We start from the raw sequence: 114,241 nt of genomic DNA, 5'->3' as shown, positions 1-114,241 counted from the left end.
ATCGGGCCGAGCCGGCCGATGAACATCAACGCCATGATCACCAGCTGGCCCACCACGGGCAGCTGCGCGGTGATGCCGGTGGACATGCCGACGCCGCCGAACGCCGACGCCGCCTCGAACAGCACGGAGTCGAGCCGGAACGACGTCGTGGCGAGCAGGACGAGCGTGGCGGTCATGACGGCGCCCACGCCCATCAACGCCACGGTGATGGCCTGGCGCTGCACGTCGTTGCCCAGCCGGCGGCCCATCACGTGCACGCTCGGCTCGGCCCGCACCTCGGCGAGCAGCACGAACGCCAGCAACGCGAACGTCGTCACCTTGATGCCGCCGGTGGTGCCCGCGCTGCCGCCGCCGATGAACATCAGCACGTCGTTGACCAGCAGCGTGGCGGGCTGGAGCTGGGAGACGTCCAGGGTGTTGAAGCCCGCCGTACCGGGTTGCGCGCCGTGGAAGACGCTGATCAGCAGCTTCTCCCAGACGTTGTACGGCCCCAGCGTGCCCGCGCGGGCCCACTCGACGACGAGCACCATCACCGCGCCGAACGCGATCAGCGACAGGTACACCGGCACGGTGATGCGGGTGTGCAGCGACCAGCGCTTGCGCTTCCGCCCGCGCAGCACCTCGAACAGCACCGGGAAGCCCAGCCCGCCGATCACGCCCACGGTCACGACCGTCAGCGACACCCACGGGTCGGTGGCGAACCGCATCAGGTTGTCCGGGTAGAGCGACAGGCCGACGCTGTTGAACGCCGACACCGAGTGGAACACGCCCGAGTAGAACGCCCGGCCGGGCTCGTAGCCGTGGCCGAGCCAGAACCGCAGACCCAGCACCACCGCGCCGATCGCCTCGACCACCAGGCTGATCACGACGACCCCCAGCGCGACCCGGCGGACGTGGCCGAGGTTCAGCGTGTTCGTCTCGGTCCGGACGGTGAGCTGCAACTGCAGGCCGATGCGGTTCGACACCATCATCGCCAGCAGCGACGCGAGCGTCATGATCCCGATGCCACCGATCTGGGCCAGCACCAGCAGCAGGACCTCGCCGAACGTCGACCAGTGCGTCCCGGTGTCGACCACCGCGAGACCGGTGCCGGTGAGGCCGGAGACCGCCGTGAAGAACGCCGTCATGAACGGGGTCGTCTTCCCCGGCTCTGCCGCCATCGGGAGCATGAACAGCGTCGTGCCGGCCGTGACCGCGGCCAGGAACGACAGCACGACGAGGCGGCCAGGGTGGCGCCGGCCATTGATCACCGGCGTAGCTTAACCGTCCTCACCGGACAAAACAGGCTCGCGTCGCGGGTAGGCGCACTGGCACGATCGCGACCGTGCAGCGCGTGGTGATCCTCGGCCGTGGCGGCGCGGGGAAGTCGACCCTCGCCCTCGCTCTGGGGGCGGCGACCGGACTCCCCGTCGTCGAGCTCGACCAGCACTTCTGGGGTCCTGGCCTCGAGGCGACTCCCCCGGACCGCTGGGCCGTCGTCCAGGGCGAACTCGCCGCGGCCGACCGGTGGATCATGGACGGCGACCTCGGCCCGTACGACGTGCTCGACGTCCGGCTGCGCAGAGCGGACGCCGTTCTGCTGCTCGACTACTCGTTCCCGCGCTGCGCCTGGCGAGCGCTGCGCCGCTCACGGGAGCGTGCCGACTTCTGGCTCTGGGTGTGGTCGTGGCGCCGCCGGCATCGCCCGCTCCTGATGGACGCGATCGCGACACACGCCCCAGACGCACAACTGCACGTGTTCCGGACTCCGAGGGCGACGGCACGCTTCGTGGCACCGACTACCCGGCGCTGAGCGCGAGCTGCCGCACCGACGCGGTACCGGCGTACACGTTGAGTCCCACCCGTCCCGCGCCGTAGGTCGTGTCGGCCGCGTCGATGACCGGCGACGTGCCGCGGTCGAGCCAGACCTGGATCCGTGAGCCGGTGGCCTGCACCTTCAGGTGGTAGGTGCGGCCCTGGACGATCGGCGTGGAGTAGGTCGCGATGTCACGGCCTGGACGCCACAACTTCACCGCACCGGACGCGTCGATGTTCGCCGTGTAGCCCGCGCCGTCGGCACCCGCGCGGAACGTCAGGCCCGCCGCCACCCCGTTCATGACGGACAGGTCGCCCTCGTAGACGAGGTCGGACGCGGTGCGGTCGCTGAGGTAGAAGGCGTCGCCAGAGGCGTTGGCGCGCAACGAGTCCGGCGTCGTGGTCCAGGTGCCGCCGACGGCCGCCCACGGTCCGGACGCGAACGCGGCGAAGCCGGACGGGCCGGTGTTCAGGTTCTGCACGGTCGCCGCGCCGCGATAGACGTTCGCGCCGAACCGCCCGGTGGCGTACGCGGTGTCGGTGGCGTCGATGATCGGCGAGGTGCCGTGGTTGAGCCAGACCTGGATGCGCGGTCCGGTCGTCCTCACCGTCAGGTGGTAGGTCTGGCCCTGCGCGATCGGCGTGGCGTAGGTCGCGATGTCACGGCCGGGCCGCCACAGCTTCACCACCCCGGCCGCGTCGATGTTCGCGGTGTAGCCGGCACCCTCGGGCGTGGCGCGGAAGGTGAGACCCGCTGCCTGCGCGGTGTCCAGGCGCAGGTCGCCCTGGTAGGTCGCGTCGCCGGCCGTGCTCGCGCTCAGGTAGAACGAGTCGCCGGTCGCCTGCGCCCGCTTGCCGCCGGCCACGTCGGTCCACGACCCCGCGGTGGCGTGCCAGGGTCCGGCGAGGTTGCTCTCCAAAGTGGACTGAGCGGTGCCCCAGCTCGTGCTGAGCCGGGTGAACTTCGCGTCCTTGAGCCGCACCTGGCCGCCGTTCGCGAACAGCCTGATGCCCTGACTGACGGCGGCGGAGTCGAAGTTCACGTTGTCCGCCACCGAGAACAGGCCGTCGCCGCCGAAGATCTCCAGCTGGCCGCGGTCGACGAGCAGCCGCACGCTGACCTCGTCGCCGGTGGGCTGGAAAGGCTTGCCGTACAACGTGCTGGCGGCCCGGTTGTAGGTGACCGTGCGGTCCGCGGTGCCGTCAGAACGGCTGTGCAGCGCGAAACCGAACTCCTGGGCCGTCGCGCCGCGCAGGTCGAACCGCGCGGTGATCTCGTAGGTGTCGGCGAGGATGCCGGAGAACGGGTTGTTGGTGGCGGTCACCGTGGTGTTGCGCCAGGTTCGGCTGTCGGCGCGCAGTGAGTCCAGTTCGGCCACCGGGGTCCTGGTGATCTTCGGGCCGTCCGGCGAAGCGACCAGGCCCAGTGCGACGGGGAAGGTCGCGTTGCCGGTCCAGGAGCCGCCCCTGTTGCCGCCCTGCCAGGCCATCTGCACCACGCGGCCGTCCGGCGTGTTGTCGAACGACTCGGCGGCGTAGAAGGTGCCACCGGCGTACGTGGTGCCCTGGTTCATCTTCTTGGGTTGTGGCCGGTCGGTGCGGAACGTCCTGCCGTCGAACGTGCCGACCACGTACTCGCTCGTCGCCGACGTGAGCACCCACTGCGGCTTGCCGTCGAGCGGCAGCACGAACAGGTCGGGGCACTCGAACAGCCAGTCCGCGGCGTAGCGGCTCGCGAACGTCCACTGCAGAAGGTTCGGCGAGGTGTAGACGTCCACACCGTTGCCGCCCCGGTTCGACCAGACGACCATGACCCACTGGCGGCGGTCGGCGTCCCACACCACGTTGGGGTCGCGGCTCTCCTCCGGGATCTCGATCTGCTTGCGCCCGCCGTCGTACGCCTGGAAGCTGCGGCCGTTGTCGTTGCTGTAGAAGACGCTGACGCCGTTGACGTTCGAGAAGACGACGATCGGATCGAGGGCGCCGGTCTTGAGGCCGGAGGTGTTGTTCTTGTCCACGATGCCGCCGCCGGAGAACAGCGTGCCGGGGTGCACGCCGGGTTCCAGCGCGATGGGTTTCTGGTTCCAGTGCACGAGATCCGGGCTCGTGGCGTGGCCCCAGTGCATGGTGTCCCACTCGAGACCGTGCGGGTTGTGCTGGTAGAAGAAGTGGTAGAGGCCGTTGGCGAACACCAGCCCGTTGGGGTCGTTCATCCAGCCCGACTGCGAGCTGAAGTGGAACTGGCCGCGGAACGGTTCCGCGTAGGTCGTCGGCGCGTACGGGAACTCCGCGTAGTCCGGTGTGGTGCCCGCCGAGGCGGGCCCGGCGGGGACGAGCAGGACGAAGGCGGTTGCCAGCACGACCAGCAGCGCACGCATGACGAGACCTCCGGGACAACGTTGTCAGCCGGTGGTCACCGTGGCGCACCACCGGCGGGCGTCACAACCGCCCTCTGGGTGAGAGCGTTCCCATCACTCTGCGTCTGCGGGGTGCGGGCGAGCAGCCGGTAGGCGGAGACAGCCAGAACGGCCAGCACCGCGATGGTGATCGCCATCGGCACCGCCGAGTGGCCGTCGCCCACGCTGACCAGCGGCGAGACGACCGCGGCGAGCGCGAACTGCGACGCTCCCAGCACGGCCGAGCCGGTGCCCGCGGCGCCCCGCACCGCGTCGAGGGCGAGTCCCGTCGCCGGTCCCGCGATGAAGCCCAGGGCCGGGACCAGGAAGAAGATCGGCACGACGAGCCAGCCGGCGTTGATCGGCAGGAGGGCCAGGAGCAGCAACGTCGCGGCGGCGGTGAGCAGCCAGGTCGTGCCGATGGCGAGGATCTGCCTCGGGGACCGGCGGAGCAGCAGCCGGGAGGCCACCGTGCTGCTGATGATCAGGCCGAGCGCGTTGAACGCGAACAGCGCGCCGTAGCCGACGGGGCTCAGCCCGATGACGACCTGGTAGAGGAAGGGCGAGGCCGAGATGTAGGCCATCAGCACGGCGAACGAGAGCACGAACGTCGCCGTCGCGGTGAGGTAGGCGCGCTTGCCGAGGCTGCGGAAGCCGCCGCCGTGCGCCGTGCCGCGGAGTTCCCGGGGATGGGTCTCGCGGACGAGCGCGGTCGATCCGGCGAGCATCGCGACGGCCAGACCGGCCAGCACGAACAGCACGCCCCGCCACCCGATGCCGTCGACCATCAGGCTGCCCAGCAGCGGCGCGACGACCGGCGCCACCCCGGTCACGGTCATCATGAGACTGAACGCCCGCGCGGCGGCACGTCCGGTCGTGAGGTCGGCGATGATCGCGCGGCCGATGACCATGCCCGCCGCGGCGCTCACGCCCTGGACGAGCCGCGCCACCAGCAGGATCGCGATCGTGGGCGCGACGGCGGCGAGCAGGCTCGCGGCCACGAACAGCGCCGACCCGATCAGCAGCGGTCCGCGCCTGCCCCACCTGTCGGAGACCGGGCCGAAGACGAGCTGGCCGGTCGCGAGCCCGAGCAGGAACATCGTGAGGGTGAGCTGGATCGCGGTGTCGCTGGTCCCCAGTTCGACGGCCATGCGCGGGAACGCCGGCAGGTAGAGGTCGATGCCGAACGGGGCGACGCTCGCCAGCAGGGCGAGGACCAGCAGCAACGGCACGGGGATGGCACTGCGTGACGGCGAGTTCACCACTTCTCCTGTCAGATGATAGCTATCAGATGACAGCAAAAGTAACATGGGTCGCGTGGATGAGGACGAGAAGGCCCGTTTGTTCGAGCTCGCCGACCTGATCGCCGCGGTCGGCCGTCAGATCCACGCCTCCAAGGAATCGCTGAACCGGGAGTCGTGGACACCGGGCGACATCGCCGTGATGCGCTACATCGACCGCAACCCCGGCACGTCGGCCCGCGCCGCCGCCGAGGCCACCCAGCAGATCTCCAGCAACTTCAGCCGGGCCCTGCGCGGCCTGGAGAACAAGGGCCTGGTGCACCGCGAACCCGACCCGCAGGACGCCCGGCGCGTCCGCCTCTACCCCACCGAACGCGCGCAGGAGAACCTGCGGCGGCTCAGCGACCTCTGGAGCGACCTGCTCGACGGCGTCGTCACCGACCGGGCCGAGGTGGACGCGACGATCGCGACGCTGCGGCACATCGAGACGAAGCTCGCCGAGAAGGCCCTCACCCGGCTCGACAGGTGATCAGGAGATCACCGCGTTCAGGCCGCTCGCCTGCGTGCGCCAGTCCACCTGGTTGGGCGTGCCGCCGGCCCAGCGCTGGCCGATCCGGTTCAGCGCGTCGCGGTCGTTCGCCCAGACCGAGTCCGACTGCTGACGCGCGAACCGTTGGTAGGCGGCGGAGTTCGTGGCCTTGAAGAGGTCGTTCAGGTAGCGCACGAAGATGCCCTTGAACTGCTTCTGGTTGTCGTCGCAGGAGCTCGAGCCGACGTCGCAGGACTCGGTGAGCACACCGTTTCGAGTGAGCACCGGGCTGGCGATCGCCGAGTCCGCCAGGCGTTTCGCGGTGTCGAGGTACCGGGTGTCGCCGGTCGCGCGCCACACCTCGACGAAACCGCCGACGCCCAGTCCCTGGTTGTAGGTCCACACCGTCTGGCCGTTGTTGCGGCAGTCGCCGGTCAGTCCGTCGTTGACCAGGCCGGACGAGCCGATCAGGCCGCTGTTGAGGTACCAGTCCGCGGCGGTGCGGGCGCGCTGGAGCCACAGCGAGTCGCCGGGCGTGCGGCGGTGGATCGACGCGGTCAGCCGCAGGTACTGGCCGTTCGTCACGGCGTTCTTGTAGGTGCGTTCGCGGTCCCACCAGGCCCCGCCGCCGCACGTACGGGTGTCCCAGTACTGGTGCACGTAGTTCGCGATGGTGGTCGCCATCGCGAGGTAGCGCTGGTCGCCGGTGTGGTCGTAGGCGGCCACCCAGGCGAGGCCCCACCAGGCGCTGTCGTCGATCGACCGGCTGATGAAGTTGCCCTCGATCGGGTCGCTGCTGCGCTGTCCCGCCGCGAACGGGCCGCGGTTCACGTCGAACGTCCGCGCGATCACCCAGTCGTAGTCCCGGATTCCGGAGTCCATCACCGCGGTCAGCGTTGTGGCCGAGTTCCACCAGCTCGTCGGCCACCAGGCCGTGGACGGGTTGTAGGAGTACAGGAGTGCATCGGCGGCGGCGCGCGGCCTCGTGGGGACGGGTCGTGCCCACGCCGTGCAGCTGCCTTCCTGGTGCGCTGCTTCCCTGCCGCACGCGCGAATGGCACCGCCGTAGTGGCGGCCACGCGGGTCTCGGGTGGCGAACATGGTCGTGCGCACCGAGTTCGCCCCGGCAGGAGTCGCGGTACGGCCCAGCGACGACCCACCGGGCCAGCTCACGCCGCTGTCCCAGGAGCGGTCGAGCCAGACCTCGTCGCCCGGTCCGCCCGCCTCGATGCTCGCCCACGCCATCGCGTTCGCGTCCGTGTGCAGCCGGATGACCCGGCCGTACAGCGTGGTCGAGGGCACCGGTTGCAGGTCGCCGTTGGCCTGGCTCGCGCTCGTCCGGTCGCACAGCACGTCGCACACGGTCGGATAGATCCACTCGGTGCAGGTCACGGCGGCTGCGTCACCACACGCGCGGATCAGGCCGCGCCGGTGGCTGACGGGGTCGGTCACGTTGTACATCAACGTTCTCGTGCCAGTCCACGAGCCGGGAACGCTCGCCCTGCCCAGCAGCCCCTCCCAGCTCGCACCGCCGTCCCACGACCTGTCCAGCCACACCGAGTCGCCGGCGACACCGTTGTCGATGCTCCCCCACGCCATGCCGTCGCGGTCGGAGACGTGCAGCACGAGCCGCCTGCCGTTGATCTGCTTCTCCGGCACGGGGAAGATCTCCTGCGCGGCCTTGGAAGGATCAAGGGTGTCGCACGAGAGCACGCACACCACCGCGGCCGCGACCATCGGCGGGGTGCTGGGCGGCGGTCCGCTGGGTGGTCCGCTCGGCGGTGCGGAGGGAACGAGCGCCACCAGGAACGCCACCAGGAAGTTCAGCACACCGACCACACCCTTGTGTCCGTGGGAACGCTCTCATGGTCTGGGGTGCGGCACTTCCCGGTCAACGGCCCGGTCGATTGATGTCCTGGACAGGATTTCTAACGCTCGGCCGGCATCACTCCATGACCGAAGGGGAAGAGCGGGTCCTCGTAGCCCGCGACGTCCTCGGGGTGGCGGCGGACCTGTTCCATCGATCGCGGCAGGTCGAACGGAAGCCTGCCGCGCGGTGGGCAGACGCCCGTCAGCGCGTCGACCAGGGCCTCGTCGTTGGTGCCGTAGCTGACCACCATGGTCGACGCGATCGGCAGCAACGGGGTCAGGACGGCCGGGCGGTCCAGCGTCACGTCGACGACCAGCGGGCAGGCCTCGGCGATCCGCGCCAGGCGGGAGGCCAGGCCGGGCTGGAAGTCCAGCGAGCCCTGGTGGAACCACGACTCCAGGAACAGGTCCGAGCGCGGGTCGAACGGAGCCATCAGCCGCACGAGCGCGAAGTCGGCCTCTTCGGGTGTGGCGACGACGGTGCCCAGACGCGCGGCGGCCTCGGGCGACACGTTCTCCACGTAGACCTTCAGGCCTGACTCCAACGGCAGGCTCAAGCCCGCTTGAAGCACCGTGACCGACTTGGCCTGCGCTTCGTGGCCCTCGTCGCGGAAGTCCTGCCGTCCCACGACCTCCGCCGCCCGGTCCTCGTCGACGAACGGGTCGTCGAAGAGGCCGAGCAGGAACTTGACCTTGAGCAGCCGGCGCGCCGACTCGTCGATCCGCTCCTCCGAGACCCGGCCCTGCGCCACGAGTTCGAGCAGGACGTCGACGCATTCCTCGCCGCCGAACTGGTCAGCGCCCGCAGCCAGGATGAGTTCCATGCGCCCCTGCGCGTCGAGGTGTTCGACGCCCCAGGCACGTGCGGGAAGCACCTTGTCGCCGACGTGGTTGTCCATGACGAGTTCCCAGTCGGTGAGGACCACACCGTCGAAGCCGAGTTGCTCGCGCAGCATCCCGGTGACGACCTGGCGGTTGTAGCCGAAGCCCACCTGCTCGATCGCCTCGCCGTCCACCTCCAGGCCGACGGGCATGCCGTAGTAGGGCATCACCGCCGCCGTGCCCGCTTCGATGACCGCGCGGAAGGGGGCGACGTGGTCGTCGAACCGTCCGCCGGGATAGACCTGCTCACGGCCGTACGGGAAGTGCGCGTCCTCGCCGTCCTTCTGCGGGCCGCCGCCGGGGAAGTGCTTGCTCGTGCAGGCGACCGACTCCGCGCCCAGCGACGAGCCCTGGAATCCGCGCACGTACGCGACGGCGAGTTCGGCCGTCAGCGCGGTGTCCTGCCCGAACGTGCCGGCCTGCCGCGCCCACCGCGGTTCGGTGGCCAGGTCGATCGCCGGGTGCAGGGCGCAGCGGATGCCGGCCGCGAGGTACTCCTGGCGCGCGACGTCCGCGAACCGTTCCACCAGCGCCGGATCGCGCAGCGCGGCGAGCCCCAGCGACTCGGGCCATTGCGAGAAGGCCTTGGCGCTGAACGACACACCCGCGTTCTCGATGAACGCGTGCCGCGGGTCGGTGGAGATGGTCACCGGGATCCCGTGCGGTGTGCTCTCGGCGATGAGCTGGAGGTTGTTGTGCCAGCGCGCCGCCATCCTGGCGTCGTCGAGCGCGTGCACGTTGAAGTGCGACAGGTGTTTCTGCTTCACCACGACGCTCGTCGGCGACTTGCTGATGTCGCCGGGAGCCTCCTTCACCGTGCCGTCCGCGCCCGCCTCGATCACGGTGTGGAACAGCAGGCCTGCCTTCTCCTCCAGCGTCAGGCGCCCCAGCAGGTCCGTCACGCGGTCCGCCACGGGCAGGCGCGGATCCTCGTAGGGGTCCATCACGCCGTTGCCGTTGAGGTCGCGGTACTCGACACCGTCCTGCGAGATCAGCCGTACGGGCCGCATGCCTTTACCTCCATAGCTTTCAGACTCGGCTCGCACCGAACTCCTCGACACCGATCACCGGCCGCAACGCACGTTCGACGGCCGGCGTCGCGAACGCCCTGCGGATCACGTCGCGGCACAGCACGTTCCCGATCGCTCCCATGACCATCGCCTGGTCCAGCGAGAGATAGCGGCGTGCGATCAGGCCCGACCGCACGGCGACCGAGTCGAAGAACCCGCCCGTCCCGTAGGCGCGGAGATCGTTCTGGATGCCGACGAGGTTCGTGTACGCCTCGTCGCGCTCGTGCATCATCGCCAGGAACGCCGCGTGCGGGGTCACCACGCCGTCGCCGTACGTCGGTGTGGGTGCGGTGGCGGGGCGGCACGAGCCGAAGCCCACGTCGTAGTTCGTCATCTCCTGGTCGGAGAAGTAGCCGCTGGCCGGGTTGCCCGGTTCGCCGCCGGGCCCGATGCCCAGCGCGTCGACGCCGTACTCGCGGTAGCCGCCGGCGGGGTTGCTCGCCGGGCTGAAGCCCCAGAAGCCGTACTTCGCTTCCAGCAGACCGTGTTCCCGCTGCGCCCGGACGTGCAACGGGTGGTTCCGGCCCCACGACCGCGGCGCCCACTTCGCCTCGGGCACGAACACGTCGGGCATCAGTTCCTCGAACATCGACCCGCCCCAGCCCGGCACGATCCGCATGCCGCGATAGGTGTAGGCGCCCTCGAAGACCTCGATGCCGTAGTAGGTCCGGTTCTCCCCCACCGGCTGCATCTCGTGCCACGACCAGTCGCACGAGGCCAGCAGCGTCCGCCACATCGCGAAGTACTGCTTCGGCGGGATCTGGCCGGTGATGATGCCGAGATAGCTGGTGATGCGCGTTTCGGACACCGTCGTGTCGTAGTGGTGCGTGGTCAGCCACACCGGGTCGCCGCCGATGTGCGTGCCCTGGTAGACCCCGCCGGGCCGGTCGTGGTCGAACGGGAAGAACCCGCCGTGGATCAGGCCACCCGGCCGCACGGGGTGCGCGGGATCGTCGCCGGGGTTGTAGAAGGAATCCCACCTCATCCGGGCGAAGATCCGCCTTGCCGACGTCGCCGCCGCGCGGTCGGAGCCCGCGACCACGAGCAGTGCCGCGCCGAGCCAGCCGTTGTCCACGCTGGAGCAGAACGGGTGCACGACGGCGCCGGTGCCGGGCCAGGCCCGCAACGCCTCGCCGGTCTCCTCGTCGTACCAGTTGAAGTACATGCCACTCGCGGTGTGGTGTTCCATCCGGTCGAGGGTGGTGAGCGTGCGGAGAAGCCGCGCCGACGCCTCGTCCTTCGAGATGAACCCGAGTTCGCGGGCCACGACCGTCGACCACAGGTAGCCGCCGATGTTGGTCGGCGAGGTGTAGCCGGAACGGTCGGCCGGGGCGAGCGACTCCGGGATGTTGTCGGCGGGCAGGCCCGTGCTCGACGGCGTCATGGCGACGAGGCTGCGCCAGGTGTCGCGGGCCCAGCCGCGCACCCTGGCCGGATCGTATCCACGCGTAGCGGAAGCGATCCCGGGCACGGCGAGTGCGGCGGTGGTTCCCAGGAGCAGGGTTCGGCGGGTGATCCTTGCTGGCGTTGCCATGAGAGTCCCCTTTGGACGATCACTTGATGCCGGTGGTCGCGATGCCTTCGATGAAGCGCCGCTGGAAGACCAGGAACACGAGCAGGACCGGGACGACGACGATGGTGGCCCCGGCGAGCAGCAGGCCGTACTGGATCGAGTTCTGGCCGGTCGAGTAGAGGGCCAGCGCGACCGGGAGCGTGTACTCGCTCTCCTGCTGCGCCACGACCAGCGGCCACAGGAAGTTGTTCCAGCTGCCCAGGAACGTGAGGATGCCGAGGGTGGCGAGCGCGGGCCCGCAAAGCGGCAGGATGATCCGGGCGAAGATGCGCACCTCGCTCGCGCCGTCGACGCGACCGGCGTCGATCAGCTCCGCCGGCAGGCCCGTCATGAACTGGCGCATCAGGAAGACGCCGAACGGCGAGACGAGGAACGGCAGGATCAGCGCGGGCAGCGAGTTCGCCAGACCCGCGTTGACGACCAGGACGTAGAGCGGCACGAACGTGACGACGCCCGGGATCATCAGGGTCGCCAGGACGACCGCGAAGAGCGCCCGCTTGCCGCGGAACTCGAGCTTGGCGAGCGCGTAGCCGACCATCGAGCAGAAAAGCAGGTTTCCGGCGGTCACCAGGACGGCGACGATCGCCGAGTTGAGGAAGTACGTCCCGAACCGCAGGCGGGAGAACAGCTGCGTGTAGTTGTCCAGGGACGCGGACTGCGGCAGCCACGTGGGCGGGTTGGCCAGGATCTCGCCCTCGCCCTTGAAACTGCCCAGCACCATCCAGACGAACGGCGCGATGACGGCGATGAGCGCGACCGTGAGCGGAACGTAGATCCACCAACGGTTCTGCGTGCGTTGCCCGGTCATGTCAGCCCCTCTCCCGCAGCAGGCGGAACTGCAGGGCGGTGACGATCGCGATGACCACGAAGATCAGGTAGCTCATCGCGGAGGCGTAGCCGTAGTTGCCGAACCCGAACTGCCGGTAGGTGTACATCGACGCGGAGATCGTCGAGTTGAGCGGACCGCCGTTGGTCATGACGTACGGCTCCTCGAAGAACTGCAGGTAGCCGATCGCCGTCGTCACCGACACGAAGAGGATCGTCGGACGCAGCAACGGCAGCGTGATGTACCGGAACCGCGTCAGCGCCCCGGCGCCGTCGATCGACGCGGCCTCGTGCAACGACGCCGGGACCGCCTGCAACCCGGCCAGGAAGATGATCATCGCGGTGCCGAAGTTGCGCCACGCGGCCATCAGGATCAGCGCCGGCATCGACCAGTCGGGGTCGCCGAGCCAGTTCGGCCCTTCGATCCCGACCCAGCCCAGCACGGTGTTGATCAGCCCGAACTCGTCCTGGAGCAGGAACCTCCACACCACCGCGACCGCGACGATCGAGGTGATGACCGGTGTGTAGAACCCGAGCCGGAAGAACGCGCGGAACCGCGAGATCCCCTTGTCCAGCACGACAGCGGCCCCGAGGGCGATGGCGAGCGTGAGCGGCACGCCGACCAGCACGAAGTACGCGGTGTTCGCCGCCGCCGTGCGGAACAGCGGGTCCGCGAACGCCTGGACGTAGTTGCCCAGCCCGACGAACTCCACGGCGAACGGCGTGCGCAGGTCGCGGTTGCGGGTGTCCGTGAGGCTCATGAAGAGCGACTGGATCACCGGCCACGCCGTGAAGACCAGGAACAGCAGGCAGAACGGCAGGATCAGCAGCCAGGCCGCCCGCTCCGCGCCGCGGCGGCGGGCCGGAGCGGTCAAGCTCACCGGCCGGTGCCGATCGAGTCGGCCGACGCCTGGGCGGCCTTCAGCGCGGCGGCCGGGTCGGCGCCGGAGCGGGCCACCTTCTCGACCTCGGTGTCGAGCGCGGTGATCGCCTGCTCCCAGGTGGCGAAGGTCGGCGGCGACTGAGCGGTGTCGAGCTGCTTGCCGAACTTCGTGAGCTTCGTGTCGGCGGCGAGCGCCGAGTCCTGCCACGCGCTCTTCACCGACGGCAGGTCGGTCGACTGCTGGTACCACTTGGCCTGGGTCTGCGGGTTCGCCAGCCAGTTCACGAACTTCCAGGCGGAGTCGCGGTTCTTGCTCTCCTTGAAGACGACGAAGTTGCAGCCGCCCACGAAGCTCGACGACGTCTTCTTCACCGGCATCGGCATGACGTCGTACTTGTCCTTGAAGCCTTCCCCGCCGAGCTTCTCGACCGCGGACATCATCCAGGGACCCGAGATGAACATCGGCACGCGGCCACTGACGAAGTCCGGTTCGGTCGTGGGCTGCGCGGGGGCTTCCTTGTCCGCGATGCCCTCGTTGAAGAAGGAGCCGTAGTACTTCAGCGTCTCCTGCATCTCCGGGCTGTCGAAGTTGTAGGCGGCGTCGTTGTTCTTGGTCAGCGCCGCGCCGTTCGACCACGCGAAGGGCAGCAGCGACTGCCACGAGCCGGTGCCGCCGGCCTGCAGCCCGATGCCCCACTTGGCGCCCGACTTGGCCTGCAGCGCCTTGGCCATCTCCTTGAGCCCCGCCCAGTCGGTGGGCGGCGTCTCGTACCCGGCCGTCTTCGCGAGGTCCTTGCGGTAGTAGAGCAGCCGCGTCTCTACGTACCAGGGAATGCCGTAGGAGGTGCCGCCGACCTCGGTCGTGCGTTGTGCGCCTTCGAAGAACGCGTTCTTGTCGATCGAGGAAGGCGTCGCGTCGAGCGCGCCCATGCCCGCGAACTCGCCCATCCACGTCGATCCCACCATGGCGGCGTCGGGCGCCTGGCCCGCGGTGATCGCCGAGGTGAACTTGTTGTGGGCGGCGTCCCACGGGATGGCGGTCACCTGGACGTCGACGCCGGGGTTCGCGTCCTCGAACTCCTTCGCGAGCGCCGGGAGCTTCTCGCCCTCGGCACCCATGGCCCACACGGTGATGGTGCCCGTGGCAGGGCCCTGCGCGATGTCGGCGCTGCCCTGGCCTCCGGTCTGCTCGTCGCCGCGCCCGCAGGCGGCCAGCACCAGCACGAGGGCCGACACCCCCGCGATCGACCTGGAAGTTTTGCGCACCATTGCTTTTCGCTTCCTTTCGGCGTTCGTCTCAAGTAGACGGTGGTGGATCAGGTGACGGGCGGGCAGCCGCACGAGGTGCGCACCACCAGCCGCGTCGGCAGCATCTGGGCGTAGGTTCGCGGCGGCTCGCCGCCCACGAGCTCGTGCAGGCGATCCGCGGCCAGCGCACCCAGTTCGTGCACGGGCTGGCGCACGGTGGTCAGCCCGGGCCGCACGTACCGCGCGGTCATGACGTCGTCCCAGCCCACGATCGCGATGTCGCCGGGCACGTCCATGCCCGCGTCCTGCAGCGTGGTCATGATCGACAAGGCCAGCTCGTCGTTGGCGCACATCAGGGCGTCCGCCTCGCGCTCACCGGCCAGCAGCCGTTGCGCGAAGGCGGTGCCGTCGGCCTCGGACAGCCGGGCCAGGACCGGCTCGGCGGCGTCGAGACCGCGGTCCCGGTGCGCGGCGAGATAGCCCTCGTACCGGTTGCGGATGTCGGGACCGCTGTCCGGGTCGCCGACGAACAGCGCCCGCCGCCGGCCGTGGTCGAGCACGTGCCCGGCCAGTTCCCTGGCACTCTCCAGGTTCTCCGCCGCGACCGCCTCGATGCCGTCCTGCGGCTCGCCCGCGATGACGACGACCGGCTTCTTCGCGCGCAGCACCCGCACGAGGTCGGCCGGAATCGCCGCCGACCCGAACACGGCGATCGCGTCGACCCTGGTCGCCAGCTGCCGCACCGCCGCGGCCATGTCGGTGCGGCTGTTGGTGAGCACGAGCACCACGGACTGCGCGAGCTCGGCGGCGCGGGCCTCGAAGCCCATGAGCAGTTCGGCGTAGTAGGGACCGGACAGCTCAGGCAGCACGAGGCCGTGCGCCTCGTGGTGCCGCACGGCCAGACTGCGGGCCGCACCGGTCGGCACGTAGCCGAGTTCCTCAACGGCGGTGAGCACCTTTTGCCGGGTCGCCTCCGCCACGACCGTCGCGCCCTGGAGCACCCGCGAGACGGTGGCGATCGACACGCCGGCGTGGTCGGCGACCGAGTAGATCGTCGCTCCAGCGGACCGGGCCTCCGCAGAGGCTGGGTGCTGCTTCGCCATAGCGCTGCCTGCCGCCCTCGTCGTCGTTGATCGAGATGTAAGCGCTTACATGTCACTCTTTGTAATGTAAGCGCTTACATACGGGTGTTTCGGCAAATATAGGCACGAGTCGGTTCCCGGCACAAGGGCCGGTAGCGGTGGCTACCCGACGACCGCCCGAAGAAAACGCAGGTCAGGCCCGCGTGGAGCCGCCAAAAGAAGTTTGCACGGCTAAGGGCGTGCCGCGATGGCGTCGAGGTCGCGGGTGGCGTAGCGCAGGTGCTCCCACTCCTCGACGAGGATCGTGCGCAGGCATGAACCAGTGGAAACCGGGTGATCCGGACTCCACGGGTTGCCGCGCGTCACGGCCAGGTCCTCCGCGGTCACCCCGGCCAGGAACTCGCGGACCATCGCTTGCCGACCGGCCCGCGCCTCCAGCACCTCGGTGTACGGCGGGGCGCCCGACACGAAGACGGACAGGTCGTACCCGTCGGTCTCGTACTCGGCGTTCGGCAGGCCCAGCGGGTGGTAGGGCTTGTCGTGGCCCAGGATCGGCCCGCCCAGCCAGGTGTCCGTGGCCATGATCAGGTGACGGACCGTCTGCGCGAACGACCACTCGGCGTCCACCGAGACGTCCTCCGTGCCCGGCGGCATCGCGGCGACCCGCTCCAGAGCAGCGGCCCAGGCGGCTTCGGCCTTGGCCCACGCCGCCCGCAACCCGTCCGGATCCTTCGCCCGCCGCTCCCCTCGTCCGGGAAAGCGCCGGTTGAGCTCGGCCTCGACGAACGGCGCGACGTCGACGCCGTTGACCAGCAGCGCGTTCTCGCCACCGAGCAGCCACGGTGCGTCGATGTCGGCGCCGGCGATGTCGACCGCCCGCATGACCGCACCGGACAGGTCCGACCGCGTGAACCGCGCGCCCCGCAGGCTCACGTCGGTGAACGCGGCGTCGCTCAGGTCGTCAGGATGGCTGAAGGTCACCATCGGCCGACCCTACTGCCAGGCGCGGAGCTTCTCGGGATTGCGGACGGCCCAGATGCGGGTGATCCGGCCCCCGGCCAGGTCGAACGCGTAGACCGACGACGTCATGCCGTCGTTCTCGATCAGCAGACCCGGCCTGCCGTTGACGGTGCGCTCGGTGATCGTGAAATCGCCGGGAACGCTGGTGGCGACGACGACGAGGAACCGCGCGATCCGGTCCCCTCCCTCGATCGGGTCGAGCACGGTGGTCACCAGGCCGCCGCCGTCCGCCGTGAAGGTCGCGCCGGGGTCCAGCAGTCCGACCAGGGCGGGGATGTCCTGGGCCTCCCAGGCGTGTTTGAAGTCGCGGACCACACCGGCGTGGTGAACGGACAGCGCGGCGGGCGGCGCGGACGTGCCGACGCGGCGGCGCGCCGCGGAGGCGAGTTCACGGCACGCGGCCGGGGTGCGGCCGGTGATCTCGGCTATCTCGGCGAAGGAGTAGCGGAACACGTCGTGCAGGACGAGCGCGACGCGTTGGGCCGGTGTCATCGATTCGAGCGCGACGAGGAACGCCATGCTGACCGACTCGTCCAGGGTGACGCGGTCGGCCGGGTCTGCGGTGGCGCCCTCGGCGGGGTCGGGCAACGGCTCGGGGATCCACTCGCCGACGTAGCGTTCGCGACGGGCCCGTGCCGACCCCAGCAGGTCCAGGCAGATGCGGCTGGTGACGGTGGTGAGCCAGGCGCCGGGCGAGGCGATCTCGTCCTGCTTCCGGACGGGCAGCGCGTACCAGCGGGCGTAGGCCTCCTGCACGGCGTCCTCGGCCTCGGCGAGCGAGCCCAGCAGCCGGTAGCCGAGGTTGATCAGATGGCGGCGCTCGCCGAGGATCGCGTCGGTCACCGGTGCTCCCGTCCGTTCGTGGCTTCACCCAGTCTGACGAGACAGCGCGCCGGAATGTCAGGCCTGACGTTTCCCGGAGTCGTGTCGTCGTAGTGCTCGAAAGCGACACGCGAACGAAGGAGACCGATGATCAGGATCGGCATCGTCCTCGGCAGCACCCGGCCGGGTCGCCGGGGCGAGCAGGTGGCCCGGTGGGTGGAGCAACGGGCGCGGCTGCGCGCGGACGCGGAGTTCGAGGTGGTCGACCTGCTCGCGCATCCGTTGCCGCACCTGGACGAACTGCCCGGCGAGTACGAGCACCCGCACACCAGGGCGTGGGCGGAGACGATCACGTCGTTCGACGGGTTCGTCGTGGTCACGCCCGAGTACAACCACTCGGCGCCGGGGGTGCTGATGAACGCGATCGACTTCCTGCGCGCCGAGTGGCGGGACAAGGCGGTCGGGTTCGTCTCGTACGGCGGGGTCGGCGGTGCCCGCGCGGTCGAGCAGCTGCGGTTGATGTGCGGGGCGCTGGAGATGGCGGACGTGTCGTCGCAGGTGACGCTGCCGCTGGCGACCGAGTTCGAGAACTTCGCGGTGCTGGCGCCGGGCGAGCACCAGATCGCCGCCCTGGACCGGACGCTCGACCAGGTCGTCGCCTGGAGCACGTCTCTCCTGCCGCTGCGCACCGGTTCCCCGGTGGCCGTGGCATGACCGTTCACAAAGGACTGACGATGGACGAGATCACGCAGCACATCGGCAGGATCGTCGACGGCATCGAGGCCAAGGACCTCGACGGACTTCGGCGGCTGTACGCGGCCGACGTCGTGTCGTTCGACGTCGAGCCGCCCCTGCAGCACGTCGGCGTCGACGCGAAGCTGGCGAACTGGGACAAGGCGTTCGCGTTCTTCCGCGACGTGCGGTACGAGTTCCGCGATCTGGCGGTGACGGCGGACGAGAACGTCGCGTTCGCGCACGGCTTCGGACGCCTGCACGGCACGACGAACACCGGTGTGGCGGTGGCCGGGATGTGGGTGCGGGCGACGTTCGGCTTCCGCCGGATCGACGGGCACTGGCTGGTGACGCACGATCAGGTCTCGGTGCCGTTCGACATCGCCGGTGGCACGGCGGTGACCGGCCTCGAACCCTGAATCACGAGCAGATGCATCCTCTGGGCAGTGCGGAAGCGGCCGTGGCGTTGCAGTACCGCACTCCCAGCGGGTCGTGCTCGTGCCACGGGTGGGGGCACACGTCGCAGGTGAGGACGGGGGCGGGATCGGTGGTGGTGGTCAGGGGCTCAGACGTGGTCATGCGGGTACTCCGATGAACGGTGCTGGAACGAGAGGATGCCGGGGTTCTGGATGACGCCGTCGCGGATCTCGACGGCCCGCCGGATGGTGTCGGCGGCGTCCCAGGAGCCGGTGAGAACGGTGCGCAGGTGCGGGAGCAGCGCCTCGCTGATCTCCCAGGTCGCCGAGTTCCACAGGTAGGACGGGCTGTGGTCCACGCCGTAGTGCACGACGTGGTCGCCCACCAGGAACGACGGCTCGGCGAACGAGGTGGGGCGGGCCCAGCTGAAGCCCATCCCCCGGTCGCACGACACGTCGACGACGAGGGTGCCGGGCGGCAGGGTGGGCAGGTCGTCGTCGATGAGGAACGTCAACGGCTTGTCCGGGTCCTGCAGCACGCAGTTGACGATGATGTCGTGCTGCGCCAGGAAACCGGCGAGCGGGACGCGACCTTCGTCGGTCAGCGCGTGGCTGCGCCGCGGATCGGCGTCGTCGTGGTCGAAGTGGACCATCCGCGCCGAGTGGATCGGTGAGCCGACCGCGGCGACGCCGCGGTTCGTGAGGACGTTGACCTCGTGCACGCCGCTCGCCTTGAGCGCCGTGACGGCACCTCGTGCGGTGGCGCCGAAGCCGATCACGGCGGCGGTCAGCCTCCTGCCGTAGACGCCGGTCGAACCGGCGATCTGCAGGGCGTGCAGCACCGAGCAGTACCCGGCCAGCTCGTTGTTCTTGTGGAACACGTGCAGACCGAACGAACCGTCGGTGGTCCAGTGGTTCATGGCCTCGAACGCGATCAGCGTCAGCCGGCGTTCGATGGCCAACTGGGTGAGCTTCGCGTCCTGCACGCAGTGAGGCCAGCCCCACAGCACCTGGCCCTCGCGCAGTTCCGCGACGTCCTCGGCGAGAGGCTTGGGCAGCAGAATGACGTCGCACTCCGCGATCAGCTGTTCGCGGGTGCGCAGTCCCCCTACGGACGAGGAAAGTTGTTCGTCGGACACGCCGAAGCGTTCGCCGTAGCCGCGTTCGAGGAAGATTCGCTCTCGCAGATCCGCGTCGATCCGTTCGAGGTGCAGCGGATGGATCGCCAGCCGGTGTTCGTTCTCCTTGCGCGACAACGCGATGACGCCGAGACTGAGGTCCGCGGCACGGGTCAGCATCGACCGCTTTCCGCGAGAAATTCCTTGGTGCAGAGCAAATCCGAGTTCAACTCGGCGCTCCCGCCTCCAGCCTGTGACGGCCGGGCTTCCTGATGCGCCCAAGGCGGCACCAGCTTGACCGCTGCTGCACGACATGCCCTCGGTGGGTCGAGCCTACGCTAAAGTCGGTGACGACCCGGCCGCTCCGGACCTCGGCGGTGCCCGCTCGCAACCGAATCCGGTGTGAGGTGCCCCCAGTCATGATCGGTCTGTCCGAGGTCACGCGTCTGGAAGAAGCCACCCGCGCGTTGCGCGAACTCGACTACCGCAGCGGGGGCGAGACCTGCCTCGACGGCGTCCGCCTGTGCCTGCGCGAGAGCCTCCCGCTGCTCACCGAGCCCACGTCGGAGCACGTCCGGCCACGGCTGCACGTCGCCGTGGCGGACCTGCGGAACCTGGCGGGCTGGGTGTGCTTCGACGCCGGTCTGGTCGACAACGCGCAGAACCACTTCTGCCACGCCCTGGCGCTGGCCGGGCTCGCCCGCGCGGACGGGCTGACCGCCAACGTGTGCTACCGGCTCGGCCGCGTCTTCCTGCACCACGGGCACTTCGACGAGGCGTTGCGGTACTTCGACCTCGGCCGGCTCGCGGCCTCCCGCTCCGGCGACGGGCTCGCGGCCGGAATGCTGTCCGTCAACGCGGCGTGGGCGTGGGCGAAGAAGGGCGCCGAGCACAGCGCCCTCGCGCTGCTCGACCGCGGCGAGGAGGAGTTCACCGCCGCGAGCCGCACGGAAGTGGCCGGCTGGGCGGCGTTCTTCACCCCGGCCGACCTGTCCGGGCTCGCCGGAGCGGTGCACACGGACCTGGCGGTCACCGCCGGCCGGCACCACGCGCGGACCGCCGTCGCACTGCTCACCACCGCGATCGACGGCTACGACGAGGGCATGGCCCGCAGCCGCGCGTTCGGCCAGATCTCCCTGTCCACCAGCCATCTGATCGAGGGCGACGTCGAGGCCGGCGTGGACGTCGGGCTGCGAGTGCTGGCGTCGTCCGGTGCCATCGGTTCCGCCCGCGTGCGTGACCGCTTCCGGCCCCTCGCCTCGCACGCGCGCCGCTTTCGCGACCACCGGGGGGCGCGGGACCTCGCCGACCGGATCGACGCCGCCTCGGCCGCGTGAACGGTCGTGGCCCCTTCCGCGCCGCACGGCGCCGCGTGGGATGCTTCCGCACAACGGGAGGCGGAGTCGGTGAGCGGTGAGCGACTGGCCAAGGTGCTGGCGCATCTCGCCGCCGACGCGGCTACGCGAGGCGTCCCGACGTCCAGCGAGGCCGCCTGCGAGGCGTGCGTGACGCTGTTCGGGGTGACCGGCGCTCAGCTGACGCTCATGAACGGCACGGGCCGGGGCGAGTCCCGTTATGCGACGAACGACATCGGTGCCCAGCTCGAGAACCTGCGCTTCACCCTCGGCGAAGGACCGTGCGAGGACTCGGTCCGCACCGGAACGCCGGTGCTGGCGAGTGATCTGGACTCCTGGGAGTACGACCGGCGCTGGCCGCTGTACGTGCGTTCCGCCGTCGCCGCCGGGGTCAGGGCGGTCTTCGTGTTCCCGTTGCGCAGCGGCGCGATCCGGATCGGCGCGCTGGTGCTGCACCGGACCAGCCCCGGGCCGCTGACCCAGGAACAGATCTTCGACGCGCACGTCGTGGCCGACGTCATCATGACGATGCTCCTGGACGAACTCGCCTTGGCGCACGTCGACGCCGAGGTCCTTCCGCTGGACGGGATGCCGCTCAGCCGGGCAGAGGTGCACCAGGCCACCGGAATGCTGTCCGCCCAGATGGGGGTGAGCATGGACGAGGCCCTGGTGCGGCTTCGCGCCCACGCGTTCGCTCATGACCAGTCGGTCGTCGAGGTCGCTCGCGACATCGTCGGCCGGCGCCTGCGACTGAGTCCGGAGAGCAGGCCCGATCCCCGATGATCACGCCCGCTTCCCGGCGAGAAGACCTACAGAGGTGACTTCCATGTTCCTGGAGAATCTGGCGGAGACGTTCGTCGAGCTGGCCGACACCCTGGTCGCCGGTTTCGACTCGGTCGAGTTCATGCATCTGCTGGCCAACCGCTGCGTCGCCACGCTGGAGGTGGACGCGGCCGGCATCCTGCTCGTCGACCACCACGGAGAACTGCAGGTTCTCGGCTCCTCCAGCGACCGGGCCAGGCTGCTCGAACTGTTCGAGCTCCAGCACCGGCAGGGTCCGTGCATGGAGTGCTACCTCACCAGCGAGCCGGTGACGGTCGCGAGCTTCACCGGGTCACCGCAGCGGTGGCCCGAGTTCTCCGCGGTGGCGAAGGACGCCGGGTTCGGTGCGCTGCACGCCGTGCCGATGCGGCTGCGCGAGCAGACCGTCGGGGCGCTGAACCTGTTCACCGTCGAGGAGGGCGCGCTGAGCGAGCCGACGCTGCGGGTAGCGCAGGCCATGGCGGACGTCGCGACCATCGGCCTGCTCCAGGCCCAGATCATCAGCCACCGCGAGCTGCTCGCCGGGCAGCTGCAGCACGCGCTGCAGAGCAGGGTCCTGATCGAACAGGCCAAGGGCGTGCTCGCCGAACGCCTGCAGATCGACATGAGCACGGCGTTCGAGACGCTCCGCCGGTACGCGCGAGGCCACAACCGCTACCTGAGCAGGGTGGCGGAGGACGTCATCGACGGCACGATCGACATGGCCGCGCTGGCCGCCGTCACCGAGGGGAAGTCGTCCACCCGGGACCCGCGGCCGTAGCGGCGGCGAGGATCACTCGCGCGTGACCGCGGTGAGATCCTCTTCCGCGCGCACGACCATGGACTCGAGCACCGGGCCGCCGAACGTGGTGACCATGGCGACGTCCGCGGCGTCGCGGCCACGGCCCACGACCACACGTCCCTTGCGCGGCACGTTGTTGCGCGGGTCGAAGGTCCACCAGCGGTCCTCCAGCCAGACCTCCATCCACGCCGCGAAGTCCATCGGCGCGCCGTCGGGCGGCACGTCCAGATCGGGCAGGTAACCGAAGACGTACCGGGCCGGGATGTTGAGGGCGCGGCAGAACGAGATCGCCAGGTGCGTGAAGTCGCGGCAGACCCCGATGCCCGACGCGTTGACGTCCGCCGCCGTGGACAGCGCGGTGGAGGCGCCGTAGCGGAAGCTGAGCGCCTCGTGGACGTACTGGCAGATCGCCCGGACCCGGCCGTAGCCGGGCGGATGGGCGCCGAACCTCGACCAGGCCTCGTCCCCGAGCACGTCGGACACGCAGTAACGGCTGGGCAGCGTGTACAGCAGCACGTCGTCGGGAAGGTCGTCGGGCATCACCTCCGGCACGGACTCGTCGACGGCCTCGGTGTCGTCGGGGACCTCGGCCAGCGCGCTGTAGTGCACTGTGGACAGTCCGGTCGGCAGCACCAGGCGCGCGAGCCAGTTGCCGTAGAGGTCGAAGTAGTGCCGCACCGGGGTGTCCGGTTCCACGGACATCCGCTCACAGCTGACCTTCACGTCGCCCTGGCGGTCCGGGCGCACCAGGAACACCGCCGGCGTGGGCACTTCGGCGCGGTAGGTGAACGCGCAACCGACGCGGAGCATTCGGGGTGCCCGCGCCGGTTGCGCCTCCTCGCTGCCGTGGTTGCGGTGCGAGGTCAACGAACGCGCTCCGAACGGTGGTCCGGAGCACTCGGGGAGGTGGTCATCAGAATCCTCGCGTCTCCTGCCTGATGACGTCCACAGTGGACTTGCGGGCGCGGAGCAGGGTCTCGACGGTGTCGGTGTTCTCACGGTGGGCTGCGCGCATCATGGCCTGGTGGGCGGCGAACGGGTCGGAATCGGACGGTACGAGCAGCAACGTGGTCCGGCTCCGATCGGCCGCGATGACGTCGATCGTGTGCTCCGGCCTGGACCAGAACCCGCCGAGCCTGACCCGGACCCCGCCGACCGCGATCTGCCGCGGCGCGATGTCCCATTCGGTCAGGTTGTAGCTCACCCGCGGGATGTCGCCCAGCCGAACCGCCAGCACCGCGAGCAGTGCCGGCAGCTCGGCGGCGAGGTCCCGGGAACGTGGCCACCAAGCGCCGTCCACATACCCCGTGGTGGGCGCCTTCGGCCGCAACCGCAATCGCAGCGGATACCGAGGCTGCTCGCTGGCCTTGACGGCCGGTGGGGCGTGGGAGAGGTGCGGAGCCGACATCATGCCGGGACTCCCGTCTCCGACCGGAAAACGGCCGGTTCTGGTTTTGCCGAGCACGACTTGGGCTTGACCGCCCAGGTGCGAGAAGTTCTCGACGAATTCGACACTACACTCCGCGCAGTCTGATCAACCGAAATCGCTCGAAGTATTTACTCAGCCGTTGAAGTGCACGTCAGCGCCGTTCAACCGTTTGGAGGCACAATTCCCAGTCGGCTTCCCGGCACACGGCTGACAGCAGGGAAAAGTCGCCCAGAAGGTTTAGCAGGTGTTGACCAGGCGTTACGATCAAATCACCGCCCGGACCTTGCGGTCACCCCCTTGTCCACAGCGAAATGACGAGGTGACGCAAGTGTCGGAACACCGCGTGGCACAGACGTTCCTCGAGCTGGCCGACACGCTCGTGGAGCGGTTCGACGGCATCGAGTTCCTGCACGTCCTGGCGGAACGGTGCGTCGAGCTGCTCGGTGTGGACTCGGCGGGGATCCTGCTGGCCGACGACCAGGGCGTGCTCCAGCTGATGGCCACGGCGGGCGACCAGGTCAGCGGCGGCGAGGACTGGGCCGCGGTCGACGCGTTCCCGATGCGGCTGCGCACGGAGGTCATCGGCTCGCTGACCCTGTTCCGGACGTTGCCCGGCGCGCTCCCACCGCAGACTGTGACCCTGGCGCAGTCGCTCGCGAACGTCGCGACGATCAGCCTCCTGCAGGTGCGGGCGGTCGCGCAGGACGGCGCGGGCGCCGAGCGGCTGCGGACCGTGCTGGCCGGCCGCGTCGCGATCGAGCAGGCGAAGGGCGTGCTGACCCAGCAGCTGGAGATCGGCGTCGTGGACGCCTTCTCGCTCATGCGGACCTACGCCCGCAACACCGGTCAGCTGCTCTCCGACGTCGCCGAGCAGGTCAACGCCCGGTCACCGAGTGTCGCCGGCCTGACGAGAGTGAGCAAGCCGCGACCCCGCTGGTGACTGAAACGGGCGCGAACGGGGTACAAAGGAGTAGACCCGTGCGTTCGAAGCTCCGCACGGGGAGGTTCGCCGCCGGACCCTCCGCGAACATCACCGCTGTGCGTTCATTCCCGCCTTCGGCATGTCCGAGCCTCCCCGCAGCACCTCGACCCGGAGCAGGTACATGACCACGACGCACACCGCACCGACCTCGACAGCGGAACGACAGCCCGGCAGCGACTTCGCCCGGCTCACCAAGGAACTCAAGGCGGCCGGCCTGCTGAACCGCAGGCGCGGCTACTACGTGGTGCGGATGGCGCTCAACGCGCTGGCGCTCGCCGCGATCGCCGTGGCGTTCGTGTGGGTGGGCGACTCCTGGTGGCAGGTGATCACGGCGGTCGCGCTGGCCGTGGCCTCGACCCAGCTCGCCTTCATCGGGCACGACGCGGGCCATCGGCAGATCTTCCGCAGCCATCGCAACAACAACGTGGTCGGGCACCTGCACGGCAGCCTCACCGGGATCAGCTACCAGTGGTGGGTCGCCAAGCACAACCGCCACCACGCGAACCCGAACCACGAGGACGAGGATCCGGACATCGAGATCCACGCCCTCGCCTTCAGCCGCGCGCAGGCCGAGACCAAACGCGGTGTGTACCGCTGGATCACCCGCAACCAGGCGTTCCTGTTCTTCCCGCTGCTGCTCGCCGAAGCGGCCGTGCTGCGGATCTCCGGCCTGGTCGCGCTGTGCCGCAAGGAACTGCGCAACCCGTGGCGTGAGGCCGCCCTGCAACTGCTGCCGCTGGTCATCTACCTCACGGCGGCGTTCCTCGTGCTGTCGCCCGTGAAGGCGCTCGTGTTCATCGCCGTGCACCAGGGCCTGATGGGCGTGTACCTGGGCTGTTCGTTCGCGCCCAACCACAAGGGCATGCCGATCATCACAGAGGGCCAGCGCCTCGACCACCTCCACAAGCAGGTGCTGACCTCGCGCAACGTCACCGGCGGCCGGTGGGTCGACGCGGTGTTCGGCGGCCTGAACCACCAGATCGAGCACCACCTCTACCCGCACATGCCGCGCCCCAACCTGCGCCGCGCGCAGCCCGTGGTCGAGGACTTCTGCGCCCGGCACGGCATCCCGTACAGCAAGACCACCATGGTCCGCTCCTACGCCGAGGTGCTGCGCCACCTGCACGACGCCGGCGCGCCGCTGCGTCAGGCGAGCTGAGCTACAACTTCCGCAACCGGACCCGGTCCACCCGGTGGTCGGGGCCCTTCTGCAGCACCAGGTGCGCCCGCGACCGGGTGGGCGCGATGTTGCGCAGGAGGTTCGGGCTGTTGATCCGGTCCCAGATGTCGAGCGCGGTCCTGCGCGCGTCCGGGACCGACAGTTCCGCGTACTTGCGGAAGTAGGAGGCCGGATCGCGGAAGGCCGTCCGGCGCAGCGTGAGGAACCGGTCCACGTACCACTGCCTGATCAGGTCGTGGTCGGCGTCGAGGTAGATCGTGAAGTCCAGGAAGTCGGCCACGAACACCGACGGCGCGTCCTCGGCGCGACCGGCCCAGGTCTGCAGCACGTTCAGGCCCTCGACGATGAGGATGTCCGGCACCGAGATCGTGTCCACGTCCGGCAGCACGTCGTAGACCAGGTGCGAGTACTTCGGCACCTCGACGGCGGTCCCGCCGGACGTGATCTCGTCCAGGAACCGGATGAGCCTGCGCACGTCGTAGCTCTCCGGGAAGCCCTTGCGGTCCATCAGGTCGCGTTCGCGCAGCACCGCGTTCGGGTGCAGGAACCCGTCCGTGGTCACCAGCGCGACCTCCGGGTGGTTCTCCCACCGCGACAGCAACGCCCTGAGAACGCGCGCCGTGGTGCTCTTGCCGACCGCGACGCTGCCCGCGATCCCGATGACGTACGGCGCCTTCACCGGCTCACGGCCGAGGAAGTCGTTCGCCACGTGGTGCAGTCCCTGGGACGCGACCACGTACAGGTTCAGCAACCTGGACAGCGGCAGGTACACCTCGGTGATCTCCTCGACCGACAGCTCCTCGTTGAGGCCCTGCAGGTCGGTGAGCTCCGCCGCAGTTAGCGTCATCGGCGTGGACTGCCGCAGCCGCGCCCATTCGGACCGGCTGAAGTCGAAGTGGCCGACCGCCGCACGGTCCCCCGTGGACAACTCCGATGTGGACAAGTTCTCTCCCCGATCGTCCGCGTACCGGACCAGTCTCAGCTGAACCAGGTCAGGTCGCCAACGGCGGCGACGTCCTCGGCGAGCTGGACGGGATCGCGGTGCCACAGCAGCACGGAGGCGCCGATCAGCCCGCCGCTCGTCTCGTTGCCCTCCCTGGCGGCCCGGCGGACGTGGACCTCGTGCCCGCTCGCCAGACCGCTCAGGTCCGGACCGGGCTCGTGGAACCTCGTGCCCGGCATGACCGGTGGCCACAGCCAGGCGGCCTGCAGGTCCTGTGCGGCCGGTTCCGGCACCGGCAGACCGGCCTGCATCCGCAGGTTCGCCACCTCCAGCTGCACTCCGGCGTGCAGCAGCGCGAGCTCCGACACCAGCGCGCCCGGTGCCCGTCCCGCGACCTCCAGCGCGACCATCTCGCCGGCGCCGTTCACCGCGAACTCGGTGTGCACGACGAAACGTCCCTCGCTGCCCAAGGCACGCACGACGCGTTCGTTCAATTCGTGCGCGGCCTCGGTGAACTCCGACTCCCGTTCGGTGGCACCGCCGAGGGTGCGCCCGGCGTCCAGGCCGAGCAACGGCCCCAGGTACCGGCCCACCTGCACCGGGGTGATCTCGCCGTCCCGCACCAGTGCGTTGACGTGGTGCAGCGTGCCGTCGACGAACTCGTCGACCTGCCAGCCGGGCTCGCCGTCGTGCCCCGCCAGCCAGTCGCGCAGGTCCCGCGGCGTGTGCAGGATCGTGATGCCGCGCGAGTTCGCCTCCTGCCGCGGTTTCGCCACCGCGGGCAGGCCGATCTCCTCGAGCAGCAGGTCGCCCGCCGTCGCGGTGACGACGGGCTCGAAGGCGTGGAACCGCGGCACCCGCACCCCACCGGCGGTGAGCAGCCGCTTCATGACGACCTTGTCCAGGTAGGCGGCCGGGCGACGCGGATGCCTCGGCGCGAGACCCAGTTCCTCGCGGATCCGCGCGCACTCGGCCAGGCAGTACTCGTCGTTCGTCACGACCTCGACCGATCCTTCGAAGCCGCGGATCTGCTCCAGCCACTTCTCCCGGTCCAGCGCCACGACCTCGGGCGCGGCACCGGTGGCGTCCTCCCGCAGCACCGCGTCCGCCGGGCCGTCCGTCAGCACGACCAGGTCGAACTCGCCGGGAGGGAACGCCACGGCCGGCGCGACGGTGAACGGCTGTTTCGAGTGCAACGCGACGATCGTCATCCTCATCGACGCTCTCCCCCTGCTCACGCACGACGCTGGTCCGGTTCGAGCCTTCCGGAACCTCGCCCCCGCACGCCAGCGCTCCGGGAGTGGGATGAACCACGTGGGAGGCGAGTCCTTGGGGTGGGGATCTCGCCTCCCACGCCGCCGGTCAGCTCGCGCGCAGCGGAACCGACCAGCGTTGCTGCGGGGTGCCGAGGCAGTCCCACAGCTGGATCTTGGTGCCGTTCGCGACGTTGCCGGCCTCAACGTCCATGCACCGGTTGGACTGGACGTTCACCAGGGTGGCGTCCGGGCGGACCGACCACTGCTGGCTCAACCCGTTGTGGCAGTTGGCAACGCCCACGGCGGTGCCGTTGCCCACTGCGCCGATGTCCGTGCACACGCCCATCGTGCGGATGGTGCCGTCGCTGAGCGCCTGGTAGGTCTCACCGGCCGGGCCGAAGCACTGCCAGAGCCAGATGATGCCGTTGGCCGGGTTCTCGCCCTTGACGTCGGCGCACCTGCCACCGACCCCTTCCACGATCCCGATCCACAGCGCCGTGGCACTGAGCCTCCAGAGCTGCAACGGCGCGCGCGTGCAGTCCTGGACGGTGTACGCGGCGCCGTTGGTGGCGGACGCGGCGGTGAGGCAGCGGTTGGTCGCCTCGTTCACCACGGTGCCGTCGGGGGCGGCGGTCCACCTCTGGTTGCGGGTGCCGTTGCAGTCCGCGAGGGTCACGGCGCCGTTCGTGGCGTCCAGGCAGCGGCCCGACGACGCGATCCGGCCGTCGCCCACGATGCTCCACCACTGCGCCGGTCCGCCGTTGCAGCCCCACGGCTGGACCTTCTTGCCGTTGGCGTCGTTGTTGTTGATGTCCATGCACAGGCCCGACGGGTTGTAGAACGCACCCCACTGGCCGTGCTGGTCGGGAATGCGCCACACCTGGGCCGCGGTGCCGGTGCAGTCCTGGATCTTCAGCGTCGCGCCGCGATCGTTGGTCGCGGGCGTGAGGCACTTGCCCGCGCGGATGCTGATGATCGCGCCGTCCGGGCGGACGACCCACTGCTGCGGGTTCTCCGTCGTGCAGCTCTGCAACGTGACGGCGGTGCCCGCCGCGGTGCCGCCGTTCTCCACGCCCAGGCAGCGGCCCAGGTTGGTGATGCGGCCGTCACCGAGGAACGTCCAGCGCTGGTTCGGGAAGCTGTTGCAGTCCCACATCTGCAGCTGCACGGCGGACGTGCTGTTGCCGGGGATGTCCAGGCACCGGTTGCCGATGCCGACGACCTCGCCGTTGCGCACGGCGGTGTTGCGCTTGACCCGGACGTTGCGGAACTTCACCGGCGAGGTGGTGCCGCTGTTCTCCAGGCCGACGTAGCCGTCGTTGTGCCAGCGGTTCGTGTCGGTGATGGTGAACTGGTTGACCTGCCGGCCGTTCAGCACCACGGTCACGGTGTTGAACGCGACGGTGATCTCGTAGGTGTTCCACTCCCCCACCGGCTTGGCGGCCGAGACGTCCGGCCTGCGGCCCGGCGTGATCGTGCCCGTCGCGGTCGGCGAGATCTCCACCTGCACGCCCCGGTCCTGCGGCGCGGACGCCACCGTTCCCGGATCGTCGAAGAGCACGAAGACGCCGGAGTCCGACGTGAGGTCGGTGGCCTTCCAGTCGAGCTTCACCGTGTAGTCCATGCCCATCGTGCGGGCGGCGTACCAGGTGACGTCCCGGCCGGAGGTGGTGCTGAGCTCACACCCGTTGGCCTGCAACGAGGTCGAGCCCGCGACCCGCCACGCGGACAGGTTCGACTCCAGCCTGCCGTCGAACACGCTGGTGAAGCCAGGCTCGTTCACCGGAGCGGCGCAGTCGCCGGAACCCGCCTGAGCCCCGCCGACGAAGTAGCCCTCGGCGTCGAGGGTCACCGTCGAGTTGCCGCGTTCGTTGCGCACGGCCACCCTGCCGCTCGCGCCCAGCGGCGTGAACGTCGTGGCGGACAGGCGTTCCCGCTGCTTGGTGCTGATCAGACTCGCCGGCGCGGTACCGATCTCCGCCGGTGCGACGGACAGCTCGGTGCCGAGCAGGTCGTCCTGCACGGACGGCATCAGCACGGCCGAGGTGGCGTTCACCGGAACGCCGGCGCCGCCGCTCACCTGGAACGTCGTGGTCTCGCCCTGGCCCAGCGGCGTCGTACGGCCGCCGGTTCCCGTGGTGGTGTCGGCGATCCTGGTCGGCTCGGTCAGCGGGACGTAGCGCGCTCCCCCGCCGCCGCTGACGAACCAGCCGAGCACGTCGACCATCGCGTGCACCTGCCCGGCGCCGTTGCGCAGCCGGAAGCTGCCGTCGGCGCCGATGGTGACGATCGAGGTGTTCGAGCGGCGTTCGTTGCGGGCGACGTTGAGCGAGGTGCCGTTGCTGTCCTGCGCGTAGAGGCCGAAACCCGTGCCGGTGGTGGACTCGACGCCGGTCAGGTTCACCACGACGGCGGTGGCGTTGTCCGGGATGCCGTTGGCACCGCGGGCCTTCACCAGCTGGACCTCGCCCGCGCCGAGCGGGGTCTTTCGCGCACTGCCGTTGTAGCCGCGGGTGTCGAGCACGCGGATCGGCTGCGGGCTCGCCACGTACGTCGAGCCGGCGGTGGGGCTGAAGTAGCCGAGCATGTCGAACTGGACGGTCACCGAGCCCGCTCCCGCCCGCAGCCGGATGGCGCGGTCGGGGCCGAGCTTCGCCACGACCATGGTGGACACGTAGCCACCGCCGGGCCGCACGCGCACGGTCGTCGCCTTCGACGTGGAGGACGCGGGGTCCGTGGGGAACACGTCGATGCCGCTCTCCACCTCGGGTCCGGCCGCGGCGTCGGTCCTGGCCGCGAGGTTGAAGACCACGGCGGTGGCGTCGTTGGTGACGTTCGGGACCGGGAGCGTGAAGACCTCGTTGGCCGCATAGGTCTTGGCGTGGATCTGCACCGGGGTCGGCAGCGGGTTGTAGCCGGAGCCGGTGACGCCGGGGACGTTGTCCGGCGGTCCCAGCGCCAGCACGCCGCTGCCCCAGGTGTTGTCGTTCTTGCGCGGGTTGGTGCGCGCCTGCAGTTCGGTCTGGATCTGCGAGGCGTCCAGCGCGGGGTTGGCGGACTTCAGCAACGCCGCCGCGCCCGCCACGTGGGCTGCCGCCGCGGACGTGCCGGCGAAGCCCTCCTGGCCGTACGTCGTGGTGGTGACCTTGTCGAACCCGGTGATGTCCGGCTTCGTCCTGCCGTCGATCGTCGGGCCTCGACCGGAGTACGACGGCACCACGCCGCTGCCCGGCTTGGTGGCGCCGACCGTGATCACGTACGGCGAGGTCGCGGGCTCGGTCACGCTGCCGGCGGGAGTGTTGAACTGCAACGGGTTGTCGTCCGGCACGGCCGCGAAGAGGTCGAACCGGGTGGTGAACTTCGCCGTGTTGTTCTTGACGTAGATCCAGTACGGCTGGGTGCTGCCGGACGGGTTGGTGAAGGTCACCTCCTCGGTCGGCCGGGCGCCGCCCGCGACGTCGCGCTGGTTGTTCAGCGACGACGCGATGATCTGCGGGTCGCTGGGCCCGGTCGGCGCCTGGGCGCCCTTCATGACGTACAGGTCGAGGTCCTCGGTGGACTTCGGCCACGCGTCCCAGCGCAGGCCGACCGTGGCGGTCTTGCCGGCGCCGAGGTTGAAGCCGTTGTTCTGCCCCGAACCGCTGAACTCGACGAATCCGTCCCCGTTGGCGTCGACGGCGGCTCCGCTGAAGTGGTTCTGCCCGAGGTTGCCGGCCGCTACGGACCACAGCACACCGGCCTGCCGCGCCTGCCGCACGACGTCGGCGGGGCTGCCGGACTCGCCGGTGCCGTCACCCCGACCGGAGGTCAGGAACCCGATCGCGGCGGTGATCACCTGAACACCCTGCTGCCGCAACCAGTCGGTGGCGGTGGCGAAGTCCAGCGGCCCGTCGACGCAGGCGAGGAACAGCTTCGCGCCGGGCGCCAGGTCGTGCACGACCTCGGCGACCGCCGTGCCGTGGTCGGAGTTCTTGGTGGCGTCGTGACATCCGCTGTTGTTGACCTGGACGTCGGCGGGCAGATCCCCCTCGCCCTGCGCCTCGTCCAGCCGGGCGTACCCGATGTCGATGACGCCGATCTTGACGTCCTGCCCGGTCCTGCCCGCGGCGACCCACTGCCGGGCACCGGAGGCGTCGAAGCCCTCCGACAACGCCATCGGCACCGCGCGTTCCGGCCGTCGAACGTCCACAACGGACTTGTTCTTCACCAGGTCCGCCACGCGGTTCTCGGGCACGGCGATCTGCGCGCGGTCGTCCCGCTGCACGGTCACCTCGCCCCCGAGCACCGCCGCCGCCTCCTTGAGACGACTGCCCCGCACCTCCAGCAGGACGCGGCCGCGGTTGTCCTTCGCGACCTTCTCCCCGTTGTGCACGGGCAGCACCGGTCTCGGCGCCGCGCTCACCGGTGCGACCGCACCAGACACCGCAAGCGCGACCCCAACGGTCAGCACGACCGCACGTCGCAGTGTTCTCATTTTCGGTTCCACTTCCTAGATCTCGTCGAACACGGGATCGCACCCTTCGAGGTGCTCGTCCAACAGGTCGTGGCGGAACCGCCCCGACATCAGGTCGCGCAGGAAGGCGACCGCGCCACCGGCGTACTCGCCCCAGCGCTCGAACTCGTCGTCGCAGAAGACGACCGGCCAGTGGTCCGGGTCAGGGTCGCCGGTGAGCCAGCACAGCGTGTGGCCCTCCGTCGTCCCCGCCCACGGCAGCAGCCCGCCGGGTGCCGGGTGCACCGGGTGCGGCAGATCGTCCTGCTCCGCCAGCAACTCCAGCGCGTCCCGCGCCTCCGCGAGGAACGCCTCCGGCGGCGCGTAGATCTCCACGAAGGAGCAGAACAGTCCGGTCGGGAACCGCTCGGACAGCTCCTTCACGTCCGCCGGGAGCGTCAGCCCCAGCGCGGACTCCACCGCCTCCCAGGAGATTCCGGCGTCCGCGTGGCCGGTCCACCCCGTCAGTGCGGCGAGTTCGTCAACAGGCCGGGCGGGTGCCATTGAGCTTCCCTCCTGGATATCCGTTCACCGGATGGGGGTTCGAGAGCGTCACGTCACACCGGAAGTTGTTGCTGCCGCGGACGTGGATGGTGATGGAGACGGGCACGGCGTCGTTGGGCCCGGCGTAGTTCGGGACGACCCGGTAGTACACGCGGTTGCCGGCCTCGATCGCCGCCGCCACCTCGTTCTCGATGCCGAGCATGTCCGTCTCGTTGACGTCCTTGTCCAGCGGCACCATGTTGATGCGCTTGTTGCTGCCGCCGAACTGGTGACCGATGAGGTGACTGCGGTCGTGCTGCCCAGAGATGTAGCCGACGGGGGTCTGCGGCTTCTTCCGCTTGTCGCCGTTGAGAGCACCGACGCACGCCGTGCCGCCCGTCGCCCTCGTCGCGGGCCAGCCACGCCGCTTCCCGGGGTAGGCGCCGGGACCGCTGAAGCTGATCTGCTGGGCCGGGTCGTTCGTGACGGTGTCCTGTGTGGACCCGAAGCAGTCCTTCTCGTCACCGGTCAGGTCCTGGTCGGTGGCGACCTCGCCCTTGTCGTCGGCCGGATCGGGCAGCAGGTCGATGAAGTCCTGCAGCGCCGACACGGCTTCCTGCGCCACCGAGATGATCGCGCCGGTGACGTTCGTGGCGTTCTCGAGGAAGTCGCCGGTCAGGTCGATGATCCTGGTCAGCGGTCCGGTCGGGTCGACGGTGCGGGGCACCGGGATCAGATCGGAGCCCGCCGGCGGGTGCGGCAGCGGCTTGCGGATGTTGACGACCCACGCGGGCGGGGGCGGAGGCTTCGGCCTGGCGCGCGGCGGGGCGACCTTGCGGCCGCCAGGTCCGACCGGCGCGTACTTCGGATGCGGCGGCGTGCCGGGCGGACTCCAGCCGCGATCGCACCCGTTGACGAAGTACCGGCAGTTGCCGACGACCGGGTTCTCCTCGCGACCGGCGGGCGACGGGGAGATGCGGCCCGGCACGTTCTTGGTCATCGAGACGCATTTGCGCTCGACGATGTCGAACTTGTAGATCCCCGGTCCTCGGATCTTGAGGAACGTCTCCCAGTTGTCGCACTTGGTCGCGTGACGGGGTTCGTACGGCTGGGGAGCGTGCCCTGTGGGGTCGCTGTTGGACACCGGGTCACCGGCGCCGTACGAGTAGCGGTTCGCCGCCGCGGACGGGCTGGGGTCGACGGTCCAGTCGTCGCGACTGACGAACGCCCCCGTGCCCGGCTGGTACCAGCGCGCGGACATGTTGACCGCGCCCGACTCCGAGTCGGTCCAGTCCCCTTGGTAACCAACGGAAGCCGTGTCACCCGAGGACGCCGTCACGGCGCCGAACGGGTCGAACGCGCGAGTTCCGTCCACGGTGTTGCTCAGGTACCGGCCCGTCACGTCACCGTGCTGGTCGGCGTAGAGCATCCGCCCGACGCCGGAACCCTTGTCCGAGAACGCACTTCCGTCCGGCAACCGGCTGATCGAACGGCCTCCGTCGGTGACGGCCTCGTTGGACATGCCCGCGTACTGGAACTTCGTGCCGTTGCGGTCGCTGACGCGGTCGAGGCTGTCGTAGGTGTAGGAGACCGCGCCCGCGCCGGTCATCCGGTCGAACGCGTCGTGCTTGGTGGTGGTCGTCTGGCCGTCACGGGTCGTGGTCTGCAGCGTGCCTCGGGCCGAGTAGCCGTAGGTCGTGCCGTCACCGGACTTCAGGCGGTTGCGCTCGTCGTAGGCGAACGTCTTGTCCCCCACAGACGTGCGGTTGCCCGCGTTGTCCCAGCCGTAGGCCGTGGTGGCGGTTCCGTTGCTCCACGACGTGAGGCGGCTGGCGCCGTCGTAGCCGTAGGTGTTGCCGTTCTTCGACGTGATCTTGTTGTCGAGGTCGTAGCCGTAGTCGGTGCCGATCAGCGTGCGCGGGGGCACGCCCACGTCGACCGACTGCACGACGCGGTCCGTCGCCGTGCGGCCCAGGTCGTCGTAGGTGAGGACGCGGGAGGTCTTGGCGGCGACCGCGCGGTCCGCGGCCGAGGACAACCTGCCGCCGAGGTCGTAGCCGTAGTCGGCGGTGCGGCCGGTCAGCGGGTCCTGCACCATCGCCAGGCGGCCCGCCGCGTCGTAGGCGAACGTCGCGGTGCCGGTGACGTCGACCCGGCCGGTCATCATGCCGTCGGCGTCGTAGGTGTACGCCGACTCGCCTCCGGCGCCGTGGGTCTCCAGCAGGTTGCCGCGGTCGTCGTAGCGGTAGGTGCTGTCGCCGTTCGGGCCACCTGCCTTGGCCAACCGGCCCGCGGCGTCGTAGCCGAAGGTGCGGTTGTAGGTGGGGGCCGCGCTACCCGCGCCGGTCTGGAGGGTCAGCCTTCCCTGGGCGTCGAAGGTGTTCGCGGTCGTGACGCCGCCGGGCTTGCTGGTCGCCACCGCCTGCCCGGCCGCGTCGTAGGACGTGGTGAACGTGGTGGCGAGCGGGTCGATCACCGACTCCGGCAGGCCCCAGGGCGTGTAGGTGAACGTGGTGGCGTTGCCGTTGCCGTCGACGAACCGGCTGCGGTTGCCGAGCTTGTCGTAGCCCGTCGTGGTGCTGATGGACTTGGTCGCGTCGACCTTCTCCGTCTGCTGCACCACCCGGCTCAGCTCGTCGTAGCCGTAGGTCACGAGCCGGCCCTGCGCGCTGGTCGTCTGCACGACGTTGCCCGCCGGGTCGAACACCGTGGCCGAGGAACGCTTCTCCTGTCCCCCGACGACCGTGGCGGTGCGCACCGGCCGTCCGGCGAGGTCGTACGCGGTGGTGGCGGTGATGCCCGCCGGGTCGGTGACCGAGGCCTGACGACCGGCGATGTCGTAGCCGACCTTGGTCTCGCGGTTGGTCGCGTCCTTGGTGGACGTGATCTCGCCGGCCGCGTTGAACGTCGCCGACGTGACGTGCTCCAGCGGGCTCTTGACCGTGACCGGGTTGCTCGCGTCGTCGTAGCCGGTGGTCGTGGTGAAGAAGGCGGTCCGGCCGGACGAGCGGTCGACCTGCGTGCTGGTCACCTGACGGCCGAGGTCGTCGTAGGTGAACCGGTTCTCCACGCCGCCGGGCAACGTCTGCGTGACGAGTTCGCCGGCCTTGTCGTACCGCATCGTCACGACGCTCGGAGTGTCACCGACCTGCGGTAGCGTCGAGGTCAGCACCCGCCCGTACGGGTCGTACGTGGTCTGCAGGACGCGCTGCAACGGGTCGGTCGTCTTCACCGGGTTGCCGGCGCGGTCGTACTCGGTGCGGGTGGCGGCGCCCTTGATCGCCGTGCCGCCCGGAGGCGTGTAGTCCGGCAGCACGCCGGCTGTCACACGGCCGAGCACGTCGCGTTCGGTGGTGGTCACGTCGCCCGCGGCGTCACGGGAGTGCGTGACCTCACCGAAAGCGTTGTAGCCCAAGGTTTCCGTGCGCTTGAACCCTGCCGTGCGCACCCCTGCCACCCACGCGTCGGTGCCGGGCGAGGTCGAGCGGTACAGCGCGCCCGCCGGGTCGTACTCGAAGGTGGTCTTGAGGCCGCGCCGGTCGGTGCTCTCGGCCAGCAGGCCGCGCTCGTCGTAGGCGGCGGACGACGACAGCACCGTCGTGGCGTCGACGTAGACGTCCTCACGGGTCCGGTTGTTCGAGAGGTCGTAGCTGTAGGCGGACTTCTCGACGCGGTTCGGGTCGGCGGCGCCACGGCGTTCGACGGTCAGCGCGTTGCCGTCGGCGTCGTAGCGGACCGACGCCGAGCGCTTCAGCCCGGACGGGTCTAGCGTCGTCGTGACGGCGTTGCCCGCCGGGTCGTAGGCGTAGGTCGTCCTGGTGCCACCGGCCGCGACCTGCTCGGCGAGGTTGCCGGCGGCGTCGTAGGAACGCTGGTCCACCAGCAGGTTCGAGACCTGGGTCGTGGCGGGCAGGTCGTCGTCGTAGTAGCCGTACTTCGTCAGTCTGCCCATGGCGTCGGTGACGAACGCGAGCCGTCCGGCCGGGTCGTAGGACCGCGACTCCAGTGTCATCGAGGTGGCGGCGGGATCCTCCGGGTTCACCCCGGTGCCGGTGGCGACGCGGTTGAGCGGCTTGCTGAACTCGTTGAACCTGGTGGTCCAGGTGGTGCCGCGGACGTCGGTGACCGACTCGGTGAGCCCGTTGTCGGTGTACGCGCGGGTTTCCACGCCCTGGTCGGCGTAGTCCGTGCGCACCAGCCGGTCGTTGGCGTCGTAGCCGAACTTCGTGGTGCGGGCGGTCTCACCGGCGGTGGTGTCGGCGAGCGTCGTCTCGGTCGTGTTGCCGTTGGCGTCGTACTTGTAGGTGGTGACCTGGGTGTGGCTCACGCCGGTGACCGCGTTGACGACGGCGGGCGCGGTGACCTTCGAGACCAGGCCGCGGGACGTGTACTCGTAGGTCGTCGTGCCGAGCGTCGCGCCGCCGGAGTTGACCTCGCTCAGCGTCTTCTGCCTGCCGAGCAGGTCGTAGGTGTAGCGCAGGCTCAGGCCCGCCGGGTCGGTCACCTCGACGAGGTCGCCCTTGGCGGTGTAGCGCCGGGAGGTGACCTGGTCGCGCTTGCCGGTGCTGCGGATCAGCAGGCCGGCAGGGACTTTTCCGCCTCCCACCGCGTCTTCCGCGCCGGTGGAGTAGGTCGTGGTCTCGGCCGGTTGGACGCTGGTCCCGTCCGGCGCCGGGTACTTGACGCCGGTGGGACGGCCGAGGGTGTCGTAGCTGTAGGTGGTGCGGAAACGGGTGTCGGTCGGTCCGGACGAGCGAGCGTCCGAAGTGGACTCGACGCGGTCGCCGCGCGGGTCGAGCGGGTTGGCTGGTTTGAGATAGGTGGCGTAGCTGGTGTTGCACGAACCCGCGGTGCGGCATCGTTTGGTGCTCAACACGTTGCCGCGGTCGTCGGTGGTGAACTCGGTGCGGTGGTTGTTCTCGTCGACGGTCGCGGACGGGAAGCCCGCGGTGTTGTACTCGATCTTCGCGGTGGCGTTGTCGTGGGTGCGGCTCGCGAGCCGGCCGCCGTTGTCCGCGTCGAACGCGTACTTCCACTCGCCGTAGCCCGCCGGGCCGCGCAAGGTGGCCGTGCGCACGCCGTCCTGGCGGGCGGGCGTGTCCATCTGCCAGACGCGGCCCTCGTGGTCGGTGAGGGTGCGGACGCGGTCGTTGACGTCGTCGTACGTGAGCGTGACGTACTTGCGGTTGTCCTGCGGCAACAGGTGTTCGGTCAGTTCGTCGGACGCCTTGGAGGCCGCGTAGTGCTGGCTGACGGCGAGCGGGCCCAGCGTGTGCTGGTAGACGGCGACCTCGTCGATGGAGCCGCTGAAGTAGAAGTCGGCGTTGTTGCTCGCGGGCCAGTCCTTGCCGCTGCCGCCGCCGAGCGTGAGCCTGCCCTGCTTGCCGTGGTCGACGAAACCGGCGAGCGTGCCCGCCGCGGCGCCGTCGAGGTACAGCGTCTGGGTGTTGATCGCCGCGGACAGCACGACGTGGTGCCACTGGCCGTCGTCGACCTGCCTGGTGGTGACGATCTGCCTCGGCCCTGACGCGTTCTGGCGCGCGAACCCGCCGTAGAGCAGGCCGTCCGTGCCGACGTAGAGGATGGGCGTCGACTTCCCTGCGGCAGCGGGGAAGCTCTGGTCGGCGTAGCTGAGCAGTGTGCCCTGGGCAGTCGTCTTGAACCACAGCTCGGCCGCGACGGACATGGTCTGGTTGGTGATGTTGTCCGGCAGCGTCACGTAGCTGCTGGACCCGTCGAACGTGCCCGCCTTGTCGGAGCTGCCGGCCAGTGCGCCGTCGCTGCCGAGCAGGACGCCGTGGCGCTGGCCCGCGTCCGCGCCGGGCCTGCGGGCAGACGCGCTGGCGAACGTGTCGCCGCTGGTCTCGCCGAGCCGCCAGTAGCCGAACGGGCTGTCGTCGAGCACGGAGCTGCGGTAGTGCGATCCGGCGCGGTAGTTGAGCGTTGTGCAGGCCTGGCCGGGGGCGCAGGACTTGGTGAGCTTGTCGCCCTCGTAGGTGTAGGTCCAGGTCAGCGCTTGGCCGCCGGGCTCGGGCGCCGCGGCCGTCACCGACGAGACGTGGTTGCCCTGCCAGGTCAGCTGCAGGCTGCGGCCGCTGGTGTCGTTGGTGATCGTGCTGACGTGGTCGTTGGAGTCGTAGGTCAGCGTCTCGGTGAGCCCGGCGGGATCGGTGATCGTGACGAGCCGGCCGAGCACGTCGAACGTCCACTTGCTCGCCGAGGCGTCGCGCAGCACGTACTGACCGGTCGCGGAGGTGTAGACCAGGTCGGCGTTCTGGCCGGTGGGCGGCGAGAAGCTGCCGTCGGGGTTGCGCCCGAACCGCCCCTGCCGGCCGGTCGGGAAGGTGATGACGACGTTCTCGCTGCCGTCCTGGTCCTTCGCGAGCCGCATGTCCGCCCTGGACGACCAGCCGGTGCCGAACGCGGTGTCGCGGCGGGGGTCCAGGCTGTTGTAGGTGCGGCTGATCGTGAGGTCGGGGCCGACGGTGTCGACGTCGGCGTCGGTGACGACCGCCGAGTAGTTGCCGATCTGCGGGTCCAGGCCGGGCCCGATCGAGGTGCTGGGGCTGCCCGCGAGGTGCGAGGTGATCTCCGGCTGCTGCACGCGCGGTGTGAACATCAGCCGCACGTCGTCCTTGGCCGTCACCCAGAACGGGGTGGCGTCCACGGTGTCGTAGACCTTGACACCCCAGAAGTAGGTGCGGTTCCAGAACAGTCCGGACGGCGCCCACGACTGCCCGCCCCACGGCGACTCCTGGCAGGCCTGGGTCAGCTCGGCGTTGGCGCAGACGATGAACTTGTAGGTCAGGCCCTTGCCCGGCCAGCCGTCGTCGTCCTTGCCCTCGGCGTAGAGCGTCGGTGTGGTCGTGGGGACGATCGCTCCGCCGCCGGGTTGCTGGAGGTTCGACGTGGGCGGGGTGTTGCGCACCTTGATGTCGAACCGGCCGTACGGCACCTGGTAGGCGACGAAGAAGTCGTTGTTCTGCGGATTGAACATCGTCAGGAAGACCTGGTAGTCCCCTGGGTTGATCGGGTCGATCGGCACGTCGAACGTCACGGTCGCGCCCGGTGCCACGTTCTGCGTCCAGCAGCAGGAGGTGCGGACCTTGGTGCTGCCCTGGTTGATGAGGTAGCCGAACTTCCAGCCTCCACCGCTGGTCCACGCCGTGGAGCCCAGGTTGGTGACCTTGACCTTCATGTTCCCGGCGCGGCTGGCCGACGGCAGCGTCACGTCGGTGACCTCGAACCACGCGCCCTCCGGCACGTAGTTGATCTCCAGGTACGGCTTGTTCGGCGAGTTCACCGAGGCGAAGCGCATGCCGTTGCGGTCGGCCTCGTCCGACGCGCGCAGCGAAAGACCGTGCTGCAGGCCGTCGCCGTGCGTCCAGCGGGTCATCGTCTCGAAGTCGAGCGGCAGCTTCTCCCAGGCAGCGCCGGCACACGACGGACCGGCGTGCGCGAAGGACTTGCTGGACAACGACTTCCCGACCGCGGCGCCCGGCCACTGCATGCTTCCGGCGGCCCACGGCTGCGTGACCTCGTACACCGAGACGGACCGGGGCGCGCAGGTCGTGCTGTACGCGGCTTCGACCACGAGTGCGGAGCTGAGCACGAACTGGTTGCGCACGGCGTTGAGCGCGTTGTTGTTGAAGTGCAGGTACGAGCGGGAGAGCTTGCCGTCGACCCAGCCGGTGTTCAGGTTGATGTCGTTGACCCGCTGCCCCGGCGTCACGTAGACGCTGTCGTCGGCGGCGCGTTCGGTGGTGGTCGGGTCGATCACGACGGGGAACGACCGGGCCGGGTCGCGCAGCCAGGCCGGGTCGAGCACGACCCGCAACGTCCAGGTGCCGTCGGCGTTCTTGGCGAGCTCGTAGTCCGTGTCGACGCGCTGCTGCTTGGCGTCGTAGGCGAAGCCGCGCGGGATGACCGCGACCACCTCGTCGCCGTGCACGAGTTCGATCGCGCCGTCGGCGAGGCGCGGGCTCAGGTCCTGCGCCCGCAGCGTGAAGCCGAAGGTGGACTTGGCCTGCGCCGAAGCGAGGACCAGGTCCTCCTTCACGCCGGAGGTGGTGGCGCTGAGCTTGAGGTCCACGCCCGGGAAGACGGCGGGATAGGTGATCGTCGCCTGGTCGGCGGTGCCTCGGGCGTCGGCCGCGTCGTCGAGGCGGTAGGACAGGGAACCCTTGCTGAACGAGGTCCTGGCCACCTCGGCGTCGCGAGCGGTGCGGCCGAAACTGGTGGTGCGCGGGGAGTTCTTCGGCTGCCAGCGGCCGGAGCGGTCGGCCAGCGCCAGGTCGATCGGCGCCCAGGAGCCGTCCGGCTGCCGCACGTTCGACTGTCCTGAGTGGACGCGCAACGTCCGGCTGCCGTCCGGGTTGTCGAACGTCTCGGTGGTCTCGGTGCGGTCCTGCGGCCGTTCCTCGGCCTTCGCATCGATGGACGGCTTGTCGGACTTCTGGGTCACGGCAGGCTTTTCGTGCTGCTGTGCCGTGACGTCCGGCTGCGGACCCGCGGGAGGTCTCTCGGCGGTGTCGGCCACCGCGCCGGGCGGGCGCGGCTGGTCGTGGGCGGGCGCCTGCAACGCCGTCGCCGTGTCCCCCGACCTGCTCCGCGGATCGAGCCCGTCGGCCGACCCGCTGCTCTGACCGGGCGCCGAAGCGGTGGCCCCCAACGGCAGTGGCGGCAGCACGGGCACCGCCGACGAGGCCAGGCCGAGTACGAGCAGCACCGCCACGAAGGCAGCGCAAAGCCCACGCGTTCTCATTCCGTCTTCCCCCAGACCGAAGGTCGCAGCACGCGACCCGCCGCCCCAGACGGCGAGTCGGGGAGAGCCTGGTCTCAGGAGGTTGGTGAAATGTTGGTTCGCAGGTCAGAGCATCTGGGCGACCCGTTCGGCCTCGCTCGCGCGACCCTGGCTCACCAGCAGCTCGTGTGCCTGCACGAGTGCGGCACGCCCGGCTTCGGTGTCCCCCACGGCGATCAACGCTTCCCCCAGGCGCTGCGTCGCGTCCGCCACGCGTGCGGCGTCACGAGCGTCGCGGAAGATCCGCAACGCCTCGCGGCAGAGTTCCACCGCCCCGGCGTGGTCACCGGTCTTGTTCGCCACCAGTGCGAGGGTGTCGACCGCGCATCCCAGGCTCTGCATGGCGTTGAGTTCGGTGAACATCTCCCTCGCGCGTTCGGTGTGCTCACGAGCGTCGTCGTAGCGCCCGAGCAACGCGCTGTGCCAGCCGACCGCCGCGTAGGCCTGCCCGATCGCGAGCTGGTTGGTGCTCCTGCTGTAGATCCGCAGCGCCTCGGCGGAGTGCTTGACCGCGGACTCGTAGTCCGCGCCCGACTCGTAGGCGGCGCTGATGCCGTAGTGGACGTTGCCGTGCACGACCGGGTCGCCGGACGCCTCGGCCGCGACGAGCGCGCGCTGCAGGTGCTGCATCGCCTCGTCGTGCCGGTCGAGGTGCGCGTACGCGTCCGCGACCGAGCGATGGGCGAGCGTCAGCGTCCGCAGGTCGACGTCCTCCGCGTACGGCAGCGCGGCGAGCCAGAGCTGCAGCCGGTCCGCGTACTTGCTGGTGCGCACGTGGTAGGTCGTCGCGGACCAGGCGAGCTGCCACGCCCGGCTGCCCGCGAGGTCCCGGATCGCCAGCAGGTTCGCCCCCTCGGCCTCGAACCACGCCATGACCGGCGCGGTCCCGCTGATGGCCTCGACGACGGTGCCCTGCGACGCTTCGGGCATCGGGATGTTCGCGCGTTCCGGGAAGAGGTCGCGCTCACCCGTGTAGGCGGTGTGCAGGTAGTGGTCGACGAGCCGGTCGAGTGCCCGGCCGGCGTCGGGGACGCGGTGTTCGGCGGCGTAGAGCTTGACGAGGTCGTGCATCCGGTACCGGCCGTCCACGTGCTGCGAGACCAGGTGGGCGTGCTCCAACTCGTCGAGCGGTCCCTGGACGGGGGCACCGGACAACGACTCGACGGCCGGCACCGCGACGTCGGCACCGGGCACCAGGCCGAGCAGCGCGAACAACCTCCGCGCGTCGGCGGACAGGGCGCGCACCGACCACGACAGCACCGCGCGCAGGTTCACGTCGGAGTCGCCGGTGTCGACGGCGTCCAGCCTGGCCGTCTCGTCGCGCAGCTCGTCTGCCAGCGCGGACAGCGGCAGTTCCGACTGCACCAACGCCCGCGCCGCCACGATCCCCAGCGCCAGCGGCAGACCGGCGCAGTAGCGGAGCACGGCGTCGACGGCGTCCGGTTCGGCCGCGACCCGGTGTTCGCCCAGGTGACCGACCAGCACGGCGCGCGCCTCGGCGTCGTCGAGCACGTCCAGCGTCAGCGGGTAGGCGCCGTGCGCGGAGACCAGGGCCGCCAGCCGGTTGCGGCTCGTCACCACGACCCGGCTGGGCCCGGATCCCGGCAGCAGCGGCACGATCTGCGCGGCGTCGCGGGCGTTGTCCAGCACGATCAGCATCCGGCGGCGCGCCAGCACGCTGCGGAACACCGAGGCCTGCGCGTCGGCGTCCGCCGGGATCGCCTCCGGCTCCACGCCGAGCGCGTCCAGGAACGACCTGAGCACCACCTCCGGCCGCACCGGCGCGGTGCTCGGGTCGAACCCGCGCAGGTTCGCGTAGAGCTGGCCGTCCGGGAACGCCTCCAGCCGCTGGTGCGCCCAGTGCAGCGCGAGCCACGTCTTGCCGACGCCGCCGGCCCCGCCGATCGCGGAGATCACCACCGTCGACCGTCCGTCGAGCACACCACCCAGCGCGTCCAGCTCCCGCAGCCGCCCGGCGAACACCTGCGGCCGCGCCGGCAGCTGCCGCGGCACCGAGGACACCGCGACCGGCACCTCGGCGCGCAGGATCCGTTCGTGCAGCTTGGCCAGCTCCGGTCCGGGGTCGGTGCCGAGCTCGGCCGCGAGGAACTTCCTGGTGCGGTCGAACTGTTCGAGCGCCTCCGCCTGCCGGCCGCTGAGGTAGAGCGCGAGCATCAGCGCCGCGGCGACCCGTTCGTCCTGCGGGTACCTGAGCGCGAGCCCGACCAGGTCAGGGAGCACCTCGGCGTGCTCACCGCGCCGCAGCCGGATGTCGGTGTGGTCGAGCCACGCCGTGTGCCTGGCGACGGCCAGCGCGTGCCGGTGCCCCGCGAACCACGGCGTCTCCATGCCGGAGAACGGCTCGCCCCGCCACAGCTCCAGCGCCGCCCGGTACGCCTCGGCCGCGCCCGCGTCGTCCGGCGTCTGCCGCGCCTGCTTGAGCAGCGCGGTGAACCGGTGCGCGTCCAACGCGTCCGGGTCGTAGTCCACGGTGTACGCGCCCGCCCGGCCGACGATGTCCACGCCTCGCAGGATCGTGCGCAGCTTCGACACGTAGCTGCGCACGCTCGTGACCACCGTGCCCGGCGCGTGATCGCCCCAGACCCGGTCGACCACCTGGTCCAGCGTCACCGGACGGCCCGGCTCCAGCACCAGCGCCGCCAGCACCGCGCGTTGCCGCGCCGTGCCCAGGTCGGCGACCGCACCGTCCACACGTGCCCTGATCTCACCCAGTACTTCGAACTCGACCCCCACGGGAAGCATCATGGCATGCGTCAAAAGCTCCACTGTGGACGGTCAAAAAGAGATGAACCGGACAGTTCGCCTCAGTTCGCACTCGCCCGGAGCTCGCGGATCAGCTCGCGCACGGCGAGGGAGTGCCTGCCCGCACTCGTGGTCACGTGCACCAGCCTGCGCGTGGGCCGGTCGGGGCCGAGGTCGACGAGCTCCACCCCCGGCGGAGGACTGAGCACCGTCAGCCGGGGAAGGATCGCCATGCCGATGCCCTGCGCCACCATCGACAGCACCACGCTGTCGTCGGCCACGTCCAGCCTCCTGGGCGGCAGCCAGTCCTGCGTCCTCCACCAGGTGCGGGTGTAGGAGGAGCAGTTCTCCGGCCAGTCGAGCAACGGCAGCGTGCGCGGCCGCGAGTGGCCGGCCGGGTGCACCAGCAGGTACGGCTCGGTCAGCAGGTCGCCGTGGTGCAGGCCGGGGAGTTCGGCGTGGTCGTCGAGGGTGGCGATGGCGAGGTCGGCGCGGCCGTCCGCGACCTCCCCCGCCGCGCCGCGGCCCAGCTCGGGCACGACCAGGACCTGCGGTTTCAGTCCGGGGAACTGGTTGGTCAGCCGGTCGAGCGCGAGTGGCAGCAGGTGAGCGGCGGCGGTGCGGAACGCCGCGATGCGCACCGGACCGGTGACCGATCCGGCCGCCGCGTCCCGTGCTTCGGTGCGCAGCAGTTCCAATTGACGCAAGATTTGACGTGCGTGCACGACTGCTCGTTCACCGGCGGGGGTCGGACTCGCGCCTCGCCGACCGCGTTCGAACAGGACGGCTCCCACGCGACGTTCGCACTCCCGCACGGCGTGCGACACCGCGGACTGCGAGAGGCCGACCTCGCGTCCCGCGGCGGTGAAGCTGCCGGTGTGCTCGACGGCGACCAGCAGGCGCAGGTCGGAAGGGCTCAGGTCCACGGTTCCACTATCCATGAACGCGGTTCATGGAACGGCGGGATCGATCGACTTCACGCTCTGCCGCGGCGGGCCTGTCGTCCTTACGTTCTCCGCATGAGCACATTCCTCGCCGTCCGCCAGGTGCGCCGCCCGCAGGGCACGCCCAGCGCGGAGGACTTCACCGTCGTGACGGAGTCCCTTCCCACGCTCGCCGACGGACAGGTGCTGATCGAGAACGCTTATCTGTCGGTCGACCCGTACATGCGGCAGCTGATGAACACCGGCGAGGCCGGGACGGAGGGCAGGGCGATCGGCCGGGTCGCCGAGTCCCGGGCACCGGAACTCCCCGTAGGCACAACGGTGTTCCACCGCACCGGGTGGTCGACGCACGCGGTGGTGGGCGCTGAGGAGGTTCGGCGTGTACACCAGGCCGAGGGCGTGCCGCTGAGCGCGTACCTCGGCGTGCTGGGTGGCACGGGCTTGACCGCGTTCGTCGGACTCACGCGGATCGCTCGCCTGCAGCCGGGCGAGGACCTGTTCGTGTCCGCCGCCGCGGGCGGGGTGGGCAGCGCGGCCGGGCAGATCGCCAGGCTGCTGGGCGCCGGGCGGATCATCGGCAGTGCCGGATCGGCGGCGAAGGTGGCGCACCTGAAGGAGATCGGCTTCGACGCGGCGTTCGACCACCGCGAAGGCCCGGTCGGCGAGCAGCTCGCGCAGGCCGCGCCGGACGGCATCGACGTCTACCTCGACAACGTCGGCGGCGACCACCTGGCCGCCGCGATCGACGCGTTGCGCCCGCACGGCCGGATCGCGTGGTCGGGCGCGATCGCCCAGTACAGCTCGGCTCCGCCCGCCGCGCCGCACAACCTGGCCGACGTCATGTTCAAGTCCCTGCGGCTGGAGGGTTTCCTGGTTCGCGAGCACCTCGACTCCCGCGAACGGTTCGAGCGCTTTCTCGTCCCGCACGTCCAGAACGGCACGGTGAAAGCCTCCGAGACCGTGGTGGACGGGTTCGAGAACGTCGTCGAGGCGTTCCTCGGTGTGCTGCGCGGGGACAACATCGGCAAGATGCTGGTCCGCGTGGCGTCTACAGAGGACTAGTCCGGAACGCCCGGATCACCAGTTCGGCGAAGCGCCGGGAGGCCGCGGCACGGGTGGCCGGCGAGTTCGCGTGGATGCCGCTGTTCGCCATGAGGACGAGGATCAGGTCGTCCAGCAGGAAGTCCTGCCTGAGGTGACCGGACCGCTTGGCCTTGCGGGCCAGCTTCGCGACCGACTTCAGCGTCCGCTCGCGACGCTCCCCGAAGTCCACGGCGTGGGGGAAGGCCGACGTGAAGGCGGCGGTGAAGCCCCGGTCACGGGCGTGCAGCTCGCAGATCCGTTCGATCACCGAGCAGAAGCCCTGCCACGGATCGGGGTGCGCGAGCCCGTCCTCCACGATGGTCTCGCAGGCCCGCATCTGGTCCGCGAACGCCTCGGTGGCGAGGATCTCCTTGGTCGGGAAGTGCCGGTAGAGCGTCGCCGGCCCGACACCGGCACGGCGAGCCACCTCCCGCATCGGCGCGTTCAGGCCTTCGGCGGCGAACACCTCGCGTGCCGCGTCCAGGATGTGTTCGCGGTTGTACCGCGCGTCGGAACGCACTGTCCGAGACAAACGACCGGCCATGCTCTCACCTTAGCGAAACGGACGGGTGCGTCCGCTAGTTTCGCGGTCGTGAAAGCTGTTGCGGTGCAGGAGTTCGGCAGTCCTGACGGGATGGCCGTGGTCGACCTCGCCACCCCGGTTCCCGCGCGGGGCCAGGTGCTGATCGCCGTCGAGGCGATCGGGGTGGGCGGGGTGGACGTGGTGATCCGGCGCGGTGATCTCGCCGCCTACGGGTTCCGCGAGGGCCATGTGCCCGGCGGTGAGGTGGCGGGCACCGTGATCGCGGTGGGCGACGACGTGGACGCGTCCTGGATCGGGCAACGGGTGTGGGCGGCCACCGGCACCGGTGGTGGCTATGCCGAGTACGCGATCGCCGCGGACTTCGTCGCCCTGCCGGCGAACCTGTCCGCGGTCGACGCGGTGGCGCTCGGCAGCGCCGGTCTCGTGGCGCACTTCGGACTCGCCCACGCCCGGTTCGCTCGCGGCGAGTCCGTGCTGGTCCGCGGCGCGTCGGGCAGCCTCGGAATCATGACGGTGCAACTGGCCGCACTGGGCGGCGCTGGAGCGGTCGCGGTCACCACGTCCTCGGCGCTGCGCGGCGAACGACTGCGCGCCCTAGGGGCGACCGAGGTGCTGGACCGCTCAGGTCAGAGCGGTGCGGGCTACGACGTCATCATCGACGTCGTGGCCGGGCCGGACCTGCCGTCGTTCGTCGACCGGCTGAACCCGAACGGGCGCCTGGTCGTCGTCGGCGCTGTCGGGGGCCAGCCGCCGGACGACTTCGGCGCCCGGATCATGGGCGCGTTCCAGAAGTCGCTGTCGTTCGCGACCTTCAGCGCCGCCACGGTGTCCGAATCGGACAGACGAGCGGTGCGTGAAGCGCAGTTCGCCGCGGCCGCGCGCGGCGAACTGCAGGTGGTGGTGCACGAGCAGCTTCCGCTGACGGAGGCCGCGCTCGCGCACCGGAAGATGGACGCGGGCGAGGTGTTCGGCAGGATCGTGCTGATCCCTCAGGGGTAGTAGCCCTTGACCGGGATCCACGCCTCCTCGAACAGGTGCGGTCCGTCCGTCGGCACATCGGTGAACCCGCCCGAGGTCTTCAGCAGGTTCAGCTGGTTGCCCGACAGCGCGAACACCACGTGCCCGATGCCCGACCGGGCCAGCGCTCCCGCACACATCCCGCACGGCTCGCAGCTCGTGTACATGGTGGTGCCGGCGGCGGTGGCCGGGTCCAGCTTCTGAGCCGCCCAGCGGGCCAGTTTCAGCTCGGGGTGGGCGGTGATGTCGTCGTCGGTCAGGCAGGAGTTGCGTTCCTCCGCCAGCACCGACCCGTCCGGGCCGACCAGCAGCGACCCGAACGGCGGGTTCCCTCCCGCCCTCGCCTCCGCCGCCAGCGCGAGCGCCCTGCGCAGGTGTTCCTCGTTCACCGCATCTCCTTTCGTACCGAGGCCAGCGCGTGCCATGCCGCTTCCGGACGCCGAGTCTCCTCCGGATCGCCGAGGAACGGGTCCAGCACCACAGCCTTCGCGCCGTCCGCGCGCAGTCGTTCGAGGTCGCCGACGACCTGGTCCAGCGTGCCCTCGCCGAGCCGCCGGTCGTCGAGTGGCTGGTCGGTCAGCCGCAGCAGGATGCGCGGCGCCAGTTCGGGCAGCGGCCGGTCCTCCTCCGCCGCGACCTTCCGCAGCCGGGTCAGCGACTCCTGCCACCCGTCCGGGGTCTGCCGCAGCGGGTGCCAGGCGTCGCCGAGCCGGACCGCGCGCCGCAGGCCGGCGTCGCTGTCCCCGCCGACCCAGATCGGGATGTCCCCGGCGCGGTAGCCCTCGTCGCGCCACGCCTCGCGCACCGTCGCGATCAGCTCGTCGGTGAGCGCGCCGCGGCGGCGGAACTCGACGCCGAGCGCCTCGAACTCCTGCCGCGCCCAGCCGACCCCGACGCCGAGCACGAACCGGCCGCCGCTCAGTTCGGCCAGGTTGGCGGCCATCCGCGCGACCAGCAGCGGGTGGCGATACGGCGCGATCAGCACGGTCGTGCCCAGGGTGATCCGCTCCGTGACGCCGGCGAGCCACGCCAGCGTCGTGAACGGGTCGTAGAACGGGGCCGGGTACTGCTGTGCCACGTCGGGGGTGATCGCCACGTGGTCGGACACCATGAGCAGGTCGAAACCCAGGCCCTCCACCGTCCGCGCCCAGTCGCGCAGCACGGCCGGACTGGTGCCGGGGCCGAAGTTGGGAACGTTCACTCCGATCAACACGTGATCAAGGCTAGGCCCTACCGGTCCGTCGCTGAAGGGATTCTTCACGGCCGATGAGCCTGTTGGCCGTGAAATCCACGGTAGTTTGGCCGGGTGACCGAGACTCTGGACGAGACCGACTGGGCGATCCTCGCCGAGCTGCAGCAGGACGGCCGCGTCCCGCTCACCGAACTGGGCCGCCGGGTCAGCCTCAGCGCCTCGGCCACCACCGAACGAGTCAAGCGACTGGAGAGCATCGGCGTCATCACCGGCTACCGCGCCACCGTGGACCTCGGCAAGGTCGGCTACGGGGTGCTGGCCGTGGTGCGCCTGAAGTACCCGGGCAACCAGCACGGACCGTTGCACCGGTTGCTCGCACACCGTGCCGAGATCCTGGAATGCCTGCGCACCACCGGTGACGACTGCTACACGCTCAAGGTCGCCGCCACCTCGATGCGGCACCTCGAACAGGTCGTCGACGAGCTGATCGCGTTCGGCAGCACCACGACCAACATCGTCTACAGCCACACCCTGGCCTACCGGGGCGTGCTCACCGCGCCGCCGGAGTCCTCCCAGTAGCTGGAAGCGATTGACAGCGAACGCCGAGCCGACGAGCCTTCCCTGCGCAGGGAAAGAACATCTGACCGTCCACAGTGCACTGTCGGACCGCCTGGGAGAAACCGCATGACGAGATACGTGATCATCGGCGGTGGCGCGGTCGGCGCCACCGCGGCCGCGGAGCTGCACGAGGCCGGGCGCCAGGTGATCCTGGTCGCCCGAGGCTCCCACCTCGACGCGCTGCGCACCGGTGGCCTGCGGTACGTGCGGCCCGGCGGCGTGTCGGAGATCCGTCTCGCCGTGGTCGGCGGGCCGGACGAGGTCGAGCTCCAGCAGGACGACGTGCTGGTCGTCGCCACGAAGTCCCAGGACACCGAGGAAGTGGTGCGGGCGTGGGCGTGGCGTCCGGTCGGCACGAGCACCGCGGCGGCCGCACTGCCGATCGTGCTGCTGCAGAACGGCCTGGAGAACGAACGGATCGCGTTGCGCAGGTTCGCGACGGTGTTCGGCGCGGTCGTGTGGATCCCGGCCAGCCACCTCTCCCCCGGTGAGGTCGTGTCCCCCGCCGAGCCCGCGGCGGGCGCGTTCTGGCTCGGCGCCTACCCCAGCGGCACGCATCCGAGGCTGGCCGAGATCGCCGAGGACCTCGCGGACGCGCGCTTCCACACCGAGATCGTCGACGACATCCAGCGCTGGAAGGCCGCCAAGCTGATCGGCAACACCGGCAACGCACTCGACGCCCTCTACCGCCCCAGTGCCTTGCGCAGCGCCGCCCTGCGCCTCACCCGGCAGGAGGCCGCGCTCGTGCTCGGCGCCCCCGCCCTCGTTCCCGACCGCATCAGGGAGGTCGTGGTCATCCGGCCCATCCCCGGCCACGACCGCAGCGGTTCGTCGACCTGGCAAAGCCTCCAGCGCGGCGGCGCACCGGAGACCGACTACCTCAACGGCGAGGTGTCCCTTCAGGCAAGGCTTTCCGGCCAGACCGCGCCCTACAACGCCGCGCTGGCCGAACGCGTCCAGCGCGCGGTCGCCGAGGGCGTCGAACCGGGCAGCCTCGACGACGCCGACCTGGCCGCGACCCTGCCCGGCCTCACCCGACGGGCCGTCCTCACCGAACCCGCCGAACTGCACCGGCTCCTCCAGAACGGCCAAGCGCCGGTGCTCCTGGACGTGCGCTGGGCGTTGGGCGACACGAAGGGCCACGACCACTACCGCGCGGGCCACATCCCGAGCGCCGTCTACGTGGACCTGGACACCCAGCTCGCGAACCACGACGCGCCCGCCACGGCGGGCCGGCACCCGTTGCCGGACATCGCGGACCTTCAGGAAGCGGCCCGGAGCTGGGGTGTCACCGAGCACCGGCCAGTCGTGGTCTACGACGACAACGGCGGCACCTCGGCCGCACGGGCCTGGTGGTTGCTGCGCTGGGCGGGCCTGAGCGACGTGCGCATCCTGGACGGCGCGTGGAAGGCCTGGCAGGCGGAGGGGTTCGAGATCGCGGTGGGCGACGAGACCGCGGAACCGGGCGACGTCGAGCTGTCCGCCGGAAACCTGCCCACCCTGACCGCCGACGAGGCAGCGGTACTGGCCGACAAGGGCGTGCTGCTCGACGCACGGGCGGCGGAGCGGTACCGCGGCGAGGTCGAGCCGATCGACCCTCGCGCCGGGCACATCCCCGGTGCGCGGTCCGCACCGACGGCGGCCAACCTGAAGGACGGCGCTTTCCTTTCCACCGAAGAACTTCGCGCCAAGTACGCGGACCTGGACGGGGCGGACGTCGGTGTCTACTGCGGTTCCGGCGTGACGGCGGCGCACGAGATCGCGGCCCTCGCGATCGCCGGAGTGGACGCCGCGCTGTTCCCCGGCTCGTGGTCGGCGTGGTCGTCGGACCCGGAGAGGCCTGTCGCGACCGGCCCGGAGTGACGGAAGGGGTGGACGTCGAGTCGGCGTCCACCCCTTCCCCTCGTGCCGGATCAAGCAGCAGGCGTCCAGCCCAACGCGGGTGCCAGCGTCACCGCGAGATCCGTGAGCAGCCGGACGTTGTCCGTCAGACCGAACGCCGGCGGCAGGAACAGCACCACCTCGTCGGCCACGGCAAGCCCAGGATCGGCCAGCACGGCCTCCGTCACCTCGTCCGGCGAGCCGTGGAACACCGGGCTGATGCGCATCCCGGCGGGCAGATCGGCCGAGACGACCGGAACCAGCGCACCTCGAGGCCGTGAGGCGGCCATCCCCTCGGTACGGCGCTGGAGGTCGTAGTCGGCATACCTCGCACGGAGTTCCGGCGTGGTGCCCGGCAGGATCGAGGCGGCGACGGCCACCGAAGGCGGTGTGGTGCCGTGCTTCTCGCGCCACGTGACGCGGTAGGCGTCGATGATGCGCGCCTGGTACTCGCCGACCGTCTCCCCTTCGGCCAGGTCGTGCAGCACGGTGCCGGTGATCAGGCCGATGCCGAGTTCCGCTGCCCGCACCGCGGAGCCGAGACTGGCGGCGCCCTGCCGCACGCGGGAGAGCAGGCCGGGGCTGTGCGGTGTCACCCTCAGCTCGGTGCCCACCGGTGCGCCCTGGCCCGGCCCGTCCACAACGTGCAGCGGTGAGCCGCCGACCGCGGCCAGGAAGCGTTCCTGGCGGCGTTGCGCCTCGGTTCGGGCGTCGGTCCCGACGGTGCCGAAGACCGCGTCGAACGCCGCCGTGGCGCCGGTGGCGACGGCGAGTTCCAGCCGTTGTCCCACCAGCAGGTCCGTGGTGCCCGCGGCCTCCGCCAGCAGAATCGGGTCCTGGTAGCGCATCGGCAGCACGGCGGTGCCCAGGCGGATGTGCCTGGTGTGCTGGCCTACCGCGGCGAGGAACGGCAGCGGTGACGACAGGTAGTGGTCGAAGTGGCGCTGGTAGACCCAGCCGGACTGGTAGCCCAGCCGTTCGGCCGCCCGGAACAGCGCCAGCCCGTCCTGCAAGCCGCGTTCGGGGCCGTTGTCGTCGTCGAACGACACCCGCGTGTTGAAGCCCAGGCGCGTCATCGGAGTCCTTTCACACCAGCGGGAAGCGACTCGACGAGGGTGCGCGTGTAGGCCTCGCGCGGGGAGTCGAGGACGGTCTTGACGGGCCCGCTCTCCACGATCCGGCCGCGGTGCATCACCGAGACCGTGTGCGCGAACTGGCGGACGAGAGCCAGGTCGTGCGAGACGAACACGTAGGTCAGCCCGAGCTCGGCCTGCAACGTCAGCAGCACCTCGACGATCCCCGCCTGCACGCTCACGTCCAGCGCCGAGGTCGGCTCGTCGAGCACGATCACGTCCGGCCGCAGGACGAGCGCACGGGCGATCGCGACACGCTGCCGTTGGCCGCCGGACAGCGCGGAAGGCTTGCGGGACACCAGGTCCGGGCTCAGGCCGACGGCCTCCACGGCCTCGCGCACCCGGTCGGCGCGCTCGGGCCGCGTGCCGATGCGGTAGCGGTCCAGCGACTCCCCGACCAGCCTGGCGACCGTCCACGTGGGATCGAGCGAGGTGAACGGGTTCTGGTAGACCAGTTGCAGGTGGCGGCGGATCGACCGGAGGTCTCCGTGCGAACGGCCGGTCACGTCCTCGCCGGCGACCGTGATGGCGCCGCTGTCCGGCACCTCGAGTCCGAGCAGCAGGCGGATGGTCGTCGTCTTGCCCGAGCCGGACTCGCCGACCAGCGCGTGGGTCTCCCCCGCGCTCACCGCGAACGACACGTCGTCGACGGCGGTCAGCCGGGAGCCTTCGACGACGAAGGACTTCGTCACGCCGCTGACCTCGATCTTCGGCACCTCGCCGGGCAACGTGCGGAGGTGTTCGTAGCGATCGGGGTTCAGCGCGGGCACGTCGGCGTGCAACTGCTCGGCGTAGGCGGAACTCGGCGAACTGAACACCGTGCCCGTGTCGCCGGCCTCCTGGACCACGCCGTCCTTCAGCACCACCAGCGAATCAGCGCGTTCGGCGGCGATCGCGAGGTCGTGGGTGATCAGCAGGAGGCTGATGTCCAGCTCCTCGCGCAGCCGGGACAACAGGTCCAGGATGCGCTTCTGGATGGTCACGTCCAACGCCGAGGTCGGCTCGTCGGCCACGATCAACGCCGGCCGCGGCAGCACCGTCAGTCCAATGAGGACTCGCTGCAGCATGCCACCGGACAGCTGGTGCGGGTACGAGTCGTACACCCGGCGCGGATCGTCCAGCCCGACCTGGGCGAACGTGTCCAGCACCAGTTCCCTGCGCCCGGTCTCGGCGACCAGCGCGGCCGCCTCCAGAGCCTGCGAACCGATCGTGCGCACGGGATTCAGGGCGTGGCCCGGATCCTGCGGCACGAACCCGATCGCCCGTCCGCGCAACGGCCGGAACCGCCGCTCGGGCAACGACAACACGTCCTGGCCCTCGAATTCGACCAAGCCGCTCGCCCGCCCAGAGCGCGGCAGCAGGCGCAGCACGGAACGGGCGATGGTCGACTTGCCCGAGCCCGACTCGCCGATCAGCGCGAGGCTTTCCCCGCGCCGCACCGAGAAGCTGACGTTCGACACCACCTCGTGGTGCCCGTAGGCGACGGACAGGTCCGAGACGCGCAGGGTCAGTCGGTCTTGCGTAGCCATCGGCTGATCCTGTTCACGGAGAGGACTGTCGTGATCATGACGAGGGCCGGGGCGTAGACCAGCCACGGCGACAGCGGGTAGTCCTTGCCGACCGAGATCAGCAGGCCCCAGTCCGACGCGGGCGGCGGGTCGCCGTAGCCGAGGAACGCGAGTCCCGCGATGAGCAGGATCGAGTACCCGAACTGCAGCACCGCGAGGGACAGCAGCGACCGCGAGGCGTTGGGCAGCGCGTGCCGCACGAGGATGTGCCACTGCCCCCCGCCCTGCAGGTAGGAGGCCTCGACGAACACCGCCCGGCGGGTCTTGAGCACCTCCGACCGCATCACCCTGGCGAAGATGCCGACCGCCGACACCCCGGTGGCGATCGCGGCGTTGGTCGTCTCGAAGCCGAGCGCGCTGACGACGATCACCGCGAGCAGGAACTCCGGGATCGCCAGCAGCACGTCCACGAACCGCGCCAGCACGGTGTCCGTCCAGCCGCCGAGGAACCCGGCGAGCAGCCCCATCAGGCCACCGACCAGGACGGCGATGGTCACGGCGATCAACGCGCTGCTGACCGACGACGCGGTGCCGTGCACCACCCGTGCGAACAGGTCCCGGCCGAGGTGGTCGGTGCCGAACCAGTGCGTCAGGCTCGGTGCCTGGAACTTGTCGGCGGGCACTCCGAGCGCGGGGTTCTGGGTCGTGAACAGGCCGGGCACCAACGACCACAGCAGAACGACCGCGACGACCCCGAACGACAGCCCGGCGCTGAGCGGAACCCTGGTCGCGGGCCTCGTGAGCGTGGTCATGCGGACACCTCCTCGGTCAGCCGGACCCGCGGGTCGAGCAACGGGTAGACCAGGTCGGCCGCGAGGTTGACGACGACGAACACCACCGCGGCCAACGCCACGACCGCCTGCAGCACCGGGAGGTCCTGCGTGGTCACCGATCGCTCGACCAGGCTGCCGATGCCGGTGCGCCCGAAGATCTTCTCCGTGATCACCGCACCGCCCAGCAGTTCGCCGACGGTCAGCGCGATCACCGTCACCACCGGCAGCGACGACGGCTTGAGCAGGTGGCGGAAGAACAACCGGGTCTGACCGAGCCCGCGGGACCGGGCAACGGTCGCGTACTCCTGGCCCGCCTCGTGGTCGAGATTCGCGATCAGCACCTCCGCGACCCGTGCGGACACCGGAATCCCGAGCGCGATGGACGCGAACAGCGTCGCGAACCCGCCCTCCGAGTCGATCACCCGGAACAGACCGAGCTGGAACGCGAACACGTTGATCAGCAGCAGTCCGATCACGTAGTTCGGCACCGACAGGAACAACGACGGGAACGCCCGCAGCACGTTCTGCCCGTAGCGCGAGGGCAGGTACCGCGTGCCCAGCGCGACGGCGAACGCCAGCAGCACGGCGACGAGAAGTGCCGACAGCGCGAGGACGATCGTCGACGGCAGGACCTCGCCGATCAGCCTCGACACCGGCAACCCCGACCGCAGCGAGATGCCCAGGTCGCCGACGAGGAAGCGGGACAACGACTCCCACAGCTGCACGTACACCGGCCGGTCGAGCCCGTAGTAGGCGACGATCCGGGAGATCTCCTCCTCGGAGAAGCCGTTCTGCGGGTTGCGCAAGGTGTTCGTCACCGGGTCGCCGGGCAGCACGCTGATCACGATGAACGTGAACACGTAGGCCAGCAGGATCACGACCGCCGCCTGCACGACCCGCCGCAGCGCGAAGGCCAGGTAGGCGCGGTTCATGACGTCAGCGAGGCGGTGTAGTAGTTGGCGTACGCGATGCCGTTGTACGTCACGCCCTTGAGCTTCGGCGACTGCAGGTAGATGCGCTGCACGATCTGCGTGAGCGGCACGTAGTAGCCCTGCTGCAACACGTATCCCTGCAGTTCGTCGAGGATCTTGGCGCGCGCCTCGACGTTCTCCGACCGCGCGACGCCGGTCGCGAGTTCGACCAGCTTGGCGTCGCTCTGCCCGAGCCCGAACCAGTTCTCGCCCTTGTTCGCGTCGGTCAGCACGCCGGCCACCGTGCCCGCGTCGATGAAACTGCGGGTGATCTCGTAGGCGGCGATGTTCGGGTTGTTGATCTTGACGCGCTCGCCGTAGGTGACGACGTCGAACGACTGGATGCCGACCTTGAAGCCGAGCTTGCCGAGCTGCTGCGCGACCAGTTCGTCGATCGACTTGGAGGCGGCCAGGTACGGGTTGGAGTACAGCGTCAGCGCGAGCTGCTTGCCGTCCTTGGCGCGCACGCCGTCCGCGCCCTTGACCCAGCCCGCCTCGTCGAGCAGCGCGTTCGACTTGGCCGCGTCGAACGCGAAGTCCGCGCTGCGGTCCGTGGCGCCGGGGACGTTGCTCTGGAACAACGACTTCGCGGGCAGCCAGTCCTCGGTGTAGACGGTCGAGATGATCTCGGCGCGGTCGATGCCGTGCTGGAACGCCTGCCGCACCTTGAGGTCGTCGAACGGCGCGGCCTTGGTGTTCACCGCGTAGCCGTTGACGAACCCGAGGTAGCGCGGGGTGGCGGTGGTGAAACCCTGGTCCTTGAAGGACTTCAGCTCCTGCGGCGACGGGTTGTAGGCGACGTCGGCCTGTCCTGACTGGACGGCGGACGTGCGCACCGACGGTTCCGCGACGAGCTTGTAGGTGATCGAGTCGAGCTCGGCCGGTCCCTGCTTGCCCAGTGCCGCCGGCGCCCAGTTGTAGTCGGGGCGCTTCTTCAGCACGACGCTGTCGCCTTCCTTCCAGGAGGCGACGGTGAACGGCCCACTGCCGATGTCGTTGGACAGATCGGCCTGCTGCGCCGCCGGAAGGGCGATGGTCTTGGGCGAGATCAGGATCGAGCCGTGGTAGCCCAGGGTCGGGATGAACCCGAGTGTCGGCGCCTTGAAGAACACCTTCACCGTTTTAGCGTCCACGGCCTCGGAACGCTCGTAGGTCTTGGGGAACAGGCCGATCGGGTTGATACCGCGCGCCGGGTCGCCCTTGGACCAGATGTCGAGGTTCACCACGACCGCGGCGGCGTCGAGCGGTGTCTTGTCGGAGAACGTCACGCCGTCCTTGAGGTGCAGCGTGAACTCGGTGGCGGTGGGGTTCTGGTCCCACTTCTCCGCGATCCACGGGCTGACGGCGCCCTTGTCGTCGACGTAGACGAGTTTGTCGGTGACGTGGCCCCAGATGTGACCCTGAAAGCTGGAAATGGCGCTGTTGTTGGGAATCCAGGTGTCACCGAGCGAGTCGATGAGGAACGTGATGTCGCCGCCCTGCCTGGGCTCCCCACCGCTTTGGGCACCCACGCCGGCGCCGCACGCGGTGAGGGCGAGCACGGTGGCGAGGCCGACGATCGTCCGGAACGCGTGAGGGAATTTCATGCGAAGACCGTAGAAGCGGGGACAGGAAAGGGTCCAAGACGAAATGGGGATCGGAACTCATCACGGAGTCTTATCTCTTAACGCGCGCCCACGCGGATAGCCTCTCTCCGTGGAGACCAGCGCGCACTGGGGCACCTACTGGGTCGAGACCGACGGCGGGGAGGTCAGTTCGGCGCGTTCCGCGGAACCGGACGCCGCACCGGCGATCGGCAACGTCGTGAGCGGAAACCGGCACCGATCGCGGATCGCCCGACCGGCCGTGCGCCGGGGCGACGAGTTCGTCGAAGTCTCCTGGGACGCCGCCCTCGACCTCGTGGCGGGCGAACTCGATCGTGTGCGGTCGGAGTTCGGCAACCAGGCGATCTTCGGCGGCTCGTACGGCTGGGGCAGCGCTGGACGGTTGCACCACGCGCAGAGCCAGCTGCACCGGTTCCTCAACAGGATCGGCGGATACACGCGTTCGATCAACGACTACAGCCGCGGCGCCAGCCAGGTGCTGCTGCCGCACCTGATCGGCGCGCAGGAAATGCTCGACATGCGGCACAAACCCACGTCCTGGGCGGACATCGCCGAGCACACCGATCTGCTGGTCAGCTTCGGCGGTGTGCGGCGGTCGAACACCTGGGTCGCGCCGGGCGGACACGCGCGGCACACCAGTTCCGAGCGCATCCGTGCCGTCGGGCGCACCACGCGGGTCGTGTCCCTGTCCGCGCAACGCGACGACGCGTTCGCCGATCTCGACGCCGAGTGGATCGGGGTGATGCCGGCCACCGACACCGCCGTGATGCTCGCGTTGATCCACGTCCTGATCGTCGACGGCCTCGCGGACGACGAGTTCCTGGCGACGCACACCGTCGGTGCCGAACAGGTGCGCCGGTACGTCCTGGGCGAGGTCGACGGGGTGCCCAAGACCCCGGAGTGGGCCGCGGAGATCAGCCAGGCGCCCGCGGGCGTGATCCGCGCGCTCGCCCACCGGATGGCGGCGGGCCGGACCCTGATCAACGTCGTCTACGCGTTGCAGCGCGGGGAGAACGGCGAGCAACCGGTGTTCGCGGCCCTCACGCTGGCGGCGTTCCTCGGGCAGATCGGGTTGCCGGGCGCTGGTTTCGCGCACGGGTTCGGGTCGATGGGCGACTACGGTGTGGGCGTCGCCGGACCAGGCCTGCCGACGTTCCCGCAGGGCGTGAACCCCGTGCCCGACTTCATCCCGTGCGCCCGGATCAGCGACATGCTGCTGCACCCCGGCGAGAAGGTCCCGTACAACGGCCGGACCTTGACCTATCCGGACGTCAAGCTCGCGTACTGGGCGGGCGGAAACCCGTTCCACCACCACCAGGACCTGCGCCGGCTGCGCACCGCACTGTCCCGTTTGGACACGTTCGTCGTGCACGAGACGCACTGGACACCGACCGCCAAGCACGCCGACATCGTCCTGCCGGTCGCGACCACGCTGGAACGCGACGACATCGCGGCCGGCGCGGGCGACAGCAGGCTGCGGGCGATGCCTCGCGTGGTGGCGCCGTTCGGGGAGTCCCGCGAGGAGTTCTGGATCTACACCGAACTGGCGTCCCGGCTCGGCGTGGACTTCGCCGAGGGGCTCGACTCCTCGCAGTGGTTGGAGCGGATCTACGAGGAGTGGCGCCCCGAGGACGCTCCCCCGTTCGCGGCGTTCTGGCGCGACGGCGGGCTGGACCTGCCCCAGGAGCCGTACCGCGACGCGGTTTTCACCGCGTTCCGCGCCGGCTCACCCCTGGGCACTCCCAGCGGCCGGATCGAGCTCGACTCCGCCGTGGCGGGCCACGCCCGGTGGCGCGAGCCCACGCAGTGGTGGGGTTCGCCGCTCGCCGAGGAGTTCGACCTGCACCTGCTGTGCAACCAGCCGACCCACCGGTTGCACAGCCAGCTGGACATGGGCGACGCGAGCCAGTCGACCAAGGTCGCCGGCCGAGAACCCATCAGGCTCCACCCCGAGGACGCGGCGCGGCGTGGACTGTCCACAGGGGACGTTGTGCTGGTCCGCAGCGCGCAGGGCAGCCTGCTGGCCGGGGTGGTCATCTCGGACGTGCTGCTGCCCGGCGTGGCGCAGATGCACACCGGGGCGTGGTTCGACCCCAGCGCGCCCGAGATCGCCGACTGCGTCAACGGCAACGTCAACGTGCTGACCAGGGACGTCGCCACCTCGCCGTTGACGCAGGCGACCAGCGGAGCACACGTGCTGGTCGCCGTCACCCGGTACGACGGCCCGGTGCCGCCGGTTCAGGCCTACGATCCGCCGAGCACGCGCTGACCGGCGGCGATCAGCGCGGCGTCCTCCTGCGGCGGGTGGACCCGCACGCACAGGACGTCGCGCAGGTGCCGTTCCAGGGAGTTCCGTCGCGACAACCCCGGGTTGCCCAATGCCGCGACGGCCGTCTGCACCGCCGAGACCACGGACCGCGCGATCCCGACCTTGATCACCGACAGCTGCGGGTGCACCGACTCGTCGCCCGCCTCGATGCGCAGCAAAGCGCCGTGCAGCAAGGTTTCCGCCTGCGCGATCTGCAGGTCGATCTCGCCGGCGACCGCCTGGATGCGTTCGGTGGTGGCGATCGGCCTGCCCAGTCCGGCCGGGACGCGGTTGCGCGCGAAGTCCGCGAACGCGCTCCTGGCCGCCCGCGCCACACCGATGTACAGCGCGGGATGCCCGAAGCTGCCCGGTCCCGCGACGGCCGCCGGGTCGCGGTAGACGCCGTCGGCCCCGCGGGGGATCTCGACGAACGCCTCCTCCGGCAGCTCCACGCCCTCGTAGATCACGTCGTGCGTGTTCGAGGCCCGCAGGCCCAGGTGGTCCCACGTGTCGACCCAGGTGATGCCGGGCAGGTCCCCCGGCACGATCACGTGGCCCACCCGCGGTTCGGGATCGTCGGTGACGACCCACACCTGGTGGTAGGCCAGCGCCGAAGCACCCGTGGCGTAGGCCTTGTGGCCGTTGAGAACCCAGCCCTGCCCGGATCGGCTGATCTTGGTCTTAGGCAGGCCACCACGAGCGGGCGCACCCAGTTCGGGTTCGGCCCTGATGGCGTTGATCGGCGCAGGGCCTTCCGCCGAACGCCGCAGCACGTCGTCGTAGAACGCCTGCGGCCAGTGGGAGTTCGCGGCCTGGGCGGAGTGCGCCATGAGCGTGTTCGCCACGATCAGCGCCACCGACGGATCGCCCTCGCCGAGCGCGGTGAGGATGCGCGCCACCTCCCGCGGCCCGGCTCCGGCGCCACCGAACCGCGTTCCCACGGTCGCGGTGAACAGCCCCGCACGATGGACGACCTCCAGGCCCTTCACCGGGATCGCGCCGCTCTGGTCGTACTCGGCCGCGGTCTCGGCCAGATCCGCCGTGACCGCGGCGAGGTCCGTGACGGTGGTCGTCATGCCTGGCCCGCGAAACGCCGGTAGTCCTCGGTGTAGCCGCCGAGGTGGTCGGCCTGCAGGGTGCCGCGGGTGCCGGTGGCCTCCCGGTGCGCGAGTTCCTGGCGCACCAGCGGAAGCACGTGCTTGCCGTAGTCGACGGCGTCGGCGAGCGTGTCGTAACCGCGGATGCTGACCAGGTCCGCGCCGCGATCGACGTAGTCCAGGATCGCCGCCGCCACCGTCTCGGGCGAGCCGACCAACGCGGTCGACGCGCCGGCCGCGTTCGTCACGGCCGCCGTCCGAGTCCACAGTGCACGGTCGTAGAGCTCGCCCTTCTCGGCGAACGACAACGCCCGCTGCGAGCCGACGTTCTGCGGTGAGCCCTTCGGGATGAAGCTCTGCTTGCCGTAGGCGGCCTTGCCGAACGTGTCGGCGATCTTCGCTACGTACTCGTGGGCCTTCCGCCAGGCCAGTTCGTCGGTCCTGGCGATGATCGGCCGGAACGTGACCCAGATGCGCGGCAACGTCGTGCGGCCGGCGGCACGGGCGATCGCGTGCACCCGGTCGATCTCGCCGCGCAGGTCGTCGAGCGGCTCGCCCCAGAAGCTGAAGATGTCGGCCTTCTCGCCGCCCACCTGGAACGCCTCGTCGGACTGGCCGCCGATGGAGATCGGGATCGGTGCCTCGTACGGCGCGAAGCCAGGCCCGAAGTCGTCGAACCTGTAGAACTCGCCCTCGTGGCTGAACGGCCCGGGTTCGGTCCAGGCCCGGCGCAGCAGGTCGATGTACTCCGAGGTGCGCGCGTACCGGCGGTCCTTGGGCAGGTAGTCGCCCTGCCTGGCCTGCTCGGCGTCGCTGCCGCCGGAGATCAGGTGGACGACCGCGCGGCCCTCGGTCAGCTGGTCGAGGGTGGCGAGCTTCTGCGCTCCCACCAACGGGAACGTCGTGTTGGGCCGCAAGGCGACGATGGGCCTGATCCGCTCGGTGAGCTGACCGACCGCCGACGCCACGACGAACGAGTCGGCGGAGGCGGCGCCGTACGGCAGCAACGTGTAGTCGTAGCCACCCTCCTCGAGCGAGCGGACGTACTGGCGGAAGTACTTGAGGTCGATGCCCCTGCTCGGGATGGGGTTCAGCTCAGTCGACGGGTTCAGGTGCGACAGGCTGATGAACTCCACCTTCGGCGAGGCGGTCTCGGGGATCTTCGCGTCGAAGACGGGTGCGCTGGTCACGGTTCCGACCGTAGGGCGGGCTCAGCTGACGCGTCCAAGACAAGTACGCGAACCAATTCCATAGCCACGTCTTATCGACTCACGCTCCCCGCACCAGCTGCAGGTGCGGGCGTTGCGTGAAGAAGTCGGTGCCCGCGGACAACGCGGTCTGCTCGATGTCGGCGGCGAGACCGCGCCGGGCGACCATCCGCAGATGGGTCGTGCCGGCGTCGGGCAGGTCGGTGTGGACGGCCAGTTCGGACGACCGGCCACCGGCACTCGGCAGCAACGCGATGCCCAGCCCCGCGCGCACTCCGGCCAGCACCCCTTCCAGCGTCGTGGACTGGGCGACGACCTCGACGCGGTGCCCGACGGCCGCCAGCACCGACAACGCCCGTTCCCGCAGGCCGCAGGGCTCTTCGAACGCCACCAACGGCAGCGTCGCGCCCGGCGTCCAGCCACGCGAGGCGTACCAGACGAGCGGTAGCTGCCCGACGAGGTGCCCGGCGCCCTGACCGCTCGGGTCCAGCACGAACGCGAAGTCGACGGTGCCCTTGCCGACCGCGTCGGTGAGCTGCGTGGACCTGCCGATCTCGAACCGCGTGGCGACGCCGGGGAAGGCCGCCTGCAACGCCTTGATCATCTCCGGCAGGATCTGCTCGGCGCTGTGTTCGGTGGAGCCGACCACGATCGTCTGGTCGCGCTCGGCGTCGAGCCGCAGCAGTGACGCGTCGTGGACCTCGATGATGCGCCGCGCCTCGGCGAGCACGCGCTCGCCCTCGTGGGTGAAGCGCATGTTGCGGCCGTCGCGTTCGAACAGCTTGCGCTTGAGCCCGCGTTCGAGCAGCCGGACGTGCTGGCTGAGCGCGGGCTGGCTGATGTGGCGGACGGCGGCGGCCTTGCTGAACCCGCCGCACTCGGCGATCGCGATCAGCGTCCGCAGGTGTTCGAGGTCGAGCGAGTTCGTCATGGCTCGATTAGAGCCGATGAACCCGGTTTCCGAGACGGGCGACCGGCATGTGAGAACGTACCCGCGAACCCCTTGCCAATTCATCAGTTGTCCGCATGGGTAGTCATCGAGAAAGTCTCTTGGACGCCGGATGTGTCTGGCCACGATGGTTTCCGGGTGACCATCACCTCCAGCACCGGCGCTTGGGACGAGCCCTCCGGTCTCGCCGCGCGCGGCACAGTCGTCGTTCTCACAGGCCGCGGCGAGACGGCGGCGACCTACCAGCGTTTCGGGCGGCGGCTGGCGGCCGACGCCTACCGGGTGCGGGTGGTCGAGACCGATCTCGACGACCTCGCGACGACCCGCAAGCAGGTCGCGGCCCTGCTGAGCGACAGCGACCTGCCCGCTCCGCACGTGCTGGCGGGCGCGGACACCGGCGCGTCCTACGCCACCCGGCTCGCCTCGGACCTGTCCGGTGTGGACGGTGTGGTGCTGGCCGGGGTCGCCGCGCCGGAAAGCACCGCGGTCACCGGCTGGGTCGACGAGCTCGACGCCCGCTCGGCGTGCCCCACGCACCGCCGCGCCCTCACGGAGGACGAGGACTTCACCCGCGGCGCGCTGGCCAAGCCCGTCCCGGCAGACTGGGAGATCACCGCTCCGGGCGTGCCCACGCTCGTGGTGCACGGCGACAGCGATCCCGTCACGCCGCTCGCCCTGCTCGAACCGTTGCGCGACCTGCGTTTCCGGACGGTCGTCGGCGGCCGGCACGACGTCCTGAACGACGTGTCGCACCGGTCCGTCGCCGCGACCGTCGTGTTGTTCCTGGAGAGCCTGAAGCTCGGCGGCGACCTGCCGGACATCGTGGTGTGATGGGCTTCCTCGACGAACTGGGCGCCTCGGTTCCCGACTCGCTCGCTACCGACCGTTCCGGAGCCATCCCCGCCGGTCTGCCGCTGGCCGTCGTACGCGCGTCCACTGTGGACGACGTCCGGCGGACACTCCGCCTGGCGCACCGGCACGGCGTTCCCGTCGTGCCCCGGGGCGCGGGCACCGGACTGGCCGGCGGCGCGGTGGCCGGGCCCGGCGAGGTCGTGCTGGACCTCAGCGGGCTCTCCCGGATCGTCGAGATCGACCCGGTCGACGAGATCGCGGTCGTCGAACCCGGCGTGATCACCGCCGAGCTGGACCGGGCCGCTGGGGCGTTCGGCCTGCGCTACGCCCCGGACCCGGCGAGCGCCGAGATCTCCACGATCGGCGGGAACATCGCGACGAACGCGGGCGGGATGCGGTGCGTCAAGCACGGCGTCACCAGGGACTCCGTGCTGGGCCTCGACGTCGTGCTCGCGGACGGCCGGTTGATCAGCACCGGCCGCCGCACCGTCAAGGGCGTCGCGGGACTGGACCTCACCGCCCTGTTCGTGGGTTCGGAGGGAACGCTGGGCGTGGTCGTAGGCGCGACCCTCCGCCTACGACCGTTGCCCGCACTAACGCTCACCGCCGCAGCCGCCTTCGACAGCGTGGTCGCGGCGGCAGCGGCGTGCAGCGCGCTGGCGCGGGCGCGTCGCGAACCCAGCCTGCTCGAACTGCTGGACGGCGCCACCCTGAACGTCATCGACCGGGCGCAGGGCACCGACTTCGCCGAACGCGGCCAGGCGTTGGTGATCGCCCAGGCCGACGGACCAGCCGCCGAGTCGGAGATAGCCGCGATCGCCGACGTCCTCGGCAAGGAGGCGACGTGGACGGAACGGGCGGTGGACTCCGAGTCGTCGGACCGGCTGCTGTTCGCCCGCCGCATGGCTTTGCCGTCGATCGAGCGGTTCGGCCGCGCCCTCATCGAGGACATCTGCGTTCCCCGCTCCCGGCTGGCCGACGCGTTCCAGGGCGTAGAACGCATCGCACAAGCCCACAACGTGAGCATCTACTCCTTCGCCCACGCCGGTGACGGCAACGTTCACCCGATCATCTCGTACGACGACTCCACGCCCCAGCAAGCCGTCCGGCAGGCCGGTGACGACGTCTTCGCCCTGGCACTGGACCTCGGCGGCACCGTCACCGGCGAGCACGGCGTGGGTCTGCTGAAACGGGACTGGCTGGCCCGCGAGGCGGGCCAGGACGTCCTGGACGTGCAGAACTCGATCAAGGCAGCGCTGGATCCGCGCGGAATCCTCAACCCGGCGAAGGGCTTCTGACTGCCTTCGCGAGTTCTCCCGCCAGCCGCCGAGTCCGGCTCTGAGTGTCAGCGTCAAGATCGTGGTGCGCGGTGAGGACGACCTCGGTGGCCCCGGCCTCGACGTACTCCCGCACCCCCTTGGCAACGTGGTCCTCGTCGCCGATCAGGGCGAGGTCCACGGGGTTCTCGGTGTCGTTGAGCTCCAGAACCCTCCGATACGACTCGAACTGGGTGTAGAAGGAAAGCCCGTCGGCCATCGTGCGGCGGGCCTGCTCATCGGTGGTGACCGCGGCCGGCACGAGGGCGACGATGCGCGGCGCGGGCCTGCCGGCGGCCGCAGCGGCGGCCGTGATGGCGGGAATGATGTGCTCCGCCAACGCCTTCGGCCCCGCCAGGTAAGGCACAGTTCCGTCCGCCAACTCACCGGTGACACGCAAGGCCTTGGGAGCCATCGCAGCAACCAGGAGCGGCGTACGCCGCGCACCGGGAACGTGCGTCGGCAGAAGCGAGCGGGCGGTGATCAGCTCACCTTCGTGCTCGACCGCCTCACCGCGCAGCAACGGCGCCAGCACGCTCAAGAACTCGCGCAACCGGGCCACGGGCCGTTCCCAGGGCAGCCCGAACGCCTGCTCGACGATCGGGGACGCTCCCAGTGCCACGGCGAGGTGGAACCGGCCACCTGTGGCCGCCTGCGCGGTCTGGGCCTGGCTCGACACCAGCAACGGGTGACGAGCGAACACCGGCACCGCGGACACCCCGACGTCAACGCCCGGCACCCGCGTGCCGACGATCCCGGCCAGGCCGATCGCGTCGTAGTCGAGCCGCTGCCCCATCCAGACCGAGTCCACTCCGTACCCGGCGGCCTCGTGGGCTTCGGCCACCGCGGCCTCCACCAGGTCGTCCCCGGCCGAACCCGCCAAGGTCACGCCGAACCGTGTTGTGATCGCCATGCCGTGATCTCACTCGGCGAAGGCCTCCACGGGTGGCGATGATGCCTGCCCACCCGCTTTCCGATGCCTCTTGAGCATCAAGAGGTTCAGTCGCTTGCCCGTGTCGGGGCAATGCACAGCCGTCACGGCGAGAAAGGCGTCCAACGGCGGCGACTCGTCCGCGGTGCGAAACGCCATCGTGAGGTCAGGCAGCCGCAACGGCGGCTCCACCTCCACCATCACGGTCTCCGCCCGCGCAAGCCGCCGCGCACTGAAAGGCAACAGCCCAACCCCCATCCCACAGGCGGCAAGCCCGATCACGGTGTGCACGTCCCGGGCATGCGTAACTCCGCCGGCCGCGCCAAGCAACGGCTGCAACACACGAACCGCCGCAGGCTCATCGCCGGCAGACGCGGCGATGAGCGCCTGCCCACGCAACTGCTCCACCGCCACCGCAGGCCGGCTGGCGAACGGGTGCGCACGATGACACGCGACGATGAGGTGATCACCGGCCACGGGCACCGCAGTCAGCCTCTCCGCACCATCACCGGTAGGCGCACCACGACTGATCGCCAGATCGATGTCGCCCGCGAGCAGCGCAGCACCACTCTGCGCGGTGGAGAGCTCACGACACTCCAGGTGCACGCCAGGATGCGCCGACCGGAACCGCGCCAGCAACGACGGCAACAACTCGATCAACGCCTCGCCCACGAACCCGAGCCGCAACGAACCAGTCTGCCCACGCGCAGCCCGTCGCGCCTCGGTGGCCCCGGCAGCAACCTCGTCCAGCACGCGCCGCGCATGCACGACGTAAACCTCACCCGCCGCCGTCAACACGGCCCCACGCGCCGTCCGCTCGAACAACGCCGTACCCAGTTCCCGCTCCACCGCTCCGACCTGCCGCGACAACGAAGGCTGGGTCATGCCGAGCGCCAGGGCCGCACGCCGGAAGTGCCGGTGCTCGGCCACCGCCACCACGTATCGCAGTTGCCTCAGTTCCACAGCCCAAGCCTGCCACGCCGATGCCTCCCAAGCATCGCCCCGTGCCAACCGGCGCATGCCACCACAAGCCGCCCCGCGCGGTGCCACCAGGCGCCCAACATCGCAAGGCAACCACGTACGAAGCCTGATGTGGCGATGCGAAGCGAGCCGTGTGAACCTCTGCCGCCTGGGTAGCGGTGAGCCCCGCTCATGGCGATTGGGGCTTGACCTTGAGGGGCTGGGTGCCACCCTGTCTGGGCTCGGCCGGGGCGCTCTTCACCCCGGTCTTTGAGGCCGACTACGCGCCCAGCTAGAGGCTCAAGGTCAAGCCCCAATCGCAACCCCGCACTTCGTCACTACCCGCGCGCCCACCCTCGCAAGGCGACCGTCCGCACGGAACGCGACCAACCCCGCTGGAACGCGACAAACGCCCGCAAGCCGACCCGCACACCGTCAAATCGACGAAAAGTGCGCAGCATCCCCAACAATCGTCGTGCTCTGCACACCCTCCACGCTGACCGGCACATCCCCGGCGATCGTGATCCGATGCAACCGACGCCGAAGGTCGTCGTAGTCCGCAACCCCGTAATGCTGGGTGGCCCGGTTGTCCCACACAGCGACATCCCTATCGCCCCACTGCCACCGCACGGTGTTCTTCCAGCGTGAAAAACAGGTGACCGCGTCCATCCCGGCGCCATGATGTGGGACGGTCGTTCCGGCCGTTGACCCGGCCGGATCCGGATGTGACGCTCCATCTCGCGAGCGCCGGTCGCTGAAACCACCTCACTTCGTCGACCACGTCGTGCCGCTGTTGCGGGCCCGCGGCCTGTTCCGCACCGAGTACACCGGACGGACGTTGCGCGAGCACTACGGCCTGACTCGCCCCGTCAGCCGGTACAGCCGCGTCACCGTGTGAGAGCCCACTCGGCGAAGCTCGTGAGAGGAAGGCCGAGCGCCCTGGCGTACTCGGGGCGCCCCGCCATCCAGGTCTCGTTCAACCGGTCGTGCCCGGCGCCCATCTCCGGCATGCCCGCGGCGAACGCCTCTTCCAGCGTCATGTCCGGCGCCGTGAGTTCTGCTCCGAACGCGTCCGAGAGCACGGCGGCGATCTCCGTCATCGACAGGTGATCGCTCGCCAGTTCCAGTTCGACGCGGTCGAACCGCTCAGGGTCGGCGACGGCGGCGGCCACCGCGACGCCGATGTCCCTGACCGCGACGAGCGCCAGCTTCGTGGCGGGCTTGAGCAGGCTCACCAGACCGCCCTCGATGCCGCGCGGGAACAGGAACGCCGACGACGGCAGGAAGTTCTCCATGAAGAAGCCGGGTTTGAGCAGCGTCCACCGCTCGAACCCGGCCGCGCGGACCCGGTCCTGGATCTCGGCCTTGGTGTTCATCGACGCCTGACGGATCGGGAAGCGCTCGTCCACGACCCGCGGCCCCGCACTGTCCACAGTGGTCTGGATGAACTGCGGAACGCCCGCCTCGACCGCCGCCTGGATCAGATTGGTCGCCTGGGCGAGTTCGCTCGCGAAGTCGAACCCGTCCTGCGTGAACGGCGCCATCTGCACCGAGAACACGGACCGGACGCCCTTGACCGCGGCGGCCAGCGAGTCGCGGTCGAGCAGATCGCCTTCGACGAGTTCGACGTCCAGGTTCTTCGCCCGAGCGGGATCGCGGACCAACGCGCGCACAGGCACACCTGCCGCCTTGAGGGCGTGCACAGCGGCACCGCCCTGCTTCCCGGTAGCTCCCGTGATCAGCACTGGTGCGGACATGACTCTCCCTAGCAGCGGAAACATAAACGGCGGGGCCCGCCGTTTCAACGTCCGCTACGATATGGCGGACCCCGCCACTTAGCAAGCTTGAGGATGAGCATGGCCGATCACCAGCGAGCCGATGCCCGGCGCAACTACGAGCGGATCCTCGCCGTGGCCGAGCAGGAGGTGGCCACGCACGGCGGCGGCGCGTCACTGGAACAGATCGCCCGCGTGGCCGGAGTGGGTTCGGCCACCGTCCGCCGGCACTTCCCCACCCGGCACGCACTGCTGGAAGCCGTGTCAGCGCAACGGATCGAGGCGCTCTGCGTCCGAGCCCGTGAACTGGACGGCGTCGGCGACAGCAGGGACTCGTTGCTCGCCTGGCTGGACGAACTCGTCGCGTACTGCGTCGCCGCGCGCGGACTCGCCACCGCCCTGGCCTACGAGGGCGACCCGGTGAACGGCAACTCGTGCGCATCCGTGGTAGCGGAGGCCTCGGAACCGTTGCTGCGCCGCGCGATTCGGGACGGCGCGGTCCGCGAGGGCGTCACCGCGATCGAACTGGTGACGTTGATCGTCGGCATCGTGATGGTCACCGAGCACCACCAGGATCCGGCCGCCTCGGCCGGGCGGCTGTTCACACTGGCCGTGGCGGGCATCAGCCCGGTACGACGTAGAGAGTGATGACGACCCCTGTCCTGCCGGCGGGGACTTGAACGTCCACTCCCCGGAGTCGCTCACCCTCGGCGACGACCTCGACACTGAGCATCGGGTCCACGTCCTGGGACATGGACGCGTGTGGATCGAACTCACGCCCGAGTTCCCCTTCAGCGCGAGCTTCAGCACGGACGACTTCCACCACCGGCCGTTCGACGGCTGGAGCGGGTGCTTCTGACCTGACAGCGGTGGCGAGGAGGCCCGCCTCCTCGCCACCGTTCACCAGGGCAGTTCGCCGGACTCGTCCTGCAGCGTCCCGGTCGGTCCGTCCGGCCCGAAGGTCGCGAACCGCACGACGACCGCGGCGCTCTCCTCCACCGGCCGCCCGATCCCGAACGCCGCGGTCATGTCCGTGGCGGTCGCGCCGGGCTCCAGCGCGTTGAACTTGATGCCGGGGTGGGACTTCGCGTACTGGACGGTCAGCATCGTCGCCGCCGACTTGGAGGCGGCGTAGAGCGCGAGCGGCAGGCCGAACTCCGGCCGTTCGGGGTTCGTCACCGCCCAGAACGAGCCCAGGCTGCTGGAAATGTTGACCACGTTGGGGTTCTCGGACTTGCGCAGCAGCGGAAGCGCCGCCTCCGTGACGCGGACGATCCCCACCGCGTTGGTGTCGAAGGCCCGCAACGCCATGGGCCCGTCGAGGGCTTCGGTGGCGAGGATGCCGGCGTTGTTCACCAGCACGTCGAGTCGGCCCTGCTCCGCGTCGATCGTGGCCAGGGCGGCGGCCACCGAGGCGTCGTCGGTCACGTCGAGCTGGACGAACCGGGCGCCGAGGTCGGCCGCGGCCTTCTCGCCGCGTTCGGTGTCACGCGCACCGACGTAGACGACGTGACCCAGTTCCAGGAGCTGTTTGGCCGTCTCGAAACCGATGCCCTTGTTGGCCCCGGTGATCAGCGTGATGGTCATGCGCCTCTACCCCTCACTTCTAGAACGATCGATGCAGAACTCGACCGTAGCACGTTCTGAAGCGATCGTTTCAGAAGGCGTAGGATGGAGAGGTGGAGACCACACCGCGCCGCACGACCGGCCGACCGCGAGGGTTCGACGCCGACGAGGCGCTCGACCGTGCCCTGCTGGTCTTCTGGGAGCAGGGGTACGAGGGCGCCAGCCTGGCCAACCTGACCCAGGCCATGGGCATCTCCACGGCCAGCATGTACGCGACCTTCGGCAACAAGGAGCAGTTGTTCCGCAAGGCCCTGGAGCGCTACGACGAGGGCCCGAGCGCGTACGTGCCCGTGGCTCTGGCGGAGCCGACCGCCCTCGGTGTGGCCGCGGCGCTGCTGGCCGGCACCATCCGCACCACCACCCGCCCCGACCAGCCGCACGGGTGTCTCGGGGTGCAGGGCGCGCTGGCCACCGGTGACGCCGGACGGGAAGTGCGCGCGCTCCTGGTCGACTGGCGCAAGAACGGCTTCACGCGGATTCGCGAGCGGTTCGAGCGAGCCGTCGAGGAGGGTGATCTGCCCGCGGGCACCGATCCGGCGCTGCTGGCTCGCTACGTCACCGTCTTGCAGCAGGGCCTCGCCGTGGAGGCCGCCGGCGGCGTCGATCCCGCGGAACTCCAGGAACTCGCCGACGCCGCCCTGCGCAACTGGCCACTGCCCTGACTCACAGCTCCGTGTTGATGATGGCCTCCACCAGCACCTCGCCGTCCTCGGTCAACGAGACTCCGTCCGCGTCGACCGACACGAGACCGCGTTCCGCCAAGGAACCGAACTTCTCCCGCCACGGACTCTCGTGCAGGGACTTGCCGTACAACGCGCTGTGCAGATCAGCGCGCAGAGGCTGCAACGTGGACAACGCCATCTTGACCGCACGAGCCTCCTGCGCGGTGGCGTCGAACCCGGTCGCGGAGCCCAGCGGCACCCTGCCCTCGTCGACGGCCTGGGCGTAGTTCTTCCAGTTCACGTCGGTGATCGCCTCGGAGGCGCGGCAACTGGAGCTGCCACCGAGACCGATCGCGACCTCGGCCTCCTGCTTGTCCTGGTCCACCATGATGGACTTCCACTTCTCCGGGCCGAGGCCGTCGCGGGCGAAGTACATGGTGGGGTGCTCGGTGTAGCCCGCGGCGCGCAGGCCGTCGGTCAGCACCTCGCGCATCCGGTACTGCTCCTGCAGGGTCGGCCAGAAGTGACCGTCGTTGACCAGCTTCTCGCGGTACTGCGGCAGCTGCCACGGCGCCGGCTGCTCCCCCGCCACCCCGGTCCTGGTCTCGGCGTAGGACTTCAGGTGCAGCTTGGTGCACACCACGGCGGTGATCTCGTTCTCCAGCACCACGTCGAGGTCGCGTTTGACGCTGTCGACGGTCTGGTCCAGCAGCCCGTACATCAGGTCGATGCTGACCCACTCGAAGCCCGCGGCCTGCGCGTTGCGCACGAAGTCGACGCACATCTGCGCCGAGTGCTCGCGGCCGCACTCCCGCAGCACGTCGTCGTCGAACGACTGCACGCCGCTGGACAGCTTGGTGCAGCCCAGTTCCCTCAGCGTCTCGAGCTTCGCCGGGGTGAACGTGCTCGGGTCGCCCTCGAAGCGGATCGTCGTGTCGTCGGTGAAGCCGAAGTTCTCCCGGTAGAAGTCGAGCAACCGGCGGATGTCCTTCTCCGGCAACAAAGACGGGGTGCCACCGAACACGTTGAACTCGCCGACGGGCGCGGTCGCCAGCTCCGGCACGCGTTGCAGCCAGAGCTCGGCCTCCCGGATGTTCCAGTCCACCCACTGGGTCAGCTTCTGCTCGTTGCGGCCGCCCTTGACCAGCACGACCGGGTACTGGCAGAAGCGGCACTTGTAGGCACACGTGGGGATGTACGACCAGAGGTGGATCGGCGCGGTGCCGACGAGTTGATCGGTCAGGTCGTCGAGGAAGTTCTCCACGCCGTAGCCCTCGACGTTGCCTGGGAACACGTGGGCGCCGAACGGGTCTTCGGTGACGTAGTCGAGCAGGTGCGCGTTGGCGGGATCCTGCAGCGCCGCCCACACCCTCGGTTCGGGGTCCGTCAGAACTCGGTTCATCAGAACACGCCTCCATTGCCGAAGTAGTTGTGCGCCTCCCCCGACTCACGGTCCTCGCAGTAGTACTTCACGAACTCCGCGAACCTGGCGGCCGGTACCGAGTCGAAGCACTCCGGCAGCGGTGGCGGGAAGCCGATGTCCTCGCCCACCGTCGCACGCAACCGGGCGAAGATCTCGTCCCGGAACTCCAGGTACAGCCGGTACGACGGCGTCTTGTAGGAGTGGATGGGCAGGAAGTCGGTCACGCTCATCTCGGCCTTGATCTCCGCGATGCGCGCGCCGAGCCGATGTGCCAGGTCCTCGCCGAAGAACTCGACCACGGCGTCCTCGTCCAGAAAGGACGGTGTGAGCAGGACGGGGAGGATGGCGTTCTTCGGCGTGAAGTCCTTGATGGAGAACTCCCACGCCTGCAGTGCTTCTGCCTCGGTCAGGTCGACCGTCACCGGCGGCGCCTCCGGCCGGATGTCGCGCATGACGATGATGCCGTCGTTGCCGTACGCGCGGCCGGTGATCACCTCGTCGATGGCGTGGTTGACGCGCCGCGGGTTGATCTCGACCTTGGACTTCGGGGCGTAGGTGATGTCGTGGCCGGAGCCGGCGACCCGGATGCCGAAGTCCCAGTCGTCGGACAGGTGGTTCACGAACCGGCCGTGCTGCAACTGGTAGAAGATCTCGATGCCGCCGACGTCCTCGTAGGCCTCGCGCTCGACCGCGAAGCCCTTGCCGTCGGGAAAGCCGCCGAACAACGAGAACGTCACCGCGCGGCACCGCAACGTGCGCTGGATCGCGTCCCAGAGTCGTGGCCTGCCAACGAAGTGCTCGGCGTTGTAGTAGTAGTCGCACACGCCGATCGCGGCCTTGTCCTTCTCCATGGCCGCCAGGAGCTCGGTGAGCCAGCGACGATCGACCCGGCAGTCCGCGTCGGCCGACATCAGGTAGAAGCGCTCGCCGGGATCCTTCCGGTTCCGGCTCCTGCGCACCGCGAACTCCATGCCCGCCCGGCGCGCACACGCGACGCCCTGCTCTCGTTCGCTGATGACCTGGATGTCGACCGGAGAACTCTCGGCGAACCGGCGGGCGATCTCGACCGTGTCGTCGGTGGAGTTGTTGTCCACCAGCACGATCTCGTAGCTGCCGGGCTCTATGTCGTCCTGGTTCTGCAACGACAGCAGCACGGCGTCGATGTTCGCGGCCTCGTTGTACACCGGCAGCACGACGCTGAGCCGGACCTCCGCGCCCATCGCGGGCGGGTACAACGTTGTCACCAGCTCGTCCGCGACCTCGCGGGTCTGCGTGCCGAGCTGCCGGTTGTGCGCCACCACTTCCGCCCGCCTCTCCGCGTTCGTCATGAGATCGTGCACCTGCCGCGCGAACTCCGGCGTCGGCAGGTCGTGCTCCAGGATGTCCAGCACCGGCGCCTCGAAACCGGCGTACACCGTGTCGTACAAGGCATAGCGGCTCGCGATGTACGGCACACCGGCCGCGATCGCCTCGCCGATGGGGTTGCCGTAGCTCTCGTAGTCGTACGACGTCAGGAACGACACGACGTCGGCGTGCGCGAGCAGGTCGCGGACCGAGAACTCCGCGCTGGCCGACTCGCACGGCTCCAGCACCCCGCCGAAGACGACCGGCACCTGGAGTTCTTCCGCGAGCGCGCGGAGTTTCCCGGTCTCGGCCGGGTTCTCCTCGGTGTCGCCCGCGATGAACAGGCACGTGCCCGGTAACTGGGCCACCAGGTGCAGGTCCCGATCGATGCGCTTCTGCGGGATGATCCTGGTGAACCTGGCGATGACCTTCGTGTCCGGCGTGATGCCGTGCCGTTCCAGGAAGTCCGGCCGGCCGGGACGGCTCGGCGGCGTGAAGGTGTTCGGCAGCACGTCCAGGTTGCGCAGGTGCGGCATCCATTCGAGCGTGCGGCGCTTCGCTTCCTCGTGCAGCGCGAAGTAGTGGATGTGCGGTGAGTTCACCATCGGAGGCGTTGCCGGATAGGGAAAGCTGCCGTACTTCGCCGGCTCGCTCTGCCACATCAGGTCGTGGTCACGCCACAACACGAACTTGCCGAGCTCGTGCGCGGCGCCGTATCCGGCGATCGCCCGGTAAAGGGCCTTGGTGTAGGCGACGTTCTCCGGCAGCGTGCCGTTCTCGACCACGACGAGCGTGACGCCGCGGTCTTCCCAGGTCCGCACGATCGCGTCCGCGAGTGCTTCGGTGACGCGATCGGTGTCGGGCAACTCGTTGCGACGCACGGATTCCAGCGTCGCCGCCACGAATTCCCGGTCGTAGCCCTCGATGTGCGCGACACCGTCGACGCGATCCAGCGTCACCCAGTCCGGCACGCGTTCGTGCCGATAGTCCTGGAAGAACCGGTCTTTGTCGGCCTTGATGTCGTACCCGAGGTCGAGATGAACGCCGAAACCCCGGTCAGCGAAGGACTTGGCGGTCTTGAGGAACTCGACCACCACTCCGGACATTGCCGTGGCATCGAAGGAAACACCCCAAAGAGCCGGCATTGGCTGCTCCGTTTCGAGTGAGTCACTCTCACTCGAACCTAGCATGGAAGCGCTTCCCCGCCAGGTTGCGTCTCAATGGGCTCCACACGCGAACGGACCGCCCACCACGTTCAGCGGTGAGCGGTCCGTTCCTGCGTCACTTGGTGGCGATCCTGTCCCCGACCCTGATGAGGTCCGGGTTCGTCAGGAACCGGGAGTTCTTGGCCACCAACGCCTGCCAGCCCCCGTCGACGCGGAGTTCGGTGGCGATGCTGCTCAGCGTGTCACCGGCCTTGATCGTGTAGTCGCCGTCCGGGTTGCTCGCCGACGGCGCGGCCGCCGGGACCACGGGCACGACCCGCGACACGGCCTTGCCTGCGTTCGGAACGTGCCGCTGGCGAACCGGCTGCGGGCTGCTTCCCCCACGCCGGCCGCACGAGCCCCACGCTCCGATTCCCTGGCTGGCCAGCACGCGTTCCGCGACGCGGATCTGCTCCTCGCGGGAGGCCTGGTGGGCACTGCCGGTACCGCCGTTGGCCTTCCAGGTGGACGGGCTGAACTGCAGTCCGCCGGAGTAGCCGTTGCCGGTGTTCGTCGACCAGTTGTTACCGCTCTCGCACTGCGCGATCCGGTCCCAGTCGACGGACGGCGCGGCGGAGGCGATGGTGCCGCCCGCCGCGAGCAGTGCCGCCGTGGAAGCGGAGAGGAGCAGGACGCGGGCGGTGGTGACGCTGAGCTGACGCATGTCCCTTTTCGGGCCCCGCCGCGCTCTCGCCGGTGAGGGCGCCTGTCCGGCGGAGACGTGTTCCGTGACCTGGAACAGGGCCCGGCCGCTGGACAGGTGAGCGCACGGCGGGCCCTGGTGCTGCAGCGGCCTTGCGGTCGCTGGCAGGACCGTAAGAACGCTCGGAGGGATCCGCACGGCCGGAGGCGGGCAAGATCACTCGATCGGTGATGATCACGAACTTCGTGTTTCGGCTTCGCGCGACGGTGTTCACGGTGGACGTGTTTGCGCCACCGCCGTCAGGTCGATCCGTCGGTCAGCGGCTCGCCAGTCCGCCAACCGCACCCGTGTGCGCCGAGCAGCTGAGAGGACCCGATGTCTGACCTTCCCACCACCAACGACGCCGGCATCCCGGTCGAGAGCGACGAGCACTCGCTCACGATCGGCGCCGGTGGCCCGATCGTCCTGCAGGACCACTACCTCATCGAACAGATGGCGCAGTTCAACCGGGAACGCATTCCGGAGCGCCAGCCGCATGCCAAGGGCAGCGGCGCGTTCGGCAGGTTCGAGGTGACCGCGGACGTGTCGTCCTTCACGAGGGCTGCGGTGTTCCAGCCTGGTGTCACGACCGACGTGCTGGCCCGGTTCTCGACCGTGGCCGGTGAGCGGGGCAGCCCCGACACCTGGCGCGACCCCCGCGGGTTCGCGCTGAAGTTCTACACCTCAGAAGGTGTGTACGACATGGTCGGCAACAACACGCCGGTCTTCTTCATCAAGGACCCGATGAAGTTCCAGCACTTCATCCGCTCGCAGAAGCGGCGGGCCGACAACAACCTGCGCGACCACGACATGCAGTGGGACTTCTGGACGCTGTCACCGGAGTCCGCGCACCAGGTCACGTGGCTGATGGGCGACCGGGGCATTCCGCGCACGTGGCGGCACATGAACGGCTACAGCTCGCACACCTACATGTGGGTCAACGCCGCAGGTGAGCGCTTCTGGGTGAAGTACCACTTCAAGACCGACCAGGGTGTCGAGTTCTTCACGCAGGACGAGGCGGACCAGCTCGCCTCCGCCGACACGGACTACCACACGCGCGACCTGTTCGAGTCGATCGCGAAGGGCGACAACCCGAGCTGGACGCTGTTCGTGCAGGTCATGCCGTTCGACGAGGCCGAGGGCTACCGGTTCAACCCGTTCGACCTGACCAAGGTCTGGCCGCACGCGGACTACCCGCTGACCGAGGTCGGCAAGTTGACCCTCGACCGCAACCCCACCGACCACCACACGGAGATCGAGCAGGCCGCGTTCGAGCCGAACAACCTGGTGCCCGGCATCGGCGCCAGCCCGGACCGCATGCTGCTGGGCCGGATGTTCGCCTACGCCGACGCGCACCGGTACCGCATCGGCGCGAACTACAAGCAGATCCCGGTCAACGCCTCGAAGTCACCGGTGAACAGCTACAGCAAGGACGGCGCGATGCGGGTCACGAACGTGTCCGACCCCGTCTACGCGCCGAACTCCAAGGGCGGCCCCCGCGCCGACGTCGAGCAGTACGGCACACCGGCGGGCTGGGCCGCGCAGGGCGACATGGTCCGTGCCGGCTACGTCTCGCACGCCGAGGACGACGACTGGGGTCAGGCCCGCACGATGGTCCGGGAGGTCCTGGACGACGACGCGCGGGCACGGCTGGTCGACAACGTCGTCGGCCACCTGCTCAACGGCGTGTCCGAACCGGTGCTGGTCCGCGCGTTCGAGTACTGGCGCAACGTCGACGAGGACCTCGGCAAGCAGGTGGAGGCCGGGGTGCGCGCCAAGGAGGACGAAAAGGACCCGAAAGCGGAGAAGCAGGCGAATCCGGCACGCGAGAGCATGCAGCGAAAAGCCTGAACCATGTTTTCGGACACGTTTGTCCTCAACGGCAGAGGGAATCCGATGGACATGGGTGCTGATGACAAGCTGGACGCCAAGGGCGACGAACTCAAGGGCAAGCTGAAGGAAGGCGTCGGTGACGCCACGAACGACCGCGGTCTGCAGGCCGAAGGCAAGACGGACCAGGCCAAGGGTCACCTGAAGGAAGCGGCGGAGAAGGTCAAGGACGCTTTCAAGAAGGACTGACCGTCACGCCGTTGAGGGCCCCACATCGTTGATGTGGGGCCTTCGGCATTTCACGACAACGGCCGGGAAATCGCGACGTGCTTCTGACAGTGGCGATCTCCCGGCCGGTTCCCGCATTCGTCACCCGTGCGTTTCGCGGCCCGGCGTACTAGCGGGCCAGGCTGTTGAGCACCTCGGTCATCTGCTTCTCGGTGTCGTTGCCGAGCTTCTCGAACACCACCTTGGCCAACGGCGCGGCGAGCTTGGCCGCACCGTTGAACTCGAGGTCGTTGGTGTAGGTGATGCTCGAACCCGTGCCGCTGGGCGTGACCTCGATGGTCTCGGTGGAGGTGGCGGTGTCGTTGCGGCCCACCAGCACGATCCGGTCGTCGAGGAGCTGTTCGAGCGTGTAGGTCAGTTCGGTGGTGACGCCCGCGATCTTCGAGGTGTTGTGCCAGTTCGCCCCGACCTGGACAGGTCCGCTGTCGTTGCGGGTGCAGCTCTCGGTGCCGGGATCCCACTGCACGGCGTTGCCGAAGTCGGCCAGGTACGGCACCGCGGTCTGGGGCGGGGCCTCGACGGTGAACGTGCGGGACACGGTGGTCATGGCTCGAACCTTTCGCTGGAGATGCGTTCCGGGTACCCACCGAGGGAGCGCTCAGTCGTTCTCGGCGTACGCGGCGGCGCTGCGCCGTTGCCGGTCGCGCTTGAGCTCCTTCTCCAGGCCGTGCCGCTGCCCGCCGGCCAGGTCGTCGCGGGCCGCGCGTTCGACGTCGCGGAACACGTCGTAGTACATGTCGTCGTACTCCTCGACGATCTGGAACGTCCACCGTCCAGGAAGGACGTTGCGGCCCACCAGGTCGCGTTGCACCCGCTTCGCGTGTTCGCCGTGCCCCGCTTCGCGCAGCGCCGCGATCGCCGCGTCGAGCTCGAAGTCCGCGGTGCCGGTCAGCTGGTGGAACGAGTACAGGTGCCCGCGCGCGCGTTCGGTCGTCTCCAGCGCTTTGCGGAGCTTGCCCAGCGCTTCGATCGTCTTGTCGTCCATGCCGACCCGAATACCCCGCTGCGGTTCGCGCCTACCCCGCACGGGTAACCGCAGATCGCAACGTCCAGGAAGAGCGGAGACGGTCACTTGGCCAACGCGTGCGCCGACACCGTGGGTGTTGAAGAAGAGTTCCTGCTCGTCGATCCGGCCTCCCGGCGCACGGTGATGCGCGCGCCTGCCGTGCTCGCCCGGCTGCACGGCACGGAACTGACCAAGTTCCACGCGGAGCTGGCCGGAACCCAGGTGGAAGCCGCAACCGGGCCGTGCACCAGCGTGGTCGCCCTCGGCGAGGCACTCACGCACGCCCGCACGATGGTCGCCGACGCCGCCCGAGAAGAGGGCGTGGAACTGCTTTCCCGTGGCACGCCGGTCAAAACCGCCACGCATTCGATCGTCACGGAAGGCGCTCGGTACCACCGCATACTCGACGCCTACGCGGGCGTCATCGAGGACTACGAGGCCAGCGGGTGCCACGTGCACGTCGGCGTACCGGACCGCGAGACGGCAGTGGCCGTGCTGAACCACGTGCGGCCCTGGCTGCCCACGTTGCTGGCGCTGTCGGCCAACTCCCCCGACCGCGGATACGCGAGCTGGCGGACGGTGCTGCAGTCGAGGTTCCCCGGCGCGGGCGTGCCTCCGCTGTTCTCCGGCGCGGAGGAGTACGACGCGCACGTCGGGCGGATGGTGGCCTGCGGAACGCTCGTGGACCGGTCGCAGTCGTTCTGGCTGGTGCGCCTCGGCTCGTCGCTGCCGACGGTCGAGTTCCGCGTGGCCGATGCCGCCGCCGAAGTGGACGACGCGGTGCTGCAGGCGGCACTCTCCCGTGCTCTCGTGCACACCGCCCACGACGACGTCCTCACCGGCAAAGAACCTCCCGCAGTGCGGGACGACGTGCTCGCGGCCGCGGTGTGGGCCGCGTCCAGGTACGGCATCGAGGGCGCCGCCGTCGATCCGTGGCGGGAGTGCCGGGTACCCGCGACCGCGTTGGTCGACGACCTGCTCAAGCACGTGACGTCCGCTTTGGACGAACGCGGCGAGCTGTCGCTGGTCCACGGGCTCATCGCCAAGCGCGTGTGACAGGTCGGGGAAACGTCCTTCGCAGCACGGCCTGTCGAATGCGCTGAGGGCGTGCGAAAGGCGTTGTGAACCGGGCCGCTGAGATCAGTTTGCGGGGTGAAGGCACGGGTAGCCGCCCCACGACCGAAGCGGTTCACCCTTCACGGGAGAAGACATGTCCCGAACTGAAACGACCACGCGCACACGCCTGGCGCTGCGCCGCAACCGCGCCCACCTCGGGCGCTAGTCGCGGTTCTGCTTCCCCGGCGGGCAGCGGAACGATCACCGCCGAGGAAGCTGCGGGCGTCCGCCCAGCTCGTGCCTCTGCTCTGGAAGAAGGCGAACGACCCGTGACACCGCATCACTCGAACAGCCCGCCGATCGGCGATGCCCTGGACGAGGTGACCAGCGCGCTGGACGCCCTCGGCGAGGCGCTCGGCCGCTCCGAGGACCTTCCCGCGCTGGTCGAGCTGGTGTGCCATCAGGTGAGGCACGCGGTGCCCGGCGCCGAAGAGGTGTCCGTGACGCTGCTCGACACCGGCAAGCCGTTCACAGCGTCGTCCACCAGCGAACTTGCCAAGGAGCTCGACGAGGTCGAGTACCGCGAGGACTCCGGCCCCTGTGTCGACGCGGCGAAGCAGGGACAGCTCATCCGTGCCGGCATGGGGGAGGCGTTGGAACGCTGGCCGGTCTTCGCCAGGGCGTGCCGGTCGGCCGGCATGGTCAGCTTCCTGTCCACCCCGTTGGTGGTCGACGACCAGCACGCCGGTGCCATCAACGTCTACTCGGCGCGCGACCACGGGTTCGCCGACCTCGACGGCCCGTTGCTGGGCCTCTACACCGCCGCGGCCGAGGTCGCGCTGCGCAGCCACAGCAGGTACCTGCGAGCCTCCGAGCACTCCGCACACCTGCGCACCGCACTGGACTCCCGCGCCGTGATCGACCAGGCGAAGGGAATCATCATGGCGGTGCGCGGCGTCAGCGCGGATGACGCGTTCGGGGTGCTCGTCGAGCATTCGCAGCGGGAGAACCGCAAGGTGCGGCTGGTCGCCGAGGAATTCATCGCCGGAGTGCTGAACGGCCGGTGAGTCGCGGGTGTGCAGCTCACCGCCACGACCAGCGGCCAAACGTCGCGTGCCTCGCGTTTGTGACGCCTTCGCGCGGCAATCCGGCTCCTACTGACTGAGCCGAGGAGAACCGCGCACATGCGTGCATTGCGTTCGTTGCATTCCATCACCCGTGAGCACATCGGAACGGCGATGCTCGGTGTCCAGCTGGTGGCCCATCCCGTCTGGCGTCACGCTGATCCGGACGAGGGCGCCGGTGCGGGCGTTCTGCTCGTGCCCGGCTTCGGAGCCGCGGACGCCGCGCTGAGCCCGACCAGCATCTGGCTGGCTCACCGCGGTTACCGTCCGGCAGGAGCCCGCATCGGCTTCAACCTCGGTTGCACCACCGAACTGGTCGACCGCATCGAGCGACGGCTCGAGGAACACGCGGACGTCACCGGCGGACCGGTGGTGCTGATCGGACACAGCCGCGGTGGTGGCCTCGCCCGGCTCGCCGCCGTGCGCAGGCCCGATCTGGTCCGCGGTCTCGTGATGCTGGGAAGCCCCGTCGTCGACCCGATGGCCGCCAACGCGAACGTGATGCTCGCCGCGCACGCGCTCACCAGGCTCGCCGCGGTCGGCGTCCCCGGACTCATGGACCGTGAGTGCTTCAACGGAACCTGCCACGAGAACAGCACCAGGGCACTGGCCACGCCGCTGCCGCCGGGAGTTCCGGCCGTGTCGCTGTACTCCCGGACCGACGCCGTCGTGCCGTGGCGGCTGAGCCTCGACCCGTCCGCGGAGTGCGTCGAGGTGAAGAGCACCCACATCGGCATGGGCCTCGCACCGGACGTCTACACCGCCTTGCAGCCACGGCTCGCCGCCTGGGCCAGCGGCCACCTGATCGCACAGCGTGTCGGACGAGTCGCGCGCGGGTAGCCTGAAACCGTTGGCAAATGCCGCAACCGCCCAGACCCGCGGCCTCATCACCTCGTCGTGAGGAGAACCACGGTGGGCAGCAGGTCCGAGCAAGCCACCTCCACGCGGATGACGATCGCGCTGGTCTCCGAACACGCCGGCCCGCCGGCCGCACCGGGCGCGTTGGACGCCGGCAGTCAGAACCTCTACGTGGCAGGGCTCGCGACCGCGTTGTCCGCCCTCGGCCACCGAGTGGTCGTCTACACGCGATGCGATGATCCCCAGGTCCCGCGACGAGTGCGCACCAGCGACGGCTACACCGTCGTGCACGTACCGGCCGGACCTGCCAGGAAGATCACTGAAGACGAGGTCCTCGCCCACCTGGGCGACTTCGTCCAGTTCCTCAGAACCGACTGGGAAACGCAGGTACCCGATGTCGTGCACGCCCACGGCTGGCTCTCCGGTCTCGCGGCGGTGTTGAGCGCACAGCACACCCGGATCCCGGTGCTGCAGTCCTACCACGCAGTGGGAACGACATCGCGCCAGGATCGGCGCACGAACGACCCGGTCTCCACCAAACGCCTTGCGGTCGAACGACTTGTCGGCCACGAGGCCGCCCGCGTCGTCGCCGTCTCGTCGGACGAGGCCCGCGAGGTACTCCGGATGGGGATAGAACGAACGAAGTTGTCCGTGGTGCCGCGGGGCGTCGACCTCGATCTGTTCACACCGCAGGACTCCCCCACCGCACGGACAGGCCTGCGTCAAATCGTGTCGGTGGGAAGACTGCTGCCGCACAAGGGTTTCGAGGACACGATCCGCGCTCTGTCCAAAGTGGAGGACGTCCGGCTGGTGATCGCCGGCGGTGCCGCGGAAGGCGATGTCCGCGGTGATCCCGAAGCGCGGCGGCTGCTGACACAGGCCCAGGCACTGGGAGTCTCGGAGAAGGTCCGGTTCGCCGGTCACGTGCCTCACGCCGACCTGCCCGTCCTGCTCCGGTCCGCGGACGTGGTGGTGTGCACCCCGCGGCACCGGTCGTCCGGCAGCGTGGCGCTGGAAGCGATGGCGTGCGGCGTTCCGGTTCTCGCGACCGAGGTCGGCGCGCTCGTCGACTCCGTGATCGACGGGCTCACCGGCGTGCAGGTTCCGCCGAGAAGGCCGGACGCGATAGCCAGGGCGTTGCGGTCGCTGCTCGCCGACGGCACGCAGCGGGAACTTCTGGGCGCCGCCGGGCGCGATCGCGTGCACGCGAGGTACTCGTGGCAGCGCATCGCCACCGACCTCGTGCGGACCTACACGGCAACGATCAGCAACCACCCAGCGGCCAAGACCTCCGTGCGCCTGTCACCGTCGCTCAGGCACTAGGCGGGCGAGGCGGAGTCCGTGTCGGCGCCGTGGTCGGCCTCGCGTTCGGTGCGGCCGGCTCCGTGCCAGTCCAGGCAGAGCACGGTGGCGTCGTCCTGGAGGTGATCGCGGTAGGCGCGCCGCACGGCCCGGGTCGCCGCCCGCACCACCTCCCTGGGGTGCAGCGCTTCGGTGTCGCGGAGCAGTGCGGGCAGGTCGACGTCTTCGGCGTCGCGTTCGAACATGCCGTCGGTGAGCAGCATCAGCCGATCGCCGGGGAGCAGGTCCAGCCCCTGCACCCGGTAGGGGTGCGGCTGGACGCCGAGGAGCAGGTCGATCTTCAGCTTGAGCGGCTCCACCACGCCGTCGCGCAGCAGCAGCGGTGCCGGGTGACCGGCGTTGACCAGTGTGACCGCTCCGTCGCGCAGGTCCACGCGCACCAGCAGTCCGGTCGCCAGCGCTCCGCGGCGGTGGTCCATCAGCGCGAGGTTGGCCCGCTCCGCCTGCTCGGCCAGGCCGTGGCCGGCCCGCCGAGCCCCGCGCAGTGCGCTGACCAGCAGGGTCGCGGTCAACGCCGAGCCCACGTCGTGGCCGACGGCATCAGTGATCGACAGGTGCAGGACGTCGCGTTCCACCGCGTAGTCGTAGGTGTCGCCGCCGATGTCGTGGGCCGGTACCAGTGCACCGGCGACGGTGAACTGGGCAGCCTCGCAGCAGGACGCCGTGGGCAGCAACTGGTGCTGGATCTCCGCGGCCAGGCTCATCGTCGTGGTGCGCCTGCCGGAGTGGTAGAGATCGGTGAAACGACGGTCGGTGACGATGACGTAGGCCAGTGCGTGCGCGGCCTCGCCCAGCTGTGCCAGCACCTCCTCGTCGAGTGAGGGCACGGTCACCTCCAGCACGCCGACGCAGTCGCCGCGGTTGGTCACCGGCAGCGCCACCCGCACGCCGTCGCCGTCCTGCTCCTGCCGCGGCTGCTGGGTGCGCAGCACCTCCTCGTAGACGCTGTCCCGCAGATCGATGCGCGCCGCGCCACCCCCGCCGAGGTCCCACGTGGTCGAGGTGAGCCGCACCAGCTGCTCGTCGCCGACGTCGATCAGCAGGAACGACACGTCGAACGCCTTGAACCGCTTCGCCAGGTCGCGTGCGACGACCCCGACCGACGCCGTCGGCGGTGCGCTCTCGGCGGCCGCCAGCACATCGCCGGTTCGCAGCGCGTCGCCGTTCATTCCACCTCCGTGCAGTCAGGTCACCCCAACCACACCACCCGCACCGGTCGAGCGCAACGAGACCACCGGCGACTCCCGGAACCGGTACGCGATAGAGGCGAGAACGAAACGCGTGATCACCAGGTGTGCGTCCGTGATCTGCGCACGACGAGGTCACACACCCGGCAACTGCGGACGTCAAGCGCGTTCGTCACGTTGGCCGACACGCTGGTCACCGAGTTCGACGTCGCGGACTCGCTGGACCTCCTCAAGCAGCGGTGCGTCGAACTGCTGGACGTGTTCGCGGCCGGGATCACCCTGATCGGCCCCGACGGCGTCGCTCACGTCATGGCCGCCTCATCGCGGCCGATGAACGACGGTCAGGTCGATCTCGCTCAGGCGCTGGCCGCTGTCGCCACCATCGGCATCCCGCAACACCGCGCGCTGGAACACCACGACCAGATCGCCGGCCAGTTGCAGACCGCGCTCTCCAGCCGCGTCGTCGTCGAACAGGCCCGCGGCGTGCTCGCCCAGAACGGCGGCCTGTCCACGGACGACGCCCTTGTCCGGCTGGACGGCCACGCACGCGTGAGCAATCGCCCTCTCACCTCGCTCGCCGCCGCTGTGGTCACGGGGACCGTCGATCTCGACGCCGTGCTCGCCCATCCCCACGACCACCGCCGTTACCTCCGCAGCGCGCCCCGAGTTCCGGTCCTGAGCATCGCGACGGCGAGGGCGGAGCCGATGGTGCCCGCTCCGAGACCGATCTCGACGAGGTCGTCGAACGCGCGCTGGTGGTCGCGGGCCGCGGTCGTCGCCAGGTCGACCAGCAGGGGTGTGCGCGTGAGCCGGGCGAGCGCGTCGGTGTGCCGCAGGTGCCTGCCGAGCCGGTGGCGCAGCGATCGGCGGTACCGGTCGGCAGGTTCCGGTGTCATGGCGGCGGTGCCGGCGAGGAATCCGGACAGGACGGCGTAGTAGATCCCCTCGCCGGTGAGCGGGTTGATCAGCGAGGCGGCGTCACCCGCCAGCAGAACACGGCCGTGGCCGACGTCGGGCCTGCCGGGTGACAGCGGCAGCCGGTGCCCGCGCAACGTGATCGGCGGGCAGCCGGGCAACAGTTCGTGCAGTCGTTCCACCAGGTGCGCCCTCGTGGGTGGGTCAGCGCGGACGAGTTCGCCGTAGCCGACGTTCGCGGTGCCGTCGCCGACCGGGAAGACCCAGGCGTACGCGGGCCAGTGCGCGGTGGTCATCACGAGTCGTTGTTCACCGGCGGGCCACGGTTCCGCGCTCGTGTACCCGCGCAGCGCGATGGCGGTGGTACCCGCCGGCGCCCGGCCGGCCCCGCATTGCCGTCGTACGAACGACTCCGCGCCGTCCGCGCCGATGACCGTGCGGGCGTGGACCAAGCCGTCGACGTCGACGCCGTCGCCGGCCGGGGTGAGCGTGCGGACCCGGTGCCGTCGCAGCTGCGCGCCGGCGTCGCACGCAGCTTGCACGAGCCGTGCGTCCAGCAGCGCGCGGGGCACCACCGAGGCCGGGCGCGCGAACCGGCGGGCAGCCGTCACACCTCGCGGTGACGTCAGCCGCAGATCGTGGACCGGGGCGGTACCGGCCGTGAGCGCGGTGACGTCCACGCCGAGCCCGGCCAGGACGTCCAGGGCGTGCGGTGCGACTCCGTCACCGCAGACCTTGTCGCGGGGGAAGTCCGCGGCGTCCAGCAGCAGCACGCGGGCCGCCGGGTTCGCGCGCAACGCCGCCAGCGCGGCCGTCGAGCCTGCCGGTCCGGCGCCGACGACGACCAGGTCCCAGCTGCCGCGCGCCGTCATCAGCGGGCGAGCTGGTCGACGGCGGCGGCGAACAGCCACGGCGCGCGGACGGCGGCGGGAACGATCCGGCGTCCGAGCACGGGGCGATTCCTGGCCCACAGCAAGGACTCCGTCAACCAGCGCGATCGTCGTGACGTGCGGGTCCACGCTCGTTCGTAGTCGGCGGGCCGCCCGGCACGCAGGCATCGGACGAGGTCGGCCGCGGTGGTCAGGGACAGCGCCAGCCCTTCTCCGGTGAGCGCGTCGACGTACCCCGCCGCGTCTCCCGCGAGCAGCACGCGGCCGGCCACCCGGCCAGTCGTGCGCTGTCGCAGCGGTCCAGCGCCCTTCACCCGCGAGACCGGGTGCGCGCCGGCCAGACGTGCCTCCAGTTCGGGGAAGGCGGTCAGCTGGTCGGTGAAACCGCCGCGGACCGAGGACAGGATCGCGACCCCGACCGTGTCCGGTGCCACGGGCGTCACGTACGCCTCCGACCGCGCTGCCCACGTCACCTCGACCCCGCTGCTCCAGGGGGTGAGGGCGAAGTGGCGGCGCAGTCCCCATCGCGGAGCGGAAGTCCTCGCCCGCGAGGTGAGGCCGACTAGATCGCGGATCGACGAGTGAAGACCGTCGGCGGCGACGAGGTAGCGCGCCCGCAACCCACCGGCCCGCACGTGGTCGTCGTGCTGCTGGACGTCGGTGATCTGCTTGGCCAGCACCGGTATCCCGGCGCGTCCGGCCGCCGCGCCCAGGGCGTCGTGCAGGCAGGTGCGGCGGACCCCGAGTCCGGTGCCGCCGCGGAACGGCGCGTGCGCGACCAGGGCGCCCTGCCGGTAGGTGATGCCCTCGATCAGGTGTCCCGGCGGATCCACGCCGAGCGCGGCGAGTGCCCGCACGGCAACGGGCATCAGTCCTTCCCCGCAAGCCTTGTCGAGCACGCCGGGCCGCTTCTCGCAGACCACCACGTCCAGGCCCGCCCGCGCGCAGCCCAGCGCGACGGCGAGACCGGCGGGGCCGCCTCCAGCCACCACCACGTCGTGCATCCGGTCAGGCATCCACGGATCGCAACGCGTCGTTCTCCGCGCGGATGCGGACCGTCAGCAGACCCGCGTTCAGCACGGTGAACACCACAGCGGTCAGCCAGGCGTCGTGCACCAGCGGTAGAGCGAACCCCTCGACCACGACGGCGACGTAGTTGGGGTGCGGGAAGAGGCGGTAGGGGCCGTGAGTCACGCGGGGCAGCCCGGGCACGACGACGATCCGGGTGTTCCACTGACGCCCGAGCACCCGGATGCACCACCACCGCAACGCCTGCGACAGCACGACGAGCGCGAGCATCGGCCAGCCGAGCACGGGCGTGAAGTCCCTGTCCGCCAGCCAGACTTCGAGCAAGCAGCCCGCCAGCAGGCCGGTGTGCAGCACGACCATGAACGGGTAGTGCGCGAACCCGGTCTCACGCCCTCCGCGGGCGAGGCTCCACGCCATGTTGCGCTTGGCGACGACCAGTTCGGCCAGCCGCTCGACCGCGACGAGACCGACCAGCACCGAGTACCACACCTGGCTCACCACCTCAGCAACACCAGTTCCGCGCAGAAGCCCGGTCCCATCGCCATCACCACGCCCCAGTCGCCGGGAGAAGCGGGTCTGGCCGCGAGGGTGTCGGCGAAGACGTGCAGCACGGACGCGGAAGACAGATTTCCTATCTCGTGCAGCGATCGCCACGTCATCGCGAGATCCTCCTCGTCGAGGCCGAGCACCGACTGGATGGCCTCGATGACCTTCGGCCCGCCGGGGTGGCAGATCCAGCGGGCGATGTCGCCGATCTCCAACCCGTGCGGTGCCAACAGGTGCTTGACGTCGTCGGCGAGATGTTCGCGCACGAGCTCGGGAACCTCGGATCCCAGCACGATCTTCAAGCCACTGCTGCCGATGTCCCAGCCCATGGCGCGTTCGGAGTTCGGGTACAGGTGACTGAGCGAGTCCACGACCTGTGGCCCCGCGGCCGCACCGGGATGCTCCGAGCCGACGGCGACGACCGCGGCGGCACCGTCACCGAACAGACCGGAGGCGATCATGTTGGCGGCGCTGGGATCCTGGCGCTGCACGGTCAGCGAGCACAGCTCGACGGACACGAGCATCGCCACCGAGGTCGGCCAGCCGCGCAGGAAGTCGTGCAGTCGTGCGACACCCGCCGCTCCGGCCAGACAACCGAGACCGATGATCGGGATCCGCTTCACGTCCGGCCGCATGCCGATGCGGGCGGCGATCCGCGCGTCGAGGGACGGCACGACGACGCCGGTGACCGTCGTGGAGATGATGAGATCCACATCGGACGGTCGCAGCCCCGCGTCCGCCAACGCGGCCAGAGCGGCCTCACAACCGAGATCGACCGCGACGGAGAGGAAAGCGTCGTTCGCAGCGGTGAAGCCGTCGAGCTCGCTGTACTGCTCGATGGACAACGCGAGATGCCGGGAACCGACGCGGGCGCTGCTGTGGAACCGGGCCGCCACCGCGCGGGCGGTGGAATCCGGCAAACACAACTGCGCGAACAGGTTTGTGAGCCGAGCCTGCGGGTAGCGATGCGGCGGAAGAACACCGTGCACCGCCGAAATTGTCGTCACCCCTTGTACGGTACGGCTTCCGCCTACACTCGGCAGATGAGCGGCACAGCGGTCCACAGCGGGAAGTCGTCGCGCACACTGCTCGGACTCGCGCAGGCCTGTCATCCCCTGCCCAGTCTCGCGGTCACCGCGGTGGCCGTCCTTCTGGGACTGGGCAACGGGCTCGACGGCCCGCGCACGATCCTGCTCGGCGCCGCAGTGCTCGCCGGACAGCTGTCGATCGGCTGGTCCAACGACTGGATCGACGCGGCGCGCGACCGTGCCACCGGCCGCACGGACAAACCCGCTGCCACCGGAAGCGTTTCCGTGCGCGCGGTCGCGGTGGCGGCCACAGCGGCATCGGTCGCGACGGTCGTGTTGTCGTTGCTGCTGGGGTGGTTCGCCGGCATCGCGCTGATCCTGAGCGTCATGGGTGGCTGGGCGTACAACCTCGGTCTCAAGGCCACGGTCTTCTCCGGTGCCGCCTACCTGTTCGCGTTCGGCGCGCTGCCGGTCGGTGTGTACGCGGCCGCGCCGGGAGAGCCGTGGCCGCCGTGGTGGGTCCCGGTGGTCAGCGCGCTGCTCGGGTTCGGGGCACATTTCGCCAACGTGCTCCCGGATCTGCGCGCGGACGCCGAAACCGGCGTGCGCGGTCTGCCCCACCGGCTCGGCCCGCGCGCCGGGGTGATCGTCATGGCCGCCGCCCTCGCTGCGGCGTCCGCGGTGCTGGGCCTCTCCCCCGCCGGAGCGTCCGTCCTCTACTCGGTGGTCGTGGTGACGGCCGGGATCGCGCTGGCCGCCGCCACCACCGTGGCCGCGATCCGCGCACCGCACAGCGCGATCGCCTTCCGGCTCACCGTCGCGATCGCGCTGCTGGACGTGGTGCTGCTCATCACGATCACCGCGTGACGGGCCACCGTCCCCGCGTCCGTTCCAGGGCCGGGAACGGCTCGAAGACGTTGCCGGGTGTGGGGTCGACCGGCGTCCTGGTCAGCCCCGCCAGCCGGAACAGCGGCCCGACGAGCAGGTCGTAGAGCCTTGGCACGCAACGGAACGCCGTGATGATCAACGGATTTCCCGGCCCCACCCGCACCGAGACGTGCCGACGGGGGTGGTCGGCCAGGCGGACGATCGCGGCGGCGACCCTGCCAGGACTCAGGACCGGGACCGGTGGCCGCATCGCGCGGCCCGTGTAGTTGGCCGCCTGGTCGTACACCGGTGTGTTGACGCTGCCGGGACTCACGATGCACACGTGCACCCCTGGTTCGTCACGGGTTTCCTGTTGCAGGGTCCGCAACAACGCGCGTTGTCCCCACTTGGCCGCCGTGTAGGCGCCCATGCGCGGCACGGTGACCGAGCCGAGCAACGAGTTCACCCCGACGAACACGCCGGAGCGCTGGCGGCGAAAGACCGGCAGGACCGCTTGCGCGAGGTGGAGCGTGCCGTGGATCGCGGTGTCGACGACCGCGTTGAACACGTCCGCGGGCATCGCCTCCACGGTGCCGTACGCCATCACCGTCGCGCTGTGCACGACGACATCGATGCGCCCGTGCCGTTCCAGCACGTACCCGACGATCCGGCCGGCGCCACCGGGATCGCCGATGTCGTCGACGATCACGTCCAGCGCACCGGTTCCCACTGCCCTGCAGACCTTCTCCGCCGCGTCCAGCGCCTCGCCGCTGCGGGACACCAGCACGACGTCGTCGCCACGAGAAGCGAACGCCGTCGCGGTGGCGAGTCCGATTCCGCTGCTGGCGCCCACGACGAGCACGACGCGCCCGGTCACGGGCTCAGCACGACCTTGACGCAGCCGTCGCTCTTGGCGCGGAACATCTCGTACCCCCGCGCGGCGTCGGCGAGCGGGATGCGGTGCGTGGTCAGGTCGAGGGTTCCCAGCGGGTCGGCGGGATCCAGCACCAGTGGCAGGATCTCGTCGGTCCAGCGGCGCACGTGCGCCTGGCCCATCCGCAGCTGGATGCCGCGGTCGAACATCTCCATCATCGGCATCGCGTCCAGTTCACCACCGTACACACCGGACACCGAGACCGTGCCGCCGCGGCGGACACCCTTCAGTGCCGCGTGCAGGGCGTCGAGACGGTCGACGGCCAGCTTGTCGGTCACCTTCTGGGCCAGCGCGTCGGGAAGCAGGCCGGTGGCCTTCTGCGCCAGGGCGACGAACCCTCCGCCGTGGGCCTCCATGCCGACGGCGTCGATGGTGGCGTCCGGGCCGCGGCCGTCGACCATGGCGATCAACGCGGCCGCCAGGCCCTCGGAGCCCTCGAACTCGTCGAAGTCCACCGGTTCGGCGCCGTGCTTCTCGGCCAGCGCGAGCCGTTCGGGAACGCGGTCCACGCCGATGACGCGACCGGCACCGAGTTGCTTGGCGACGCGGACGGCGAACTGCCCGACCGGGCCCAGACCGAGCACGGCGACGGTGCCGCCGGCCGGCACGTCGGCGTAGCGGACGGCCTGCCACGCGGTCGGCAGGATGTCGGACAGGAACAGGAACTGGTCGTCGGGCGTGCCGTCCGGGACGACGATCGGCCCGAACTGGGCCTGCGGCACGCGCAGGTACTCGGCCTGGCCGCCGGGGACCGAACCGTAGAGCGAGGTGTACCCGAACAGGCTCGCGCCCTTGCCCTCCCCGCGCACCTGCGTCGTCTCGCACTGCGCGAACAGGTCGCGCTCGCACATCCAGCAGTGTCCGCAGGAGATGTTGAACGGCACGACGACCCGGTCGCCCACCTTGAGGTGGCCGCTCGCTTCGGAACCGACCTCCTCGACGACGCCCATCGCCTCGTGGCCGAGCACGTCGCCCGGCTTCAGGTAGGGCCCGAGCACGCCGTAGAGGTGGAGGTCGGATCCGCAGATGGCGGTCGAGGTGACCTTGATGATCGCGTCGGTCGGCGTCTCGATGCGCGGGTCCGGCACGTCGGTGACCTGGACCTTCTCATTGCCCTGCCATGTCAGCGCTTTGATGACGTCTCCTTCGTGAGAGCGTGGCTGAGCTGACCGCGCACGGTGTCCGCGAGCTCGTCCCAGCTGTCGATGAACTTCTGGACTCCCTGGCGTTCCAGCTCGCCGGTGACCTCGCGGTAGTCGACGCCGAGCTCAGCGATCTCGTCCAGCACCTCCTGTGCGGGGCCGTAGATCTCCTCCAGCACGACGGCGGGTGCGGAGCCGTGGTCGGCGAACGCTTCGAGCGTGGGGCCGGGCATCGTGTTGACCGTGCCGGGAATGGCCAGTTCGGACACGTACATCGTGTCCGGGCAGGCGGGGTCCTTCACGCCGGTCGACGCCCACAGGGGCCGTTGCGGCCGGGCGCCCGACGCGGCCAGGTTCTGCCAGCGCTGGGTCGCCAGGCTTTCGACATGGATCTCGTGAGCCAGGCGGGCGTTGGCGATCGCCGCCTTGCCCTTGGCCGCCTTCGCGCGGTCCGTGCCGATGGCGTCGAGTCGCGCGTCGATCGCGCTGTCCACACGGGACACGAAGAACGAGGCGACCGAGTGGATGGCGGACACGTCGTACTCGTTGAACGCCGCTGTCTCCAGACCGGTGTGGTAGGCGTCGATCACGTCGCGGTAGCGGTCGAGGGAGAAGATCAGGGTGACGTTGACGCTGATGCCCTCGGCGATGACCGCGGTGATCGCGGCGAGTCCCGCGGTGGTGGCGGGAATCTTGATGAGCAGGTTCGGCTCGTCCACCGCCGCCCACAGCAGCCGGGCGCGGTCGATGGTGGCCTCCGCGTCGTGAGCGAGGCCGGGGTCCACCTCCAGCGACACCCTGCCGTCGACGCCGTCCGTGCGGTCGTAGATCGGGCGCAGCACGCGGCAGGCCGCCCGGACGTCGTCGGTCGTGATGGCGAAAACGGTGTCCTCGACGCCTGTTCCCGCCTTCGCGAGGTCTCTGAGCTGCGACGTGTAGCTCTCGCCCTTGGCCAGGGCCGAGGCGAAGATCGTGGGGTTGGTCGTGATGCCGACGACGCCGCGGTCCGCGATCAGCGCCTCCAGCCGGCCGTCGGACAGGAGCTCGCGGGACAGGTCGTCGAGCCAGATCGACACCCCTGCGGCGGCGAGTTCGGCGAGCGGGTGGTCGTGGCCCGTGGGCATGATGCCTCCGTAGTCGGAAATCCTCGTGGTTCAGGCAGGGCGGTCGCCGGTGCCGCCGGTGGTGGGCGCGGCGGACTGCTGCACCCCTCCAGGGCGGACCGCGCCGGCCGCGTCGCGCAGGCTGTCGTGCGCGGCCGCGGCGACCGCGGCGGCGGTGATGCCGAACTCGTCGTAGAGCCGCCGGTGGTCGGCGGAAGCGCCGAAGTGCTCCAGCGACACCGTCCGGCCGGCGTCGCCGACGACGTCGCGCCAGCCCTGGGCGACCGCGGCCTCGACGCTCACGCGGGCGCGCACGTCCGGCGGAAGCACTTCGTCCTGATAGGACAGTTCCTGCTCGGCGAACCACTCCCGGCACGGCATCGAGACCACGCGGGCGGTGATGCCGTCGTCCTCGGCGAGCAGTCGCCTGGCGTCGAGGGCGATCTGGACCTCCGAGCCGGTCGCGACCAGGATCACGTCGGGTTCCTCGGCTCCTGCCAGGACGTAGCCGCCGCGGGCGGCACCTTCTGCCGGGGCGACACCGCCGGGACCGCGGTCGAGCACCGGAACGTCCTGCCGGGTCAGTGCGAGGCCCGCGGGGCGGTCCTGGTTCTCCAGGATCCGCCGCCAGCAGACGACCGTCTCGTTCGCGTCCGCCGGGCGGACGACGTCCAGGCCGGGGATCGCGCGCAACGCGGCGAGGTGCTCGATCGGCTGGTGGGTCGGACCGTCCTCGCCGAGGCCGATGGAGTCGTGGGTCCACACGTAGGTGACCGGCAGCTTCATGAGCGCGGCCAGGCGGATCGCGGGACGCTGGTAGTCGCTGAAGACCAGGAACGTGCCGCCGTACGGGCGGGTCAGGCTCTGCAGCGCGATGCCGTTGAGAGCCGCGGCCATGGCGTGCTCGCGGATCCCGAAGTGCAGCGTCCGTCCGTAGGGTCCGCCCTGCCACTGCGCGGTCTGCTTGCCGGCGGGGACGAACGACGGTTCGCCGTCCATCGTGGTGTTGTTGCTCCCGGCCAGATCCGCCGAGCCACCCCACAGTTCCGGCAGCACCGGTGCCAGCGACGTGAGGACCTTCCCGGACGCCTTGCGGGTCGCCATTCCCTTGGCGTCGGCGGGGAACACGGGCAACGCGTCCGTCCAGCCTTCCGGGAAGCGCTGGTCCCGCAGGCGATCCAGCAACGCCGCGCGGTCCGGGTGCGCTGCCCTCCAACGCTCGTAGGTCGTCTCCCAGCGTTGATGGGCGGCCGCACCCCGCGCCACGACCTCGCGGGTGTGCGCGAGGACCCCGTCCTCCACCACGAAGCTCCGCTCAGGGTCGAACCCGAGCAGCGTCTTGAGCGCGGCGACCTCCTCGTCACCGAGCGCCGAACCGTGTGCCGCACCGGTGTTCTGCTTGGTGGGCGCGGGCCAGCCGATGATCGTGCGCACCACGATCAGCGACGGCCTGCCTGTCTCGGCCTTGGCCGCCTCCGTCGCGGCGAGCACCGCGTCCACGTCCTCGACGTACCGGCCGGAGGCCGTCCAGTCGACGACCTGGACGTGCCAGCCGTGAGCGGCGTAGCGGGCCGCCACGTCCTCGCTGAACGAGATGCCGGTGTCGTCCTCGATGGAGATGTGGTTCGAGTCGTAGAACGCCACCAGGTTGCCGAGCTCCTGGTGTCCGGCCAGTGACGCCGCCTCGGCGGTGACGCCCTCCATGAGGTCGCCGTCCGAGGCGAGCACGTACACGTGGTGGTCGAACGGGCTCTGCCCCGGTTCGGCGTCCGGGTCGAGCAGTCCGCGTTCGCGTCGCGCGGCGAGCGCCATGCCCACCGCACTCGCGAACCCCTGCCCGAGCGGGCCGGTGGTGATCTCCACGCCACGGGTGTGCCGGTACTCGGGGTGGCCGGGGGTGGCCGAGTCCCACGTGCGCAGCGCCTCCAGATCGGCGAGTTCGAGTCCGTGGCCACTGAGGTAGAGCTGCACGTACAGCGTCAGACTCGTGTGGCCGCAGGACAGCACGAACCGGTCCCGGCCGAGCCACTGGTCGTCGGTGGGATCGTGCCGCAGCACCTGCTGGAACAGCAGGTGTGCCAGCGGCGCCAGGCTCATCGCCGTCCCGGGGTGGCCGTTGCCGGCGCGCTGGACGGCGTCCGCCGCGAGCACTCTGGCCGTGTCCACGGCACGGACATCGGCTTCGGTCCAGCCGGCGGCCTTCGCGACAGGCGCGGGCAACGACGGGTCGCGGACCGAACCGATGGCCGTACGTGTCATGAGGTGAGGCCTTCCTTGAAGCACGGGAGAACGACGGCGAAACAGGCGGGATTCGGGTAAGGGCGACGGGCACGGCCCTCCCCGGTCAACGAGGTCGCCGGTCCGGGCGGCCACAGATGCTCCTTCTGGCGAATAGCCGTGCTGAACGACCTCAAACACGTATCCCGGTGTGCCTCCTGCCGCATGAACGCGCCGAATCCGGGAACAGAGTGGACACCGCACCACTCAGGCAGGAAGAGAAGGGACCGGTCATGATCAAGACAAGTCGTGTCGTGGGCACGAGCCCGGACAACGTCTTCGCCGTCCTGGCCGACGGCTGGTCCTACGCGGGCTGGGTCGTCGGCAACTCGCACATCCGGGACGTGGACGCCGGCTGGCCGTCGGTCGGCACCCGCATCCACCACAGCGCGGGAGCCTGGCCGGCGCAGATCGAGGACACCACCAGCGTCCTGGCCGTCGAACCGGGCAAGTACCTCGAGCTGGAAGCACATCTGTGGGTGTTGGGCACGGCGCGGGTCCGCATCAGCATGGTCCCGACGCACAACGGCACCGGCACGCAGGTGATCATGGAAGAAGAGATCGTGGGCGGCCCGGCCAAGCGGCTCCCCGCCCTGGTCCAGGGGATGATGTTCCGGCCTCGCAACGCGGAGTCGCTCGCCCGGCTCGGCGACCTCGCCCTCGGCCGCGACACACCGGCCCTCAACGCCACCGAGGCACCGCTTCAGTGACCACGACGACGGTGGACGCCGTGGTGATCGGTGCCGGCCCCAACGGGCTGGTGGCGGCGAACCTGCTGGCCGACGCCGGATGGGAAGTCCTGGTCCTGGAGGCCGCCGACGAGCCCGGCGGAGCCGTTCGCACCGCCGAACTGATCGAACCGGGGTTCCACAGCGACCTGTTCAGCTCCTTCTACCCGCTGGGCGCGGCGTCCCCGATCCTGCGCGGGCTGGACCTGGAAAGCCACGGGCTGCGCTGGGTGCACGCGCCCGCAGTGGTCGCGCACGTTCTGCCCGACGACCGGTGCGCGGTCCTGTCGCGGGACCTCGACGCGACCGTCGCGTCGCTGGCCTCCTTCGCGCCGGCCGACGGGGACGCGTGGCGCAGCGAGTTCGCCCTGTGGCGGCGCATCCGCGAGGACCTGCTCGACTCGTTGTTCACGCCGTTCCCGCCGGTGCGGCCGGGAGTCCGGCTCGCGCGGAGACTCGGCGTGGCGGAGGCCCTGCGGATGGCCAGGATGCTGACCATGCCGGCCAGGACCCTCGCCGAGGAACGCTTCACCGGTGACGGCGCCAGGGTCCTGCTCACCGGCAACGCCCTGCATTCCGACCTGGGTCCTGGCCAGTCCGGTAGCGCGGTGTTCGGCTGGTTGCTCTGCATGCTCGCCCAGGACGTCGGTTTCCCGGTGCCGGAAGGCGGAGCCGGCGCGTTGACCGCGGCGCTGGTGCGCAGGCTGACCGCGCGGGGCGGCCGGATCGAATGCGGTCGTGAGGTGACGGAGGTGCTCGTCGCGCGCGGTCGTGCCGTCGGCGTCACGGACAGCGGCGGCGCCAGGGTCCGGGCGCGGCACGCGGTGCTGGCCACCGTGCCCGCCCCCACGCTGTACGGGCGAATGGTGGACGCCGGGCACCTACCGGCACGCCTGCTCGACGACCTGCGCAACTTCCACTGGGACGACGGCACGGTCAAGGTCGACTGGACGCTGTCACGCCCCGTTCCGTGGACCAATCCGGCGGCAGGTTCGGCCGGCACGGTGCACCTGGACTCCGATCTCGGCGGTCTCACCGACTTCGGAGCGGCACTGGCCGGTGGCCGTCTGCCCGACCGGCCGTTCCTCCTGCTGGGCCAGATGACCACGACCGACCCGTCCCGCTCCCCCGAGGGCACGGAGACCGCCTGGGCCTACACCCACGTGCCGCGAGGGATGCGCTGGGACTTCGACGCGGTCCGCCGCCACGCCGACCGCGTCGAGCAGGTCGTCGAGCGGCACGCACCCGGTTTCACCGCCACGATCCGCGGCCGGCACGTGTCCGGCCCGCACGACCTGGAGAGCAGGGACGCCAATCTGGTCGGCGGCGCGATCAACGGCGGCACGTCCGCGATCCACCAGCAGCTGGTGTTCCGCCCGCTGCCGGGCACCGGGCGCGCCGACACCCCGATCGACCGGCTCTACCTCGCCGGGGCCTCGGCACATCCGGGCGGCGCGGTGCACGGTGGGCCAGGAGCCAACGCCGCCCGTGCCGCTCTGGCCAGGGCGGGCGTGGGCGGCGCGCTGTACGGGCGATCGATGAGGGCCCTGCAGGACCTGATCTACACCTGAGGTCCCGCACGACCGCCGGGCGTCTCTACCCACTATCCGCACGCGAAATCCTTGTATCCCAATAACTTCTGCCGTCTCGAACTGGTTTCCGCCGTTCGCTGCGGGGTAGCTCGCACTGCGAGCACACACATGCCGACAGCGGAGGAGTCAGTCGTGGCCGAGGACCAGATGGGCGGTGTTCGTGAGACCGTCCAGCAGGAAGGCACCGCGGTGGTGCATCACGCCAGGGACGCCGCCGAGGAAGTGCGTGCGACAGCCCAGGACCAGTTCGGCCAGGTGGCGCACGAGGCGAAAGCCCAGGCGAACCACGTCCTGCACGACGCGCGAACGAGAGTGGCCGAGGAGGCTGAGCAGCAGGCCAGGAAGGCGTCGAGCCAGCTGGGCCGGATCGCCGACGAGCTGAGCTCGATGGCCGAGAGCGCCTCGCCGGACTCGATGTCGGCGGGCGCCATCCGCCAGGTCGCCGACACCAGCAGGCAGGCGGCGACCTACCTCGACGAGCGGGGCGCCCGCGGGCTGCTCGACTCCGCCCAGGACTTCGCCCGGCGCAAGCCCGGCATGTTCCTGCTGGGCGCGGCGGTGGCCGGCTTCCTCGTCGGCCGCGTGGCCAAGAGCGCGACGGGCCGGCAGGGCAACGGACAGGCCTCCGCTCAGCGCACTCCCCCGCCGGCGCCCGCGGTGCCGGAGTTCGCCGCGACACCCGCGCCGCGCGTGGACGAACCAGAGCCCGCGCCCTTCGACGAGCACGGCACGATCGGCACGGAACCGCCGCTGCGGGAGCCGTACCCGTCAGGCCCGGTGCCCACCGGAGGTGCCCGGTATGTCAACCCCTGACACCGGCATTCCTCCCGCGCCCGTCGAACGCGAGTCGCTCGGCGAACTCGTCGGAGAACTCGCGCAGGACCTCTCGCGGTTGATGCGCCAGGAACTCGAACTCGCCAAGGCCGAGATCCGCGAGGAGGCCAAGAAGGCGGGCAAGGCAACGGGAATGCTCGCCGGCGCGGGCTTCGCCGGGTACATGACCGCGGTGCTGCTCAGCCTCGCCGCGGTCTTCGCGCTCGGCGCCGTCCTGCCTCTCGGCTGGGCCGCGCTGATCGTCGCGGCGGTCTGGGGCATCGCGGGCTTCGCCTTGTACAGCAACGGTCGCACCAGGCTCCGCCAGGTCGCGCCGAAACCCGAACGCACAGTCGATTCCCTCAAGGAGGACGCGGAATGGGCGCGACACCCGACCAAATAAGGCGCGAGATCGACGGCACGCGCGCAGAACTCGTCCACGACGCGAACCGCCTGGTCGATCGGACCAGTCCGCGCCGCATCGCACAGCGTCGCACCCAACGGCTCCGGAACGGCCTCGCCTCGTTGCGCGACAACGTGATGGGCACGGCCACCAGCGCCACCTCGACGGCGCAGGACCAGGCGCACCAGACGAAGGACATCGTCTCCGACAACGCCGAGCGCGCCGTCGAGGCGGTGCGGGACGCACCTCGCCAGGCGATGCGGCAGACCCAGGGCAACCCGATCGCGGCCGGGATCATCGCGTTCGGCGGCGGCCTGCTGGTCGCCTCGCTGTTGCCGAGGTCGCAGGCGGAGCAACAGATCGTGACGGAGATCGGCGAACGCGCGAGCGACGTGATCGAGCCCGCCAGGCAGTCGCTCGCCGAGTCGGCCGGGCACCTGAAGGAGGACATCTCCTCGAACGTGCGCGACGCGGCAGGTGAGGTCAAGCAGACCGCCTCGGACGCCGCGGACGCCACGCTCGAACAGGGCAGGTCCTCGGCTCAGGACGTGGGCCAGCACGGCCGCGACGCTGTTCACAACGCCAAGCCCTGACAAGGCTCACGAAGGGGCCTCGACCTCCGAGGAGGCCGAGACCCCTTCCCCCTTTGAGGAGGATGCAGTGGCCACCACCCGCAAGCCAGGCAAGCTGGTGAAGGCGGCACTCGAGAAAGCGGTGGAAAAGGTCACCGAACTGACCAACCCGCCGATCCCCGGCGCACCGGCCGGCGAGCCGCCCTCTCTCACCGAACCGACCGTCCCACGTGGACCGTTGCCGCCCAAGCCGGACCAGACAGGGCCGGAGACGGTGTCGCCGACGGGTGCGCCCACCGGAGCCCCGCAGGTGGCCAACGGGCAGCAGGGCGACTTCCTCACCACGTCGGCCGGCGCACGGCTGTACGACACCGACCACTCCTTGAAGGCCGGTGACCGCGGACCGACCCTGCTGCAGGACCACCACCTGCGCGAGAAGATCACGCACTTCGACCACGAGCGCATTCCGGAACGGGTCGTGCACGCCCGCGGCTACGGTGCACACGGCGTGTTCGTGGGCTACGGCACGGCTGCGAACGTCTGCACGTCCGCTTTCCTGGGCGACGGTGTCGAGACACCGGTGTTCGTGCGGTTCTCCACCGTTCTGGGCTCGCGGGGTTCGGCGGACACCGTCCGCGACACCCGCGGGTTCGCCACGAAGTTCTACACCCGGGAAGGCAACTTCGACCTGGTCGGCAACAACATCCCGGTCTTCTTCATCCAGGACGGCATCAAGTTCCCGGACGTCGTCCACGCGGCCAAGCCACACCCGGACCGCGAGATCCCGCAGGCGCAGAGCGCGCACGACACGTTCTGGGACTTCGTGTCCACCCACACCGAAGCCACCCACCACGTCATGTGGAACATGTCGGACCGCGGGATCCCCCGGTCCTACCGCACGATGGAGGGCTTCGGCGTCCACACGTTCCGCCTCGTCAACGCCGACGGCGAGACCGCGCTCGTGAAGTTCCACTGGAAGCCGAAGCTCGGCGTCCACTCCCTGGTGTGGGAGGAGGCGCAGATGATCAGCGGCGTCGACCCCGACTTCCACCGCCGGGACCTGGCCGACGCCATCGAGTCCGGCGCCTACCCGCAGTGGGAACTCGGTCTGCAGATCTTCCCGGACACGCCCCGGCAGACGTTCGAGGGCATCGACCTGCTCGACCCGACGAAGATCGTGCCGGAGGAACTCGCGCCGGTGCAGCCGGTCGGGATCATGACGCTCAACCGCAACACGACGAACTACTTCGCGGAGACCGAGCAGGTCGCGTTCCACCTCGGAAACATGGTGCCGGGCATCGACGTCACCGACGACCCGCTGTTGCAGTCCCGGCTGTTCTCCTATTTGGACACCCAGCTGTCCAGGCTCGCCGGGCCGAACTTCAACCAGATCCCGATCAACCGCCCGCACGCGCCGGTCAACGACATGCTCCGCGACGGGTTCCACCAGCACGCGGTGCACGCCGGCGTAGCCCCGTACCGGCCCAACACCCTCGACGGCGGCAACCCGTTCGAGACGGGAGCCGAAGATCGGCCGTTCGTCGAAGTGGCGCAGCCGTTGCCCAAGTCGACGAAGATCCGGCAGTCGCCCACGTCGTTCGCGGACCACTACTCGCAGCCGAGACTCTTCTGGCTGAGCCTCTCCCCGGTCGAGAAGGAACACGTCGTGCGCGCGTTCACCTTCGAACTCGGCAAGTGCTACGAGCAGACCATCAAGGAACGCGAACTGCTCGTGCTGGCCAACGTCGACAGGACGCTGTGCGCCGAGGTGGCCAAAGGGCTCGGACTGCCGGCACCGGCGGCCACCGTGCGGCCGAAGAAGGTCGAGCCGAGTCCTGTCCTGTCGCAGATCGGGCAGACCTGGCCGACCGACGGGCGCGTCATCGGGATACTGGTCGATCCGGCCGATCTCGACGGCGTGCGGACCGTCCGCGAGACGATCCTGGCCGGTGGGATGCTGCCGTTGCTGATCGCCCCGACCGGCGGGCCGCTCGACGCCGAGAGCGGTCTGGTCGCGCAGCGCACGTTGCTCACGGCGCGGTCGGTCGAGTTCGACGCCCTGCTGGTCGCGGGCAGTCCTCCCGCTGGTGCCGACGCACCGGGAGAGGCCGTCGAGCCGGGTGACGCGATCGACCCGCGCGTCATCCGGATGATCCAGGAGTGCTACCGCCACGCCAAGGCGATCGGCTCCTGGGGCGGCGGACGCGTCGCCGTCGAGGCAGCCGGGTACACCGCCGAGCCGGGAATCGTGACCGGCGACGACCCGGCGGACGTCCTCAAGGCGATGACGATCCTGCTCGAGGCGCACCGGGTGTGGGAGCGCTTCCCGGCGACGATCGCCTGAGGGGTCCGGTCGTGACCGAAGCGCTCACCGAAGAGGAACTCGCCTTCCTCGGCTCGATGTTCGACCTGGCCCGAGCCGGCGACACGGCCCGGCTGGCCGAGGCCGTCGACGCCGGGATACCGGCGAACCTCACCACCAGCACGGGTGACTCCTTGCTCGTCCTCGCCGCCTACCACGACCATCCGGAGACCGTCCGGGCGTTGCTGGAGCGAGGCGCCGACACCGCGCGGGTCAACGACCGGGGTCAGACGGCGCTCGGGGCCGCGGTCTTCCGCCGCTCCGAGCGCACCGTCGCACTGCTGCTGGGCGCGGGAGCGGACCCCGCCCTGGGACCCCGGTCCGCCCTCGACATCGCCCGCTACTTCGACCTGACGGAGATGCTGTCGCTGCTCACCGCGCGGAGACCCGAGGAGGTGTGATGACTCTCAACCGGTATGAAGGTCTCCCCGGCGGGTATTACAACCGGGTGAAACTTCCCTCGCCACGAGGTCCTCTCTCCGAGCACGTCGTCGCCGCGCTCAGCGGTGAACCCGACGGGCGAGCGATCGCTTTCGCGGCCGCTGATCCGTACGGCGAGGATCTGACCATCGCACTGCACACGTTGTACGAGCTGCATTACGGCGGCTTCGACGGCGTGGACCCCGCTTGGGAGTGGGATCCGGAGCTGCTGCGCCTGCGGGCCCGCGTCGAACACGTCTTCCTGCACGCGCTTCGGTCCGATGTGGACGGCGGCGACGACCTCGACGCCGCGCTGGACGCGTTGCTGATCGAGCGGGTCCCCGGCAACGGTGTGTCGCATCACCTGCGGGACAGCGGAACCTGGGACCACATGCGCGAGTTCTTCGCGCACCGCTCGGTGTACCACCACAAGGAAGCCGATCCGCACGCCTGGGTGATCCCCCGGCTGCGCGGCGAGGCCAAGGCGGCGCTGGTCGCTGTCGAGTTCGACGAGTACGGCGGCGGTCGCGCCGACCGGATGCACTCAAGGCTGTTCGCGGACCTCCTCGACGGCGCCGGAATGCGGTCGGAGTACCTGCACTACCTCGACGAGGTGCCGGCGCCGGCCATCGCGATCGTCAACATGATGTCGATGTTCGGCCTGCACCGGTCGCTGCGAGGCGCACTGGTCGGCCACTTCGCCGCCGCCGAGATCACCACCGGCCCGAGCGCCCACCGCATGACCCAGGCGCTCGCCAGGTTGGACGCCGACCCTCGCTGCGTCGAGTTCTACACCGAGCACATCGAGGCCGACGCCGTGCACGAGCAGATCATGCGCCGTGACGTCATCGGCTCGCTGCTGGAGCAGGAACCGTCGCTCAGGACCGACGTGGTGTTCGGAGTCCAGGCGACCGAACTGCTCGAAGAACGGCTCTCCGCTCACCTGCTGTCGTCGTGGGAGGCGGGCGAGTCGTCGCTGCGGACCCGCTTGCGATGGCTGGTGTCGCAGAACGGGTAACGCTTGCTGCGGCGGCACGCGCACACCGCGACCACGAACCGGTCGCTGGTGTGCGTCACGCCGTCGTCGGTGACGATCTCGACCGGTCCTTCGACGAGCATCGGGCCGTTCGGCACCATCGTCACCCTGCGCGAGTCCTTCTCGGTCACTGCACATCACCACCCAGGTCTGAACTACCCGCGGTTCGGTTCGCTGAATCGAGGGAAGACCACAGAGGAAACTCCCGGGAGGCGAACGTGAAGGCAGTCGTGTGGCACGGCAGGGGCGCGGACGGTCCGCTCGAGACCGTGCTGGACGTGAGTCGATGAAGGTCGTCATCACCGGTGCGAGCGGCAACGTCGGCACCGCGCTGCTCCGGCGATTGGCCGAGGAGCCCGGCGTCGAGGTGCACGGCGTCTCCCGCAGGCGTCCGGCCGCCGGACCTCCCTACGACGTCAAGTGGACCCCTGTCGACATCAGCAGGCAGGGCGCCGAGGAAGCACTCGGCACGGCGTTCGAGGGCGCGGACGCCGTGGTGCACCTCGCGTGGCTGATCCAGCCGGCTCGGGACGAGCGCCTGATGTGCACGACGAACGTGGCGGGATCCGCGCGGGTGTTCGACGCGGCGGCGGCAGCGGGTGTGCCGCACCTGGTGCACATGTCGTCGGTCGGCGCGTACTCGCCGGGGAGCAAGGACCGCCGGGTGGACGAGACGTGGCCGGTCGACGGCGTGACGACGTCGTTCTACAGCAGGCACAAGGCCGCCGTGGAGCACATGCTGGACGTGTTCGAGGACAGGTTCGTCGTCAGCAGGCCGCGGCCAGGACTGATCCTGCAGTCCGACGCCGGAGCGGAGATCCGCGACTACTTCCTGGGCCGGCTGGTACCGCGAAGCCTGTTCCGGCACCGGATCCCGGTGCTGCCTCTGCCGCGCGACATGGTGTTGCAGTTCGTGCACGCCGACGACGTCGCCGACGCGCTGGCGCTGATCGTGGCGAAGCGGTTGCCCGGTGCGGTCAACCTCGTGGCCGAGCCCGTGATGACGCCCAGGGCCTTCGCGGAAGCGCTGGGCACACGGCACGTGCCTGTCGCGCCGGGAGTGTTGCGGCAGCTGGCGAACGTCACCTGGCACCTGCGACTGCAGCCCACCTCGTCCGGATGGGTCGACCTGGCGTTGAAGTCGCCGCTGCTGGACGCGTCACGGGCACGCACAGAGCTGGGCTGGAAGCCGAGGTTCGGTTCGGAGGAGTCGCTCCGGGAGATCGTGCGCGGCATCGGCCGAGGCGGCCGGGTCGACGCGAGTCCAGCGCTGTGACGCCGGAAGAGCTGGACCAGAAGTCCACACAGGACAGCGCACTGCTCCCAGCCGAACGCCCCGATCTGGTCGTGATCGCGGCCAGCATCGCCGCACGTGGTGGTGTCCTGTGGCTCCCGGTCGCCTGGCTGCTCGCCAGGTCGGGGAGGCGCAGGACCGCGTTGCTGGCACTGCGGGCCGGCGCGGTCGCGATGCCGCTCGGTCACCTGCTGAGCCTGCTCATTCCCCGCCGCAGGCCGCACTCGAACCTGCCCGCTCGTCGCGCGCTGCCCGAACATCCGGACTCCTCGTCGTTCCCGTCGAAGCACGCGATGATCGCGGCGGCGTTCGGCACCGCGGTCGCGCTCGAGGACCCGGCGGCGGCCCTGTTCGTCACGCCGCTGGTGCTCCTGGTCGCCTACAGCCGCCTCCGGACACGGGTCCACTGGCCGACCGACGTGGCTGGAGGGTTGCTGCTGGGCGTTCTCGTGGCCCTGGGTCTCAAGAAGCGTTAGACCCCGAACCGCGGTTGAGGGTCCAACGCGAGCGTCGTACCGTTTGTACCCACTCACGGAGGATCGAGCTCGGAAGCGTGCACGAGAGGTTGAGCTGTGATGGGCGAGCGTGGTGAGGACACCCAGCTGGCGCAGGCAGAGACGGTCGTCCACGACGGTGTCGCCGTGGTGAGGCTGACAGGCGAGATCGACATGATCAACGCCCAGGACACGCGGTCGGTGTTGCAGTCGCAGCTGGACGCACGACCTGAGATCCTGATCGTCGACCTCGCGCTGGACTTCCTCGGTTCTGCGGGCCTGGTAACGCTGTTCGAGGCTCACACACGCGCTGAACAAGACCATGTCGCGTTCGCCGTCGTGGCAGCCGAGCACGTCCCGCGGCACGCGCTGGAGGTCAGCGGTCTCGACCACGCGTTCGCGGTTTTCGACACGGTCGCGGACGCCTTCGAGGCGCTCCGGAGGAACGACTAGCCACCGCCTCGCCCGGCTGCCGCGCGCCAGGCCGTACCCGCCGCTTCGGTTCAGCTTGGCCAAACGGGGTATCTGACCAGTTCGAGGGTCGAACGAGAGGCACACCGTGGATCCAGGCCCCCTGTTGTACACCGGCGCGGGGCTTGCGACGCTCGCCGCCGCTCTCCTGCCCCGGCTGCTCGACCGCGTACCGATCTCCATGCCGATGCTCTTCCTCGGCGCCGGCGCGCTGACGTTCTCCGTGGTCGAACCGCTACCCGCACCCGATCCCGTGGAGCACAGCGGTCTGCTGCTGCACCTGACGGAGATCTGCGTGATCATCTCGCTGATGGGCGCGGGCCTGGCCCTCAACCGGGTGGTGAGCCTGCGCGGGTGGGCGAGCACCTGGCGTCTGCTCGCCATCACCATGCCGTTGTCCATGCTCGGCGTGGGCCTGCTCGGCTGGGGCGTTCTCGGCCTCGGCGTCGCGGCGTCGGTCCTCCTCGCGGCGGCCCTCGCCCCGACCGATCCCGTGCTGGCAGGCGAGGTCCAGGTCGCCGAACCGGCGGAGAACCCGGAGTCCGACGAGGACGAGGCGCGGTTCGCACTGACCTCCGAAGCAGGCCTCAACGACGGACTGGCCTTCCCGTTCACCTACGCCGCCATCGCGATCAGCCTCGCCGGAGCCGCTCCCTCGGCGTGGCTCGGCCACTGGCTCGCGCTGGACGTGCTCTGGCGGCTGGTGGCCGGGCTGGCCGTCGGCCTGCTCATCGGCTGGGCGCTCGGCAAGCTGTTCTTCTCGGCGCCCTCGAAGAAGTTCCGGCTCGCCGAGCACGCGGAGGGGTTCGTCGCCCTCGCCGCGACGTTCCTCGCCTACGGACTCACCGAACTGATCGGCGGTTACGGGTTCGTCGCCGTCTTCGTGAGCGCCTGCGCGATCCGGGCCGGTGAACGCCGCGACGGCTACCACCAGGTGCTGCACCGCTACGTCGAACAGGCCGAGCGCATGCTCACCGTGGTGATCGTCTTCTTGCTCGGCGGCGCCGCGGCCACCGGCCTGCTAACGGGGACCACCTGGGCCGAGATCCTGGTCGCCGCCGCGATCCTCGTGGTGGTGCGGCCACTGGCGGGCTGGATCGGCCTGTTCGGCGGCCGGTCCGGCCCTCGGGAACGAGCCGTCATCTCGTTCTTCGGCGTGCGCGGCGTCGGCTCGCTGTTCTACCTCGTCTACGCCCTGCAAGAAGGCCGGTTCGCCGAGCAGGACGCGCTCTGGCGGGTCGTCGCGCTCGTCGTGATCGGCTCGATCCTCGTGCACGGACTGTCCGCGTCGCCGATCATGTGGCTGCTCGACCGGAAGCGCCGGCAGAAGGCAGAACGCCGGCACGACAAGCCGTCCCACACCCACGTGTGAGCGACGAGCGGCCGTTCGGCCGGAGCGACTTACCTCGCGGCCCCGCAGGGTTCAGGTTCCAGCCACCGTTCCAGGGCCGACGGGCTGGTCGCCGCGGAGGGTGATCCGGTGCATGACCCGGTGCTGGTCGCCGTAGTCGTCGACGGCGAGGTGGGCGGTGCTGCGGTTGTCCCACACCACGACGTCTCCGGGAGCCCAGCGGTGGCGGATGCTGTACTCCTGCCGGCCGATGGCGGCGAAGAACAGGTCGAGCAGGGCGCGACTCTCGGTCTCCGACACGTCCTTGACGTGCGTGGTGAAGCCGGGGTTCACGAAGAGGCTGCGGCGGCCGGTCTCGGGGTGGACGCGCACGACCGGGTGCGTGACGGGGTCGAGCGACCGGACCCGTTCGCCCTCCCAGAGGTTTCCCTCGCCGGACTGCCGGACGTGCAGGAACTCCTCGAAGTCCTTGCGCCCGTCGTGGACGGCCTCGAGCTTGTCCGCCAGCTCGCGCAGTGGCGGTGACAGCCAGAGGTAGGCGGCTTCGAGGTCGGTCCAGCAGGTGTCGCCACCGGTGGGCGGCAGGTCCACCGCGCGCAGGACGGAGCCCAGCGGCGGTGTGCGGGTGAACGTGACGTCGGTGTGCCACTCCGGCGCCTTGCCGCCGTCACCGGCGTCGATCACGTAGATCTCGGGGTGTTCGTCGTCGAGGCCGGGCACGATCGGGTGGGCCGGGGTCAGCTCGCCGAGCGACGCCGCGAACGCGCGGTGGGCGGACGGGTCGAGCCGTTGGCCGCGGAACACGAGCACCTTGCGGTCGAGCAGGGTCTGCCGGATCGCGGCCGTCGCGTCGGAGGTGAGCCCGTCCGCGAGGTCCACACCGGACACCTGCGCGCCGATGGCGATCGTCAGAGGTTCGAACGAGAGCGTCATCGCTTCTCCACGAGCTGGTCGGGACGGGAGGTCAGGGTCGCTCGCACCGCGGCGCCCACTTCGCCGCGCAGGGCGGCGTAGCGCGGCGAGCCGCGCAGTTCGTCGGCCGGCACCCCGTGGCGGGGCAGGTCGACGGGCAGGCTCAGCGCGTTTCGGCCCGGCCGGTCGGTGAGCACGAGGACGCGGCTGCCGAGGAACACCGCCTCGTCGACGCTGTGCGTCACGAACACGACCGACCTGCCGTCGCCGGCGAGTGAGCGCACGTCCTCCTGCAGCCGTTCCCTCGTGAGGGCGTCGAGCGCGGCGAACGGCTCGTCCATCAGCAACAGCCGCGGACGTGCGGCGAGTGCCCTGGCGATGGCGACCCGCTGCTGCTGCCCGCCGGAGATCTCCCACGTGCGGCGCGGGCCGAGGCCGTCGAGCCCGACCAGCGAGAGCAGTTCCGCCGCCCGCGCCTGCCGGTCCGGCTTCGGCACCTTCGCCCACTTGAGCGCCGTGGTGATGTTGCCCGCGACCGTGCTCCAGGGGAACAGCCGGGGTTGCTGGAAGACCACTCCGACCTCGCGGCCCGGCACCGGCGGCTGGCCGAGCAGCTCGACGTCCCCTGTGGACGGACGCTCGAACCCGGCCAGCAGGCGCAGCAACGTGCTCTTGCCCGACCCGGACGGGCCCACGACGACCAGGAACTCCCCCGGTTCCACCGCCAGGTCCAGCGGACCGAGCGCCGGCACCGGGCCTGCCTTCGTGAGGTAGGCGTGTTCGACTCCGCGCAGTTCTGCGACGTCAGGCACGCCCGGCTCCCGGTGCTCGCAGCGCGGCCTGGAACGCCTTCAGGTCCGGCACCTGTTCGACCTTCTTCTGCGCGCGCAGGAACTCCGCCGTGTCGAGCAGGCGGTTCGCGAGTTGCCCCGGCGCCTGCGGGGTGCCGAAGTAGTCGGGACCGCGCTGCTCGTCGTGGTCGAGGTAGATGTTCTGCTTGAGCTGGGACAGGGCGTCCGCCTCCCCGATGCCGATCTGCCTGCTGACCGCGGCCGCGACCGTCGCGGGGTCGGTCTTGATCAGCTTGAGCGCGTCGTTCGTCGCGGCCAGCCACTTGTCGATCGCGTCGGGGTCGGCGTCGGCGAACTCCTTGCGCGCCACGGTGAACGTGAGGGTCGGCTTGCCGGCGGCCGCCAGTTTCGCGCTGTCGGTGAGCGTCACGCCGTCCTGCTGCAACACGCTCAGCACCGGAGTCCAGACGTAGGCGCCGTCGATGTCGCCGCGCTGCCACGCGGCCTGAATGTTCTGGGGTTCGAGGTCGACCAGCGTGACCGAGCCCGCGTCGACCCCGGCCAGTTCCAGTGCGGCGAGCAGGCTGTAGTGGGCGGTCGAGCTGAACGGCGCGGCGATCTTGCGGCCGGCCAGCTCCGAGATCTTCGTGATCCCGGTGGCCTTGCGCACCACGAGCGCCTCGCTGTCACCGATGACGTTCAACAGCTCGATCACCTGGTACGGGATGTTCAGCGGCGGGCAGAGGCCGGCGGCCGCGGGACTGCTGCCGATCACCGCGAGGTCGATCGCGCCGCTCAGGAACGCGGTGTTGATGCTCGCGCCGGAGTCGAACGAGGTCCAGGTGATCTTGTGGTCCGGTAACGCCTTCTCGAGCGTCTTCTGGTCCTTCACCAGCAGCGTGCTGTCGGCGAAGTTCTGGAACGCCACCCGCACGCTCTTCTGGGCACCCGGTGACGAGCCGCCCACACCGCAGGAGGCCAGCACCGGTGCGGAGGCGAGCAGAGCGAGCATGGTCCTGCGCGTGATCGGCATGAGGGTTCCTTCGTCTCAGGCGCGTCCGCGCCACGGGGACAACGCGCGTTGGGCGGCCACGATCAGCGAGTCGATGATCAGACCGGTGACGCCGATGACGAACAGACCGAGGATGACCACCGCGGTCTGGTTGAAGCGCTGGGCGTTGAGCACCATTCCGCCGATGCCGTCCGCGCCGTTCACGGTCTCCGCCGCCACCACGGAGCTGTAGGCGATGCCGACGGCGAGCCGGACACCGGTGAGGATCTCCGGTCCCGACGCGGGCAGGATCACCGCGCGGACGACGTCGAACGCGTTGGCGCCCAACGCCTGCGCGGCCTCGACGTACTGCCGGTTGACCCCGCTCACCGCGGCCGCGGCGGCCACCGCCACCGGCGGGAAGGCGGCGATCATCAGCAGGTAGACCTTGGGTTCCTCGTCGATGCCGAACCAGATCACCAGCAGGCTCAGGTACGCGAGCGGCGGAAGGGCCCGCAGGAACGCCACGGCGGGCTCGGTCACCGCCCGGACCACCGGGATCAGCCCCATCGCCAGACCGAGCACGAGGCCCAGCAGCACTCCGTAGAAGCACCCGTAGCCGACCCGCCGCAGGCTGACGCCCAGCCGTTCGGCCAGCGTCGAACCGGCATAGCCGCCCTGACCGTTCGTGAAGTCCGATGTGGACAGAAGCTGGTGCCACACCTGACCTGGACTCGGCAGCACGGCCGCGGGCCAGATCTGGGCCAGTGCGACCAGCTGCCACACCAGGAAGAGCGCGGCGACGGCGACCAGCCGCACCAGCAACCACCGTGACGTCAAGGTCTTGGACACGCCGGTGAATGTACTTACGTACACATCCCCGGTCAGGACCGTTCCGTATCGTGGTCCGCTGCGACACTGCCTCTTGCGCGGAGGCTCGGCGAACCGGTAGGGAGCGACGAATGGCACGGCGGCACGACCCGCACCGCCGGGAGCGGATCATCGAGGCCGCGGTCGAGGTGATCTCCGAGTCCGGTCTGCCCGCCCTGACCCACCGGACCGCCGCCGCGCGCGCGGACGTGCCCCTGGGCTCGACCACCTACCACTTCCTGAGCCTGGACGAACTGCTCGACGCCGCCGTGCACACCGTCGCCGAACGCAACGTCGCACGCCTGCGCGACTGGGCGCTCTCACTGCCGGCCGACGCCGATCTGAGCTCCGAGCTCGCGAGCTTCATCCTCCTGCTGGCAGGCGAACACCGGCAGACGAGCGTGCTCGCCTACGAGTTGTACGGCGGCGCCCTGCGACGGCCGGCGTTGCGGGCCGCCAGCACGTCGTGGGACGAGATGCTCACCGAGGCTTTCGAGTCCAAAGTGGACACGACGACCGCGCGGGCCCTCACCGCGATGTTCAACGGGTTGCTCTACCAGGCCCTGGTTTCGCCGGGCAAGCCGAAGCACGCCGACCTCGAACAGGTGCTGCGCCGCCTGCTCCGCTGAGAAGACGCCTGCGGCGAAACGTGGCGAGAGCCCCCGGCCGGAGTGTGGGGTCGGGGACCCACGCCGGCCGGAGGCTCTTCTGTACCACTGGGAATCAGGCGTTCTTCCAGGGCCTGCAGCCTTCCGTCTCCTCGCAGACCCGGAACCGGGTGACGCTCGAGAAGTCGTAGACGACCTCGCTGTTGCACGCGTTGCCGCTGCCGTTCCAGTCACCGACGTGGTCCGAGCCGCCGTTGCTGGTCTGGTACTCGGTCCGCACGCCGTGTCCGTCGGCTTCGTTGTCGCAGACGCCGATCGTCCAGTGACTGGCGTCCACCCAGCCGCGGTCGCTGCCGTGCTTGTCCTCCTGGTAGTGCGCCTGCGCGGCGGTCGCGGTGAGCACCATGGTCAGCGGAATCGCCGCGAGCACGGCGATTCGGCTCATCCGCCTGATCTTCCTCGGCTGCTGTTCCATCTTCTCCCCCTGGCTGTCGGTCTTGTCGGCTGATGCCAACGCATGCACACGATGGGCCCCTGATTCGCCGTGACTTCACCGAGTTCTGGCAATCGCCAGGTGAGCGGCCGTGAGACGAGGTAGGAAGGGCCGGGGAGGTGGGCATCGTGGCGACAGAGCTGCGTGTGCTCGGACAGGTCGAACTGCGCGTCGACGGATGCCCGGTGGAGGTCGGCCACGCGCGGCAGCGGTGCGTGCTCGCGGTTCTGCTCGTGGAGGCGAACCGGATCGTCACGATGGAGCAGTTGCTCGATCGCGTGTGGGCGGATCGGTTGCCCCACAGGGCACGGCCGGTGGCGAGCAACTACGTCTCGCGGCTACGGCGCGCACTGGCGGGGGACGTCGTGGTCGTGCGGCGGGGCGGTGGATACGTGCTGGAGGTGGATCCGGAGGCGGTGGACCTGCACCGGTTCCGCCGGCTCGTGGAACAGGCGCGCGGGCGCGACGACGCACAGGCGCTGGCACTGCTGGAGGAGGCGGCGGCGCTGTGGCGGGGTGAGCCGTTCGCCGGCCTGGACAGCCCGTGGCTGGCCGCCGTGCGCACGAGCCTCGAGCGGGAACGCGCCGCCGTCCGGCTCGACCGCGTCGACGTCGCGTTGCGCTGCGGACGGCACACCGAGGTGCTGCCCGAACTGCTCACGCTGGCGGATCAGGACGCGTTGGACGAACGCGTCGCCGGCCAGTTGATGCTGGCCCTGCACCGCGCCGGACGCACAGCTGACGCGCTGGGCCACTACCGCCGGCTCCGCGACCGGCTGGTCGAGCAGCTGGGCACCGAACCCTGCTCCACACTGCGGGACCTGCACCAGCGCATCCTCGACACCGATCCCGCCCTCACCCCGCCTCCGACGGCGATCACGGCCGGGACAGCCACGAAGGCAGAGCTGCCGGTGCCCCGGCAGTTGCCCGCGCCGCCGCGGTGGTTCACCGGACGCGGCACCGAACTGGCCCGACTCGACGAGGCCCTGACGACCGAGCCGGGCCCGAAGCCGTTCGCGGCCGGCGCGACGGTGGTGATCTCGGCGATCGGCGGCGCGGGCGGGATCGGCAAGACCTGGCTGGCCCTGGCGTGGGCGCACCGGCACGCCGAGCAGTTTCCCGACGGGCAGTTGTTCGTGGACCTGCACGGGTTCAGCCCCACGCAGGAGCCGATGGCGCCCGAGGTGGCGCTGCGCGGATTCCTCGCCGCCCTGGGAGTCGATCCCGGCCGGATCCCGGCGGACCCGGACGCGCAGGCCGCGCTGTACCGGAGCCTGGCGGTCGGGAGGCGGATGCTGATCGTGCTGGACAACGCCGCCACCACCGGTCAGGTCACCCCGCTGCTGCCGGGCAGCCCGACCTGCACCGTGCTGGTCACCGGCCGCACCAGGCTCGCCTCGTTGATCGACCGGCACGGCGCCCGCCACCTGCACCTCGACGTCCTGGGGCGGGCCGAGGCGCGCGCCCTGCTGGCCGCCCGCCTGGGCGCCGGCCGCGTCGCCGCCGAGCCCTACGCCGTCGACGAGCTGGTCGAGCTGTGCGGGGGCTACCCGCTGGCCCTGTCGATCACCGCGCGCGACGCCGCGACTCGCCCGGCCATCCCGCTGGCGGAGGTCGCCGCCGGGCTGCGCGAGCTGGGGCTGGAGATGCTCGACCACGACACGGATCCCGCCGCGAGCCTGCCCGCCGTGCTGTCCTGGTCGCTGCGCCGGCTCACCAGCGAGCAGCGCACGGTGTTCGGGTTGCTGGGCATCGCGCCCGGCGCCGACACCACACTGCCCGCCGCGGCCGCCCTCACCGGTCTGTCCTCGGCCCGTGCACGCAAAGCGTTGTCGGCTCTGGAGGACGCGTCGTTGGTCGAACGGCGGCCGCACGGCAGGTACGCGATGCACGATCTGGTCCGCGACTACGCCTCCACCACAGCCCACCGCGACCTCGCCGGGCCCGTGCGGGAGGTGGCCCTGGTCCGGGTGACGGACTTCCACGTGCACACCGCCCACGCCGCCGACCGCCTCCTGGAACCGCACCGCGAACTCCTGCGACCCGACCCTCCCGCGCCAGGGGTCCAGCCACTTCCACTGCCCGACGCCACTGCCGCACTGGCCTGGCTGGACGCCGAACACGCCACGCTCGTCGCCACCCA

The 114,241-nt window shown here is 70.1% G+C and carries 100 protein-coding genes and 1 pseudogene (2 of these 101 running past the window's edge); 41 read left to right on the top strand and 60 right to left on the bottom strand.

The genetic code is table 11. From position 1 onward, the window contains the following. A protein-coding gene (locus tag ACIQF0_RS10825) for a TrkH family potassium uptake protein (protein ID WP_401027247.1) crosses the window boundary here: on the bottom strand, positions 1-1,250 show its 5' portion. The gene continues 79 nt to the left of window position 1, outside the view; 1,250 of the gene's 1,329 nt are visible here — the first part of the coding sequence; the start codon lies at positions 1,248-1,250; the stop codon falls past the left edge of the window. Between the two features lie 74 nt (positions 1,251-1,324). Between ACIQF0_RS10825 and ACIQF0_RS10820 the strand changes: the two genes are divergently transcribed. After that, positions 1,325-1,792, top strand: a complete 468-nt coding sequence (locus tag ACIQF0_RS10820; protein ID WP_401027244.1) for a hypothetical protein — start codon at positions 1,325-1,327, stop codon at positions 1,790-1,792. Here the strand turns inward: ACIQF0_RS10820 and ACIQF0_RS10815 are convergent. Further along, positions 1,779-4,172 carry a glycoside hydrolase family 32 protein gene (locus tag ACIQF0_RS10815; protein WP_401027241.1) on the bottom strand — a complete coding sequence of 798 codons (2,394 nt, stop codon included), beginning with the start codon at positions 4,170-4,172 and terminating at the stop codon, positions 1,779-1,781. The genes ACIQF0_RS10820 and ACIQF0_RS10815 overlap by 14 nt on opposite strands. Before the next feature lie 35 nt (positions 4,173-4,207). Next, complete coding sequence (locus tag ACIQF0_RS10810) at positions 4,208-5,452, bottom strand: multidrug effflux MFS transporter (protein ID WP_401027238.1); 1,245 nt, start codon at positions 5,450-5,452, stop codon at positions 4,208-4,210. Between the two features lie 55 nt (positions 5,453-5,507). Between ACIQF0_RS10810 and ACIQF0_RS10805 the strand changes: the two genes are divergently transcribed. After that, the gene (locus tag ACIQF0_RS10805) at positions 5,508-5,960 is read left to right on the top strand and encodes a MarR family winged helix-turn-helix transcriptional regulator (RefSeq protein WP_401027236.1); all 453 of its coding nucleotides are present in this window, start codon (positions 5,508-5,510) and stop codon (positions 5,958-5,960) included. Here ACIQF0_RS10805 and ACIQF0_RS10800 read toward each other — a convergent pair whose 3' ends face one another. The 9 genes from ACIQF0_RS10800 to sigJ all read right to left on the bottom strand — a co-directional run bounded on the left by ACIQF0_RS10800 (position 5,961) and on the right by sigJ (position 17,255). After that, complete coding sequence (locus tag ACIQF0_RS10800) at positions 5,961-7,790, bottom strand: glycoside hydrolase family 76 protein (RefSeq protein ID WP_401027234.1); 1,830 nt, start codon at positions 7,788-7,790, stop codon at positions 5,961-5,963. A gap of 98 nt (positions 7,791-7,888) precedes the next feature. Then, entirely contained in the window at positions 7,889-9,721 is a 1,833-nt protein-coding gene (locus tag ACIQF0_RS10795; RefSeq protein WP_401027232.1) for a glycoside hydrolase family 3 protein, read from the bottom strand. Positions 9,722-9,740: 19 nt separating this feature from the next. After that, on the bottom strand, positions 9,741-11,315 hold the full coding sequence (locus ACIQF0_RS10790; protein ID WP_401027229.1) for a glucoamylase family protein: 1,575 nt from the start codon (positions 11,313-11,315) through the stop codon (positions 9,741-9,743). A 19-nt stretch (positions 11,316-11,334) separates the two neighbouring features. Beyond that, positions 11,335-12,162, bottom strand: a complete 828-nt coding sequence (locus ACIQF0_RS10785; protein WP_401027227.1) for a carbohydrate ABC transporter permease — start codon at positions 12,160-12,162, stop codon at positions 11,335-11,337. Between the two features lies 1 nt (position 12,163). Beyond that, positions 12,164-13,060 (bottom strand): carbohydrate ABC transporter permease, encoded by an 897-nt coding sequence (locus ACIQF0_RS10780; RefSeq protein ID WP_401027224.1) that lies wholly within the window; start codon positions 13,058-13,060, stop codon positions 12,164-12,166. After that, positions 13,057-14,331, bottom strand: a complete 1,275-nt coding sequence (locus ACIQF0_RS10775; RefSeq protein WP_401027221.1) for a sugar ABC transporter substrate-binding protein — start codon at positions 14,329-14,331, stop codon at positions 13,057-13,059. Before ACIQF0_RS10775 ends, ACIQF0_RS10780 begins: the two co-directional genes overlap by 4 nt. 47 nt (positions 14,332-14,378) lie before the next feature. Further along, positions 14,379-15,413, bottom strand: coding sequence for a LacI family DNA-binding transcriptional regulator (locus ACIQF0_RS10770; protein WP_401027218.1), 1,035 nt, complete (start codon positions 15,411-15,413; stop codon positions 14,379-14,381). A 210-nt stretch (positions 15,414-15,623) separates the two neighbouring features. Next, a complete protein-coding gene (locus tag ACIQF0_RS10765) occupies positions 15,624-16,376 on the bottom strand; it encodes a DinB family protein (RefSeq protein WP_401027215.1) in 753 nt (250 codons plus the stop codon). A gap of 9 nt (positions 16,377-16,385) precedes the next feature. Further along, entirely contained in the window at positions 16,386-17,255 is an 870-nt protein-coding gene (sigJ, locus tag ACIQF0_RS10760; protein WP_401027212.1) for an RNA polymerase sigma factor SigJ, read from the bottom strand. Positions 17,256-17,381: 126 nt separating this feature from the next. Here sigJ and ACIQF0_RS10755 point away from each other — a divergent pair, with 126 nt between their 5' ends. After that, a complete protein-coding gene (locus tag ACIQF0_RS10755; RefSeq protein ID WP_401027209.1) occupies positions 17,382-17,948 on the top strand; it encodes an NADPH-dependent FMN reductase in 567 nt (188 codons plus the stop codon). Continuing rightward, positions 17,945-18,385, top strand: a complete 441-nt coding sequence (locus ACIQF0_RS10750) for a YybH family protein (protein ID WP_401027206.1) — start codon at positions 17,945-17,947, stop codon at positions 18,383-18,385. Before ACIQF0_RS10755 ends, ACIQF0_RS10750 begins: the two co-directional genes overlap by 4 nt. A gap of 1 nt (position 18,386) precedes the next feature. On the opposite strand, the gene ACIQF0_RS10745 is transcribed toward ACIQF0_RS10750, so the two are convergent. Together ACIQF0_RS10745 and ACIQF0_RS10740 are read right to left on the bottom strand one after the other, a co-directional pair. Beyond that, the gene (locus ACIQF0_RS10745; protein WP_360042947.1) at positions 18,387-18,545 is read right to left on the bottom strand and encodes an RGCVC family protein; all 159 of its coding nucleotides are present in this window, start codon (positions 18,543-18,545) and stop codon (positions 18,387-18,389) included. After that, positions 18,532-19,680, bottom strand: a complete 1,149-nt coding sequence (locus tag ACIQF0_RS10740; protein WP_401027203.1) for a N(5)-(carboxyethyl)ornithine synthase — start codon at positions 19,678-19,680, stop codon at positions 18,532-18,534. Before ACIQF0_RS10740 ends, ACIQF0_RS10745 begins: the two co-directional genes overlap by 14 nt. A 239-nt stretch (positions 19,681-19,919) precedes the next feature. Here ACIQF0_RS10740 and ACIQF0_RS10735 point away from each other — a divergent pair, with 239 nt between their 5' ends. From ACIQF0_RS10735 to ACIQF0_RS10725, 3 genes are read left to right on the top strand one after another with little or no spacing between them, the layout of a single operon-like run. Next, positions 19,920-20,837 carry a hypothetical protein gene (locus ACIQF0_RS10735; RefSeq protein WP_401027201.1) on the top strand — a complete coding sequence of 306 codons (918 nt, stop codon included), beginning with the start codon at positions 19,920-19,922 and terminating at the stop codon, positions 20,835-20,837. A 6-nt stretch (positions 20,838-20,843) separates the two neighbouring features. Next, positions 20,844-21,638 carry a GAF and ANTAR domain-containing protein gene (locus tag ACIQF0_RS10730; protein ID WP_401027198.1) on the top strand — a complete coding sequence of 265 codons (795 nt, stop codon included), beginning with the start codon at positions 20,844-20,846 and terminating at the stop codon, positions 21,636-21,638. A gap of 43 nt (positions 21,639-21,681) precedes the next feature. Further along, on the top strand, positions 21,682-22,437 hold the full coding sequence (locus tag ACIQF0_RS10725) for an ANTAR domain-containing protein (RefSeq protein ID WP_401027195.1): 756 nt from the start codon (positions 21,682-21,684) through the stop codon (positions 22,435-22,437). Between the two features lie 12 nt (positions 22,438-22,449). Here ACIQF0_RS10725 and ACIQF0_RS10720 read toward each other — a convergent pair whose 3' ends face one another. Next, entirely contained in the window at positions 22,450-23,325 is an 876-nt protein-coding gene (locus ACIQF0_RS10720) for a transglutaminase family protein (protein ID WP_401027193.1), read from the bottom strand. 46 nt (positions 23,326-23,371) lie between these two features. Continuing rightward, positions 23,372-23,869 (bottom strand): DUF5994 family protein, encoded by a 498-nt coding sequence (locus ACIQF0_RS10715; RefSeq protein ID WP_401027190.1) that lies wholly within the window; start codon positions 23,867-23,869, stop codon positions 23,372-23,374. Positions 23,870-24,215: 346 nt separating this feature from the next. Here ACIQF0_RS10715 and ACIQF0_RS10710 point away from each other — a divergent pair, with 346 nt between their 5' ends. Both ACIQF0_RS10710 and ACIQF0_RS10705 read left to right on the top strand, forming a co-directional pair. Continuing rightward, on the top strand, positions 24,216-24,827 hold the full coding sequence (locus ACIQF0_RS10710) for an ANTAR domain-containing protein (RefSeq protein WP_401027188.1): 612 nt from the start codon (positions 24,216-24,218) through the stop codon (positions 24,825-24,827). Between the two features lie 163 nt (positions 24,828-24,990). Next, positions 24,991-26,028, top strand: a complete 1,038-nt coding sequence (locus tag ACIQF0_RS10705) for a fatty acid desaturase family protein (RefSeq protein WP_401027186.1) — start codon at positions 24,991-24,993, stop codon at positions 26,026-26,028. A gap of 1 nt (position 26,029) precedes the next feature. On the opposite strand, the gene coaA is transcribed toward ACIQF0_RS10705, so the two are convergent. The 7 genes from coaA to ACIQF0_RS10670 form a co-directional block, all read right to left on the bottom strand. Continuing rightward, positions 26,030-26,992: a type I pantothenate kinase gene (coaA, locus tag ACIQF0_RS10700; protein WP_401027183.1), complete on the bottom strand. Its 963-nt coding sequence runs from the start codon at positions 26,990-26,992 to the stop codon at positions 26,030-26,032. Positions 26,993-27,027: 35 nt separating this feature from the next. Then, on the bottom strand, positions 27,028-28,209 hold the full coding sequence (locus tag ACIQF0_RS10695; RefSeq protein WP_401027181.1) for an acetyl-CoA carboxylase biotin carboxylase subunit family protein: 1,182 nt from the start codon (positions 28,207-28,209) through the stop codon (positions 27,028-27,030). Positions 28,210-28,354: 145 nt separating this feature from the next. Next, positions 28,355-32,722: a ricin-type beta-trefoil lectin domain protein gene (locus ACIQF0_RS10690; RefSeq protein ID WP_401027178.1), complete on the bottom strand. Its 4,368-nt coding sequence runs from the start codon at positions 32,720-32,722 to the stop codon at positions 28,355-28,357. 15 nt (positions 32,723-32,737) lie between these two features. Then, positions 32,738-33,244, bottom strand: a complete 507-nt coding sequence (locus ACIQF0_RS10685; protein WP_401027176.1) for an SMI1/KNR4 family protein — start codon at positions 33,242-33,244, stop codon at positions 32,738-32,740. Next, the gene (locus ACIQF0_RS10680) at positions 33,222-41,957 is read right to left on the bottom strand and encodes an RHS repeat-associated core domain-containing protein (RefSeq protein WP_401027173.1); all 8,736 of its coding nucleotides are present in this window, start codon (positions 41,955-41,957) and stop codon (positions 33,222-33,224) included. The genes ACIQF0_RS10685 and ACIQF0_RS10680 overlap by 23 nt, the downstream gene beginning before the upstream one ends. Positions 41,958-42,092: 135 nt before the next feature. Beyond that, positions 42,093-44,780, bottom strand: a complete 2,688-nt coding sequence (locus ACIQF0_RS10675; protein WP_401027170.1) for a BTAD domain-containing putative transcriptional regulator — start codon at positions 44,778-44,780, stop codon at positions 42,093-42,095. 71 nt (positions 44,781-44,851) lie between these two features. Continuing rightward, positions 44,852-45,715: a LysR family transcriptional regulator gene (locus ACIQF0_RS10670; protein WP_401027167.1), complete on the bottom strand. Its 864-nt coding sequence runs from the start codon at positions 45,713-45,715 to the stop codon at positions 44,852-44,854. Positions 45,716-45,808: 93 nt separating this feature from the next. Here ACIQF0_RS10670 and ACIQF0_RS10665 point away from each other — a divergent pair, with 93 nt between their 5' ends. Continuing rightward, a complete protein-coding gene (locus ACIQF0_RS10665; protein ID WP_401027166.1) occupies positions 45,809-46,795 on the top strand; it encodes an NADP-dependent oxidoreductase in 987 nt (328 codons plus the stop codon). On the opposite strand, the gene ACIQF0_RS10660 is transcribed toward ACIQF0_RS10665, so the two are convergent. Continuing rightward, positions 46,782-47,360: a TetR/AcrR family transcriptional regulator gene (locus ACIQF0_RS10660; RefSeq protein WP_401027163.1), complete on the bottom strand. Its 579-nt coding sequence runs from the start codon at positions 47,358-47,360 to the stop codon at positions 46,782-46,784. The two genes, ACIQF0_RS10665 and ACIQF0_RS10660, sit on opposite strands and share 14 nt — an antisense overlap. Positions 47,361-47,408: 48 nt before the next feature. Between ACIQF0_RS10660 and ACIQF0_RS10655 the strand changes: the two genes are divergently transcribed. Next, a complete protein-coding gene (locus ACIQF0_RS10655; protein ID WP_401027161.1) occupies positions 47,409-48,359 on the top strand; it encodes a zinc-binding dehydrogenase in 951 nt (316 codons plus the stop codon). Here ACIQF0_RS10655 and ACIQF0_RS10650 read toward each other — a convergent pair. Both ACIQF0_RS10650 and ACIQF0_RS10645 read right to left on the bottom strand, forming a co-directional pair. Continuing rightward, positions 48,350-48,802, bottom strand: coding sequence for a nucleoside deaminase (locus tag ACIQF0_RS10650; protein WP_401027159.1), 453 nt, complete (start codon positions 48,800-48,802; stop codon positions 48,350-48,352). The genes ACIQF0_RS10655 and ACIQF0_RS10650 overlap by 10 nt on opposite strands. Then, positions 48,763-49,590, bottom strand: a complete 828-nt coding sequence (locus ACIQF0_RS10645; protein ID WP_401027156.1) for an LLM class flavin-dependent oxidoreductase — start codon at positions 49,588-49,590, stop codon at positions 48,763-48,765. The genes ACIQF0_RS10650 and ACIQF0_RS10645 overlap by 40 nt, the downstream gene beginning before the upstream one ends. Positions 49,591-49,683: 93 nt before the next feature. Between ACIQF0_RS10645 and ACIQF0_RS10640 the strand changes: the two genes are divergently transcribed. Next, positions 49,684-50,148: an Lrp/AsnC family transcriptional regulator gene (locus tag ACIQF0_RS10640; RefSeq protein WP_360043008.1), complete on the top strand. Its 465-nt coding sequence runs from the start codon at positions 49,684-49,686 to the stop codon at positions 50,146-50,148. Between the two features lie 105 nt (positions 50,149-50,253). Next, the gene (locus ACIQF0_RS10635; protein ID WP_401027154.1) at positions 50,254-52,050 is read left to right on the top strand and encodes a rhodanese-like domain-containing protein; all 1,797 of its coding nucleotides are present in this window, start codon (positions 50,254-50,256) and stop codon (positions 52,048-52,050) included. A 50-nt stretch (positions 52,051-52,100) separates the two neighbouring features. Here the strand turns inward: ACIQF0_RS10635 and ACIQF0_RS10630 are convergent, their stop codons facing one another. Genes ACIQF0_RS10630 through ACIQF0_RS10610 form a run of 5 tightly spaced genes read right to left on the bottom strand, consistent with a single transcriptional unit; the run spans position 52,101 to position 58,099 of the window. Further along, the gene (locus ACIQF0_RS10630) at positions 52,101-53,144 is read right to left on the bottom strand and encodes an LLM class flavin-dependent oxidoreductase (protein ID WP_401027151.1); all 1,044 of its coding nucleotides are present in this window, start codon (positions 53,142-53,144) and stop codon (positions 52,101-52,103) included. Then, positions 53,141-54,730 carry a dipeptide ABC transporter ATP-binding protein gene (locus ACIQF0_RS10625; protein WP_401027148.1) on the bottom strand — a complete coding sequence of 530 codons (1,590 nt, stop codon included), beginning with the start codon at positions 54,728-54,730 and terminating at the stop codon, positions 53,141-53,143. Before ACIQF0_RS10625 ends, ACIQF0_RS10630 begins: the two co-directional genes overlap by 4 nt. Further along, positions 54,709-55,521, bottom strand: coding sequence for an ABC transporter permease (locus tag ACIQF0_RS10620; RefSeq protein ID WP_401027147.1), 813 nt, complete (start codon positions 55,519-55,521; stop codon positions 54,709-54,711). The genes ACIQF0_RS10625 and ACIQF0_RS10620 overlap by 22 nt, the downstream gene beginning before the upstream one ends. After that, positions 55,518-56,474, bottom strand: coding sequence for an ABC transporter permease (locus tag ACIQF0_RS10615; RefSeq protein WP_401027145.1), 957 nt, complete (start codon positions 56,472-56,474; stop codon positions 55,518-55,520). Before ACIQF0_RS10615 ends, ACIQF0_RS10620 begins: the two co-directional genes overlap by 4 nt. Beyond that, a complete protein-coding gene (locus ACIQF0_RS10610) occupies positions 56,471-58,099 on the bottom strand; it encodes an ABC transporter substrate-binding protein (RefSeq protein ID WP_401027142.1) in 1,629 nt (542 codons plus the stop codon). The genes ACIQF0_RS10615 and ACIQF0_RS10610 overlap by 4 nt, the downstream gene beginning before the upstream one ends. 109 nt (positions 58,100-58,208) lie before the next feature. Between ACIQF0_RS10610 and ACIQF0_RS10605 the strand changes: the two genes are divergently transcribed. Beyond that, the gene (locus tag ACIQF0_RS10605; protein WP_401027139.1) at positions 58,209-60,386 is read left to right on the top strand and encodes a molybdopterin-dependent oxidoreductase; all 2,178 of its coding nucleotides are present in this window, start codon (positions 58,209-58,211) and stop codon (positions 60,384-60,386) included. On the opposite strand, the gene ACIQF0_RS10600 is transcribed toward ACIQF0_RS10605, so the two are convergent. From ACIQF0_RS10600 to ACIQF0_RS10590, 3 genes are all read right to left on the bottom strand, one after another. Beyond that, on the bottom strand, positions 60,362-61,501 hold the full coding sequence (locus tag ACIQF0_RS10600) for an acyl-CoA dehydrogenase family protein (protein ID WP_401027136.1): 1,140 nt from the start codon (positions 61,499-61,501) through the stop codon (positions 60,362-60,364). The two genes, ACIQF0_RS10605 and ACIQF0_RS10600, sit on opposite strands and share 25 nt — an antisense overlap. Then, positions 61,498-62,712, bottom strand: a complete 1,215-nt coding sequence (locus ACIQF0_RS10595; protein WP_401027135.1) for an LLM class flavin-dependent oxidoreductase — start codon at positions 62,710-62,712, stop codon at positions 61,498-61,500. The genes ACIQF0_RS10600 and ACIQF0_RS10595 overlap by 4 nt, the downstream gene beginning before the upstream one ends. A 79-nt stretch (positions 62,713-62,791) precedes the next feature. Further along, positions 62,792-63,661, bottom strand: coding sequence for a LysR family transcriptional regulator (locus ACIQF0_RS10590; protein ID WP_360043037.1), 870 nt, complete (start codon positions 63,659-63,661; stop codon positions 62,792-62,794). Positions 63,662-63,817: 156 nt separating this feature from the next. On the opposite strand from ACIQF0_RS10590, the gene ACIQF0_RS10585 reads away from it, so the two are divergent. Both ACIQF0_RS10585 and ACIQF0_RS10580 read left to right on the top strand, forming a co-directional pair. Continuing rightward, a complete protein-coding gene (locus ACIQF0_RS10585) occupies positions 63,818-64,510 on the top strand; it encodes an alpha/beta hydrolase (protein ID WP_401027131.1) in 693 nt (230 codons plus the stop codon). Continuing rightward, positions 64,510-65,829 (top strand): FAD-binding oxidoreductase, encoded by a 1,320-nt coding sequence (locus ACIQF0_RS10580; protein ID WP_401027129.1) that lies wholly within the window; start codon positions 64,510-64,512, stop codon positions 65,827-65,829. Before ACIQF0_RS10585 ends, ACIQF0_RS10580 begins: the two co-directional genes overlap by 1 nt. Here ACIQF0_RS10580 and ACIQF0_RS10575 read toward each other — a convergent pair. The 4 genes from ACIQF0_RS10575 to ACIQF0_RS10560 all read right to left on the bottom strand — a co-directional run bounded on the left by ACIQF0_RS10575 (position 65,807) and on the right by ACIQF0_RS10560 (position 69,495). Beyond that, a complete protein-coding gene (locus ACIQF0_RS10575) occupies positions 65,807-66,760 on the bottom strand; it encodes a TIGR03564 family F420-dependent LLM class oxidoreductase (RefSeq protein WP_401027126.1) in 954 nt (317 codons plus the stop codon). The two genes, ACIQF0_RS10580 and ACIQF0_RS10575, sit on opposite strands and share 23 nt — an antisense overlap. 9 nt (positions 66,761-66,769) lie before the next feature. Further along, positions 66,770-67,741, bottom strand: coding sequence for a LysR family transcriptional regulator (locus tag ACIQF0_RS10570; protein WP_401027122.1), 972 nt, complete (start codon positions 67,739-67,741; stop codon positions 66,770-66,772). Between the two features lie 432 nt (positions 67,742-68,173). Next, on the bottom strand, positions 68,174-68,407 hold the full coding sequence (locus ACIQF0_RS10565; RefSeq protein WP_401027119.1) for a TauD/TfdA dioxygenase family protein: 234 nt from the start codon (positions 68,405-68,407) through the stop codon (positions 68,174-68,176). A 218-nt stretch (positions 68,408-68,625) separates the two neighbouring features. Next, the gene (locus ACIQF0_RS10560; RefSeq protein WP_401027116.1) at positions 68,626-69,495 is read right to left on the bottom strand and encodes an NmrA family NAD(P)-binding protein; all 870 of its coding nucleotides are present in this window, start codon (positions 69,493-69,495) and stop codon (positions 68,626-68,628) included. A 99-nt stretch (positions 69,496-69,594) separates the two neighbouring features. Here ACIQF0_RS10560 and ACIQF0_RS10555 point away from each other — a divergent pair, with 99 nt between their 5' ends. After that, positions 69,595-70,161: a TetR/AcrR family transcriptional regulator gene (locus tag ACIQF0_RS10555; RefSeq protein ID WP_401027113.1), complete on the top strand. Its 567-nt coding sequence runs from the start codon at positions 69,595-69,597 to the stop codon at positions 70,159-70,161. A gap of 28 nt (positions 70,162-70,189) precedes the next feature. Further along, entirely contained in the window at positions 70,190-70,372 is a 183-nt protein-coding gene (locus tag ACIQF0_RS10550; RefSeq protein ID WP_401027110.1) for a hypothetical protein, read from the top strand. Positions 70,373-70,413: 41 nt separating this feature from the next. Here ACIQF0_RS10550 and ACIQF0_RS10545 read toward each other — a convergent pair whose 3' ends face one another. Then, positions 70,414-71,100 carry an SDR family NAD(P)-dependent oxidoreductase gene (locus tag ACIQF0_RS10545; RefSeq protein ID WP_401027107.1) on the bottom strand — a complete coding sequence of 229 codons (687 nt, stop codon included), beginning with the start codon at positions 71,098-71,100 and terminating at the stop codon, positions 70,414-70,416. 92 nt (positions 71,101-71,192) lie between these two features. Between ACIQF0_RS10545 and ACIQF0_RS10540 the strand changes: the two genes are divergently transcribed. After that, complete coding sequence (locus ACIQF0_RS10540) at positions 71,193-71,801, top strand: TetR/AcrR family transcriptional regulator (protein WP_401027104.1); 609 nt, start codon at positions 71,193-71,195, stop codon at positions 71,799-71,801. A gap of 1 nt (position 71,802) precedes the next feature. Here ACIQF0_RS10540 and ACIQF0_RS10535 read toward each other — a convergent pair whose 3' ends face one another. The 3 genes from ACIQF0_RS10535 to ACIQF0_RS10525 all read right to left on the bottom strand — a co-directional run bounded on the left by ACIQF0_RS10535 (position 71,803) and on the right by ACIQF0_RS10525 (position 76,437). Next, positions 71,803-73,203: a radical SAM protein gene (locus tag ACIQF0_RS10535; protein WP_401027101.1), complete on the bottom strand. Its 1,401-nt coding sequence runs from the start codon at positions 73,201-73,203 to the stop codon at positions 71,803-71,805. Continuing rightward, positions 73,203-75,674, bottom strand: a complete 2,472-nt coding sequence (locus ACIQF0_RS10530; RefSeq protein WP_401027098.1) for a glycosyltransferase — start codon at positions 75,672-75,674, stop codon at positions 73,203-73,205. The genes ACIQF0_RS10535 and ACIQF0_RS10530 overlap by 1 nt, the downstream gene beginning before the upstream one ends. Positions 75,675-75,849: 175 nt before the next feature. Then, positions 75,850-76,437, bottom strand: coding sequence for a transglycosylase family protein (locus ACIQF0_RS10525; RefSeq protein WP_360030321.1), 588 nt, complete (start codon positions 76,435-76,437; stop codon positions 75,850-75,852). A 354-nt stretch (positions 76,438-76,791) separates the two neighbouring features. Between ACIQF0_RS10525 and ACIQF0_RS10520 the strand changes: the two genes are divergently transcribed. Both ACIQF0_RS10520 and ACIQF0_RS10515 read left to right on the top strand, forming a co-directional pair. Beyond that, positions 76,792-78,306, top strand: coding sequence for a catalase (locus tag ACIQF0_RS10520; RefSeq protein WP_360030319.1), 1,515 nt, complete (start codon positions 76,792-76,794; stop codon positions 78,304-78,306). Between the two features lie 51 nt (positions 78,307-78,357). Then, on the top strand, positions 78,358-78,534 hold the full coding sequence (locus ACIQF0_RS10515; protein ID WP_360030318.1) for a CsbD family protein: 177 nt from the start codon (positions 78,358-78,360) through the stop codon (positions 78,532-78,534). Between the two features lie 148 nt (positions 78,535-78,682). On the opposite strand, the gene ACIQF0_RS10510 is transcribed toward ACIQF0_RS10515, so the two are convergent. Together ACIQF0_RS10510 and ACIQF0_RS10505 are read right to left on the bottom strand one after the other, a co-directional pair. Beyond that, a complete protein-coding gene (locus ACIQF0_RS10510) occupies positions 78,683-79,120 on the bottom strand; it encodes an SRPBCC family protein (protein ID WP_401027095.1) in 438 nt (145 codons plus the stop codon). A gap of 51 nt (positions 79,121-79,171) precedes the next feature. Then, entirely contained in the window at positions 79,172-79,558 is a 387-nt protein-coding gene (locus tag ACIQF0_RS10505; RefSeq protein ID WP_360030314.1) for a hypothetical protein, read from the bottom strand. An 87-nt stretch (positions 79,559-79,645) separates the two neighbouring features. Between ACIQF0_RS10505 and ACIQF0_RS10500 the strand changes: the two genes are divergently transcribed. The 4 genes from ACIQF0_RS10500 to ACIQF0_RS10485 all read left to right on the top strand — a co-directional run bounded on the left by ACIQF0_RS10500 (position 79,646) and on the right by ACIQF0_RS10485 (position 83,940). Beyond that, positions 79,646-80,635, top strand: a complete 990-nt coding sequence (locus tag ACIQF0_RS10500) for a YbdK family carboxylate-amine ligase (RefSeq protein WP_401027092.1) — start codon at positions 79,646-79,648, stop codon at positions 80,633-80,635. 329 nt (positions 80,636-80,964) lie between these two features. Continuing rightward, complete coding sequence (locus tag ACIQF0_RS10495; protein WP_401027090.1) at positions 80,965-81,702, top strand: ANTAR domain-containing protein; 738 nt, start codon at positions 80,965-80,967, stop codon at positions 81,700-81,702. Between the two features lie 117 nt (positions 81,703-81,819). Continuing rightward, positions 81,820-82,599: an esterase/lipase family protein gene (locus tag ACIQF0_RS10490; RefSeq protein ID WP_401027088.1), complete on the top strand. Its 780-nt coding sequence runs from the start codon at positions 81,820-81,822 to the stop codon at positions 82,597-82,599. A gap of 72 nt (positions 82,600-82,671) precedes the next feature. Then, positions 82,672-83,940 carry a glycosyltransferase gene (locus ACIQF0_RS10485; RefSeq protein ID WP_401027085.1) on the top strand — a complete coding sequence of 423 codons (1,269 nt, stop codon included), beginning with the start codon at positions 82,672-82,674 and terminating at the stop codon, positions 83,938-83,940. On the opposite strand, the gene ACIQF0_RS10480 is transcribed toward ACIQF0_RS10485, so the two are convergent. Both ACIQF0_RS10480 and ACIQF0_RS10475 read right to left on the bottom strand, forming a co-directional pair. Further along, complete coding sequence (locus tag ACIQF0_RS10480; protein ID WP_401027082.1) at positions 83,937-85,148, bottom strand: PP2C family protein-serine/threonine phosphatase; 1,212 nt, start codon at positions 85,146-85,148, stop codon at positions 83,937-83,939. The genes ACIQF0_RS10485 and ACIQF0_RS10480 overlap by 4 nt on opposite strands. A gap of 177 nt (positions 85,149-85,325) precedes the next feature. Continuing rightward, the gene (locus tag ACIQF0_RS10475; RefSeq protein ID WP_401027801.1) at positions 85,326-85,472 is read right to left on the bottom strand and encodes a hypothetical protein; all 147 of its coding nucleotides are present in this window, start codon (positions 85,470-85,472) and stop codon (positions 85,326-85,328) included. A 3-nt stretch (positions 85,473-85,475) separates the two neighbouring features. Here ACIQF0_RS10475 and ACIQF0_RS10470 point away from each other — a divergent pair. Next, positions 85,476-85,697: pseudogene (locus ACIQF0_RS10470) on the top strand (ANTAR domain-containing protein); the annotation flags it as partial. Positions 85,698-85,810: 113 nt separating this feature from the next. Here ACIQF0_RS10470 and ACIQF0_RS10465 read toward each other — a convergent pair. The 4 genes from ACIQF0_RS10465 to ACIQF0_RS10450 are packed head-to-tail and all read right to left on the bottom strand — an operon-like array spanning position 85,811 to position 89,553. Continuing rightward, positions 85,811-86,953, bottom strand: a complete 1,143-nt coding sequence (locus tag ACIQF0_RS10465; RefSeq protein WP_401027079.1) for a geranylgeranyl reductase family protein — start codon at positions 86,951-86,953, stop codon at positions 85,811-85,813. Then, complete coding sequence (locus ACIQF0_RS10460) at positions 86,953-87,987, bottom strand: FAD-dependent oxidoreductase (RefSeq protein ID WP_401027076.1); 1,035 nt, start codon at positions 87,985-87,987, stop codon at positions 86,953-86,955. The genes ACIQF0_RS10465 and ACIQF0_RS10460 overlap by 1 nt, the downstream gene beginning before the upstream one ends. Further along, the gene (locus ACIQF0_RS10455; protein WP_360030292.1) at positions 87,980-88,498 is read right to left on the bottom strand and encodes an isoprenylcysteine carboxyl methyltransferase family protein; all 519 of its coding nucleotides are present in this window, start codon (positions 88,496-88,498) and stop codon (positions 87,980-87,982) included. Before ACIQF0_RS10455 ends, ACIQF0_RS10460 begins: the two co-directional genes overlap by 8 nt. Beyond that, positions 88,495-89,553, bottom strand: a complete 1,059-nt coding sequence (locus ACIQF0_RS10450; RefSeq protein ID WP_401027074.1) for a type III polyketide synthase — start codon at positions 89,551-89,553, stop codon at positions 88,495-88,497. Before ACIQF0_RS10450 ends, ACIQF0_RS10455 begins: the two co-directional genes overlap by 4 nt. 36 nt (positions 89,554-89,589) lie before the next feature. Here ACIQF0_RS10450 and ACIQF0_RS10445 point away from each other — a divergent pair, with 36 nt between their 5' ends. Continuing rightward, positions 89,590-90,441: a UbiA family prenyltransferase gene (locus tag ACIQF0_RS10445; RefSeq protein WP_401027073.1), complete on the top strand. Its 852-nt coding sequence runs from the start codon at positions 89,590-89,592 to the stop codon at positions 90,439-90,441. Here the strand turns inward: ACIQF0_RS10445 and ACIQF0_RS10440 are convergent. Genes ACIQF0_RS10440 through tkt form a run of 4 tightly spaced genes read right to left on the bottom strand, consistent with a single transcriptional unit; the run spans position 90,431 to position 95,879 of the window. Next, positions 90,431-91,318, bottom strand: coding sequence for an SDR family NAD(P)-dependent oxidoreductase (locus ACIQF0_RS10440; RefSeq protein ID WP_401027071.1), 888 nt, complete (start codon positions 91,316-91,318; stop codon positions 90,431-90,433). The two genes, ACIQF0_RS10445 and ACIQF0_RS10440, sit on opposite strands and share 11 nt — an antisense overlap. Further along, positions 91,315-92,511: a zinc-dependent alcohol dehydrogenase gene (locus tag ACIQF0_RS10435; RefSeq protein WP_401027782.1), complete on the bottom strand. Its 1,197-nt coding sequence runs from the start codon at positions 92,509-92,511 to the stop codon at positions 91,315-91,317. Before ACIQF0_RS10435 ends, ACIQF0_RS10440 begins: the two co-directional genes overlap by 4 nt. Continuing rightward, entirely contained in the window at positions 92,499-93,641 is a 1,143-nt protein-coding gene (tal, locus tag ACIQF0_RS10430; protein WP_401027069.1) for a transaldolase, read from the bottom strand. The genes ACIQF0_RS10435 and tal overlap by 13 nt, the downstream gene beginning before the upstream one ends. A 30-nt stretch (positions 93,642-93,671) precedes the next feature. After that, the gene (gene tkt / locus ACIQF0_RS10425; RefSeq protein ID WP_401027066.1) at positions 93,672-95,879 is read right to left on the bottom strand and encodes a transketolase; all 2,208 of its coding nucleotides are present in this window, start codon (positions 95,877-95,879) and stop codon (positions 93,672-93,674) included. A gap of 251 nt (positions 95,880-96,130) precedes the next feature. On the opposite strand from tkt, the gene ACIQF0_RS10420 reads away from it, so the two are divergent. From ACIQF0_RS10420 to ACIQF0_RS10385, 8 genes are all read left to right on the top strand, one after another. Beyond that, a complete protein-coding gene (locus ACIQF0_RS10420; protein ID WP_401027064.1) occupies positions 96,131-96,607 on the top strand; it encodes an SRPBCC family protein in 477 nt (158 codons plus the stop codon). After that, the gene (locus tag ACIQF0_RS10415; RefSeq protein WP_401027061.1) at positions 96,604-98,196 is read left to right on the top strand and encodes a phytoene desaturase family protein; all 1,593 of its coding nucleotides are present in this window, start codon (positions 96,604-96,606) and stop codon (positions 98,194-98,196) included. Before ACIQF0_RS10420 ends, ACIQF0_RS10415 begins: the two co-directional genes overlap by 4 nt. Before the next feature lie 153 nt (positions 98,197-98,349). Then, positions 98,350-99,030 (top strand): hypothetical protein, encoded by a 681-nt coding sequence (locus ACIQF0_RS10410; protein WP_401027058.1) that lies wholly within the window; start codon positions 98,350-98,352, stop codon positions 99,028-99,030. Next, positions 99,017-99,433, top strand: coding sequence for a phage holin family protein (locus ACIQF0_RS10405; protein WP_401027056.1), 417 nt, complete (start codon positions 99,017-99,019; stop codon positions 99,431-99,433). The genes ACIQF0_RS10410 and ACIQF0_RS10405 overlap by 14 nt, the downstream gene beginning before the upstream one ends. Then, positions 99,409-100,026 carry a DUF3618 domain-containing protein gene (locus ACIQF0_RS10400; RefSeq protein ID WP_401027054.1) on the top strand — a complete coding sequence of 206 codons (618 nt, stop codon included), beginning with the start codon at positions 99,409-99,411 and terminating at the stop codon, positions 100,024-100,026. Before ACIQF0_RS10405 ends, ACIQF0_RS10400 begins: the two co-directional genes overlap by 25 nt. A gap of 67 nt (positions 100,027-100,093) precedes the next feature. Next, the gene (locus ACIQF0_RS10395; RefSeq protein WP_401027051.1) at positions 100,094-102,349 is read left to right on the top strand and encodes a catalase; all 2,256 of its coding nucleotides are present in this window, start codon (positions 100,094-100,096) and stop codon (positions 102,347-102,349) included. Positions 102,350-102,360: 11 nt separating this feature from the next. Continuing rightward, on the top strand, positions 102,361-102,768 hold the full coding sequence (locus ACIQF0_RS10390) for an ankyrin repeat domain-containing protein (RefSeq protein ID WP_401027049.1): 408 nt from the start codon (positions 102,361-102,363) through the stop codon (positions 102,766-102,768). After that, positions 102,768-103,805 carry an iron-containing redox enzyme family protein gene (locus ACIQF0_RS10385; protein WP_401027046.1) on the top strand — a complete coding sequence of 346 codons (1,038 nt, stop codon included), beginning with the start codon at positions 102,768-102,770 and terminating at the stop codon, positions 103,803-103,805. Before ACIQF0_RS10390 ends, ACIQF0_RS10385 begins: the two co-directional genes overlap by 1 nt. Here the strand turns inward: ACIQF0_RS10385 and ACIQF0_RS10380 are convergent. Then, positions 103,727-103,924 carry a CDGSH iron-sulfur domain-containing protein gene (locus ACIQF0_RS10380; protein WP_360030378.1) on the bottom strand — a complete coding sequence of 66 codons (198 nt, stop codon included), beginning with the start codon at positions 103,922-103,924 and terminating at the stop codon, positions 103,727-103,729. The genes ACIQF0_RS10385 and ACIQF0_RS10380 overlap by 79 nt on opposite strands. 185 nt (positions 103,925-104,109) lie before the next feature. Between ACIQF0_RS10380 and ACIQF0_RS10375 the strand changes: the two genes are divergently transcribed. The 4 genes from ACIQF0_RS10375 to ACIQF0_RS10360 all read left to right on the top strand — a co-directional run bounded on the left by ACIQF0_RS10375 (position 104,110) and on the right by ACIQF0_RS10360 (position 107,454). Then, on the top strand, positions 104,110-105,099 hold the full coding sequence (locus ACIQF0_RS10375; protein WP_401027043.1) for an NAD-dependent epimerase/dehydratase family protein: 990 nt from the start codon (positions 104,110-104,112) through the stop codon (positions 105,097-105,099). Continuing rightward, positions 105,096-105,593 (top strand): phosphatase PAP2 family protein, encoded by a 498-nt coding sequence (locus ACIQF0_RS10370; protein ID WP_401027040.1) that lies wholly within the window; start codon positions 105,096-105,098, stop codon positions 105,591-105,593. Before ACIQF0_RS10375 ends, ACIQF0_RS10370 begins: the two co-directional genes overlap by 4 nt. A gap of 99 nt (positions 105,594-105,692) precedes the next feature. Next, on the top strand, positions 105,693-106,064 hold the full coding sequence (locus tag ACIQF0_RS10365) for an STAS domain-containing protein (RefSeq protein ID WP_401027037.1): 372 nt from the start codon (positions 105,693-105,695) through the stop codon (positions 106,062-106,064). Between the two features lie 106 nt (positions 106,065-106,170). Further along, positions 106,171-107,454 (top strand): cation:proton antiporter, encoded by a 1,284-nt coding sequence (locus tag ACIQF0_RS10360; protein WP_401027035.1) that lies wholly within the window; start codon positions 106,171-106,173, stop codon positions 107,452-107,454. Between the two features lie 51 nt (positions 107,455-107,505). Here ACIQF0_RS10360 and ACIQF0_RS10355 read toward each other — a convergent pair whose 3' ends face one another. Genes ACIQF0_RS10355 through ACIQF0_RS10340 form a run of 4 tightly spaced genes read right to left on the bottom strand, consistent with a single transcriptional unit; the run spans position 107,506 to position 110,979 of the window. After that, positions 107,506-108,366: a TauD/TfdA dioxygenase family protein gene (locus tag ACIQF0_RS10355; protein ID WP_401027033.1), complete on the bottom strand. Its 861-nt coding sequence runs from the start codon at positions 108,364-108,366 to the stop codon at positions 107,506-107,508. Next, complete coding sequence (locus tag ACIQF0_RS10350; RefSeq protein WP_401027031.1) at positions 108,363-109,157, bottom strand: ABC transporter ATP-binding protein; 795 nt, start codon at positions 109,155-109,157, stop codon at positions 108,363-108,365. Before ACIQF0_RS10350 ends, ACIQF0_RS10355 begins: the two co-directional genes overlap by 4 nt. After that, complete coding sequence (locus tag ACIQF0_RS10345; RefSeq protein WP_401027028.1) at positions 109,150-110,169, bottom strand: glycine betaine ABC transporter substrate-binding protein; 1,020 nt, start codon at positions 110,167-110,169, stop codon at positions 109,150-109,152. The genes ACIQF0_RS10350 and ACIQF0_RS10345 overlap by 8 nt, the downstream gene beginning before the upstream one ends. A gap of 15 nt (positions 110,170-110,184) precedes the next feature. Further along, positions 110,185-110,979 carry an ABC transporter permease gene (locus ACIQF0_RS10340; protein WP_401027025.1) on the bottom strand — a complete coding sequence of 265 codons (795 nt, stop codon included), beginning with the start codon at positions 110,977-110,979 and terminating at the stop codon, positions 110,185-110,187. A 110-nt stretch (positions 110,980-111,089) separates the two neighbouring features. On the opposite strand from ACIQF0_RS10340, the gene ACIQF0_RS10335 reads away from it, so the two are divergent. Beyond that, positions 111,090-111,626 carry a TetR family transcriptional regulator gene (locus ACIQF0_RS10335; protein ID WP_360030250.1) on the top strand — a complete coding sequence of 179 codons (537 nt, stop codon included), beginning with the start codon at positions 111,090-111,092 and terminating at the stop codon, positions 111,624-111,626. Positions 111,627-111,720: 94 nt separating this feature from the next. On the opposite strand, the gene ACIQF0_RS10330 is transcribed toward ACIQF0_RS10335, so the two are convergent. Further along, the gene (locus ACIQF0_RS10330) at positions 111,721-112,050 is read right to left on the bottom strand and encodes a hypothetical protein (RefSeq protein WP_401027022.1); all 330 of its coding nucleotides are present in this window, start codon (positions 112,048-112,050) and stop codon (positions 111,721-111,723) included. A 176-nt stretch (positions 112,051-112,226) separates the two neighbouring features. On the opposite strand from ACIQF0_RS10330, the gene ACIQF0_RS10325 reads away from it, so the two are divergent. Then, positions 112,227-114,241, top strand: partial view of an AfsR/SARP family transcriptional regulator gene (locus tag ACIQF0_RS10325; RefSeq protein WP_401027019.1) — the 5' portion only. Its footprint extends 799 nt past the window's final position; the window shows 2,015 of its 2,814 coding nt (coding positions 1-2,015); it begins with the start codon at positions 112,227-112,229; the stop codon falls past the right edge of the window.

Origin of the sequence: Lentzea sp. NPDC092896 (assembly GCF_044754905.1) — a bacterium.
Taxonomy (GTDB): Bacteria; Actinomycetota; Actinomycetes; order Mycobacteriales; family Pseudonocardiaceae; genus Lentzea.
Note: the sequence above shows the minus strand (reverse complement) of the source record. Positions and strands in the feature narration are given on the sequence as shown.

Bases quoted from the DNA above. Each gene is read 5' to 3' on its own strand.
- ACIQF0_RS10555 (WP_401027113.1), top strand. From the start codon at position 69,595: ATGGCCGATCACCAGCGAGCCGATGCCCGGCGCAACTACGAGCGGATC.
- ACIQF0_RS10745 (WP_360042947.1), bottom strand. From the start codon at position 18,545: ATGACCACGTCTGAGCCCCTGACCACCACCACCGATCCCGCCCCCGTC.
- ACIQF0_RS10755 (WP_401027209.1), top strand. From the start codon at position 17,382: ATGATCAGGATCGGCATCGTCCTCGGCAGCACCCGGCCGGGTCGCCGG.
- ACIQF0_RS10610 (WP_401027142.1), bottom strand. From the start codon at position 58,099: ATGAAATTCCCTCACGCGTTCCGGACGATCGTCGGCCTCGCCACCGTG.
- ACIQF0_RS10490 (WP_401027088.1), top strand. From the start codon at position 81,820: ATGCGTGCATTGCGTTCGTTGCATTCCATCACCCGTGAGCACATCGGA.
- ACIQF0_RS10400 (WP_401027054.1), top strand. From the start codon at position 99,409: ATGGGCGCGACACCCGACCAAATAAGGCGCGAGATCGACGGCACGCGC.
- ACIQF0_RS10815 (WP_401027241.1), bottom strand. From the start codon at position 4,172: ATGCGTGCGCTGCTGGTCGTGCTGGCAACCGCCTTCGTCCTGCTCGTC.
- ACIQF0_RS10405 (WP_401027056.1), top strand. From the start codon at position 99,017: ATGTCAACCCCTGACACCGGCATTCCTCCCGCGCCCGTCGAACGCGAG.
- ACIQF0_RS10355 (WP_401027033.1), bottom strand. From the start codon at position 108,366: ATGACGCTCTCGTTCGAACCTCTGACGATCGCCATCGGCGCGCAGGTG.
- ACIQF0_RS10590 (WP_360043037.1), bottom strand. From the start codon at position 63,661: ATGACGAACTCGCTCGACCTCGAACACCTGCGGACGCTGATCGCGATC.
- ACIQF0_RS10735 (WP_401027201.1), top strand. From the start codon at position 19,920: ATGATCGGTCTGTCCGAGGTCACGCGTCTGGAAGAAGCCACCCGCGCG.
- ACIQF0_RS10580 (WP_401027129.1), top strand. From the start codon at position 64,510: ATGGGCTTCCTCGACGAACTGGGCGCCTCGGTTCCCGACTCGCTCGCT.
- ACIQF0_RS10330 (WP_401027022.1), bottom strand. From the start codon at position 112,050: ATGAGCCGAATCGCCGTGCTCGCGGCGATTCCGCTGACCATGGTGCTC.
- ACIQF0_RS10520 (WP_360030319.1), top strand. From the start codon at position 76,792: ATGTCTGACCTTCCCACCACCAACGACGCCGGCATCCCGGTCGAGAGC.
- ACIQF0_RS10530 (WP_401027098.1), bottom strand. From the start codon at position 75,674: ATGTCCGGAGTGGTGGTCGAGTTCCTCAAGACCGCCAAGTCCTTCGCT.
- ACIQF0_RS10460 (WP_401027076.1), bottom strand. From the start codon at position 87,987: ATGCCTGACCGGATGCACGACGTGGTGGTGGCTGGAGGCGGCCCCGCC.
- ACIQF0_RS10665 (WP_401027166.1), top strand. From the start codon at position 45,809: ATGAGCACATTCCTCGCCGTCCGCCAGGTGCGCCGCCCGCAGGGCACG.
- ACIQF0_RS10650 (WP_401027159.1), bottom strand. From the start codon at position 48,802: ATGGCACGCGCTGGCCTCGGTACGAAAGGAGATGCGGTGAACGAGGAA.
- ACIQF0_RS10620 (WP_401027147.1), bottom strand. From the start codon at position 55,521: ATGACCACGCTCACGAGGCCCGCGACCAGGGTTCCGCTCAGCGCCGGG.
- ACIQF0_RS10770 (WP_401027218.1), bottom strand. From the start codon at position 15,413: ATGGCGAAGCAGCACCCAGCCTCTGCGGAGGCCCGGTCCGCTGGAGCG.
- ACIQF0_RS10630 (WP_401027151.1), bottom strand. From the start codon at position 53,144: ATGACGCGCCTGGGCTTCAACACGCGGGTGTCGTTCGACGACGACAAC.
- ACIQF0_RS10445 (WP_401027073.1), top strand. From the start codon at position 89,590: ATGAGCGGCACAGCGGTCCACAGCGGGAAGTCGTCGCGCACACTGCTC.
- tal (WP_401027069.1), bottom strand. From the start codon at position 93,641: ATGCCCACGGGCCACGACCACCCGCTCGCCGAACTCGCCGCCGCAGGG.
- ACIQF0_RS10420 (WP_401027064.1), top strand. From the start codon at position 96,131: ATGATCAAGACAAGTCGTGTCGTGGGCACGAGCCCGGACAACGTCTTC.
- ACIQF0_RS10535 (WP_401027101.1), bottom strand. From the start codon at position 73,203: ATGAACCGAGTTCTGACGGACCCCGAACCGAGGGTGTGGGCGGCGCTG.
- ACIQF0_RS10685 (WP_401027176.1), bottom strand. From the start codon at position 33,244: ATGGCACCCGCCCGGCCTGTTGACGAACTCGCCGCACTGACGGGGTGG.
- ACIQF0_RS10510 (WP_401027095.1), bottom strand. From the start codon at position 79,120: ATGACCACCGTGTCCCGCACGTTCACCGTCGAGGCCCCGCCCCAGACC.
- ACIQF0_RS10785 (WP_401027227.1), bottom strand. From the start codon at position 12,162: ATGACCGGGCAACGCACGCAGAACCGTTGGTGGATCTACGTTCCGCTC.
- ACIQF0_RS10690 (WP_401027178.1), bottom strand. From the start codon at position 32,722: ATGAGAACACTGCGACGTGCGGTCGTGCTGACCGTTGGGGTCGCGCTT.
- ACIQF0_RS10750 (WP_401027206.1), top strand. From the start codon at position 17,945: ATGACCGTTCACAAAGGACTGACGATGGACGAGATCACGCAGCACATC.
- ACIQF0_RS10375 (WP_401027043.1), top strand. From the start codon at position 104,110: ATGAAGGTCGTCATCACCGGTGCGAGCGGCAACGTCGGCACCGCGCTG.
- ACIQF0_RS10465 (WP_401027079.1), bottom strand. From the start codon at position 86,953: ATGACGGCGCGCGGCAGCTGGGACCTGGTCGTCGTCGGCGCCGGACCG.
- ACIQF0_RS10695 (WP_401027181.1), bottom strand. From the start codon at position 28,209: ATGAGGATGACGATCGTCGCGTTGCACTCGAAACAGCCGTTCACCGTC.
- ACIQF0_RS10660 (WP_401027163.1), bottom strand. From the start codon at position 47,360: ATGGCCGGTCGTTTGTCTCGGACAGTGCGTTCCGACGCGCGGTACAAC.
- ACIQF0_RS10515 (WP_360030318.1), top strand. From the start codon at position 78,358: ATGGGTGCTGATGACAAGCTGGACGCCAAGGGCGACGAACTCAAGGGC.
- ACIQF0_RS10385 (WP_401027046.1), top strand. From the start codon at position 102,768: ATGACTCTCAACCGGTATGAAGGTCTCCCCGGCGGGTATTACAACCGG.
- ACIQF0_RS10625 (WP_401027148.1), bottom strand. From the start codon at position 54,730: ATGGCTACGCAAGACCGACTGACCCTGCGCGTCTCGGACCTGTCCGTC.
- ACIQF0_RS10365 (WP_401027037.1), top strand. From the start codon at position 105,693: ATGGGCGAGCGTGGTGAGGACACCCAGCTGGCGCAGGCAGAGACGGTC.
- ACIQF0_RS10795 (WP_401027232.1), bottom strand. From the start codon at position 9,721: ATGCGGCCCGTACGGCTGATCTCGCAGGACGGTGTCGAGTACCGCGAC.
- ACIQF0_RS10705 (WP_401027186.1), top strand. From the start codon at position 24,991: ATGACCACGACGCACACCGCACCGACCTCGACAGCGGAACGACAGCCC.
- ACIQF0_RS10615 (WP_401027145.1), bottom strand. From the start codon at position 56,474: ATGAACCGCGCCTACCTGGCCTTCGCGCTGCGGCGGGTCGTGCAGGCG.
- ACIQF0_RS10480 (WP_401027082.1), bottom strand. From the start codon at position 85,148: ATGAACGGCGACGCGCTGCGAACCGGCGATGTGCTGGCGGCCGCCGAG.
- ACIQF0_RS10380 (WP_360030378.1), bottom strand. From the start codon at position 103,924: ATGGTGCCGAACGGCCCGATGCTCGTCGAAGGACCGGTCGAGATCGTC.
- ACIQF0_RS10635 (WP_401027154.1), top strand. From the start codon at position 50,254: ATGACGAGATACGTGATCATCGGCGGTGGCGCGGTCGGCGCCACCGCG.
- tkt (WP_401027066.1), bottom strand. From the start codon at position 95,879: ATGACACGTACGGCCATCGGTTCGGTCCGCGACCCGTCGTTGCCCGCG.
- ACIQF0_RS10790 (WP_401027229.1), bottom strand. From the start codon at position 11,315: ATGGCAACGCCAGCAAGGATCACCCGCCGAACCCTGCTCCTGGGAACC.
- ACIQF0_RS10565 (WP_401027119.1), bottom strand. From the start codon at position 68,407: ATGGACGCGGTCACCTGTTTTTCACGCTGGAAGAACACCGTGCGGTGG.
- ACIQF0_RS10725 (WP_401027195.1), top strand. From the start codon at position 21,682: ATGTTCCTGGAGAATCTGGCGGAGACGTTCGTCGAGCTGGCCGACACC.
- ACIQF0_RS10575 (WP_401027126.1), bottom strand. From the start codon at position 66,760: ATGGCGATCACAACACGGTTCGGCGTGACCTTGGCGGGTTCGGCCGGG.
- ACIQF0_RS10715 (WP_401027190.1), bottom strand. From the start codon at position 23,869: ATGATGTCGGCTCCGCACCTCTCCCACGCCCCACCGGCCGTCAAGGCC.
- ACIQF0_RS10740 (WP_401027203.1), bottom strand. From the start codon at position 19,680: ATGCTGACCCGTGCCGCGGACCTCAGTCTCGGCGTCATCGCGTTGTCG.
- ACIQF0_RS10560 (WP_401027116.1), bottom strand. From the start codon at position 69,495: ATGTCCGCACCAGTGCTGATCACGGGAGCTACCGGGAAGCAGGGCGGT.
- ACIQF0_RS10545 (WP_401027107.1), bottom strand. From the start codon at position 71,100: ATGACCATCACGCTGATCACCGGGGCCAACAAGGGCATCGGTTTCGAG.
- ACIQF0_RS10775 (WP_401027221.1), bottom strand. From the start codon at position 14,331: ATGGTGCGCAAAACTTCCAGGTCGATCGCGGGGGTGTCGGCCCTCGTG.
- ACIQF0_RS10765 (WP_401027215.1), bottom strand. From the start codon at position 16,376: ATGGTGACCTTCAGCCATCCTGACGACCTGAGCGACGCCGCGTTCACC.
- ACIQF0_RS10525 (WP_360030321.1), bottom strand. From the start codon at position 76,437: ATGCGTCAGCTCAGCGTCACCACCGCCCGCGTCCTGCTCCTCTCCGCT.
- ACIQF0_RS10505 (WP_360030314.1), bottom strand. From the start codon at position 79,558: ATGGACGACAAGACGATCGAAGCGCTGGGCAAGCTCCGCAAAGCGCTG.
- ACIQF0_RS10335 (WP_360030250.1), top strand. From the start codon at position 111,090: ATGGCACGGCGGCACGACCCGCACCGCCGGGAGCGGATCATCGAGGCC.
- ACIQF0_RS10600 (WP_401027136.1), bottom strand. From the start codon at position 61,501: ATGACGACCACCGTCACGGACCTCGCCGCGGTCACGGCGGATCTGGCC.
- ACIQF0_RS10345 (WP_401027028.1), bottom strand. From the start codon at position 110,169: ATGCCGATCACGCGCAGGACCATGCTCGCTCTGCTCGCCTCCGCACCG.